This window comes from uncultured Cellulomonas sp. (assembly GCF_947494015.1).
Lineage (GTDB): Bacteria > Actinomycetota > Actinomycetes > Actinomycetales > Cellulomonadaceae > Pengzhenrongella.
Map to the genome: position 1 here is coordinate 57672 of NZ_CANLTL010000013.1, position 81096 is coordinate 138767.

Genomic DNA, 81096 nt, shown 5'->3' on the forward strand with positions numbered 1-81096 from the left:
CCGGGGACGTCCGGCGCCAACGCGCCACACCGCACGTGAGGCCCGACACAGCGGGCACCCAGCAGGCCCGACCCAGCAGGCCCGACCCAGCGGGCCCGACCCAGCAGGCCCGACGACAGCGCGCCCACGGGTCAGCACCGCGCGCGGCGTCACGGCTCGCCGGTGCGGAGAGGCCCGGCGCCGGGCGGTGTCAGTCGTCGAACGTGTTGAGCAGCGAGTGGGCCGCGCGCTCGAGGTAGTCCCACAGCTGCGCCTCGTGCAGCGGGGCGAGCCCGAGCGAACCGACCGCGGCGCGCATGTGCGTCAGCCACCGGTCGCGGGCGTCGGGGTTCACCTTGTACGGGGCGTGCCGCATGCGCAGCCGCGGGTGCCCACGCTGCTCGGAGTACGTGGTGGGCCCGCCCCAGTACTGCTCGAGGAACATCGTGAGCCGGACCCGCGCAGCCGCGTGATCCGCCTCGGGGTACATCGGCCGGAGCACGTCGTCGGTCGCGATCCCGTCGTAGAACCGGTCGACGAGCCGGACGAACGTCTCGTGCCCGCCGATGGCGGCGTAGAAGGTCCCGGCCCGGTCGGTGGCGTCCACCCGACCATTGTCCCACCCGCCGCGCCGCCTGAGCCCTATGGTGGTCTGGACCAGTGCGACCTCGCACAGCACCGAAGCAGCGGAGGTAGTCGTGCCCCAGCGTCGAGTCACCGTGGCCATCCCCGAGGGGCTGCACGCCCGCCCCGCGGCCCTGTTCGTGAAGCTGGCCGGTGAGCAGCCCGCCGCCGTGACGATCGCCAAGGACGGGGGCGACCCGGTCGCGGCGAGCAGCATCCTCGCCGTCATGACGCTCGGTGCGGGCGCCGGCGACGACGTCGTGCTGGCCGCGGACGGGGACGGTGCCGAGGACTCCCTGGACGCGCTCGAGCAGTACCTGACCACCGCGGAGCACTGAGCCCGGCCGGGACTACAGGCCCAGCTCCTCCAGGACGGGCAGCGCCGCGCGGATCTCGGCCCGCGCGGCGTCCGCCGTCTCGGCGACCAGCGCCCGCTCCGCGAGTCGACGGCACTCGTCGCGGGTGACCGACGCGAGCACCGCGGCGACGTCGGGCAGGGCACGCGGGCTCATCGACAGGGTCGCGACGCCGAGCCCGACGAGCACCACGGCGAGTGCCGGGTCGGCCGCGGCCTCCCCGCAGACGCCCACCGGCCGGCCCTGCTGCGCGCCGCCGCGGCAGGTGGCCGCGATGAGCTGCAGCACCGCGGGCTGCCACGACGTGGACAGCCCGGCGAGCGAGCCCAGCAGGCGGTCGGACGCCATCGCGTACTGGGTGAGGTCGTTGGTGCCGATGCTGGCGAAGGCGGCGCGCGCCAGGATCGGCCCGGCCAGCAGAGCGGCGCTGGGGACCTCCACCATGACGCCCGCCGTGGGCAGGCCGTGGGCGGTGCAGCGGGCGACGAAGTCCTCGGTCTCCTCGACGGTGGCGACCATGGGCGCCATCACCCACGTCTCGGCGTGCTCCGCGGCGGCGGCCTGCGCGATGGCGGTGAGCTGGTCCTCGAGCACCTGTGCGTCGCGCGTCGCGGTCCGCAGGCCGCGCACGCCCAGGGCCGGGTTCGGCTCGTCGGTCGCCGTCAGGAACGGCAGCGGCTTGTCCGCCCCCGCGTCGAGCGTGCGCACCACGACCTTCTTGCCGGCGAACGCCGCGAGCACCCGGCGGTAGGCCGCCACCTGCTCCTCGACCGTCGGGGCCTGCTTGCGGTCCAGGAAGCAGAACTCGGTGCGGAACAGGCCCACGCCCTCGGCGCCGGCGTCCGCCGCCGGCTGGGCGCCGTCCGGGTTGCCGACGTTGGCGAGCAGCGGCACGGGGTGGCCGTCCCGCGTGCGGCCGTGGCCGTCGAAGGTACGGACCTGCGCGGCCAGCTCCTGCGCGCGGGCCACCTGCTCCTCGCTCGGGTCAGGCACGACCTCGCCCTTGCCGCCGTCCACCAGGACCGGGGCGTCGTCGTGCAGGTCGACCGCCCCGGCCGCGCCGACCACGGCCGGGATGCCCAGCGCGCGGGCGAGGATCGCCGTGTGCGACGTCGGACCACCCTCGCTGGTGACGATCGCCAGCACCCGGTCGGGGTCCAGGGTGGCGGTGTCCGCGGGAGCCAGGTCGCGTGCCACGAGCACGAAGGGATGGCCCGGGTCAGGGACGCCGGGCGCGGGGCGGCCGGTGAGCGCCGCCACGACCCGGTCGCGGACGTCGGCGACGTCGCGGGTCCGCTCGGCCATGTACCCGCCGAGCGCGGCGAGCTGGTCGATCACCTGGCCGGCCGCTTCCCACACCGCCCGCGCGGGCGTGAGGTCGCCGGACCGGACGAGGTCCTGAGCGGTCGACACGAGCGTCGGGTCGGCGGCCATCATCGCGGTCGTCTCGAGCACCTCGCGGCTCGTCCCGACGGCCCCCTGCGCTGACCGCTCCAGCCCCTCGCGGACCCGCTCGGCGGCCGCGGCGATCTGCGCCGCGGCGTCGTCGTCCGACAGGCCGGGACCGCGACGGGTCCCCGACGGCTCCGGCACGGGCGGCGGCATCCGCAGGACCGTGCCGACCGCGCGACCGGGGCTGACGCCGATCCCGCGGATGGCCTGGTGGGAGGTGCCGGTCGGGCTCATGGGTGTCCGTCCTCGTCGTCGGTGCCGTGATGCCGTGCGTACCGTGCGTGCCGTCGGTGCCGTCGGTGCGGCATCGCACCGGGGCTCAGGCGCTCGTCGGCTTCGTCCCGCTCACCGGCGCACCGGTCGGCACGGCGGGGTCGTCCATCGGCTGGTCGACGAGCACGTTGTTGTCCGCGACGCCGTCGTCGTCCTCGCGTCCCGGGGTGCGCAGGTTCCACTTCGTGATCACGAACCGGAACAGCACGTAGTAGATGACGGCGTAGACCAGCCCGATGACGATCAGCAGCAACGGCTGCTGCGCGATCCGGAAGTTCAGCAGGTAGTCGATCGCGCCGGCCGAGAACCCGAACCCGTGGTGGATGTCGAGGGCGTTGACCAGCGCGAGCGACGTCCCGGTGAGCACCGCGTGGATGACGTAGAGCGGGTACGCGACGTAGACGAACGCGAACTCCAGCGGCTCGGTGACGCCGGTGACGAACGAGACCAGCGCGGCCGAGCCCATGATCCCGGCGATCACCTTGCGCTTCTCCGGCTTGGCGGTGTGCACGAAGGCCAGCGCGGCGGCCGGGAGGGCGAACATCATGATCGGGAAGAAGCCGGTCATGAAGGTCCCGGCGGTCGGGTCGCCGAACAAGAACCGACGGATGTCACCGGTCCGCTCGATCCCGTCCGCGTCGACGTACGTGCCGAACTCGAACCACGGCAGTGTGTTGAGGATGTGGTGCAGGCCGACCGGCACGAGCAGGCGGTTCGCGGTCCCGTACACGAACGCCCCGAGCACCGTGGATCCGGTGACCCATTCGCCGACGGAGGTCAGCCCCGCGTCGAAGACCGGGTAGATCAGCGCACCGATGACGGCGGCGACGATCGCCATGCCGGCGGTGACGATGGGCACGAACCGGCGTCCACCGAAGAACGCGAGGTACGCCGGCAGCTTGATCCGGTAGTACTTCTGGTACAGCAGTGCGGCGATCAGCCCGATGACGATCCCGCCGAGCACGCCGTAGTTGATCAGCTCCTGCTCCTCGCCCTCCGCGGCGGTGCCGAGGACGTACGGCGAGAGCGCGTCACCGACGCCCCGGAACACGAGGTAGCCGATCAGCGCTGCGAGGCCCGTCGACCCGTCGGACTTGCGGGCGTACCCCACCGCGACGCCGAGCGCGAAGAGCAGCGGCAGGTTGTCGAACAGCGCGCCGCCGGCCGCGGCCATCACGGCGGCGACCGGGAGCAGCCAGTCCCCCCAGACGCCGGCCAGCCCGTCCTCGCCGAGCATGTCCGCCTGCCCGAGCCGCAGCAGCAGGGCGGCGGCCGGGAGCGACGCGATCGGCAGCATGAGCGAGCGGCCCACCCGCTGCAGCTGCGCGAGGCCCGGGATGCTTCGCTTCTCGCGCTCGGCGGGAACGGTGGTGGTGGCCATGCGCGCACTCCCTGTCGTGGACGGGCGCACGTGCGGTGCTCGCCCCCGCACGCGAGCGGTCCGGACCGAGCGCCGCACGAGCACCGCTAGATGTCTGGACCAGCCGCGTTCACCATGGTGGAATGGCGCGGCTGGTGTCAAGGATCACACTCCGGCCGGCGCAGCCGGTCGGGCCCGGCTCGGCTCGGCCCGGCCGCGGGCCGGGCTCGGCCCCGGTGCGGGCCGCCTGCCGCCCGGCTGTGCGCCGGCGCCGACCGACGGAGCCGGACGGAGCCGGCGCACGGAGCACGAGACACGGGGTGGCGAGGGGGTGGCACGGGTGCGTCCGTCGGTCCTGAAGTACGTGCGTGTCCGGGACTACCTGCGGTCCCTGGTCACCCACGAGCTGCGGGTCGGTGACGCCATCCCGTCCGAGCGGCTGCTCTGCGAGCGGTTCGGCGTCTCCCGGATGACCGTCCGCCAGGCCGTCGACGCCCTCGTGGTCGAGGGTCTGCTCGAGCGCGAGCAGGGTCGCGGCACGTTCGTCGCACCGGCCAAGGTGGACCTGCAGGTCCGGCTGTCGTCGTTCGGCGAGGAGATGGCACGGCGCGGCATGGTCGCCTCGTCGCGGGTCATCGCCGCCGAGGAGGTGCCGGCCACGCCCGACGTCGCCGACGCGCTGGAGCTGGTCCCCGGCGACCCCGTGCACCACCTGCACCGGGTGCGGTACGCCGACGGGGAGCCGATGGCCATCGAGCAGTCCTGGGTGCCGAGGCTGCTGGTGCCGGGTCTGTTCGACCACGGGCCGCCGACGAGCGTCTACGGCGAGCTGCGCGCCGTCGGGCTCGACCCGGACTGGGGTGAGGACACGGTGGCCGCCTCCGAGATCGACGCACCGGGCGCTGCCATGCTGGGACTGCGGGCGGGAGCAGCGGTGCTCCGGCTGGCACGGCGGACGTTCGCCGGGCAGACGGCGTGCGTCTACTCGCGGTCCTCCTACCGGGCGGACCGGTACGAGCTGTGGGTCCCGCTGCGGGCGCCCCGGCGCCCGCTGACCCCGCGGACGGACAGGGCGGTCGAGGACGGAGCGCCCCACGACGCAGCGCTCGCCGACACAGCGCTCACCGACACAGCGCTCACCGACACAACGCGCGACATGACGGAGGGCCGGCGATGACGCGGGCGACACGCGGTGCAGGGCCACGCGGTGCAGGGACACGCGGTGCAGGGACACGCGCCGCAGGGGCACAGGCGAGCAGCATCCTCGCGGCGCTCGGTGGCGTCGGGAACATCGTCGACATCGAGCCGTGCACCACACGGCTGCGCTCGGAGGTGCGCGACCCTCGGCTGGTCGACACCGCCGCGCTCCGGGCCGCCGGCAGCCACGGCGTGATGATCTCCGGGCGCGTGGTGCAGGTCGTCGTCGGGCCCGGGGTGGACGTCCTCGCGACCGATCTCGAGGACCTGATGTGACTAGTCTGGGCGGGCGGCCGAGGCGGTCGTCGCCGATCAAGGAGGAGAACCCATGAGCAAGGCAGAGCAGATCCTGGCGGCACTCGGCGGCGACGCGAACGTGCTCGACCTGGAGCCCTGCATCACGCGCCTGCGCGTCGAGGTCGAGAACCCCGAGCTCGTCGACGAGGCCGGGCTCAAGGCGACCGGCGCCTTCGGCATCGTCCGCTCCGGCAAGGTCGTCCAGGTCGTCGTCGGCCCCGAGGCGGACACGCTCGCGTCGGACATCGAGGACCTGCGCTGATGACGTCACCGCTCACCGTGCTGGCGCCCGTCGCCGGCACGGTGGTGGCGATGGCGGACGTCCCGGACCCCGTGTTCGCCGGTGACCTCGTCGGTCCCGGGCTCGCCGTGGACCCCGCGCGTGACGGGACGATGGTCGCGGTCGCGCCGGTCGCGGGCCGGATCGTCAAGCTCCACGCGCACGCCTTCGTCATCCAGGCCGACGAGTCGCGCGCGGCCCTGGTGCACCTGGGCCTGGACACCGTCCAGCTCGGGGGCGAGGGCTTCACGTTGCACGCCAGCGAGGGCGACACCGTCGCGGCCGGCGACGACGTCGTCAGCTGGGACCCCGCCCAGGTCGAGGCCGGTGGACGGTCGCCCGTCTGCCCGGTCGTCGCGCTGCAGGGCTCACCCGACGCGCTGACGCCGCTGGCCGCGGTGGGATCGACCGTGCGGGCGGGCGAGCCCCTGCTCGAGTGGGCCTGACCCCGGCCCCGTCGCCGGCCGACCATCCCGGTCCGCCCGACGCCGGTCCGCCCGACGTCGGCCGGTTGCTGACCCGTCCCGGCGCCGGCCTCCTGCTCGACCTCGACGGCACGCTCGTCGACAGCGAGCCGGTCCACCGGGAGGCGTTCCGCGCCTACTTCGCGCAGCGGGACTGGCCCGTCGACGACGACGTCGTCGCGCAGTTCGCGGGACGGCGCGCGCACGAGGTCTTCGCCGCGCTCGACGGTCCGTGGCGCGGTGAGGACCCGCACCGGCTCACGGCGGGGGTCGTGGCGGCGCTCGGCACCGCGACGGCAGAGCCGGTGCTCGTCCCGGGCGCGGCGCAGCTGCTCGCCGCCTGCACCCGGACGGGCCTCGCGGTCGCCGTCGTCACCTCCGCGCACCGGCGCTGGGCCGCGGACGTGGTGCGACGGCTCGGCGTCGACCCCGACGCCCTGCCGATGGTGACGGCCGACGAGTGCCGCCACGGCAAGCCCGACCCGGAGCCCTACCGGCGCGGCGCGCAGCGGCTCGGCCTGGACCCGGCGGGGCTCGTCGCCGCCGAGGACACCCCCGCCGGCATCGCCTCGGCGCGCGCCGCCGGCGTCGGCCGGGTGCTCGGGCTGACGACGACGCTCGCCGCGGACCGGCTGCGCGACGCCGGCGCGCACGTCACCGCCCCGGACCTGCGGGCACTGGCCCGCGCGGTCACCGCTCGGGGCTGACACCCGCCGGCACGGACCCGGACGGGCGCTCGACGACGACCTCGCGGCGGGGCAGCGCCAGGTCGATGCCCTCGGCGGCCAGCCGGGTGCGGATCCGGGCCCGCAGCTCGCGCGAGATCTGCCACTGCGTGGACGGCGCGACCTTGACCAGCAGCCGCAGCATCACGCCCTCCGCGGTGAGGTCCTCGATCCCGGCGACCTCCGGCTCCTCGAGCACCATGTGCCCGAGCTCCTCGTCCGCCGCCACCTCCGCGGCGGCCGCCAGCATCAGCCTGCGCACCCGGGGCACGTCCTCGTCGGACAGCACCCGCAGCTCGAGCAGCGCCCGGGACCAGCCCTGCGTCATGTTGCCCACCCGCAGGATCTCGCCGTTGCGGACGTACCACAGGGTGCCGTCCAGGGACCGGACCTGGGTGACCCGCAGGCCGACCTGCTCGACGGTGCCGACCGCCTCGCCGAGGTCGATCACGTCACCCACGCCGTACTGGTCCTCGACGAGCATCGAGATCCCGGCGAGGAAGTCCTTGACCAGCGTCTGGGCGCCGAAGCCCAGCGCGACGCCGACCACGCCGGCGGAGGCGAGCAGCGGTCCCACGTCGACGTGCAGGATGCCCAGGACGATCACGACGGCGAGGGCGCCGACCACGAACCCGCTGATCGAGCGCAGCACGGAGCCCATCGTCTCGGCGCGCTGCACCCGCCGTGCGGCGCCCAGCGGGCTCGGGTCCGGCCCGGGGCCGTCCTGCCGCAGACCGCGGGAGAGCAGCGCCGCGGCGTGCCGGTGCACCGTCGGGGTGCCGTCGACGATCCGCTTGACCGTGTGCGCGATCGACGTGCGCAGCAGCGCGAGCACGATCGCGCCGATGAGGATCGTCAGGCCGATCTGCCACGCGGGCGTGACCAGCCCGTCGAACCAGCGACCCACCTGCTCGGTGTCCGGCAGCGTCGGACCGTCCGTCGACGTCGGGTCCGGGGCCGGCTCGGCGGCGAGGCGGGCGAGGGTCAGGACGACGTCGGATGCGGCGAGCATGGCTGACAAGGGTAGTCGCGGCGGCACCCGGACCCCGACCAGCGGGACTGGGACCGGCACCAGCACCGGCCGCCGGACCCACCGCGCCTGTCCCCGTGCGCTCTGGCAGGATCGGCGTCGTGCCAGCACCGACCGACGACGTCCCGGACACCCTCGTACAGCTCGCGGAGGCCTACGGCATCGCGCCGCGCTACCAGAGCTTCGCCGGCCCCGAGGAGCAGGTCTCGCCGACGACGCTCGTCGCCCTGCTCGCCGCCATGGGGGTCGACGCGTCGTCGCCCGAGCGGGTCGAGGTCGCGCTCGCGCACGTGCGCGACGAGCCGTGGCGGCGCACCCTGCCGCCGGTCCTCGTCGTGGTCGCCGGTGAGCGGTCCGAGGTGCCGGTGCACCTGCGCCACGGCGACCCGGTGGAGGTGTGGGTCGAGCTCGAGGCCGAGTCCGGCGGTGGGCGCCGGGAGGTGCAGCAGGTGGACCACCACACCGAGCCGCGCACGGTCGACGGCCGTGAGACCGGCCGGGCCACGTTCGCCCTCCCGGCCGACCTGCCGCTGGGCTGGCACACGCTGCACGCCGACGGCCCGGGAGGTCCGGCGGAGTGCGTCCTGGTGGTGACCCCGCGCCGCCTCGAGCTGCCCGCCCACCTGGAGGAGCAGCGCGCGTGGGGGTTCATGGCGCAGCTGTACTCGGTGCGGTCCCAGGAGTCCTGGGGGGTCGGGGACCTCGCCGACCTGGCCGAGATCATGCGCCTGGCCGGGCACCGCTGCGGCGCCGACTTCGTGCTGATCAACCCGCTGCACGCGGCCGAGCCGATCGCCCCGATGAGCCCGTCCCCGTACCTGCCGACGACGCGTCGCTTCGTCAACCCGCTGTACGTCCGTCCCGAGGACGTGCGCGAGACGGCGTACCTGTCCGCGGCCGACCGGTCGCTGGTGGAGTGGGCCGGCGAGCCGGTCCGCACCGCCTCGACCGACACCGGGCCGATCGACCGCGACGCCGCGTGGGCGGCGAAGAAGAGCGCGCTCGAGGTCGTCTTCGCCGCGCCGCGCTCGGCCGCCCGTCGCGACGCCTTCGACCGCTTCCGCGCCGAGCAGGGTCAGGGCCTGGAGGACTTCGCGCTGTGGTCCGCGCTGTGCGAGCGGTACGGCCACCCCGGCGAGTGGCCCGAGGAGGCGCACGACCCCGCGTCGTCGTTCGTGGCGCAGGCCCGCGAGGAGCTGGCGGACCGGGTCACCTTCCACTGCTGGCTGCAGTGGGTCGCGGACGAGCAGCTGGCCGCCGCCCAGCGCGCCGCGCACGAGGGGGGCATGCGGATCGGGGTCATGCACGACCTCGCCGTCGGCGTGCACCCCGAGGGGGCCGACGCGTGGTCGCTGCGCGAGGTGCTCGCCCGGCACGTCGGCGTCGGGGCCCCGCCGGACATGTACAACCAGCAGGGCCAGAACTGGTCCCAGCCGCCGTGGCGGCCGGACGCGCTGGCCCGCGCCGGCTACGCGCCGTACCGGGACATGCTGCGCACGGTCCTGCGGCACGCCGGCGCGATCCGGATCGACCACATCCTCGGCCTGTTCCGGCTGTGGTGGATCCCGGACGGCTCGTCGCCGTCGGACGGCGCGTACGTGCGCTACGACCACGACGCGCTGGTGGGCATCCTGTGCCTGGAGGCGGCGCGTGCGGGGGCCGTCGTGATCGGTGAGGACCTCGGGCTGGTGGAGCCCTGGGTGCGCGACTACCTGAGCGACCGGGGCGTGCTGGGCACGTCGGTGCTGTGGTTCGAGCAGCGCGACGACCGCCCGCTGCCGCCGGAGAATTATCGCCGGCTCGCCCTGGCGACGGTCACGACGCACGACCTGCCGCCCACGGCCGGGTACCTCGCCGACGAGCACGTCGCGATCCGCGAGCGACTGGGCCTGCTCACCGAGCCCGCGGCCGTGGTGCGGCGCGCGGCCGAGGTGGAGCGTGACCGCTTCCTGCGCCTGCTGGACGACCGCGGCCTGCTCAGCGAGGACCCGTCCGAGCGGGAGATCGTCGAGGCGCTGCACCGGCTGGTGATGCAGACCCCGTCGGTGCTGGTCGGCGTCGCGCTGGTGGACGCCGTCGGCGAGCGGCGTGCGCAGAACCAGCCGGGCACCAACGAGGAGTACCCGAACTGGAAGGTCCCGCTCGCCGACGGCGCGGGACGGCTGGTCACCGTCGACGAGCTGTTCGACAACCCGCGGCTGACGTCGCTGGTGGCGGCGCTCAACCGGCGCTGACGTCCGCGAGCCGGCCGGGGAGCAGGTCCCGGCCGGCTCGCCGCGGGCTCACGGCAGGGCGGCTCACCGCGAGCGGATCAGCCTTGGGTGCGGTCGCACTCCTGAGCGGCCAGCGCCCGGCGGACGCCGTCGCGGTTCTCCACCACGAGGCGGCGCAGGCCGGGCAGGCGGTCGCCGAGTCCGTCGAGCCACGCGTCCGTGCGCGCGAGCACGTCGACGTCCGGGTGCGCGGCGAGGTCCGACGGGTACAGGCCCTGGACGATGTCCTGACCCATGTCGTTGCCCCGGGTCGTCCACACGTGCTCGAGCGAGTCGAAGTAGCGGTCGACGTACGGCAGCAGCAGCTCGCGGTCGTGGACGAACGTGAACCCGCCGATGGAGGTCTCGAGCAGCGCGTTGGGCAGCGCGTCGTCCTCGACCATCGACGCCCACGCCGCCGCCTTGGCCTCGGCGGTGGGGATCGCGGCCCGGGCGGCGGCCGCGGCGCGCTGGCCGGTCGCCGTGGGGTCGGCGGCGATGGCGTCCTCGATGGCGGCTGCGTCCGCCCGTCCGCCGGCGACGAGCGCGGTCAGCAGCTCCCACCGCAGGTCGGTGTCGATGGTCAGCCCGGGCAGGACGACGTCGCCCGCATGCAGCCGGGCGACGACGTCGACCTGCTCGGCCGTCGTGGCGCGGCCGCTGAACGCCTTGACGAGCTGGAGCTGGGCGTCGCTGCCGGCCGGGGCCGCCTGGGCGAGCTCCCACACCCGGTCCGCGGCCGCCGCGGACGCCGCCAGCCGGTGCTCGTCGGCCACGTACAGCTCCAGGGTGGTCGCGAGCTGGCGCAGCAGGACCAGGACCACCGAGGAGTCGGTCTCGTGCGCGATGTTCGCCAGCACGAGCTCGACGAAGTCCCGCCCGGGCAGCTCGCCGTCGCGGGTCATGTCCCACGCCGCCGCCCACACCAGCGTGCGCGGCAGCGAGGCGGTGAAGGACCCCAGGTGCGCCGTGGCGGTGGCCAGCGACTGCGGGTCGAGCCGGATCTTGGCGTAGGCCAGGTCGTCGTCGTTCACCAGGACGAGCGCGGGGCGCGGGCGGCCGACGAGGTCGGGGACCTCGGTGCGGGCACCGTCGACGTCGAGCTCGACCCGAACGGTCCGCTCCAGCCGGGTGGTGCCGCCGTCCTGCACGACGTCGTACCCGCCGATCGCCAGCCGGTGCGGGCGCAGGACGGGGTGCTCGTCCGGTGCCTCCTGCAGGACCGCGAAGCCCGTCACCACACCGTCGTCGTCGGTCGTGATCTCCGGGCGCAGCAGCGTGACCCCGGCCTGCTCCAGCCAGAGGCCCGACCACGCCGACAGGTCCCGGCCGCTGGCCGCCTCCAGCTCGACGAGCAGGTCGCGCAGCGTGGTGTTGCCGTACGCGTGCTGGGCGAAGTAGCGCCGCACGCCGGCGAAGAACTGCTCGGTGCCCACCCAGGCGACGAGCTGGCGCAGCACGCTCGCGCCCTTGGCGTAGGTGATGCCGTCGAAGTTGACCTCGACATCGGCCAGGTCGCGGATGTCGGCGACGATCGGGTGCGTGGAGGGCAGCTGGTCCTGGCGGTAGGCCCAGGACTTCTCCAGGGAGGAGAACGTGGTCCACGCCGTCGTCCACCGGGTGGCCTCGGCGGTGGCCAGCGTGGAGGCGTACTCGGCGAACGACTCGTTGAGCCACAGGTCGTCCCACCAGCGCATGGTGACCAGGTCGCCGAACCACATGTGGGCGAGCTCGTGCAGGATCGTCACGGCGCGGCGCTCGACGGTCGCCTCCGGGACCTTCGAGCGGAACACGTAGGACTCGCGGAACGTCACCGCGCCGGCGTTCTCCATCGCCCCCGCGTTGAACTCCGGCACGAAGAGCTGGTCGTACTTGGCGAAGGGGTACGGCCGGTCGAACCGCTCCTCGAAGAAGGCGAAGCCCGCCCGGGTGATGTCCAGGATGGCGTCGGTGTCCAGGTGCTCGGCCAGCGACCGCCGGCACAGCACGCCGAGCGGCACGGTCCGACCGTCGGAGCTGGTCAGCTCCCCGGACTCGCGGTGGTACGGCCCGGCGACGACCGCGGTGACGTAGCTGGACAGCACCGGCGTCGGGGCGAACGACCACACCGCCGACGCCACCGGCGCCGAGTCGTCGGCCACCGGCACGGGGTCCGGCGTGGGGGAGTTGGACACCACGGTCCAGTGCTCGGGCGCGGTCACCGTGAACGTGAACGTCGCCTTGAGGTCGGGCTGCTCGAACACCGCGAACACGCGCCGGGAGTCGGCGACCTCGAACTGGGAGTACAGGTACACCTGGTCGTCGACGGGGTCGACGAAGCGGTGCAGACCCTCACCGGTGTGGGTGTACGCGCAGTCCGCCTCGACGCGCAGCTCGTTCTGCGCCGCCAGGCCGTCCAGCCGGATCCGGGAGTCGGCGAACACCTCGGCCGGGTCCAGGTCGCGGCCGTTGAGCGTCACCGACCGGACGGTCGGCGCGACCAGGTCGATGAACGTCGACGCGCCCTCGGTCGCCGTGAACCGGACCACGGTGGTCGAGGCGAACGTCGTCGGCCCGGTCGTGACGTCCAGGGTGACGTCGTACAGGTCGACCGCGAGCAGCGCGGCACGCTCGCGGGCCTCGTCGCGGGTGAGGTTCTCGGCGGGCACGCGGGACTCCTTCGTGGTGGGCTGCCGCGGAATCATCCCATGCACGCGGGGGTTGGCCCATCGGCGACGCCGGCCACCGGCATGGCCGCGAGCCACACCACGAGCACGACAGTCCGCACCACCTGGAGGCATCCGTGAGCGCAGCACCCACCGACCGCACGTCCCCGGCCCGTCCCGTCGTCGACTTCTGGTTCGACCCCGCATGCCCCTGGGCGTGGATGACGTCGCGCTGGATGGACGACGTGTCGCAGCTGCGCGACGTCGACGTGCGCTGGCACGTGATGAGCCTGGCCGTGCTGAACGAGGGCCGCGACCTGCCCGAGGACTACCGGCGGAGCATGACCGAGGCGTGGGGTCCGGTCCGGGTGATCATCGCCGCCGCGCAGGCGCACGGGGACGGGGTCGTCAAGCCGCTGTACGACGCGATGGGGACGCGCCGGCACCCCGGTGGCCGCCGGGACACCGCGGCGATCATCGCCGAGTCGCTCGCGGAGGTCGGCCTGCCGGCCGAGCTCGCGGACGCCGCGAGCACCGACGCGTACGACGAGGCGCTGCGCGAGTCGCACGCCGCGGGGATCGGCATGGTGGGCGAGGACGTCGGCACGCCCGTCGTCGCGATCGACGGGGTCGGCTTCTTCGGCCCCGTGATGACCCCGGCGCCGACGGGTGAGGACGCCGCCACGCTCTTCGACGGGCTGCACCTGGTGACGCAGGTCCCCGGCTTCTACGAGCTCAAGCGCACCCGCACGCAGGGGCCGGTCTTCGCCTGACGAGCGGTCCGGGCCGCCGACCGGCCGCCGACCGGCCGCCGACGGGCAGAGCACGGGCGGGGCTGGGCGCATGTGGCCCAGCCCCGCCCGGCGTGCCAGGCTGTCAGCCGACCTGACGACCGCCGACCTCGGGGGACGGCGTGACGTCGACCGCCACCACGACGACGCACAGCTGGAGGACGACCACCGATGGACGAGTCGACGACGACCGGGACGACGCGCGGCCGGCGTGGTCTGGGCCTCGGCCTGACCGTCTTCATCGTGGTCGACGTGCTGCTCGTGCTCGCGGCCCTGGTCGCCCTGGCGGCCTACCTGTCGGGGCGGGACGACGGCGCCGCGCCGACCGCCGAGCCGACCCCGTCGGTCACCTCGTCCGCCCCCGACCGCGAGCCGACGCCGGAGCCGACCCCGAGCGAGCCGGAGCCCACGCCCAGCGAGCCGGGCGTCGAGCCGACGACCTTCGCGTCGCCCAGCGGCAACATCGCGTGCGACGTCTCCGTGGACGCCGCCACCTGCACGATCGCGGACAGCACCGCGGAGCCGGTCACGGTCGAGGGGTGCCCCGGCCCCGTCGGGCCGATCGTCACCGTGACGGCGGACGGCGCGAGCACGCCCTGCATCACCGGTGCGCTGCCCGGGCCCGCCGCGCCGGGGACGCCCGTGCTCGAGTACGGGCAGTCCACGGCCGTCGGCGACTTCACCTGCCTGAGCGAGACCACCGGCGTGACCTGCCGGCACGAGCCGTCCGGTGCGGGCTTCAGCCTCGCCCGCGCCGGGGTGCAGCTGTTCTGACCGCGCGCGTCCGACTGGCCTGCGCACGACCGCGTACGACCGGCGCAGGACCGGCTGACGCACGGGTCGCCGATGCACCATCCTGGGCGGGTCCTGCGCGCACGCTTGCGCGCAGGACGGCGCGCCGCGACGTCGCGGGGCGCTCCGACCGACGACACCGCCGTCGTCCCATCGAGAGGTGCACAGTGACCCCACGGTCCTCACGCATTCGCGCGCTCGGAGGTGCCCTGCTCGCGCTGGGCCTCCTCGCGCCCGTCGCGCCCAGCGCGGCTGCCGCCGTCCCGGCTGCCGTCCACACCCCGCAGGACGCCGTCGAGCCGGTGCTCGACACCAACTTCCCCGACCCGGACGTCCTCCTGGTGGACCGGACCTACCACGCCTACGCCACCAACTCCGGCGGCGACAACGTCCAGTACGCGACGTCGACGAACCTGACCCGGTGGACGCAGGGCGCCGACGTGCTGCCCGAGCTCGGGGACTGGGTCGGGGACTGCAGCTTCGCCCCCGGCGGAGAGACGGACCAGTGCGTGTGGGCACCGGAGGTCGCGGCGGTCGACGGCGGCTACGCGCTGTACTACACCGCGCGCGACGCCGCGTCGGGACGGCAGTGCATCGGAGCCGCGTTCGCCACGGACCCCGCCGGACCGTTCACGGCGCAGGACGAGCCGTTCGTCTGCCCGGCCGACCAGGGCGGGGCGATCGACGCCGCCACGTACGCCGAGGACGGGCAGCTGTACCTGCTGTGGAAGGCCGACGGGAACTGCTGCGCGCTGCCGGCGATCCTGTACCTCCAGCCCCTCTCCGGCGACGGGACCACGCTGACCGGTCCGCCCGTCGAGCTGCTGCGCAACGACGCCGGGGACTCCGAGCGCTTCGTGGTCGAGGCACCGACCCTGCTGACGCTGGACGGCACCTACTACCTGATCCACTCGGCGAACGACTTCTTCGGCGGGAACTACCGGACGCAGTACGCGACGTCGTCGTCGCTGACCGGGCCGTACACCGACCAGGGTGAGCTCATGACGTCGGAGATGTTCGGCGGCCAGGTGCGCGGGCCGGGCGGTCAGGACGTCGTCGTCGACCGGCGCGGTGAGCTCGCCATCGTGTTCCACGGCTGGGACGAGACGTGGAGCTACCGCGCGATGCACGTCAGCGGGCTCACGGTCGACGCCGACGGCGACCTCGACGTCACCGCGGCGGCCGACCTGTACGAGGCCGAGGACGGCGTCGTGTCGGGCGGCAGGATCCGCGGCGACAGCACGGCGTCGGGCGGTGCGGTCGTCGGCGGCCTGGACTTCGCCGACAGCTCGGTGACCCTCCAGGTCGAGGCGGACCGGTCGGGGCTGGCCGTGCTCGGCATCCGCTACGCCAACGGCTCCACCGACGCCGGGGCGGGCGTCCGCTCGACCGGGCTGCTGACCGTCAACGGCCAGGACGCCGGCACGGTGACGTTCGAGCACACCACCTGGGGCAACTGGACGGTGGAGGAGGTCCAGGTGCGCCTGCACAAGGGAGCCAACACGATCACCCTGACCAAGGGCGCGTACTTCGCCGAGATCGACGCCTTCTACGTCCAGCACGGACGGGTCGAGCGTGAGCCGGCCCGGCCGGTGACCGACCCGTCGCAGGCGGTCCGCGTGGAGGCCGAGTCCGGCGTCCTCACCAACGCCCGGGTCCGTCAGGACGCCGCCGCGTCCGGTGGTGCGGTCGTCGGCGGTCTGGACTTCCCCGACAGCTCGATCGCGCTCGAGGTCTGCGTGCCCCGGTCCGGCCGCACGACGCTGGCCATCCGGTACGCCAACGGCTCCGAGCGCGGCGGGTACAGCCTGGAGGCCGTGCACTCGCTCACCGTCAACGGCCGCGACGCCGGGGAGGTCGTGTACCCGCACACCCGGTGGGGCAACTGGCAGACCGTCGAGCACGACGTCGTCCTGCGCAAGGGCTGCAACACCGTGACCCTCACCCGCGAGGCGTGGTTCGCCGAGATCGACGCGGTGGACGCCTACTGACCCTCGTGCCGGACGGACCCGTCCCGACGGTGTGCACCGCCGGGCCGGGTCCGTCCGTGCGTGGGCCCCCGTGTCCGCTCCTCGACGGCGCGGTGTGTCAGCCTGGTACCGGTGCCCGACGGCGCCCGGCGCCACCGCCGCGCGCTGCAAGAGTCGTGGGTGACGCGACATGGACAGGGTGGAGCGCACGCTCCGACGACGACGCCGGCCCTCGGGGGCCGGCCGGAGGGACGGGACGACCATGCCGGCGCAGGAGACGACCACCAGGCACCGCACCACCGGGCGCCGCGCACGCGCGACGGCGGCGGCGGTGGTGCTCGTGGGTGCGCTCGCCGCCGGGTGCACCACCGGCCCGGCGGGAGCGGCCGGGCCGGTGACCTCGCCCACGACCGGGTCGCCGACGCCGTCCGCGGAGCCGGGGCCCACGGTGACGAGGTCCCCGACCCCTGAGCCGACGCCGAGCCGGACGCCGACCCCGTCGCCTGAGCCGACGCCGACCGCGACGCCTTCACCGACGCCGACCCCTGAGCCGACGCCGGCCCCCACGGCGCCCGCTCCCGCTCCGGCGCCCGCGCCCGCTCCGGCGCCCGCTCCGGCGCCCGAGCCGCCCCCGGAGCCGCCCGTGCTGCGCCGCGGCGACGAGGGCCCCGCCGTGCGCACGGTCCAGGAGCGGCTGGCGGAGCTCGGCTACTTCATCACGGCACCCGACGGCATCTTCGGCGCATCGACGCAGCAGGCGGTGTGGGCGGTGCAGAAGGCGGCCGGCCTGACCCGCGACGGCCTCGTCGGTCCGGCCACCCGCGCCGCCCTGGACGCGGGCACCCGTCCGGCGGCCCGCACGACCACGGGCCGGGTCATCGAGATCGACCTCGACCGGCAGCTCGTGCTCGCCGTCGACGGCGGTGCCGTCACCCGGGCGATGAACGCGTCGTCGGGCAACGGCGAGCGCTACACGGCCCTCGGCCGCCCCCAGCGCGCGTACACCCCGACCGGCGACTACACCGTGGTCCGGCAGATCGACGGCATGCACGAGTCGACCCTCGAGCTGGGCTCGATGTACCGGCCCAAGTACTTCCGCGGCGGCTGGGCCGTGCACGGCTCGTCGTCCATCCCGCCGTGGCCCGCGTCGCACGGGTGCGTGCGCGTGTCGAACGCCGCGATGAACTGGATCTGGGACACCTGGGGCGCCCCGATCGGCACCCGCGTGGTCGTCTACTGACGGCCGGCGAGGCCCAGCACGTCGCCGCCGTCGGGGTCGACCGCGACGGGAGGTGCCGAGGTCGTCACGGAGCCGGCGGCCCCGGCCACGGTCAGGGGGAGCACGTGCTGTCGTGCGTCCGGACGAAGGCGTACTCGATCGTCGGCGTGACGACCAGCATGGTCTCGTCGTCCAACGGGTGCAGCGTCATCTCCTGCCCGTCCGGCAGCTCCGGCCACGCCGGCTCGTGATCGGCCAGCCGCCACAGGGTGCCGTCGAGGGGCCCGATGACGACGCCGTCGCACTGCGGTCGCGGGTGCCAGATGTAGCGGGCACCGCCTGGCGGCATGCCCGCGTGCCCGTCCTCCACGGCCGGCTCGGGCGTCGCAACGGCGTCGGTCTCAGGGTGGATCTGCTCGTCGGTGGCACGGGCGCCGGGCGCGGACAGGTCGACGTCGACCACCGTGCGCTCCCGCGGGGCCCCTGGTGGCGGGTCGCTGCGGCCGAGCTGGACGACGAACGCCCCGTGCGGCAGCCGTGAGCGCTCCACCGCGACGACGTACGAGTGCGGGTTCGCGTCGTCGGTGCAGGCCGTCGCCGGTCCCGCCCCGGGGATGACGATCGCGGCGTGCAGCGTCCGGCCGTCGACCACGACGTCGTCCAGCCGGATCGGACAGCTGCTGCCGTAGACGGCGCCGAACCAGACCGCGATCTCGCGCTGCCAGTCCACGGCCGGGGCGGTGCCCGGCAGACCGGACTGCTCCCACAACGCGGCGAGCTGCTCGTCGCTCGACGCGACGCCGGTGCCGTACGCCTCGCCGGCTCCCTCCTCGTGCCCCAGCAGGCGCCAGCCTTCGCCGGCGGGCTGCTGCTCGCCCTCGGGCACGATCTGGTCGGCCGGCACCACGTCGACGCACAGCGGCTCGCCCGCGAACGCCCGCAGCGCCGCCTCGGCCTCGGGTGACCCGACGACGCCGTGCAGCGACACGACGCCGCGCGGGACGGACAGCGCGGACCCACCGGTGATCTGGGCACCGGCGTCGCGCAGCGCGGCGTCGACCCGGTCGGACACCGCCCGCAGCTCCTCGAGCGTGTACGGGACGGCGACCACGACCACGCCCTGACCCGGGAACCGCTCGGCCACCTGCGCCTGCAGCGACGCCACATCGACGTCCGGTCCGTGCACACCGACGTGGATCCACCCGTGGTGGTCCCGGTCGTGCCACAGCTCTTGGAAGCCCCGCTGGGCCGACGCCCAGCCCCGGACGTCGTCGACCAGGTCCATCGCGTTGCCGTACCGGGGTTCGTCCCGGTAGAGCGACGGGTCGGCGGTCAGGGTCGGCCGTCCCTCGCACGCCGGGAAGCCGCCCAGCCCGCCCGCCGGATCGCCGACGGGCTGCCCGGCGGACTGCCCGGCGCAGCCGGCCAGCACCGCCGCGAGCAGCGCCACGGCGGCTCCCGGGGTGCCCCTGGTCCGCAGGGTGCGCACGGTTCGCAGCATGCCCGGCTTGTGTCGTGGCGGACCCGGATGTTGCACCGCCCGTCACGGCACCGCCCGTCACTGCGGCGCGGCTGTCACCAGATCCGCACGCGCTCCTGCGGCTCCAGGTACAGCGCGTCCCCGGGGACGACGTCGTACGCGGTGTAGAACTCGTCGACGTTGCGCAGCACCCCGTTGCAGCGGAACTCGTTGGGGGAGTGCGGGTCCGTGGCGAGCCGGCGCACGACCTCCTCGTCGCGGCCCGTGGACTGCCACACCTGCGCCCAGCCCAGGAGCACCCGCTGCAGCCCGGTGAAGCCGTCGACCACCGGCGCCTCGTCGAGCGGGGTGCCCAGCGCGATCCGGTAGGCCTTGATCGCGATCGACAGGCCGCCGAGGTCGCCGATGTTCTCCCCGATCGTCAGGGCACCGTTGACGTGGTGGTCGGTGCCCGCGAGCTGCGCCGGGACGAACTGGTCGTACTGGGCGATCAACGCCTTGGTGCGCACCTCGAACTCGGCGCGGTCGTCCGCGGTCCACCAGTCCTCGAGCCGGCCCTCGCCGTCGTACTTCGAGCCCTGGTCGTCGAAGCCGTGGCCGATCTCGTGGCCGATGACCGCCCCGATGCCGCCGTAGTTCACGGCGTCGTCGGCGTCGGCGTCGAAGAACGGGGGCTGCAGGATCGCCGCCGGGAAGACGATCTCGTTCATGCCCGGGTTGTAGTAGGCGTTGACCGTCTGCGGCGTCATGAACCACTCGTCGCGGTCGATCGGCGTGCCGATCTTGGCCAGCTCGCGGTCCTGCTCGAACGCGGACGCCCGCCGGACGTTGCCGACCAGGTCGTCCGGCGCGATCACGAGCGCGGAGTAGTCGCGCCACCGCACCGGGTACCCGATCTTGGGGGTGAACGCGTCCAGCTTGGCCAGGGCCTTGACCTTGGTGCCCTCGCCCATCCAGTCCAGGCCGGTGATGGACTCCCGGTAGGCCTCGACGAGCGTCTCGACGAGACGCGCCATCCGCTCCTTGTGCGACGGCGGGAAGTGCCGCTCGACGTAGACCTTGCCGACGGCCTCGCCGAGCACGGCCTGCACGAGCGCGACCCCGCGCTTCCACCGGTCCCGCAGCTCCTGCGCGCCGGTCAGGGTCCGGCCGTAGAAGTCGAAGTTCGCCTCGACCAGCGCGTCGGACAGGTACGCCGCGCGGGCGCTCACGACGCGCATCGCGAGCCACGCCTGCCAGTCCTCGATCGGCTCGGACTGCCACAGCGCGGCGAACGTCTGCGCGTAGGACGGCTCGCGCACGACCAGCCGGTCCAGCGCGCCGGCCGGGGCGCCGAGCGCGACCGCCCAGGAGTGCCAGTCGAAGCCGTGGGCGCGCTCGGCGAGCTCGCCGAGGGTCATCGGGTTGTAGGTCCGGTCGGCGTCGCGGTCGGCGACGACGTCCCAGTGACCGGCGGCGAGCTTGGTCTCCAGGGCGAGCACCCGCGCGGCGGCGTCGTCGGCGGCGTCGGCAGCGACGGCCCCGGCCAGGGTCAGCATCCGCGCGACGTGCGGGCGGTAGGCGTCGCGGACCGCCGCGTACCGGTCCTCGCGGTAGTACGACTCGTCCGGCAGGCCCAGGCCGGACTGGTACAGGTGCACCACGTAGCGGGTGGGCTCCTTCGCGTCGTTGTCGACCCAGAAGCCCAGCGCCCCGCCGACGCCGGTGCGCTGCAGGGCGCCCAGCGCGCCGGTCAGCTCGGCCTGCGAGGTCGCCCCGGACACCAGGCCCAGGTCGGTCGCCAGCGGCGCCGTGCCGAGCCGCTCCACCGTGTCGGTGTCCATGAAGCTGCGGTACAGGGCGCCGATCTGCGCTTCCACACCCGTGCCCTCGCCGGTGCCCTCGTCCGCGCCATCGGCGCCCGGACCGGACGCGGTCCCGGAGCCGGCGAGGGCGTCCGCGTGCGCCGCGGCGTCCTCGACGATCTCGCGCACGTGCTCCTCGGCGCGGTCGTGCAGCGCCCGGAACGCGCCGTCCATCGCCCGGTCGGCCGGGATGACGTGCTGGGCGATCCACCGACCGTTGACGTGCCCGTAGAGGTCGTCCTGGGGACGCACCGCGGGGTCGAGGGTGGTGGTGTCGATTCCGCTGCGTGCCATGTGCTGGTCTCTCCTCGTCGGCGGGTGCCGGTGGCGTGCCGGGTCCCATGCCCGTGGCCCGCCGACGGCGGCGGTGACCTGCGGGTGGCAGGCGGTCGCCAGGCCGTCGGCCAGCCTAGGCGACCGGGTCGCGGTGCGTGCGGTGTGCGGCAGGATGAGCGCATGCGCATCCACCTCGCCGCCGACCATGCCGCGTACGAGCTCAAGGAGCACCTCGCCGAGCACCTGCGTGCCGCCGGGCACGACGTGGTGGACCACGGCGCCCACGAGCTCGACCCGCTCGACGACTACCCGCCGTTCTGCTTCTCCGCCGGCGAGGCCGTGGTCGCCGAGCCGGGGTCCCTCGGGATCGTGCTGGGCGGCTCGGGCAACGGCGAGCAGATCGCCGCGAACAAGGTGACCGGCGTGCGCGCCGCGCTGGCCTGGAACGAGGACACCGCGCGGCTGTCGCGGGCGCACAACGACGCGAACGTGCTGTCGATCGGTGCCCGGCAGCACTCCCCGGACGCGGCGGTGGCCCTCGTCGAGGCGTTCCTCGCCGAGCCGTTCTCGGGTGACGCCCGGCACCAGCGGCGGATCGACCTGCTGGCCGCCTACGAGGCGCGTCGCTGACCCGTCACCGGCGCACCGTGCCGGCACCGCGCCGGACGGTCACCAGCCCCAGCTGCACACGGGGGCGAACGGCCAGCCGAAGGCCGTCGCGACCGCGGCCAGGCTGCCGGGGCGGTGCTCGGTGACCAGACCGGCCCGCTGCATGGCCACCAGCGAGCGGCCGCCGAGCAGCGCGGCCCCCAGCTCGCGCACGTCGACCGTGACGTCTGCCGGGTCGGTGCTGCGGGTGACCTCGGCGACGTGCCCACCGGCCACGTCGGGAGCCTCGGTGCGGACCCGCCAGCGGCCGGCGTTCGACGGGCGGCGCGCGTCGGCCACCTCGAGCACGACGTCGAACCCGGCGGCGTAGCGGCGCGCGGTCAGCGCGCCGGGCAGGTCGACGATGCGCACCCACAGGTTGTCCTGCAGGCGCGACGTCGCCGCGCGCGGGTCGACGAGGAGGTGCGGCAGGGCGTCGTCGACGGCGAGCATGCCGGTCTCGACGGTCGCGGTCAGGTCCAGGTCGAGCAGGAACGACCACAGCCGGTGCGCCGCGGCGGCGTCGACGGCGGCGACCTCGCGGATCCGCACGGCGCCGCGCGGGCGGCCGTCCTCCCACCGCTCCACCCGCCGCAACAGCGCGTAGCCGCGCACGTCCCGGCCGTCGGCGACGGTGACGACCCGCAGCGGCTCACCGCCCTGCCGCCACGCGGGCGGGTCGACCAGGTGCCGGCGGCGCAGCACGTCGGTGTCGCGCAGGATCCACCCCGGGCGCCCCGCACCCGCCGCCGCGTGCACCGCGTGCACGACGTCGTCGTGCACCGCGGGGTCGAGCGGCTCCAGGCGCAGGTCGAGCTCGGCCGACCCCGGAACCGGCCGCAGGGCGGCGCCGCGCGGGAGGGTGAGGTGCAGCGCGTCAGCCGCGCCGCCGTAGCCGAACCGGCCGTAGATCGCGGCCTCCGCGGCGAACAGCGCGGACACCGGCTCGCCGCGCCGGGCGGTGCGGTCCAGGTGCTCGGTGATCATCGCGCTGAGCAGGCCACGGCGACGGTGATCGGGCCGGACGCCGACCCAGGTGAGCCCGGCGGTGGCCACGGTCCCGCCCGGGACGGGCATCGCGAACGGGAAGGACGCGTGCACCGCGGCGAGCCGACCGTCGGGTCCCTCGACGCCGACGGCACGCGACCAGTCGAGGGTGACCGGGACGGCGGCGTCGACCTCCGGGTCGGACGCGAACCCGAACGCGAGCCGGTCCACGTCCAGGAACTCCTCCCGCCGCTCGCCCACGTCGACGAGCCGGTACCCGTCCGGGAGTGTCGTCATGCCGCCGTGGCCCGCGCCGCCTGTGGTCATGCCGCCATTGTGGTGGTCCTGGTCGCCCACGTGATGGTGCCGCGGGCGTCCCGTCCCGACCGGGGGTGGCCTCTGGGTACCCTCGCGACGTGACCACCCTGGGGTTCGCCGGCCCGCGACGCTCGCAGCTGGTGCGCCGGCTCCCCGCGTGGCTGGTGCGCGCCGGGGTGTCCCGGCAGACGGTGCTGACCGTCCTGCTCGTGGTGGCCAGCGGGCTGGTGGCGGTCGGGACCGTGGTGGCCCGCTCCTGGGTGCCGCCGTCCACGATGATCCTGCTCATGCTGGTGGCGGGCTACCTGCTGCGGCTGCGCGGGACGCTGATCGTGTGCGGGCTGATCGCCGCCGAGGTGCTCGTGCTGCACGTGAGCGGGCTGGGCCGGCTGCTCCCCGGGGTCGCGCTCGTCGAGGCCGTGGCGCTCGCCTCGGTGGTCCAGTTCGCGCGCCGCAACGAGCGGCTCGGCCTGCGCGGGGCGTCCGGCGGCGTCATGCTCGTCGACCTGCGGGACCGCCTCGAGGCGCACGGGCGGGTGCCCGCGCTGCCGGCGGGGTGGCGGGTCGACCACGCGCTGCGGTCCGCCTACGGCGAGGCCTTCTCCGGCGACTTCTTCGTCGCCTCCCGCGCCGCCGCCGGCGGGCTGCTGGAGATCGTCCTGGTCGACGTCTCCGGCAAGGGGCAGGACGCCGGCGTCCGGTCGCTGCTGCTCTCGGGCGCGTTCGGCGGGCTCCTGGGCGCGATGCCACGCGACAGGTTCCTCGCCGCCGCCAACGACTACCTGCTCCGGCAGGACTGGGACGAGGGGTTCGCCACGGCCGTGCACCTCGCGGTCGACCCGGCGACCGGCGACTACTGGATCGCCGGTGCGGGGCACCCGCCCGCCGTGCAGCGGCATGCCGGCTCGGGCGTCTTCGAGGTCCTGGAGACGGTCGGCGGTCCGGCGCTCGGCATCGTCGCGAACCCGCGGTTCCGCACCCACACCGGCCGGCTGCTGCCCGGTGACCTGCTCATGCTGTACACCGACGGCATGGTGGAGACCCCGGGCTCGGACCTGGAGCTGGGGATCGACCGGCTGCTCGGGGTCGCCGAGCGCGTGGTGGCGACGGGTCAGGGCGGCGCCGAGGCGCTGCTCGACGGCGTCGGCACCGGGGACTCCGACGACCGGGCGCTGCTGCTGGTCCACCGCGACTGACCCGCGACCGACCCGGGACCGGCCGGCGACCGACCCGTGACCGGCGACACACGTCGGCGGCCGACGCCACGAGAGGGACGGGACGCCACGGTGGACGAGGAGTACCTGGAGGCGGTCCTGGACCTCGTGGCCGCCGTCCCGCCCGGGCGGGTGATGACCTACGGCACGGTCGCCGACGTCGTCGCGGACGGCTTCGTCGCGGCCGGCGCGACCGCCCGCGGCGGGCCGCGTCAGGTGGGTGCCGTGCTGTCGCGTGCCGGTGGCGGGGTGCCGTGGTGGCGGGTGGTCAACGCGGCCGGTCGGCCGCCGGTGACGCACACCGAGCGGGCGCTGGCCGCCCTGCGCGCCGAGCGGACCCCGCTGACGTCCGACGGCCTGCGGGTGGACCTGTGCCGGGCGCTGTGGTGGCCCGGCGCAGGTCCGGTGACCGGCGGTCCTACAGCGCCCGACGGGAGCTGATCACCCCGGTGTCGAACCCGGCCAGGTGCAGCCCGCCGTGGAAGCGGGCGTGCTCGATCTTCACGCACCGGTCCATCACGACGTCGAGCCCGTGCTCCTGCGCCCGGCGGGCGACGTCCTCGTGCCAGGAGCCGAGCTGCAGCCACAGCGCCTTCGCGCCGACGGCGAGCGTCTCGTCGAGGACCGTCGGCAGGTCGTCGTGCTTGCGGAAGACGTCGACCAGGTCCGGCACGACCGGCAGCGCCTCGAGTGACGGGTAGACCGTGCGGCCGAGGATCTCGGTCGCGCGGGGGTTGACGAAGTACACGTCGTACGGCGACGAGGACAGCAGGTACGTCGCGACGAAGTAGCTCGCCCGGGAGGGGTTCGCCGACGCGCCGACGATCGCGATGGAGCGCGTGCGGCGCAGCAGCGCGAGGCGTTCGGGCGCGCTCGGTCCGAGCCAGGTCCGGGCCGGTGCCGCGTCCTCGCGCTGCAGCGGGCTCTGCTGGTCCGGCGGCGTCGTCGGCGGCGTCGTGGGCCCGCCGGTCGCGCCCGCGGAGCCGGTGGTGCTGGGCGCGTCGACCTCGCCGGGGACGGGACGGGCGCCGGGCAGGGCGCAGGAGTCGCTCATGCCGTCACCCCCTCGAGTGCGCCGGGCAGCGCCTCGTCGATCGCGGGGGCGGTGCGCCCCGTGCCCGCGATGCCGCCACCGGCGGCATCGGAGGCGTCGCCGGCACCGTCCGCGTCGGACGCCGTCGCGGCGGTCAGCGCCTGGTCGAGGTCCCACAGGATGTCCTCGACGTCCTCGAGCCCGACGCTGATCCGCACCAGGTCCTGCGGCACGCCCGCGACCGCGAGCTGCTCCGCCGAGAGCTGCTGGTGCGTGGTGGACGCCGGGTGGATGACCAGGGTCCGCGCGTCACCGACGTTCGCCAGGTGGCTGGCGAGCTGCAGCGACTCGATGAACCGGCGGCCCACCTCGCGGCCGGACCGGTCGGCGGTGTCGCGCAGCCCGAAGGCGAAGACCGCGCCGGGTCCCTGCGGCAGGTAGTGCTGGGCCCGCTCGTGGTGCGGGTGGCTGGGCAGCCCGGCCCAGTTGACGTAGGCGACCCGCTCGTCGGCCTCGAGCCACTCGGCCACGGCGCGCGCGTTCGCGATCTGCGCGTCCAGGCGCTGCGGCAGGGTCTCGACACCCTGGAGGAGGTTGAACGCGGACTGCGGGGACAGCGAGGGGCCGATGTCGCGCAGCTGCTCGCTGCGCAGCTTGGTGAGGAACCCGTACTCGCCGAAGTTCTCCCACCAGCTGACGCCGCCGTAGGACGGCACCGGCTCGGTCATCTGCGGGAACTTCCCGTTGCCCCAGTCGAACCGCCCGCTCTCGACCACCACGCCGCCGAGCGTCGTGCCGTGCCCGCCGAGGAACTTGGTGACCGAGTGGATGACGATGTCCGCACCGTGCTCGATCGGCCGCACCAGGTAGGGCGTGGCCAGGGTCGCGTCGATGACCAGGGGGACGCCCGCGGCGTGCGCCACCTCGGCCAGGCCCGCGAGGTCGGTGATCTCCCCGGAGGGGTTGGCGATGACCTCGGCGTAGACGACCTTGGTCTCCGGGCGGATCGCCGCCGCGTAGTCGGCCGGGTCGGTGCCGCCGACGAACGTCGTCTCGACGCCGAACCGGCGCAGGGTCACGTCGAGCTGGGTGACCGTCCCGCCGTACAGCGACGCCGCGGCGACGACGTGGTCCCCGGCGCCGACGAGGGCGGCGAAGGTGATGAACTCCGCCGCCATGCCGGACGACGTCGCCACCGCTCCGATGCCGCCCTCGAGCGAGGCGATGCGCTCCTCGAGCGCGGCCACGGTCGGGTTGCCGATGCGCGAGTAGATGTTGCCGTACTTCTGCAGGGCGAACAGGTTCGCGGCGTCGTTGGTGTCGTTGAAGACGAACGACGTCGTCTGGTAGATGGGGACGGCACGGGCGCCGGTCGTGGCGTCGGGGACGCCCCCGGCGTGCAGGGCGCGGGTGCGGAAGCCCCAGCGGCGGTCGGTCATGCGGTGGGTGTCCTCTCAGACGACGGGCTCGACGCGGGCGCGTGCAGGACGGTGTCGACCTGCGCGACGGCCCAGGGGTTCTGCAAGGAGGTCGTGTCGCCCAGCGGGTTGCGGGCCACCAGGTCAGCAAGCAGGCGGCGCAGGATCTTCCCGGACCTCGTCTTGGGGACCTCCGGGACGACGACGACGTCGCGGGGCTTGGCGATGGGGCCGATCTCGCGGGCGACGTGGTCGCGCAGCACGGCCCGCAGCCGGTCGGACTCGGCGCGCCAGGCGGCGAGGTGCTCCGGCCGCCAGCCGGCGACGTCGTCGGGGGCGGGCGCGGGCGGGACGGCCGGGACGACGAACGCGGCGACGGCCTGCCCGGTGACCGGGTCGGCCACCCCGGTGACCCCGGCCTCGCCGACGGCCGGGTGCGCGACCAGCGCCGACTCGATCTCGATGGTGGACAGCCGGTGACCGGAGACGTTGATGACCTCGTCCACCCGGCCCAGGACCCACAGGTGCCCGTCCTCGTCGTACCGGGCGCCGTCACCGGCGAAGAACAGGCCGCGGTCGGCGAACCTCGCCCAGTAGGCGTCGCGGTAGCGCTCCGGGTCGCCCCAGATCGTGCGGGCCATCGACGGCCACGGCCGGTCGATGACCAGCAGCCCGTGCTCGCCCGGGGCGACGTCGTCGCCGGCGTCGTCCACCACGCGGACCGAGCTGCCGGGGGAGGGGTGGGTCGCGGACCCGGGCTTGAGCGTCGTGACCCCGGGCAGCGGCGCGATCACGGCGCTGCCCGTCTCGGACTGCCACCAGGTGTCCACGACCGGGGCGGCGCCGGCGCCGAGGTGCCGGTGGAACCAGGCCCACGCCTCGGGGTTGATGGACTCCCCGACGGTGCCCAGCAGCCGGATCGAGGACAGGTCGTGCTCGGGCGGCGGACCGCCGGGGAACCAGGTCATGAACGTGCGGATGAGGGTGGGCGCCGTGTAGTACGTGGTCACGCCGTACCGCTCGATGATCTCGAAGTGGCGGTCCGGCGTCGGGACGGCGGGCGTGCCCTCGTAGATCACCTGGGTCAGGCCGTTCGCGAGCGGCCCGTAGATCTCGTAGGTGTGCGCCGTCACCCAGGCGAGGTCCGCGGTGCACCAGTGGACGTCGTCGGGCTTGGCGTCGAAGTGCGCCCAGTGGGTGTAGGACGCGCCGGTGAGGTACCCGCCGGACGTGTGCACCAGCCCCTTGGGCTTCCCGGTCGTCCCGGAGGTGTAGATGATGAACAGCGGCGTCTCGGAGTCGAAGGCCTCGGGCTCGTGGACGTCGTCCGCGGCGGCCATCGCGTCGTGCCACCACACGTCCCGCTCCTCGGTCCAGGGGACGTCGGGGGTGTCGCTCCCGGTTCTGCGGACCACGAGCACGTGCTCGACGGCGGAGCCGCGCCCGTCGGCGTCGGCGCCGGGCAGGCCCGCGACGGCGGCGTCGGCGGCGGCCTTGGTGGCCACCGCCTGGCCGCGGCGGAACTGGCCGTCGCTGGTCACCAGGAGCTTGGCGCCGGTGTCCTCGAGCCGGTACCGGACGGCCTCGGCGGAGAAGCCGCCGAACACCAGGGAGTGGATCGCGCCGATCCGGGCGATGGCCAGCGTGACGACGACGGTCTCGACCAGCACCGGCAGGTAGACGACCACCCGGTCGCCCGCGGTGACGCCCAGGGCCAGCAGCGCGTTGGCGGCCCGGGACACCTCCCGCTGGAGGTCGGCGTACGTGACCGTGCGCCGGTCCCCGGGCTCGCCCTCGAAGTGCAGCGCGACGGTGTCCCCGCGGCCTTCGGCGACGTGCCGGTCCACGCAGTTCACCGCCACGTTGAGCCGGCCGCCCAGGAACCACTGCGCGACCGGGACGCTGAGCTCGCCGTCGGGGTGCTCGGGGGTGGGCTCGCCGCGGGTGGCCGGGGACCAGGTGTGCGCGGTGTGCCAGCGCTGCGCCCACACGAGCCGGTCCGCGGCACGTTCCCAGAACGCGACCGGGTCCGCCTCGGCGTCGGCGTACGCGTCGGCCGTGACGTTCGCGGTCGCGGCCAGCGCGGGCGGCGGCGGGTAGGTGCGGTGGCGCGCCTCGGTGGGGGTGGTCGCGGTCACGACCACCGCCGCAGCAGGCGCTTCTCGGCCAGGCCGATGAGCGAGTCGGTGATCTTGCCGAGCAGCGCGAGCAGCACGATGGCGAGCAGCATGCGGTCGATCCGGCCGTTGTTCTGGGAGTCGGTGAGGACGAACCCGAGCCCCATCGACGACGCGATGAGCTCGGCCGCGACCAGGAACAGCCACGCCTGGGCCATCGCCAGGCGCAGCCCCGAGATGACGCTGGGCAGCACCGCCGGCAGCTGGACGGTCGTGAACAGCCGCGGTCCGCGCAGCCCGTAGGCACGACCCACCTCCACCAGGTGGCGGTCGACGTGGCGCAGGGACGCGGCGACCGTCGTGTAGACGGGGAAGAAGGACCCGATCGCGATGAGCGTGACCTTCGAGTCCTCGCCGATCTGCATCCACAGGATGAGCAGGGGGACCCACGCGAGCGACGGGACGGCGCGGATGGCGCCCAGCGTGGGCGCCATCAGCATGTCCGCGACCCGTGACAGCCCGACGACGGCCCCCGCGAGCAGACCGAGGACGGCGCCGATCGCGAAGCCCAGCAGGACGCGCTGCACCGAGATGGCCACGTGCTGGTACAGCTCCCCGCGCTGGGCGAGGTCGACGGCGGCCTGCACGACCGCCGTCGGGCCGGCCAGGCGGTAGGACGGCACGATGCCGGTGGCGGTGACCCAGTGCCAGACCGCCACCAGCAGCAGCGGCACGAGCGCTCCGCCGACGATGCGGACCCCACGGCGGTCCAGCCCGGAGCCCCGGGTGGGGGCCGTCGTGTCGGGATCGGCGCCGTCGGTGCCGGGCCGGCCGGTCCCGCCCGGCCGGCCCGGCCCCGCGTCGAACTGGTTCAGACCGGTCAGCGGACGGCCGTCTCGGTCGACGACGGGCCCGGTCCCGGTGGCTCCGGGGATGGTCATCGTGGGTCCCTTCGGCGCCGGTCGGCGCGGGCTCGGACGTGCGGGCGGTGACGGCTCAGGGCCGTCGGCGAGGTCAGGAGCCGGCGATGGCGGACGGGTCCGCCTGCTCGGCCAGGCTGGGCTCGAGCAGGCTGTCGAGCGCCCGGTCGATGTCGGCCTGGCTGGCGACGTCACCGGACTCGACGAAGATCGGGCCGACGACCTCGAGCACGTCGAGCTGGGCCTGGCCGGGGACCGGGTCGACCCCGAGGTTCGTGCGCTCGATGATCACCTTCTCCGCGACCACGGGGTCGATCCCGGCGACCTCCGACAGGATCCGCACGACCTCCTCGGGGTTCTCCTGCGCCCAGGCGCGGGCCTTCTCGTAGGCGTCGACGACCACCTGGGCGAGGTCGGGGTTCTCCTCGAGGAACGACTCGGTCGCGTTGAGGAACCCGTAGGTGTTGAAGTCGATGTTGCGGTAGATCAGCTTCGAGCCGGCGGTCGCCTCGCTCGCGGCCATCAGCGGGTCCAGCCCGGCCCACGCCTGCACGCTGCCGTTCTCCAGGGCCGTCTTGCCGTCCGCGTGCTGCAGGTTCTGCACCTCCACGTCCGACAGCGCCAGGCCCGCCTCCTCCAGGGACTGCAGCAGGAAGAAGTACGGGTCGGTGCCCTTGGTCGCGGCGACGGACGTGCCCGCGAGCTGCGAGACGTCGGTGATGGAGGAGTCGGCCGGCACCACGATCGCCGACCACTCCGGCTGGGAGTAGATGTCGATCGTCTTGATCGGCGAGCCGTTGGCCCGGGCGAGCAGGGCCGCGGAGCCCGCGGTCGAGCCGACGTCGACGGCCCCGGCGCGCAGCGCCTCGTTCGCCTTGTTGGAGCCGGCGGACTGCAGCCAGGTCACCTCGACGTCGTCGCCGAGCGTCTCCTCGAGCCAGCCCTGGTCCTTGATGATGAGGCTGAGCGGGTTGTAGGTGGCGAAGTCGACCGTCAGCTCGTCGTCGCTCCACTCGCTGGTCGCGGCGGCACCCGAGGTGTCGGGGGCGGCGTCGGCGGCCTCCGCGGAGCCCTCGCCCGCGACGCAGCCGCTGAGCATCAGGGCGGCGGCGAGTGCGGTCGCGGTGAAGGTCAGGGGGCGTCGTGCGTTCATCGTGAGATCTCCGAGTCGAGGGTGGAGCGGGTGGCGTGGGGCAGGCGCGGGGCGGAGCCCGCGAGGGCGGTGTCGTGCGGTCCGGCGGGGGCTGCGGTGGGCTCGTGCTGATCCGTGCGCGCGTGCGGGTCCGTCGACGTGCGCCGGGTGTGGTGGGTGTCGACCCCGAGCCCCTCGAGGAGCTCGGCGCGCAGCTCGGCGAGGGACCCGGACGCGCGGTCGCGGGGACGGTCGCCGGGGACCTCGATGACCCGCCGGACCGACCGCGGGTCGTGGGCGGTGGGCGTGCCGAGCAGGACGACGCGGTCGGCCAGGTACAGCGCCTCCTCGACGTCGTGCGTCACGAGCAGGACGGTGGTCGGCTCGGCCGCGTGCACCTCCAGCAGCAGGTCCTGCATCTTCAGCCGGGTCAGGGCGTCCAGGGCACCGAACGGCTCGTCGAGCAGCAGCACGCCGGGGTCCCGGGCGAGCGCCCGGGCGAGGGCGGCCCGCTGCGCCATGCCGCCGGACACCTGCCGGGGACGCAGGCCGGCGCTCGCCTCGAGCCCGACCAGGTGCAGCAGCGCGTCGACGCGGGCGGCGCCGGCGGCCTTGGCCGTGCCGGCCGGCAGGCCGAGCGCGACGTTCTGGCGCAGCGTGCGCCACGGCAGCAGGCGCGGCTCCTGGAAGGCGACCGCGCAGCGCGGGTCGACCCCTCCCGCGCTCGTGCCGCCGACCAGGATCGCCCCGCGGTCGGGGTTGTCCAGCCGGCTGACCTGACGCAGCAGGGTCGACTTGCCGCAGCCGGACGGACCGATCAGCGCGACGATCTCGCCCGCCCGCAGGTCGAGCTCGACGTCGGCGAGCACGGTGCGTGCGCCGGTGGGGGTGGCGAAGGTGCGTCCGACGCCCTGCAGCGAGACGGGCAGGGCGGCGCCGGCGCCGGTGGTGGGGCGGGAGAGGCCGGTGAGCGACATGGGTGTCCTTGCCGAGGAGGGGGTGCGGGCGCTGGGGCGGCGGCGGAGCCGGGACCGGGGCGAGGCCCGGTGCCTGCGGGTAGCCGGTGCGGGCAGCTCGTGCGGGCTGCCGGTGCGGGCCGGGCGGTCAGGCGGCGCGACAGGGCCGCGGACAGCAGCCGGCCGGACCGCCCGGGGCGGGGGTCGCGGCCGGCATGAGCAGCGCCATGGTCGCGTGCGAGCGAGCCTTCATGGCGCTGCCTCCTCTCGGTATCAGATGCTGAGATAGAAAAGTTCAGCAGGTGGGAACTGGGCCGACAGTACTGCCGGATGGTGGCGGAGGCAAAGCGGTGATCGCCCAGTGGACGCGTCGGTGGACGCGCCTAGGCTGGCCGGGTGATGGCCAGGCAGCCCGGCCGGCCCCGGCCGGATCTGGTCGAGGTCGTGCTCGCCGAGGAGCCGGTGGCGGCGGGAGCACCGGTCGCCGACCAGGCCGCGGCCGGCACCGTGGCCCCCACCCGCACCCGCAGCCGCCGACGGCTCGCCGGGCTGGCCGCGGTGCTCGCGGTGGTCGTCGCCGTGCTCGGGTTCGCCGACGTCGTCGCGGAGCGTCGGGAGCGGGCGGCCCTCGCGGCCGTGGCGGACGTCCCGGGGCTGGTGCGCCCGCTGCCCGAGCCGCTCGCCGAGCTGTGGCGGCTGCCCCGTCGGTCCGGCATCACCGGGGTGCCCGGCCGCGTGGTCACCGTCCGGGACGACGCGCTGGTGGGTCTGGACGCGTCGACGGGCGAGCAGCGGTGGTCGCTGCCGACGCCGGACGGCTACGCCGGGTGCGACACCGTCCCGGCCGCCGACGGACCGGGCACGCTCCTGTGCGTGGGGGTCGGTGACGGCGGCCCCCCGGGTGCCGGTGGGCTGGTCCTGCGCCCCGTCGACGCGACCGACGGCGCGGTGGGGGACCGGATGCCGGGTCCCACGAACCTGGTGGCCGGAGCAGCGGTCGAGCAGGACGTGGTGCTGGTCGGCGTGCTGGACGGGCGGCTGACGGTCGCCCGGCACGCCCTCCCCGACGGCACCGAGCGGTGGCGTGCTCCGATGGGTGACCTCGGCCTGTCGCGTGGGCTCGGCCTGCTCGACGTGCATGGCGACTCCGCCGTCGTCGCGGTCGAGGGTGCCACGTCGGTGGTGCTGGACGCCCGGGACGGCCGCGAGGTCGGTCGCTGGGTCGGGGACACCACGGGGGCCGGAGCCGCCGTCACCCGCGTGCGGGTCGTCAGCCATCCCGGCACCGGGTTCGGCGTGTGGCCGTCGCCGGCGTCCGGGCGCTGGTACCGGCCGGACGGCACCCCGGGCGCCGCGCTGGACGGGGAGCCGGTGGACGTCGACGTCGACGACGGCAGCGCGCCCGGGGTGGTGCTCCTGCGCTCGTCGGACGGCGACCGCCTGCGTGGTGTGGACGTCGCCACCGGAAGGGTGCGCTGGGAGCGGGCGGAGCCGTCCCAGGTCCTGATGCGGATGGGCGGGCGCGTGGTGGTGGTCGGCGACGACGGAGCGATCGCGGCGTGGGACCTGCAGACCGGCGAACCGCACTGGTCGACGCCGCTCGGCGACGCCGGCGAGCCCCTGCTCACCGACCCGTTCACCGACGGGGTGCGGATCGCCGTGCCGGTCCGGTCCGGCGACGACGCGCTGCAGCTGGCGACCATCCGGCTGGCGGACGGTCGCCGGCTCTGGACCTCGCCCCTGCCGCCGGGCTCGCACACCGTGGCGGTGCTCGGGGACCGGATCGTCGTGGTGGGTCCGCTCGACGGGGACCGCATCGAGAGCGTCGCCGTCCTCGGCTGACCCGCTCCACGCCGGCGCGGCGCCACGCTCGCGCCGGCGGGGGACCGCCGGGCGACCGTCGTGCCTAGGGTGGGCCGATGGCACGGGGCGACGAGCGTCCGGTCGAGGTGGTGCTCGACGACGGACCGGCCGAGGACGGGCGCCGGACGGGACGCGGGGCCGGGCCGGGCGGCCCAGCGGGGAGTCCCGGCGGACCCGACGAGGCCGGCGCGGTCCGGCGTCGTCGACGGCGGGCGCGGTGGGTCGCGGCCGGCGTCGTGCTGGTCGTGGCGGTGCTGGCGGTGGCCGACCTGGTCGGGGAGCGCCGCGAGCGAGCCCGGCTCGAGGCGTTCTCGGACGTCCCCGGTGTGGTGGCCTCGCTCGCCGAGCCGCTCGAGGAGCGGTGGCGCACGGCGGCCACCGAGGCGGTCACCGCGGTGGGGGGCGTGCTGGTGACCGTCGACCCGCGCGAGGCAGCCGTCGTCGGCCGGGACCTGGGCTCCGGTGCGCGGCGGTGGGCCGTGCCCGTGGCCGACGGCGTCCCGGTGGACGCCGTGCAGTGCCCGCTGGTCGTCCCCGCGGGGAGCAGCACAGGCGCACGCACCGGGACAGGCGCAGGTCGCGGCGGTGGCACGGTGCTGTGCTCGGGCCTCGGTGCGGGGGGTGGCGCGACGTTCTTCGGCGGGCTGGACGCCGTGGACGTGCGCACCGGGGACCGGCTCGCGCCCGTGGAGACGCCAGGTGTCGTGACCGGGATGGGCGCCGTCGACGGCGACGTCGTCGTGGCCCAGCGGGACCCCGACGTCGCGGACGCGCTCGCCGTGTCGCGGCGCGACGTCGTCACCGGCCAGCTGCGCTGGGCGGTGCCCGTGCGCGACGTCGGCCCGATGTCGGCTTCGCTGACCTCGGGCGACCGTGCGGTCGTCGTCCTCGAGGGGTCCCGGACCGTCGTCCTGGACGCGTCCGACGGCCGCGAGCTCGCACGAGGTGCGGTGGACACCCGACCGGCCGCGGTCGGCACCCCGACCGAGACCGCCCGGGTGGTGAGCCGACCGGGCGCCGGCTTCGGCATCTGGGCGTCGCGGTACGCGGGCCGCTGGTACACGCCCGACGGCGCCGCGGGTCCCGACCTCGGGGGAGCCCCGGTCCAGCCGGACGTCGACGACGCGAGCGTGCCGGGGATCCTGCTGCTGCTCACCCGGGGCGAGGAGCGACTACGCGCGGTCGACGTGGCGACCGGGGCCTCGCTGTGGGAGCGACCGGCGCCGGCCCGCGTGCTCGTGTCGCTCGCCGGTCAGGTGGTGGTCACCGCGGACGGTCGGCTGCGGGCGCTGGACCTGCTCACCGGTGAGCCGCGATGGGACGTCGCGCTCGACCCGGGCGAGGAGCCGCAGCGCGGCGAGGCGTACACCGACGGGCTGCGGGTCGCCCTGCGCGGCACCGGTGCGGACGGGCGGCTGCGCCTGACCGCCTACGACCTGGCCGACGGCGACCGGCTGTGGCGGGCGCCGCTGCCCGCCGACGCGGACTTCCTCAGCCGTGCGGGCAACCGGGTGGCGGCCGTCGGGCGCCCCGGTGACGGGACGGGGGACAGCCTGATCGTGCTCGGCTCGTAGTCCCCGTCAGGGCGCCCTGCCTCACCCCTCGCCCAGCACGCGCGCCACCTCGGGCAGCGCTCGCGGGTCCGTCTGCACGAGCAGCGTCGTCACCGCCGTGGAGCGCCAGGCCGGCAGCTGCGCCCGGACGACGTCGGCCGGCCCGACCAGGGCGATCTCCTGCACGAGCTCGAGCGGCACCGCGGCGGCCGCCTCGGCCCGGCGACCGGCGAGGTAGTGCGCCTGCACCTCGTCGCACACGTCCCCGTAGCCGAGCCGGTCCAGCGCGTCGCGGTGGAAGTTGGCTCCCGGTGCCCCCATCCCGCCCGCGTACAGCGCGACGAACGGCCGCACGACGTCGGCGGCCCGCTCGACGTCGTCGCCGAGCACGACGGGGACGGTGGCGGTGACCTCGAAGCCCTCGGCCGGCGAGCGCGCGCCGTCCCGCCGGGCGAAGCCGTCGGCGAGGTGCTCGCGGAAGGTGGCGTCCATCCGCGGGGAGTAGAACAGCGGCAGCCAGCCGTCGGCGATCTCGGCGGCGAGGGCGATGTTGCGCGGTCCCTGCGCGGCGAGGTGGATCGGCAGGTCGGCCCGCAGCGGGTGCACGGTCGAGCGCAGCGGCTTGCCCAGCCCCGCACCACCGGGGTACGGCAGCCGGTAGAACTCCCCGTCCGCGGTCACCGGCGCCTCGCGCCGCAGTACGTCGCGCACGACTGCGACGTACTCCCGGGTCCGGGCCAGCGGGCGCGGGTACGGCTGGCCGTACCAGCCCTCCACCACCTGCGGGCCGGACGCGCCCAGGCCGAGCGTGAACCGCCCGCCCGAGAGGTGGTCGAGGGTGAGCGCGGCCATCGCCGCCGCCGTCGGGGTGCGCGCGGCCATCTGCGCGATCGCGGTGCCCAGCCGGACGCGCCGGGTGCGCGCCCCCCACCACGCGAGCGGGGTGAGGGCGTCCGAGCCGTACGCCTCGGCGGTCCACACCGAGTCGAACCCGAGATCGTCCGCCGCCACGACCGCCTCGGCGGCACCCGGGGGCGGTCCGGCCGACCAGTAGCCGGTGTGGTACCCCAGGCGCATCGCTGCCTCCGGTGTCGATGGGTCCGGCGGCCGCTGCCCGGACCTCAGATGTACATCGCCGGGTCGTCGACGTCCGCGGCATCGGGCAGCGTACGGGGCTGGGTGCGGACCCGGGCGGGCACGCCGACCGCGACCGACCCCGGCGGGACGTCGGCGATCACGACGGCGTTCGCGCCGATCTGCGCGCCGTCGCCGATCCACACCGGCCCCAGCACCTTCGCCCCCGCCCCCACCACGACGCCGTCGCCCAGGCTGGGGTGCCGTTTCCCGCGCCGCATCGCCTTGCCGCCCAGCGTCGCGCCGTGGAAGAGCACGACGTCGTCGCCGACCTCGGCGGTCTCGCCGATGACCACGCCCATGCCGTGGTCGATGAACAGGCGTCGGCCGATGCGCGCGCCGGGGTGGATCTCGATCCCGGTGGCCGCCCGCACCGCCTGCGAGAGCAGTCGGGCGGGCAGCCGCAGACCCGGCTCGCGCCACATCCGGTGCGCGACTCGGTAGCCCCAGACGGCGTGCACCCCGGGGTAGCCGAGGGCCACCTCGGCGAGCGACCGGGCGGCGGGGTCGCGCCGGACCGCCGCGTCCAGGTCCTCGCGCAGCACACCGAGGAAGCGGCGCAGTCGTGTCATGGGAGCAGTCGTGTCATCGGAGCGGGCGGCCGCGTCAGTCGAGGAGGTCGGCGTAGAGGATGGAGGACAGGTACCGCTCGCCGTAGGAGGGCACGATGACCACGATGAGCTTGCCCGCGTTCTCGGGGCGGTGGGCCACCTGGACGGCCGCGTGCACCGCCGCGCCGGACGAGAGCCCGACCAGCAGTCCCTCGCGCCGGGCGGCGTCGCGCGCGACGGCGACCGAGGTGTCGGCGTCGACGTCGATGATCTCGTCGTAGACCTCGCGGTCGAGGATCTCCGGCACGAAGTTGGCGCCGATGCCCTGGATCTTGTGCGGTCCGGGAGCGCCGCCGTTGAGGATCGGGGACTCGGCCGGCTCGACCCCGATGATCTGCACACCGGGCTTGCGCTCCTTGAGCACCTGGCCCACCCCGGTGATGGTGCCGCCGGTGCCGATGCCGGCGACCACCACGTCCACGGCGCCGTCGGTGTCGGCCCAGATCTCCTCCGCCGTCGTGCGGCGGTGGATCTCGGGGTTGGCGGCGTTGGCGAACTGGCGCGCCAGGATCGCGCCCGGGCGCTCGGCGACGATCTGCTCGGCCTGCTCGACGGCGCCCCGCATGCCGCCGGCGCCGGGGGTCAGGACCAGCTCGGCGCCGTAGGCGCGCAGCAGCGCACGGCGCTCCTTCGACATCGTCTCCGGCATCGCGAGCACGACGTCGTAGCCACGCGCCGCGCCGACCATCGCGAGCGCGATGCCGGTGTTGCCCGAGGTCGCCTCGACGATGGTGCCGCCGGGCGGCAGCTCGCCGGAGGCCTCGGCGGCGTCGATGATCGCGACGCCGATGCGGTCCTTGACCGAGCTGGCCGGGTTGTAGAACTCGAGCTTGGCCACGACGGTGGCGCCGGCGCCCTCGGTCAGTCGGTTGAGCCGGACCAGCGGGGTGTTGCCGACCAGTGCGGTGACGTCGTCATAGATGCGGGCCATGGGTCCTCTTCTCGGATGCGGAGCCGCCGGGCGGCCGGTGAGCTGGGGGTGGAACGTCGGGGCGCGGGCCGGGTGTTCCCGGGAGCCGGGAGCCGGGAGCCGGGGCCGTCGGGCTCCTGCGACCGGCGGTGCTCGTGCGCACGGCCTGCACGGGGGCGCGGTCCCCGCGGCCGTGCGGGTCTGCGGTGGGCGGGCGCGGTGGCGGGTGGGGCGAGCGCTGACCGTCGTCGCGCGGGCGGCGAGGCAGGGGTCAGCGCTCTACCGACACCGACAGCCGTGCAGCGCCCCGGTGTGCGCGGCGAGGGACCGACCCCGGTGGCAGCGGTGCACGGTGGTCCCTTCTCGCTCGTCGGTGGCGTGGCTGCGGTGACCGTATCGGCTGGGCTCGGCGGGTGCCAAGACGGCGACCGCCGCCCACCGGCGGGTCTCGGCGCACACGATCGCCGCGCCTGCGGCAGGCTGGTGCCAGCACGCCCGACGACGAAAGGCCCACCATGAAGCGAACTCTCGTGACCGCCGCCGCCGCTGCGCTGCTCCTGGGCGGGTGCGCGACCGGCGAGACCGGCCACCTGGACCCCGAGATCTACCCCGAGCTCGCCGCACCGCTGGCGGCGGGGGAGACGGTGGCCGGGCAGGTCGAGCCCGACGTCGACGACGAGCCGGACCAGGACCAGCAGGAGGCGGGGGACGACGGCGTGAACGTCGAGGTCGTGGACGCCTTCAACGAGGCGGCCGAGGAGCAGTCCTGGTACGCCGAGATCATCCGCGTCGACGTGGCGGGGGAGTCGGTGGTCGTCTCGACCCGCCTGCTGCCCGGCGACCCGGCCGTGCTGCAGGTCTGCGACACCGCCTCCGCGGTCGGCGAGAGGCTGGGGCTGACGTCGCTCAACGTCGAGGTGGTCGACATCGAGGACACCGTGCTGTCCGGGCGTGCGGCCGGCGACGAGGAGTGCGCCGTCGCGCTGAGCTGACGCCGCCGTGAGCCGACGCCGCGCGCCGGTCCGACGGTCGGCCGGGTCCCGCGGTCGGCCTCGCCCTACCGTGGACGAGCGCCCACTGTTGGATCCGCCCAACCGGTTTACGCTGCCGGCATGACCAGCGCGGCCGACGGGCCTGGCGACGGGCCTGGCGACGACGACGCGGCTCGGCGGGTGGCGGCAGCACTGGCGGTCAACGACGCGCTCGGTCGGGTGCTGCGGTGGGCCGGCCGCGGTGACGTCCGGCGTGACCTGCTCGGCCCCGCCGGGGCGGAGCTGACGCTCACGGACTCCTGGCTGCTCACCGCCGTCCACGACCGGCAACCGGTGCGGGCGTCGGACCTGGCGACGTGGCAGGGCGTCGACCGGTCGACGATCACGACCCAGGTCCGCCGTCTGGAGGACCGCGGACTGGTCGCCCGGACGCCCGAGCCCGGGGACCGCCGCGCGTTCGCGCTGACGCTCACCCCGCGCGGCGCCCAGGTGCACCGGCGGATCACCCTCGCGGGTGCGACCGTGCTCGACCGGGCACTCGCGGGGTGGGACCCCGCCGCCCGCGAGGCACTGGCCGCCGCGCTGGGCAGGCTGGCCGAAGGCCTCGAGCACCGCGACGGCCCCTGAGCGCGGGGCTCACTGCACGGCGGAGGTCAGCCGGGCCAGGCCGTCCACCACCCGGTGGGCGAACGACTGCCGCGACCACTCGGCCAGCGTGAGCTCGCGGGACACGGCGCGGTAGGAGTCCTCGAGCGCGCGCAGCTGGTCGGCGAACGCGCGGCCGCACGTCATGACCGAGACCTCGAGCGCGAGCACGAACGAGCGCATGTCCATGTTGGAGGACCCGACCACGGTGACGTCGTCGTCGACCGTCAGGTGCTTGGCGTGCAGGATCGACGGGGCCGGGTAGAGGTACACCCGGACGCCGGCCTCCAGCAGCGCCCGGTAGTAGGAGTGCTGGGCGTGGAAGACCACCCGCTGGTCGCCGACCTCGCCGACGAACATCTCCACGGCGACGCCGCGCCGCGCCGCGGTGGTGATCGCCATCAGCAGCGACTCGTCGGGCACGAAGTACGGGCTGGTGATGCTCAGCCGGCGCTCCGCGCGGTAGATCAGGGTGTTGAACAGCACGAGGTTGTTCTCGACCTCGAAGCCGGGGCCGCTGGGCACCACCTGGCACAGCAGGTCCCCGGCCGCCCGCACGCCCTGCGGATCGCGCGTCGTGGCGAGCACCTCGTCGGTCTCGCTGAACCAGTCGGTGACGAAGAGGGCGTCCACCTCGTGCACCGCGGGCCCCTGCAGCCGGACCAGCAGGTCCCGCCACACCAGGCCCCGACGCCGGTTGGCCGCCCGGTTGTAGCTGGGGTCGATCATGTTGAGCGACCCCAGGAAGGCCACCTCGCCGTCGACGACGACGAGCTTGCGGTGGTTGCGCAGGTCCGGGCGCTGGTAGCGGCCCCGCAGCGGCTGGACCGGGAGCATCAGGTGCCACTCGACCCCGATCCGGTCGAGCTCGGCGAGGGTCGCGCGGTGGCCGCCGTACCCCCGCGAACCGAGGTGGTCGAGCAGCACCCGGACCTGCACACCGCGCCGGATGGCGTCGGCGAGGGCCGCGAAGAACGGCGCCGTCGTGGTGTCCAGGCACAGGATGTAGAACTCGACGTGCACGTAGCGCCGCGCCCCGGCCACGGCCTCGACGAGGGCGGCGAGCTGGTCGCCCGACCCGGTCAGCAGGTGCGCGTCGTTGCCGCCGAGCATCGGCATGGCCCCGAGCGTGCGGTTCAGGCCGGCCACCGAGGCGAGCCACTGCGGCGCGCCCGGGTGCCCGCCGGGCGGGTCGAGCTCCGGGGGGACGTCGCGTGCCCGGGCGCCGATCCGGGCGTTCATGGTCCGTTGCTTGCCCTGGCGTCGGCGCGGCAGCCGGGGGCTGCCGATGACCGCGAAGAACAGCGCCCCGGCGACGGGCACGAGCACGAACAGCAGGATCCAGGCGAGCGCCGAGGAGGGGCGTCGTCCGTGCGGAACGACGACCAGGGCGAGGCCGAGCAGCAGCAGCTCGACGACGACGAACGCCCCGGTGGTCCATGCCCCGGCCGTCCACGCCCCGAAGGACCACCCCTCCAGGACCACCGACCGCACCCCTCGTCCTCATCGCGCTGCACCGGGCGCCGGAGGCATCGCGGGCCGACGTCGTGCCCGGCGACCCGGCGGGTGGAGCGGGTGACGAGAATCGAACTCGCGTAGCCAGTTTGGAAGACTGGGGCTCTACCATTGAGCTACACCCGCGCGACCGGCACGGCCGGTCAGCGGGACCAGGGTAGCGGGTCCGCCGGCGGGGTCAGGCCACCGGGCCGCCGCGCTCGGCGAGCATCGACTCGAGCACGGTGATCTCGGCCTGCTGCGACCGCACGATGGCGTCCGCGAGGGTCCGGACCTGCGGCGCGGTCACCTGGTCCAGGGCCATCTCGGCCATCTCCACCCCGCCCTGGTGGTGCGGGATCATCAGCTGCAGGTAGAGGCGCTCGGCCTCCTCGCCCTGCGCCGCGGTCAGGCGGGCCAGGTCCTCGTCGCTGACCCAGCCCGGCATGGCGGCGAACCCGGTCGCCCCGTCGGCTTCGTCGGACGCCGTCATCGCGTGGCCGTGGTCCCCGGTGACCCACGCCATGGGCGGGCGGCTCGCGGACTGCGGCAGTCCCCAGGTGGCCAGCCAGCCGGCCATCTGCCCGGCCTGGTTCTGCTGGGTGAGCATGATGTCCTGAGCGAGCAGCCGGACCTCCTCGTCGTCGGTGCGGTCCCGCACCAACCGGGACAGCTCGACGGCCTGGCTGTGGTGCGCCTGCATGTCGCGCGCGAAGCCGGCCTCGGCCGAGGTGTCGGCCGGGACGGCCAGCACGGAGGGCCGGTTCAGCACCGAGCCGACCAGCACACCGACGGCGAGCGCCGTCACGGTCAGCAGGGCGACGACGGCGACCAGGCGCCGACTCACTCCGGCGTCCCGACACCGCCGGAGCAGGCCGCGCCGGGCTCCGGCGTCTGCTCCCCGCGCACGTACTTGCGGACGAAGGCGTCCAGGCGCTCGTCGGACGCGTCCTCGAGCTGCAGCTGCAGGCCCCACGCGCTGGCGACGACGGGGCTGGGCAGGCCCTCGTACGGGGACACGAGCACGTAGTTGTTGGACGCCGCCCGCGCCTCGAGCGCCTCGACCTCGTCGGCCGGCAGCTCGGGGTCGTAGGTGATCCACACGGCGCCGTGCTCCAGGGAGTGCACCGCGTTGACGTTCTGGACCGGCTCGGAGTACACCCCGCAGTTCTGCCAGACCGGGTTGTGGTCGCCGCCGACCGGCGGGACCTGCTCGTACTCGACCGGGGTCTGGACGTGGGTGCTGGCGAGGTCGGTGAACGTCTGGACGTCCTCGATGTCCTGCCCGGCGAGCTCCTCGATCCGGTCCTCCTCGGCGGAGTTGCGGGCGTTCTGCTGCAGCACGACGACCAGCGTCACGGCCACCAGGGCGAGCACGACGACGCCGACGATCGCGGCGATGATCGACGTCCGCCGACGCTCGGCCTTGCGCTGGGCGGCCTGCATGGCCGCGACTCGGGCCTTGCGCTCGGCGGTGTCGGCCTTGCGGTTGCTCACGTCGGGTGCTCCTAGGGGTGGGCCGGCTCGCGGCGCTCGAGTGGTCGCGGAGAGTGCTCCTGTGCCTGCGAACGCGCCGGGGCCCGGGACGGTTCCCGGCGCGACGGCACGTCCTGGCACCACGACGGTAGCGCCCACGCCAGGGCCGACGTGCACGGCGACTAGACTCGCCGGGCCACGGGCTGTGGCGCAGGTTGGTAGCGCGCTCGGTTTGGGACCGAGAGGTCGCGGGTTCGAATCCCGCCAGCCCGACACTGCACCGACGAAGGGCCCGCGGTGACCGACGACGCGCTGCGGCGCCTGCTCCGCGAGCCGCCCGACCTGCCCGTCGGCGCAGCGCTGCCGCGTCTGGTCGGCGCGGTGGCCGAGCGCGGCACGGCCGTGCTGCTCGCACCGCCCGGAGCCGGGAAGACCACCCTCGTGCCGCCGGCGCTGGCGGCCGAGATCGACGGACGCGTCGTCGTCACCCAGCCGCGGCGCCTGGCGGTGCGGGCCGCCGCGCGCCGGCTCGCCGCACTGCTCGGCGAGCCGGTCGGGGCGACGGTCGGCTACGCCGTGCGCGGGGACCACCGCAGCGGCCCCGGCACCCGGGTCGAGGTGGTCACCACCGGGCTTCTCCTGCGCCGGCTGCAGGCCGACCCCGAGCTGCCGGGGGTGGGCGCCGTCGTGCTCGACGAGGTCCACGAGCGGCACCTGGACGCCGACCTGTGCCTCGCGCTGATGGTCGACGTGCGCAGTCACCTGCGCGAGCTCCCCGTGGTCGCGATGTCGGCGACGCTCGACGCGGACCAGACGGCTGCCGTCCTCGGCGGCGGGGCGCCGTCGCCCGTGGTCGAGGCGCCCGCGTCGCTGCACCCCGTCGAGCGGGTGTGGGCCCCACCGCCCCGCGGCGTCCTGGCGCAGGACGACCGGGGTGTGACCCCGGCGTTCCTCGACCACGTCGCGGCATGCACCCGCCGGGCGCTGCGCGAGCGTGCCGGTGACGTGCTGGTGTTCGTCCCGGGGGCCGGTGAGGTCGCCGGGGTGGTGCGCCGGCTGGGTGGTGCCGGCGCCGACGTGCGCCCGCTGCACGGTCGGCTGAGCCCTGACGAGCAGGACCTCGCCCTGACCGCCGGACCGCGCCGTCGGGTCGTCGTCGCGACCGCGGTGGCCGAGTCCTCGCTCACCGTCCCCGGTGTGCGGGTCGTCGTCGACGCCGGGCTGGCGCGCGAGCCGCGGACCGACCACCGCCGGGGCCTGGCCGGGCTGGTCACGGTCCGGGTCAGCCGGTCCGGTGCGACCCAGCGCGCCGGGCGGGCCGGACGCCAGGGTCCGGGCGCGGTGTACCGCTGCTGGTCGCCGGCCGACCACGCCCGCCTGGAGCCGCAGCCCCGACCCGAGATCGCCACCGCCGACCTGACCGCCTTCGCCCTGGAGCTGGCCTGCTGGGGCAGCCCCGACGGCGCCGACCTGGCCCTGCTGGACCGCCCCCCGGCGGCCGCCCTGACGCTGGCGCGCGGCACCCTCGCCGCCCTCGGGGCGGTCGACGCCCACGGCGCCGTGACCGCCCGTGGCCGGGTGATCGCGGGCCTGGGCACCGACCCGCGGCTCGCCCGCGCCCTGCTCGACGCGGCCCCGCTGGTCGGCGCGCGGCGCGCGGCCGAGGTGGTCGCGCTGCTGGGCGAGGACGTGCGGGCACCCGGCGGCGACCTGACCGCGTCGCTGCGGGACCTGCGCCGCGGCGGCCCTGGTGCCGCCGCGTGGGCGCAGGCGACCCGCCGGCTGCTGGCGGCCCTGCCCCGCGGCGACGGCGGCGCGTCGCCCGGACGCCAGGTGCTGGACGACGACCACGCCGTCGGGCTGGTCGTCGCCCTGGCCCACCCGGACCGTGTCGCGCGGCTGCGGGCCGGTGGCGCGACCTACCTCATGGCCTCGGGGACCGGGGCGGTGCTGCCGCCCGGGGCGTCCGCGCTGGCCGGCGCGCCGTGGCTGGCGGTGGCCGACGCCGACCGGTCGGCGGGCCGGCGCGACGCCACGGTCCGTTCCGCCGCGCCGCTGGACGAGGACCTGGCCCGCCGGGCCGCGCCCGCGCTGCTGGCCGAGCAGGACGTGGTGGAGTGGGTCGACGGCCGCGTGGTCGCCCGGCGCACCACGACGCTCGGCGCGATCGAGCTGGCCGGCGCCACCCTCACCCGCCCGGACCCCGCGCTCGTCGCCGAGGCGGTGCGCGCCGGCCTGGAGCGCGACGGCGTCGCCGTCCTGCCGTGGTCGCCCGCGGCCACCGCGCTGCGCCGGCGCCTCGCCTTCCTGCACACGGCCCTCGGCGAGCCGTGGCCGGACGTGTCCGACGACGCCCTGGCGTCCGACCTCGCGGCGTGGCTCGGACCCGAGCTGTCCCGGGTGCGCCGCGCCGACGACCTGCGCCGCCTCGACCTCGTCGCGGCGCTGCGCCGCCTCCTGCCCTGGCCGGCCGCCGCGCGGCTCGACGAGCTCGCCCCCGAGCGCGTCACCGTGCCCAGCGGCAGCAGCGTGCGCGTCGACTACGGGCCCGACCAGCCCGTGCTCGCCGTCCGGCTGCAGGAGACGTTCGGGTGGCGCCGCACGCCGCGGCTCGCCGCGGGACGGGTGCCGCTGCTGCTCCACCTGCTCTCACCGGCCGGCCGGCCGGCCGCGGTGACCGCCGACCTGGAGTCGTTCTGGCGCACCGGCTACCCGCAGGTGCGTGCCGAGCTGCGCGGCCGGTACCCCAAGCACGCCTGGCCCGAGGACCCGGCCACCGAGCCGCCCACCCGGGGCGTGCGGCGACCACCGGGCGGCACGCGCCGTTGACGGGCGCTCGCGCCGGACCCCACCGACGCTTTGGCGGCCGCGTGGCACCGTGGCGTAGCATCGACGCCGTTGCGCGAGCGGCGTGAGCCTGCCCGCACGCGCCCGCCGCGGATCGCGGCGGCCGCCAGAGGGGCCGCTGCGACGCCAGAGCTGACACCAGACCTGACGCGAGACCTCGTGACCTGCGGCCGGCACCCCGGCCCACCACCCCGAGCAGTTGGAGACCACTGAAGTGAAGAGCGCCGTCGAGTCCGTGGACGCCACCAAGGTCAAGCTGACCGTCGAGGTGACGTACGACGAGCTCAAGCCCAGCATCGACCATGCCTACTCCCACATCGGGAGCCAGGTCACGGTCCCCGGCTTCCGCAAGGGCAAGGTGCCGCCGCGCATCATCGACCAGCGTGTGGGCCGCGGTGCGGTGCTCGAGCACGCCATCAACGACGGCATGCAGTCCTTCTACTCGGGAGCCGTCCGGGAGAACGCGCTGCGCCCGCTGGGCCAGCCGCAGATCGAGATCACGCAGGTGCCGGACCTCTCCGACACCTCCACCTCGCTGCACTTCACCGCCGAGGTCGAGGTCCGTCCGGAGATCGAGCTGCCCGCGCTGGACGGCATCGCCCTCACCGTCGACGACGTCGAGGTGTCCGACGAGGACGTCACCGGCCGCCTGGACGCGCTGCGCGAGCGCTTCGGCACGCTGGTCGGCGTCGACCGCCCGGCGGCCGAGGGCGACTTCGTCGTGCTGGACCTGACCGCGACCGTCGGTGGCGAGCCCGTCGACTCGGTCAGCGGCGTGAGCTACCAGATCGGCTCGGGCAACATGCTCGAGGGCCTGGACGAGGCGCTGACCGGCCTGTCGGCGGGGGAGAGCACCACGTTCTCCGCGCCGCTGGCCGGTGGTGAGCACGAGGGCGAGCAGGCCGACATCTCGGTCACCGCGACCTCGGTCAAGCAGCGCGACCTGCCCGCCGCCGACGACGACTTCGCCCAGCTCGCCAGCGAGTTCGACACCCTCGACGAGCTGACCGCCGACCTGCGCGAGCAGGCCGCCGGCGCGAAGACCTCCGCCCAGGCGGTGCAGGCGCGCGACCTGCTGCTCGAGCAGCTGCTCGCCGCGGTCGAGATCCCGGTGCCGGCCGGTGTCGTGGAGGCCGAGGTGCACCGCCACCTGGAGTCCGAGAGCCGGCTCGAGGACGACGAGCACCGCACCGAGGTCGCCGAGCAGGCCGCCACCGCGCTGAAGAACCAGATCCTCCTGGACACCCTGGCGGAGAAGCTCGAGGTCCGGGTGGACCAGAACGAGCTGCTCGAGTACCTGGTCAGCGCGTCCCGCCAGTACGGCATGGACCCCAACACCTTCATCAAGACGGTGGACGAGCAGGGCCAGGTCCCGGCGATGGTCGCCGAGGTCGCCCGCTCCAAGGCGCTCGCGCTCGCCCTGCGCCAGGTCACCGTGACCGACGGCAGCGGTGCGGCGGTCGACCTGAGCGAGTTCATCGGCTCCGACGAGGAGGACGCGGCGGCCGAGGCGGCGACGGTCGACGACGCGGTCGCCCAGGTGCAGGCCGCCGTCGACGAGGCTGCCGCCGCGCAGGCGACCGACGCCGGGGAGCCGGCCACCGCCCAGGAGCCGGCCGCCGAGCCCGCCACCGAGCCCGCCACCAAGCCGGCCGAGGCGCCCAAGAAGGCCACCAAGCCGCGGGCCAGCCGGGCGAAGGCCACCAAGGCCACCGACAGCGCCAAGGCCACCGACGCCGCCGAGGCCACCGAGGCCTGATCGGCCGCGCGCCGCGGGCGTGCCCGGGCACCACGGGGCCCCGTACCGCACCTGCGGTACGGGGCCCCGGCCGTGCACCGGGCAGCACGCCGACGGGCCGCCTGCGCCAACAGCGAAAAGCGCTCACCGGCGAGCGGGCGCGTCAGCGGCCCGGGTTAGGGTCGCTGCACAACGCAGGTACCCGGCGGCGCCCACGCGCCCGGGTACGAGAAGCAGCAAGACGAGGGAGCTGTGGTGAACGAGCAGATGCCGATGATCGGGCGGGCCGACGGGGCCGGTCTGGGACTCAACGACTCCATCTACAACCGGCTGCTGCGTGAGCGGATCATCTGGCTGGGCTCGGAGGTGCGCGACGAGAACGCCAACGCGATCTGCGCCCAGATGATGCTGCTGGCGGCGGAGGACCCCACCAAGGACATCTACCTGTACATCAACTCGCCCGGCGGCTCGATCACGGCCGGCATGGCGATCTACGACACGATGAAGTTCATCCAGCCCGACGTCGCCACGGTCGCGATGGGCATGGCCGCGTCGATGGGCCAGTTCCTGCTCTCCTCGGGGACCAAGGGCAAGCGGTACGCGACCCCGCACGCCCGCGTGATGATGCACCAGCCGTCCGGCGGGATCGGGGGGACCGCGACCGACGTGCGGATCAACGCCCAGCTGATCATGCACATGAAGTCCGTCCTGGCCGAGCTCATCGCCGACCAGACCGGCAAGACCGTGGAGCAGATCCACGCCGACTCCGACCGTGACCGCTGGTTCACGGCGCCCGAGGCGCTGGAGTACGGGTTCGTCGACCACGTCGTCGCCCACGCCGGCTCGGTCGCCGGCGGCGGCGGCACGACCGCGTCCTGACCCCGCCGCCCGGCCACAGCCACCAGAACAGGGAGAACCCGTGAGCATCGAGTCGCAGTTCATCTCCACCGCCGGCCGCCTTGCCGGCGGCCGCGCGCTCCCGTACGGGGCGCCCAGCAGCCGGTACGTGCTCCCGCAGTTCGAGGAGCGCACCGCCTACGGCTTCAAGCGCCAGGACCCGTACACCAAGCTCTTCGAGGACCGCATCATCTTCCTCGGCGTCCAGGTCGACGACGCGTCGGCGGACGACATCATGGCCCAGCTGCTCGTCCTGGAGAGCACGGACCCCGAGCGCGACATCATCCTGTACATCAACTCGCCCGGTGGCTCCTTCACGGCCATGACGGCGATCTACGACACGATGCAGTACATCAAGCCGCAGATCCAGACCGTGTGCCTGGGCCAGGCGGCCTCGGCCGCCGCGGTGCTGCTCGGTGCGGGCACGCCCGGCAAGCGGCTCGCGCTGCCGAACGCCCGCGTGCTCATCCACCAGCCCGCGATGGAGGGTGGCGGCTACGCGCAGGCGTCCGACATCGAGATCCACGCCAACGAGCTCATCCGCATGCGCGAGTGGCTCGAGGCGACGCTCGCCCACCACAGCGGCCGCACCCTGGACCAGGTCCGCAACGACATCGAGCGCGACAAGATCCTCACGGCCGACCAGGCCCTGGAGTACGGGCTCGTCGACCAGGTGCTGCAGAGCCGCAAGGCGGCCACGACGGTCACCGTCCCGGCCTGACGGTCGCCGACGGCACACCTCGCCGGTCGCCACCGGTCGGGTCGTCGGACTCGGCCGGTGGTGACCGGGTGTTGCTGCTGACACGACGGCGCACGTGGTGTGCAATGGACTGGACGTGTCGGGGTCGTTCGAACAGCCCGGACGCGGTGCACGACCCGTCCGCCGACAGGCGGGCGCCGGCGGAGAGAGGGGACGGCAGTGGCTCGGATCGGGGACGGGGCCGACCTCCTCAAGTGCTCCTTCTGCGGGAAGTCGCAGAAGCAGGTCAAGAAGCTCATCGCGGGTCCAGGGGTGTACATCTGCGACGAGTGCATCGACCTGTGCAACGAGATCATCGAGGAGGAGCTCGCCGAGGCCACCGAGGTCTCCATGGTGGAGCTGCCCAAGCCGAAGGAGATCTTCGACTTCCTCGAGCAGTACATCGTGGGCCAGGAGCCGGCCAAGCGATCCCTCGCGGTCGCGGTGTACAACCACTACAAGCGCATCCAGGCCGGTGAGGCGGGCCGCCTGCCCGGTGCCGAGGGTGACGCCGTCGAGATCGCGAAGTCCAACATCCTGCTGATCGGCCCCACCGGGTGCGGCAAGACCTACCTCGCGCAGACGCTGGCCAAGATGCTCAACGTCCCGTTCGCCATCGCGGACGCGACGGCCCTCACCGAGGCCGGGTACGTCGGCGAGGACGTCGAGAACATCCTGCTCAAGCTCATCCAGGCCGCCGACTACGACGTCAAGAAGGCCGAGACGGGCATCATCTACATCGACGAGGTCGACAAGATCGCCCGCAAGAGCGAGAACCCGTCGATCACGCGCGACGTCTCCGGTGAGGGCGTCCAGCAGGCACTGCTGAAGATCCTGGAGGGGACGACCGCGTCGGTCCCTCCGCAGGGTGGCCGCAAGCACCCGCACCAGGAGTTCATCCAGATCGACACCACGAACGTGCTGTTCATCGTGGCGGGTGCGTTCGCCGGGCTGGACGAGATCATCACCTCGCGTGCGGGGCGCCGTGGCATCGGCTTCGGGGCGCCTCTGCACTCGGCCGACGACGTCGACGTGTACGGCGAGGTCATGCCGGAGGACCTGCTCAAGTTCGGGCTGATCCCCGAGTTCATCGGCCGCGTGCCGGTCATCACGACCGTCTCGCCGCTCGACCAGGCCGCGCTGGTGCGCATCCTCACCGAGCCCCGCAACGCGCTCGTCAAGCAGTACCAGCGCATGTTCCAGATCGACGGGGTCGAGCTCGAGTTCACCCAGGACGCCGTGGAGGCCATCGCCGACCAGGCGCTGCTGCGCGGGACCGGTGCCCGCGGGCTGCGGGCCATCATGGAGGAGGTCCTCCAGCAGGTGATGTTCGAGGTGCCCAGCCGCGACGACGTCGCGCGGGTGGTCATCAACCGCGGCGTCGTGCTCGAGAACGTCAACCCGACGCTCGTGCCGCGTGAGGCGCCGCCGGCGGCCAAGCGCCCGCCCCGCGAGAAGAGTGCCTGAGCCGGTGACCACCGTCCCCGCGCCGTCGGGGACGGTGCCCGCCGAGCTCGTCTCCATCCGGCAGAGCATCGACAACATCGACGCGGCGCTGGTGCACCTCCTCGCGGAGCGGTTCAAGTGCACCCAGCGGGTCGGCCACCTCAAGGCCGACCAGGGGCTGCCGCCGTCCGACCCGGCGCGCGAGGCTCAGCAGATCGACCGGCTGCGCCGGCTGGCGGCCGAGGCGGGGCTCGACCCGGTGTTCGCGGAGAAGTTCCTCGGCTTCATCGTCGAGGAGGTCATCCGCCACCACGAGGAGATCGCCGGCAGCCAGGGCTGAGACCGGGCGCGCGGCCGCCGGGCCTCCCGCCGCGCTCCCCGGAGCCGGGCGCCCGGGTCACACTGTCCCGGTGAGCCTCGACGACGTCCGTCCCGTCCGCCGGATCCGACGCCGCGACGACGCGAGGTACGACCCGGACCTGTGGCCCTACGCCGTCCCCGCGGTGCGCCAGCTCCTGGACGCCGGGCTGGACCTGCCCGCCGGCGTGACGTTCCTGGTCGGGGAGAACGGCGCGGGCAAGTCGACGATCGTCGAGGCCGTCGCCGCAGCGGCCGGCCTCAACCCCGAGGGCGGCAGCCGCCACGCCCGGCACTCCACCCGCGTCAGCGAGTCACCGCTGCACCTCGCGCTGCAGCTCGTCCGGTCGGCGGGCTCCGCACGGTGGGGCTACTTCCTGCGGGCCGAGACCATGCACGGTCTGTACACCTACCTGGAGGAGACCGGGAGCCCGCGCCGCCCGGAGCCGCCGCTGCACGAGATGAGCCACGGCGAGTCGTTCCTCCAGGTGCTGGGCCAGCACTTCGACCAGGCCGGCTTCTACGTGCTGGACGAGCCCGAGGCGGCGCTGTCGTTCACCTCCTGCCTGGCGCTGGTCGACCAGCTCCACCAGCTCGCCGCGGCGGGTGCCCAGGTGCTGTGCGCCACCCACTCGCCGCTGCTCACCGCACTGCCCGGGTGCACCATCCTCGAGCTCGACGACGACGGCCTGCACCGCACCACCTGGGAGGACCTCGCGGTCGTCTCGCACTGGCGCACGTACCTGCGCGACCCGCGGGTGTACCTGCGTCACGTCCTGGGCTGAGGCCTCGTCACGGCAGCCGCGAGGACGACCGCCGCACCCACCGCGGTGCCGGCCCGCGCGCTCCGCGTCCGGCGACCGTCCAGCGCCGTGGTCACCAGGCCCCACACGGTGGCGGCCGCCAGCGTGCGGCCGCCACGAGACGCCGTCCGTACGGTGCGGGCGACGCCGGCTGCGGTCACGGCGACGGCCACCGTGGAGCCGACGACGCTCGCGCGCGACGTCGGGTCGGCGCCGCGGAGCTGGGTCGCGGCCGACAGGTTGACCACCGCCGCCAGCGCCGTCCAGCCCAGCAGCAGACCGGCCGTCGCCGAGCCGATCGTCTCGCCGGTCCCGGGCACCGCCTGCAGCCGGCGGAACGCGAGCGCGGCGAACCCGGCGGCCGGCGGCAGCAGCGCGGGGGTGAGCGCGAACCGGTCGGCCTGCGAGGCCACCGACCACCCGGCGGCGAGGGCGCAGGCACCGGCCAGCGGCCAGCCCAGAGCCCGGTCCTCGGCGGAGGCGGGCCGCCCCGCCGTCGCATGCCGGCCGACCCGCGCGGCCGTCGCCAGGCAGCCGGCGAAGATCGGCGCCCAGATGGCGAAGGCGTAGTCCGGCGGGGTCACCGCGGTGTCGTACCGCGCGGCGGACTCGCTCGTGCCGAGCAGCGGCGGCCCGAGCGTCGGGATGCCGACCAGGGCCGCCACCGCGACGCCCAGCCCGGCCGCACGGGCGGCGTCGGCCCTCACGAGTGCGCCGTCGGCCTCGACCCGGCCGCGCCGGCGTGCCCGTCCCCCGGTCGCGGCGCGGCGTAGACCGCGTCGATCTGGTCGGCGAAGTCGGCCAGCACCCGGGCCCGCTTCACCTTCAGCGACGGCGTCAGGTAGCCGTTCGCCTCGGTGAAGTCGACGGTGAGCACGGAGACCTTGCGGATCGACTCGGCGCGCGAGACGGCCTCGTTCGCCCGCTCGGCGGCCCGGTCGAGGGCGGCGAGGACCTCGGGGTGCGTCGCCGCCGTCGCGGTGTCCATCTCCGGCAGCCCGTGCGAGGACAGCCAGCCCGGGAGCATGTCGGCGTCCAGCGTCACTAGCGCGGCGATGAACGGTCGACCGTCGCCGACCACGACGCACTGGCTGACCAGGGGGTGGCCACGGAAGCGGTCCTCGAGCACGGCCGGTGCGACGTTCTTGCCGCCGGCGGTCACGATGATCTCCTTGGACCGGCCGGTGATGCGCAGGTACCCGTCCTCGTCCATCGCGCCGAGGTCTCCGGTGCGGAACCACCCGTCGACCAGCGCCTCGGCGGTCGCCTCGGGGTTGTCGTGGTAGGCGCGGAAGACGTGCGGCCCGCGGACGGCGATCTCGCCGTCGTCCCCGATCCGCAGGCTGGTGCCCGGGAACGGCGGGCCGACCGAGCCGATCCGCAGCGCGTCCGGCCGGCTCACGGCGGTCGGGGCGGCGGTCTCGGTCAGGCCGTAGCCCTCCAGCACGTGCAGGCCCAGGCCCCGGTAGAAGTGACCCAGCCGCTCCCCGAGGGGGGCACCGCCGGAGATCGCCCAGGCCGCCCGGCCGCCCAGTGCCGCCCGCAGCCGGCCGTAGACCAGCCGCCCGGCGAGCGCGTGCTGGGCCCGCAGCGCGCGCGACGGCCCGCCGGGCGTCTCCAGCGCGCGCGACCAGATGATCGAGACCCTCGCCGCCCACCGGAACAGCTGCAGGCGCGGTCCCTGGCCGGCCTTCTGCTCCGCGGAGTTGTAGACCTTCTCGAACACGCGCGGCACCGCGAGGATGAACGTCGGCCGGAAGCTGGCGAGGTCGGGCAGCAGCTGCTTGGGGTCGGGGGTGTAGCCGATCACCGCGCCGGACGGGATGCACAGCACCTGGATGTACCGGGCGAACACGTGTGCCAGCGGCATGAACAGCAGCGTGCGCGACCCCGGCGTCGCGCACACGTCGGCGAAGGCCACGGCGCCGTTGAGCGCGAGGTGCAGGAAGTTGCCGTGGGTCAGCTCGACGCCCTTGGGACGGCCGGTGGTCCCCGAGGTGTAGATGATCGTGGCCAGGTCGGCGGCGCCGGGCACGTCCCGGCGCCGCACGACCTCCGCGTCGTCCACGCCCGACCCGGACGCGCACAGCCCCTCCAGCCCGCCGTCGTCGATCGTCCACACCGGACCCAGGCCGGGCAGGCGGTCGCGCACCTCCTCGACCGTCGCGGCGTGCGCCGACGTCTCCACGACGACGGCACGGACGCCGGCGTCGGACAGGATCCAGTGCACCTGCTCGGCCGAGGACGTCTCGTAGACCGGGACCCCGACGGCGCCGGCCGCCCAGATGGCGAAGTCCACGACGGTCCACTCGTAGCGGGTGCGCGACATGATCGCGACCCGGTCCCCGGGTTCCACGCCGGCCGCGACCAGGCCCTTCGCGACCGCGGCGACCTCGTCGGCGAACGCGCGCGCCGACACCGGGACCCAGCCGCCGTCCAGCGGCGACCGCCGCTCGGCCAGGGGGCCCTCGGGGTCGCGCGCGACGCGCTGCGCGAGCAGCGTGCTGATGCTGTGCGCCGGGTCGACGTCGACCCGGCTCGGGGAGTGGAACTCGGGCATGGCGGCTCCTGGAGGCGATGGCTGCGCCGAGCCTATGCCCCCTGCCCGCACCGGCTCGGGGACCCCGGCCGCGCGCGTCGACGTGGCGGCGGGGACCCGCGGCCAGGGGTGGCGCCGACCCGCCGGGTGGTCGAAGGTGGGACGGGTCAGCACCCGGCCACGCACCGCGGCGGCCGGGTCCCGATCCCCGTGTCCTCCTGGAGGCGCTGCCCATGAAGCTCGACTGGCTCAAGCCGCTGCTCGGCCGTACCGGCCCGTTCACCACCGTCTACGTCGACGCGACCCGCAACGACCCCTCGGGGGAGACCGAGGTGCTCGACCGGTGGAAGGGGCTGCGGCGCGACCTCGAACGTCAGGGCGCCCCGCAGCCGGTCCTCGAGGAGATCGAGGACGTCATCACGCGCCCGACCCGGGTCGCCGGCGCGCACGGCCGGGTGCTCATCGCCGACGCCGAGGGTGTGCGGATCGACCGTGTCCTGGCCGACCCGCCGGACCGCAACTCGGCCACCCACGGGCCCGTGCCGGCCCTGCTGCCGGCGGCCCGTGCCGCGGACGAGGCCGTGAGCTACCTGCTGGTCGAGGTGAACCGGCAGGGCGCCGACCTGCACTGGAGCGACGACGCAGGCCGGCTCGAGGCGGGCGACCACGAGGTGGTCGAGGGCGACCACGACGAGCTGCGCAAGGTCAAAACCGGTGGCGGCTGGCACCACGACCACTCCCAGAACCGCGCCGAGGACTCCTGGGAGCGCAACGCCGAGGTCGTCGCCGCGGACATCGACAAGCAGGTGGTCCGCCGCAACCCCGAGCTCATCGTCCTGACCGGTGACGTCCGCGAGGTCCGGCTGCTGCACGAGAAGCTGGGGCACCACGCCAAGGAGCTCGTCGTGGAGGTCCCGGGTGGCTCCCGGTCCGAGGGGGTCAAGCAGGACGTGTTCGACGAGCGGGTGAACGCGACGCTCGAGGCGTTCCGGGCGCGGCGCCGTGAGGCGGTCCTGGACCTGTTCCGCCAGGAGCAGGGCCGGGGTGGCGCGGCCACGACGCAGCTGGACGACGTCATCGACGTCCTCAGCCGGGGCCAGGTGTCCGAGGTGGTGCTGCTGGAGTCGGTGACCACCAACGCGTCACCGCTCGCGGACCGCACCGTCTGGGTGGGCCCGGACCCGCTGCAGATCGCCCGCACCCGCGACGGGCTGGAGGCCATGGGCGTCACCGAGGGGGCTCGCGAGCTGCGCGCCGACATCGGGCTGGTCCGGGCCGCGCTCGGCCAGGACGCCGGGCTCACGTTCGCGGTGGACGGCAGCGTCGACCTGGTCGACGGCGTGGGGGCGATCCTGCGCTGGACGGACTCCTCGACGCCCAGCGAGGCGGTGCTCAGCCAGTCCGGGGACACCGGTCGCGTCCGGGACGTCGTCTGAGCCGCACCGGCCCCACCGGATCGGCCCGACCAGACCGGCCTGGCCGACCGGCGTGACCGCGGCCCGGCCGGGACGCCGCACGGAGCGCACGCACGAGGGGCCCGACCGCAGCAGCGGTCGGGCCCCTCGTGCGTGCCCACCCCGAGGAGGGCTGCGCTGCGGCGGAGCGCGTCGTCAGGCCCGGACCCGGGCCTCCGCCTCCCCGAGCTCGACCTCGACGACGGCGGCGGGCGCCGGGGTGTCCGGGGCGCCGTCGCGGCCGTCCCGCGCCGGTGCGGCCACGAGCTGGAGGTCCCCGGTCACCCGGCCCGCCGCGCGCACGTCACCCGCGACCGACGCCACGGCGTCCACGGCGGCCGGCGGCACCGCCAGCACGGCGCGCAGGATCGGCGTGCGCATCGACACCTTCGCCTCGGACTTGACCTTGCGCAGCGCGGCCAGGGCGGCCCCCGCCGCCCCCAGCAGCGCCGGGTCGGCGTCGCCGGCGGCCGCGCGCAGGGGTGCGGCGGTCGGCCACGGAGCGCGGTGGACCGAGCCCGCACGCCACCACGACCACACCTCCTCGGTCGCGAACGGCAGCACCGGCGCGAACAGCCGCAGCAGCGTGTCCAGCGCGAGCTCCAGGGCGGCTCGCGCCGACGCCGTCCCGGCGTCGACCTGCGCCGCGCCGCCGCCGTACGCCCGGTCCTTGACCAGCTCGAGGTAGTCGTCGCAGAACGTCCAGAAGTACGTCTCGGTCAGCTCGAGCGCCCGGGTGTGGTCGTACGCCTCGAGCGCCTCGGTGGCGCGGTCCACCACGTCGGCCAGGCCGGCGAGCATCGCCCGGTCCAGCGGGTCGGTGACGCTCGACGGGTCCGCCGCGGCGGCGGCCTCGCCGGACTGCTCGTCGCCGTCCTCGGTGCCACCGACGAAGGCGAGCGCGAACTTGCTCGCGTTGAGCACCTTGATCGCCAGCCGCCGGCCGATCTTCATCTGGCCGACCTCGAACGCGGCGTCGGTCCCCAGCCGGGCCGAGGCGGCCCAGTAACGCACCGCGTCGGAGCCGTGCTCCTCGAGCAGCCCGCGCGGGGTGACGACGTTGCCCTTGGACTTGGACATCTTCTTGCGGTCCGGGTCCAGGATCCAGCCGCTGATCGCCGCGTCCGACCACGGCAGGGACCCGTGCTCCAGGTGCGAGCGGACCACCGTGGAGAACAGCCAGGTACGGATGATGTCCTGGCCCTGCGGGCGCAGGTCCATGGGGAACACCCGCTCGAACAGGTCGGGGTCCGAGCGCCAGCCGCCGGCGATCTGCGGGGTCAGGGAGCTCGTGGCCCAGGTGTCCATGACGTCCGGGTCCCCGACGAAGCCGCCCGCGCGGCCGCGCTGGTCGGCGGCGTAGCCCGGTGGCACGTCGCTGGACGGGTCGATCGGGAGCATGTCCTCGCCCGGCAGGATGGGGTGGTCGTGGTCCACCTCGCCGTCCGCGGTGACGGGGTACCAGACCGGGAACGGCACGCCGAAGAACCGCTGCCGCGAGATCAGCCAGTCCCCGTTGAGGCCACCGACCCAGTTCTCGTACCGCACCCGCATGAAGTCGGGGTGGAAGTCCAGCTCGGTGCCACGGGCGAGGAGCTCGGCGCGCAGGTCACGCCCGGGGGCCTCGCGGCCGCCGTTGCGCAGGTACCACTGGCGCGAGGTGACGATCTCCAGCGGCTTGTCGCCCTTCTCGAAGAAGTTCGCCTTGCGCTGGGTGGGGACCGGCTCGCCGTCGAGGTCGCCGCTGTCGCGCAGGGCGTCCACCACCTTGGTCCGCGCGGTGAAGGTCGTCGTGCCGGCCAGCTCGGCCCACAGCGTCGCGGCGCCCGGCGCCGTCAGCCAGGCGGGCAGCTCGCGCACGAGCCGGCCGTCGCGGCCCACCACCGAGCGGGTCGGCAGCTGCAGCTCGCGCCACCACTGCACGTCGGTCAGGTCGCCGAAGGTGCAGCACATCGCGATGCCGGCGCCCTTGTCGGGCTCGGCGGCCGGGTGGGCGAGGACCGGGATCTCGACCCCGAACAGCGGGGACCGCACCGTGGTGCCGAACAGGTGCTGGTACCGCTCGTCGTCGGGGTGGGCGATCAGCGCGACGACGGCCGGGAGCAGCTCCGGGCGTGTGGTCTCGATGTGCACCGGGCCGCCGTCGCCGTGGAACGCGACCCGGTGGAACGCCCCGGGGTAGTCGCGTGCCTCGAGCTCGGCCTGCGCGACGGCGGTCTGGAACGTCACGTCCCACAGCCCCGGCGCCTCGGCCTGGTACGCCTCGCCGCGCGCGAGGTTGCGCAGGAACGCCTGCTGGGCGACGGCGCGGGCCTCGCCGGAGATGGTCTGGTAGTGGTGCGTCCAGTCCACCGACAGCCCCAGGTAGCGCCACAGCGACTCGAACTCGCGCTCGTCCTCGACCGTGAGCCGCTCGCACAGGTCGATGAAGTTGCGCCGGGACACCGGCTGCTGGTCGGCGGCCTTGGTGCTCCTGCCCTCCCCGCCCACCTGCGGAGGCGTGAAGTCGGGGTCGTACGGCAGGGACGGGTCGCAGCGGACGCCGAAGTAGTTCTGCACGCGCCGCTCGGTCGGCAGGCCGTTGTCGTCCCAGCCCATCGGGTAGAACACCTCGCGGCCGACCATCCGGCGGTACCGCGCCACCACGTCGGTGTGCGTGTAGGAGAACACGTGACCCACGTGCAGCGAGCCGGAGACGGTCGGCGGCGGGGTGTCGATCGAGAAGACCTGGTCGCGCGTGGCCGTGCGGTCGAAGGCGTACGTCCGGTCGCTCGTCCAGGCGCGGTCCCAGCGGTCCTCGAGGCCGTCCAAGGAGACCTTGTCCGGTACCCGCCGGCCGCGGACCGCCGGGGCGGGTGCGGACGTGGGGGCGGCGTGGGGCTGCGGGTCGCTCATGGGTCCGATCCTCCCAGATGGGCGGCGCCGGCTCGTCGGGCGTCCGCCCGGCGGGCCCGGGCCGTCCCCGGCGCCACCGAGGTCGGCGGACTAGGCTCGCCGGGGCGCCCGGACGGGTGCCCACGGGCGCCCGCCGACGGGCGCCGGACGGACGACGGTCGTCCGACGGGCGGCGCGAGGGGACGGGACGCAATGGCTGAGGGCCTGACGATCGGGTACGCGGCGGCGCTGGAGCAGTTCCACCCCACCGAGATCATCGGTCTCGCCGAGCTCGCCGAGTCCCACGGCTTCTCCGGGGTGATGGCCGCCGACCACTTCCAGCCCTGGGTGCCCGCGCAGGGCCAGAGCGCCTTCGTGTGGAACGTGCTGGCGGCGCTGGGGGAGCGGACCCGCGGTGACCTCGGCCCCGGGGTCACCGCGCCGACGTTCCGCTGGCACCCGGCGATGGTCGCCCAGGCGTCGGCCACGCTGGCGGCGATGTACCCCGGCCGGCACTGGCTCGGGCTGGGCTCGGGCGAGGCGCTCAACGAGCACGTCGTGGCGGGGTACTGGCCCGAGGCTCCCGAGCGGATCAACCGCATGTTCGAGGCCATCGAGGTGATCACCAAGCTGTTCAACGCCTCGCTGGCGGGCAAGGACGTCAAGCACTCCGGGCAGTTCTACAAGCTGGAGTCGACCCGGCTGTGGACCATGCCGGAGGTGGCGCCGGAGATCCTGGTCGCCACGGCGGGGCCGGTGACCGCCAAGCGCGCGGGCCGGCACGCCGACGGCCTGATCACCGTCGGCGCGCCGCTGGAGAAGATCGCCGGGCTGTTCGGCAAGTTCGCCGAGGGCGCGCGGGACGCCGGCAAGGACCCCGACACCATGCCGAAGGTGCTCCAGGTGCACCTGTCCTGGGCCGAGACGGACGAGGCCGCACTGGCCAACGCGATGCAGCAGTGGCCCAACGGCGGCATGAAGTTCCCCAAGGGTGACATCCGGTCCCCGTTCGACTTCGAGCAGATGTCCAAGCTCGTGCGTCCGGAGGACTTCGCCGGGCGCATGGTCATCTCCGCCGATCCCGACCAGCACCGCGCCGAGCTGCAGAAGTACGTCGACCTCGGCTTCGACCGGATCTACCTGCACAACGTGGGACGCAACCAGCGCGAGTGGATCGAGACGTTCGGCCGCGACGTCCTGCCGAAGCTGGTGCGGTGAGCGCAGGCTTCTGCGTCACGGCGCCCGACGGGCTGCCGGAGGTCGCCCCCGGCGACGACCTCGTCGACCTGCTCGCGGGCGCCCTGGCCCACCTCGACCTGGCCGGGGGCCCGACGGCGCTCGCGGACGGCGACGTCGTCGTGGTGACCAGCAAGGTGGTGTCCAAGGCCGAGGGGCGGGTCGTCGCCGCCGCGGACCGCGAGCAGGCGATCACCGACGAGACCGTGCGCGTGGTCGCCAGCCGCCCGCACCCCGGCGGCGTGACGCGCATCGTGGAGAACCGGCTCGGCCTGGTGATGGCCGCCGCCGGGGTCGACGCCAGCAACACCCCCGAGGGCACCGTCCTGCTGCTGCCCGTCGACCCCGACGCGTCCGCGCGTGCGCTGCGCGCGGGCCTGGGACGGCGACTGGGCGTGCGGGTCGGCGTGATCGTCACCGACACCGCCGGCCGGCCGTGGCGGCAGGGGCAGACCGACATCGCCATCGGCGCCGCCGGCGTCGTCGTCCAGGACGACCTGCGCGGTCAGCTCGACGGGCACGGCCGGCGGATGGACGTGACCGTCGCCGCGGTCGCCGACGAGATCGCCGCCGCCGCGGAGCTCGTCAAGGGCAAGGTGGCCGGGCGGCCGGTCGCCGTCGTCCGCGGCCTGGCGCACCTGGTGACCGACGACGACGGACCTGGTGCCCGCAGCATGGTGCGGACGGGGCCGGACGACATGTTCGCCCTCGGCACCGCCGAGGCGTACGCCCAGGGGTGGCAGGACGCCCGGGACGGCGTCCGGCGGCGCTGACCCGGCAGGTCGCTCAGCCGGCCGACTGCCGCGCCGCGGCCTTGGCAGCCCGCTTCGTCTCGCGGACCTCGCCCAGCGAGCGCTCGTCCACGACGTCGGCGATGGAGCGTCGCGCGCCGTCCTCGCCGTACGGCCCGGCGGCCTCGCGCCAGCCCGGCGGCGTCACGTCGCGCTGCTTGCCGAGCAGGGCGAGGAAGATCCGCGCCTTCTGGTCGCCGAAGCCCGGCAGCGCCTTGAGCCGGCGCAGCACCTCCCGGCCGTCGGGATCCCCGTCCGTCCACAGCCGCGTCACGTCGCCGTCGAGGTCGTCCACCACGGCCCGGGCGACGGCCTGGACCCGGCCCGCCATGGAGCCCGGGTAGCGGTGCACGGCCGGGGGAGTCGCGCACAGGGCCGCGAAGGCCTCCGGGTCGGCGTCGGCGATCGCGGCGGGGGACAGGGTCCCCAGGCGCTGGGCGATCTTGTACGGCCCGGCGAACGCGGTCTCCATCGCGACCTGCTGGTCGAGCAGCATGCCGAGCAGGAGCGCGAAGGGGTCGTCGTCCAGGAGGCGGTCCGCCGCCTCGTCGCCCGTCATCCACAGCGTCGTCGCCATGGCTCTCATCCCATCACGACCGCACGCGCCCGCGCGCCCGACATGGCAGGGTGCACCCGGACGCGCCGGCCCGGGCACCGGGCGGCGTACGCGCCGCCGGTGGCGGCGCTCGGACCAGGCAGAGGGAGCGGCAGATGACCGAGGCAGCGCTGAGGGCGGTCGTGACCGGGGCGTCGTCGGGCATCGGCGCCGCGACCGTCCGGCGGCTGCGTGCGGAGGGCTGGGACGTGGTGGCGGTCGCGCGCCGCGCGGACCGCCTGCGGGCGCTTGCGGACGAGACGGGTGCCGACACCGTGGTCGCCGACGTGACGTCCGACGACGACGTCGCCCGGCTCGTCGACGCCGTCACGTCCGGCGGCCCGGTGCACGCGCTGGTCAACAACGCCGGCGGTGCGCTGGGGACCGACCCGGTCGAGCGCGGCTCGCTCGACGACTGGCGCGCGATGTACGACGTCAACGTCCTCGGCACGCTGCGGGTCACCCAGGGTCTGCTGCCGGCGCTGCGGGCGACCGGACGCGGTGACGTCGTGGTCCTCACGTCGACCGCGGCGCACGACACCTACCCCGGCGGCGGCGGCTACGTCGCCGCGAAGCACGCGGAGCGACAGATCGCGACCACGTTGCGGCTCGAGCTCGTCGGCGAGCCGGTCCGGGTCATCGAGATCGCACCGGGCATGGTCCGCACCGAGGAGTTCTCGCTGACCCGCTTCGGCGGCGACCAGGCCCGCGCGGACGCCGTCTACGCCGGCGTCGACGAGCCCCTGGTCGCGCAGGACGTGGCCGACGCGGTGGTGTGGACCCTGACCCGTCCGCACCACGTGAACGTCGACTCGATGATCATCCGCCCCCGCGCCCAGGCCTCGAACACGCTGGTGGCGCGCTCGCACGCCTGAGGGTGACCACCATGTGGACGCTATCTCACATGGTGGTTGCCGGGTTCCCCGACCGGGTGACCTCTGCCACGCTCTGGCCATGGCCACCCACGGACAGCACCGATCGCCGCGCGACCTCGTCGCCCCGCGAATGTGCATGTCCATGGCCATGGCGCGCTGCTGTCGGTAGCCCCGCGCCCGCGGCACCCGCTGCCGCTGCCGCTGCCGTCGCCCCGCGCTGACGCCGAGCTCGCCTCGGTCGGCGGAGCGTGACGGCCGCCCGGCCGGCGTCCCCGGCCGGTGCACAGTTGCGGTGCACGGCCCGGTGCACGCGTCCGGCGCCCCACGGCGTCCGGCCGTGCCGCATCCCGCCGTACCCCCCCGCACCATCCCGGCGTCCGACGGCCTCGCCGAGGCCGACGCCACTCACCTGTCCCCTGGGTGCGCGACCCCGCGCGCTCTCTCTCCGGGCGTCCCTCGACGCTCACGAGACCGAAGGACCCACCATGTCCCGCATCCTCGTCCTGACCGGCAGCCCCTCCTCCCGCTCGCGCACCTCCGCCCTCGCCCTGCACGTCGCCGACGACCTCGCCCTCGAGGGGCATGACGTCGAGGTCCTGCACCTGCGCGGGCTGCCGGCCCAGGCGCTGCTGCACGCCGACACCACCGACCCGGCCATCGCGGCCGCCGTGCGCGCGGTCATCGCCGCCGACGCCGTCGTCGTGGCCACCCCCATCTACAAGGCGTCCCTCTCCGGGCTGCTCAAGGTCTTCCTCGACCTCCTGCCGCAGGCGGCACTCGGCGGCAAGGTCGTCCTGCCGCTGGCGACCGGTGGCACCGTCGCCCACCTGCTCGCCATCGACTACGGGCTGCGTCCCGTGCTCAGCTCGCTCGGCGCGCGGCACGTCGTCGCGGGGCGGTTCGTCCTCGACACCCACATCGACCACCTCACCGGTGGCCCCGTCGTCGTCGACGAGGGCAGCCGGGAGTGCGTCGCGCGCACGGTCGCCGGGTTCCGCGACGCGCTGCGTCTCGTCGACGACGACGCCCGGGCGCTCGCGACGGCCTGATCCCGCCGCGCCCGGCACACACCGCCGGGCCCGCGCCGACGCCCGTGGCGTCCGGCGCCGCGTCCCCCCGGACGTGACCAGCACCCCGCCCCCACCGCGGGGACCCGTATCGGCGCACGCCGGCGGGTCCCCGCGGCCCCGAGCGCGCCCCGGTGCGCCCGGGCGCGCCCGCCGGTGGCCGTCCCCGCCGCCCGGCCGGCGCCCCGCAGCACCCTCACCCTCTCCGCCCTCGGGCGACCACCCCACCCGGCGTCCCGTCGCCGACGACCACCACCTGGAGAACCGATGTCCGCCCACCGCACCCGCGCGGTCGCCACCGCCGTCGGCCTGCTCGCCCTGACCGCGTGCAGCACCGGCACCTCGGCCGGCACCTCGCCCCAGAGCTCCGCGTCCGCCGACGCCGGCACCCCCGTCCCCGGCGGGACCTTCCGCATCGGCACGAACGGCCAGGAGCCGACCTGCCTCGACCCGCACGGCAACGCCAGCACGCTCGGCCCGATCCTCACGGTGCCGTTCTCGGACTCGCTCGTGTGGCAGGAGGAGGACGGGACGCTCTCGCCCTGGCTCGCCCAGAGCTGGGACGTGTCCGACGACGGCCTCGTCTACACCTTCCACCTGCGCGACGGCGTGACCTTCACCGACGGCGCGGTGTTCGACGCCGAGGCGCTGAAGATCAACTTCGAGCACATGCTCGACCCCGCGACCAAGAGCCCGCTGTCGGCGTCGTACATCGCGCCGTACTCCTCCTCGCGCGTCGTCGACCCGCTCACGCTCGAGGTCACGCTGTCCTCGCCCTACTCGGCGTTCCTCAACGTCCTGGCGCAGGGCTTCCTCGGGGTGATCTCGCCGCAGCAGATCACGCAGGCGCCCGAGACAATCTGCGAGGCGCCCATCGGCTCGGGGCCGTTCGTCGTCGAGCGGTGGAACAAGGGCCGCAGCGTCGAGTACACGAAGAACCCGGACTACGCGTGGGGCCCGGGCGGCACGCACGAGGGCCCGGCGTACCTGGACAGCCTCGAGGTCGTATTCGTCACCGAGGACGCCACCCGGTACAGCGCGCTGGCGTCCGGGGAGCTCGACGCGATCGAGTTCGTCCCGCCGCAGAACTACGCCGCGGTCGAGGCCGACCCGCAGCTCGGCACATTCACCGAGTACCGCCCCGGCCACCCGTTCTCGCTGTGGTTCAACACCTCGCGGGCCCCGTTCGACGACGTCCGCGTCCGGCAGGCGCTCGTGGCGGCGGTCGACCGCCAGGCGATCGTGGAGAGCATCTCGTTCGGTCAGTGGGACGCCGCGGAGGGTTACCTCACGCCCTCGACGCCGGACTACATCGAGGACGTCGAGGGAGACCTCGGGTACGACCCCGACCGCGCGAACCGGCTGCTGGACGAGGCGGGGTGGACCGAGCGGGACGCCGAGGGGTTCCGCACCAAGGACGGCGAGCGCCTGGTCGCCTACCTGCCGACGACGAACGCGGTGCCGCTGCGCATCCAGATCGCCGAGCAGACCCAGGCCGCGGCGCGCGAGGTCGGCGTCGACATCCGGATCGAGTACCCCGCACCGCAGGAGCTCGAGGAGCGCAGCGCCGCCGGCGACTACGACCTGAGCGCCGGACTGTGGTCGACCAACACGGCCGACGTGCTGTGGATCCGGTACAGCTCGGACAACATCACCACGCCCGAGCGGCGGGGCCTGAACGGCTCGTACCTGCGCGACGACCAGCTCGACGGGCTGCTGCAGAGCGCGCGCGAGACGACCGACGCGGACACCCGGCACGACCTGTACCGGCAGGCCCAGGAGCGGCTCGTCGAGCTCGCGCCGGGCATCCCGTTCTACAGCGACCCGCGTCCGGTGGCCTACCAGACGGACGTCCACGGGCTCGAGTACGCGCACGGGTACCTCGCGCCGTACGTCTTCGACGTCTGGCTCGACCGATGAGCGCCGCGCCCACGGTCGTCCCGGGTGCCGCCGACCGTGTTCACCCGGCCGCCGTGGCCGGCGCCGTACCCGCCGGCGTGCCGGCCGGCGTGCCGGCCGCGGCGACCCGACCCGCGTCACGCGCACCGTCCCGGCGGACCCGGGCCGGCGGCGTCGTCCGCCGGCTCGGCGCCCGGGCGCTCGGTGCGGTCGGCGTGCTGTGGGGCGCGGCGACGCTGACGTTCCTCGCGCTCGTCCTCATCCCCGGCGACATCGCCTACGCGATCGTCGGCGGACCGGACGCCAATCCCTCGCCCGAGGTGCTCGCGCAGGTCCGCGCCGAGTACGGGCTCGACCGACCGGTGGCGGAGCAGTACGGCGCCTACCTGCTGCGTCTGGCGACCGGGGACCTGGGCACGTCGTACCGGTTCCACGCACCGGTCACGCAGCTCATCGGCGAGCAGGTCGGCCCCACCGTCGTCCTGGCGGCATCCGCCGCCGTCGTCGCGGTGCTCGGCGCCGTCGCCGTCGCGCTGGCCACCGCCGGCCGTCGACCGGCGGTCCGCGGGCCCGTGTCCGGGATCGAGCTCGTGCTCGCGTCGCTGCCGTCCTTCTGGCTCGGCATCGTGCTGCTCACCGTCTTCTCGTTCACGCTCGGCTGGTTCCCGGCCATCGGCGGCGAGGGCTGGCGCGGGCTCGTGCTGCCCACGCTCACCCTCGCGCTGCCGCTCGGCGCGGTGCTCGCGCAGGTCGCCCGGTCCGCGGTCGAGGAGGTGCTCGAGGAGCCCTTCGTCGTGACGGCCCGGGCGCGCGGCCTGAGCGACGCCGCGGTGCGCGTGCGGCACGTGCTGCGCCACACCCTCGTGCCGCTGACCACCATGACCGGCTTCGTCGTCGGCGGGCTGTTCGGTGGCGCGGTGATCACCGAGACGCTGTTCAACCGCGCCGGCCTGGGACGCCTGCTGCTCTCGGCCGTCAACGCGAAGGACATGCCGGTCGTGCTCGGCCTCGTCCTGCTCTCGGCCGCCGTCTACGTCGTCATCAACCTCGTCGTCGACGCCACCTACCCCCTCATCGACCCCCGCCTGCGGAGGACCTCATGAGCACGTCCGTCCGGACCCCGTCGACGCCGACCGCCGGCGGCGCCAGCGCCGACAGCGCCGCCGGAGCCACCCCCGACGCGGCCGCCGGGACGCCGTCGGCCCCGGCGTTGCGGACGGTGCGCCGGTCGCAGGTGCCGCCGAGCGTCGCCCTGGCCGCGCTCGCGCTGCTCGTCGTCGTCGCGGCGGCCGCGTTCCCCGATGCGCTGGCCCCGCAGGACCCGCTGGCCGTCGACCCCACCCAGACCCTCGCCCCGCCCAGCGGCGCGCACCTGCTCGGCACGGACGAGAACGGGCGTGACGTGCTCAGCCGCATCGTCCACGGCACCCGCAACTCGCTCCTGCTGGGGTTCGGCGCGATCGCGATCGGCCTGGTCGCCGGGACCGCGCTCGGGCTGCTGGCCGGGCTGGGCAACCGCGTCGTCGACGCGCTGCTCATGCGCACGATGGACGTCGGCCTGGCGTTCCCCGAGCTGCTGCTCGCGCTCGTCGTCATCGCGATCGCCGGCGGCGGCACCCGCAACGCCCTGCTCGCGATCGGCATCGCCAGCACGCCGAGCTACGCCCGGCTCGTGCGGGCCCAGACGCTGGGCGTCCGCCGGGCCGGGTACGTCGAGGCCGCCCGGGCGACCGGCCTGTCGGAGACCGCGGTCGTGCTGCGGCACGTCCTGCCGAACGCCGTCAAGCCGGTGCTCGTGCTCGCCACCATTGGGATCGGCACCGCCACGGTCGCGGGCGCCGCGCTGAGCTTCCTGGGCCTGGGCACCACCCCACCGACGCCCGAGTGGGGCTCGATGCTCTCGACGGCTCGCAACTTCGTCGAGCTGTCCTGGTGGTACGGGCTGTTCCCGGGCCTGGCCATCACCGTCCTGGTGCTCAGCACGTCCGTGCTGGGCCGCCACCTGCAGCGCCGAGCCGAGGAGGGCGTCCGATGAGCGCACCCACCAGCGTCGCGTCCACCACCGGCGTGCCGATCACCGCGTCCACCACGTCGTCACCCCCGGCCCGGGTCGCGGGGCGGCCCGCCGCCCCGGTCCCACCGCCGACGCCGTCGACGGCGCCGGCGGTGCGGGTCGAGGACCTGCGCATCGCCTTCGGTCGCGGACCGGCGCGGCGCGAGGTCGTGCACGGCGTCTCGTTCGACGTCGCCCGGGGCGAGTGCCTGGCGCTCGTCGGCGAGTCCGGCTCGGGCAAGAGCGTCACCGCACGGAGCCTGGTCGGGCTCACCGGCCGCGACGCCCAGGTCCGGGCCCGCACCCTCGCGCTCGGCGGGACCGACCTGCTCCGCTTCGGCGAGCGGGACTGGCGCCGCCTGCGTGGCGGCGACGTGGGACTCGTCCTGCAGGACGCGCTGGTCTCGCTCGACCCCGTCCGCCCGGTCGGCGGTGAGATCGACGAGGCGCTGCGCCTGCACACCGACCTCACCCGCGCGCAGCGCGCCGAGCGCGTGGTCGAGCTCCTCGAGCACGTCGGCGTGCCGGACCCGGCGGTGCGTGCGCGGCAGCTGCCGCACCAGCTCTCGGGCGGCCTGCGCCAGCGCGCGCTCATCGCCGGTGCGCTCGCGGGCGAGCCGGACCTGCTGGTCGCCGACGAGCCGACCACCGCGCTCGACGTCACCGTCCAGGCGCAGGTCCTCGACCTGCTCGCCCGGCTGCGCGACGAGGGCCGCACCCTGCTGGTCATCAGCCACGACCTCGCCGTGGTGTCGCACCTCGCCGACCGGGTCGCCGTCCTGCAGGACGGCCGCATCGTCGAGACGGGTCCGACGGCTCAGGTGCTCGGCGACCCGCAGCACCCGTACACACGCCGCCTGCTCGCCGCCGTCCCCGCCGAGCACGCCCGCGGCACGCGCCTGTCGGCGCCGCCCGTCGGACCCGAGGCGTCCGCGCCCGACGCACCGATCGCCGCCGACCGCCGACCCGTGCCGCGGCACCCGGTCGGCGAGGTGGTCGCCCGGCTCGACGGCGTCGCGCGGACGTTCCCCGGGCCGGACGGGCAGCCGCGCGTCGCCGTCCGCGACGTCTCGTTCGACCTGCGCGCCGGGGAGACGCTCGGCATCGTGGGGGAGTCCGGCTCGGGCAAGACCACCACCGCCCGCATCCTGCTGGGCCTGACCGAGCCCACCGCGGGCACCGTCGAGGTGCACGGCCGGTCGTGGGCGGGCCTGACCCCGCGTGAGCGGCGGGCGCTGCGCCGCGACGTGCAGGTCGTCCACCAGGACCCGCTCAGCTCGTTCGACCCGCGGCACACCGTGGGCCGCATCCTCGCCGACGCGCTCGGCGTGGCCGGTGTCCCCCGCTCGCGGCGGCGCGCCCGGTCGGTGCAGCTGCTCCAGCAGGTCGGCCTGGGCGTCGAGCACCTGGACCGACGTCCGCGCCGGCTGTCCGGCGGGCAGCGGCAGCGGGTCGCGATCGCACGGGCCCTGGCCCCACGGCCGCGGATCGTCGTCTGCGACGAGCCCGTCTCCGCGCTCGACGTGTCGGTCCAGGCGCAGGTCCTCGACCTGCTCGCCGACGTCCAGGCCGAGACCGGCGTCGCCTACGTGTTCATCTCGCACGACCTGGGCGTCATCCACCACGTCAGCGACCGCGTGCTGGTGATGACCGACGGCGAGGTCGTCGAGCACGGCGACGTCGCCGACGTCTTCACCGCGCCGCAGCACCCGTACACCCGCCGCCTGGTCGCGGCGATCCCACGCATCGGGGACCCGACGTCCGCCACCGCCGCCCCCACGACCACGGACAGGACCGCCCGATGACCAAGCCCATCTCCGTCAACCTCTTCGAGATGAACACCGTGGGCCACATCTCCCACGGGCTGTGGGTGCACCCGGAGAACACCCGGCACCGCTTCAACGACCTGGAGTTCTGGACCGAGCACGCCCAGCTCCTCGAGGAGGGCCTGTTCGACGCCGTCTTCCTCGCCGACGTCATCGGGACCTACGACGGCTACCGCGGCGGCCCCGGGACGGCGCTGCGCGAGGCGGTGCAGATCCCGAACAACGACCCCCTCCTGGTCATCCCCGCGATGGCCGCGGTCACCCGGCACCTCGGGTTCGCGGCGACGTTCTCCACCACCTACGAGCCGCCGTTCGCGTTCGCCCGGCGCGCGAGCACGCTCGACCACCTCACCAAGGGCCGATTCGGCTGGAACATCGTCACCTCCTACCTGCCCAACGCCGCGCGCAACTTCGGCCTGACCCAGGAGGTCGAGCACGAGCTGCGGTACGCGATCGCCGAGGAGTACCTCGACGTCCTGTACAAGCTGTGGGAGGGCTCCTGGGACGACGACGCCGTGGTGCGCGACGTCGCCGGCCAGGTCTACACCGACCCCACCCGCGTGCGTCCGATCGACCACGTCGGCGAGCACTTCTCCGTCGCCGGGCCGCACCTGAGCGAGCCGTCGATCCAGCGCACGCCCGTGCTGTTCCAGGCCGGCGGCTCGCCGACCGGCAAGGCCTTCGCCGCCCGGCACGCCGAGGCCGTGTTCGTGGGCGGCCGCAGCACCGAGGACGTCCGCCAGAACATCGCCGACCTGCGCCGGCTCGCGGTGGGCAACGGGCGCGAGGCCGACGACGTCAAGGCGTTCGCCGGAGCGGTCGTCATCGTCGGCAGGGACCGCGCGGCGGCCGAGCGCAAGGCCGAGGAGTTCCGGCTGCTGTCACGCGCCGAGGGGTACCTCGCGCACGCGGGCGGTGGCGGCGTCGACCTCGCGGCGTACCCGCCCGAGACCGTCATCGACGACATCGTCGCCGGTCTCGGCGGGCCCGAGCAGGTCCCGAGCAACCGCCGCTACGCCCCCGGCACGACGGTCGGTCAGGCGCTCGCGGCCGTGACCCGGTTCGACAAGGGGTTCTTCGCGGTCGGCACGCCGACCGAGGTGGTCGACACGATCGAGAGCTGGGTGCGCGACACCGACCTCGACGGGTTCAACCTGCGCCAGTTCCTCACCCCGGGCACCGCCGAGGACTTCGTCGAGCTCGTCGTGCCCGAGCTGCAGCGGCGCGGGCTGTACCGCACCGAGTACGCCGAGAGCACCCTGCGCGAGCGCCTCGCCGGCCCGGGACGCACCCGGCTCGCGGACTCCCACCCCGGCGCTCGGTACCGCGGTGGGCGCAACCTGCGCCCGACCCAGGCCACGGCCACCGCCTCGCGCGACGCCGTCGTCGACGACGCCGCGGCACTCGCCGGCGTCTGATCCCTCCCGGCCCCGCCCGCCGGGCGACGACGCCGCCCCACCGCACGACAGGAGACCCGCGTTGACCACCGACACCCTGCCCGACCGCCTGCCCGACCCCGCGCTCCACGACGCCTTCGGGTCGCGCCCGACGCCGGCGCAGGTCGCCGACCCGGCCGGCGGGCCCGCCACGACCGGAGACCTGGACGACCTCACGACCCTGCCGGCGAACCTGACCGGCTCGGTCGAGCCGCCCCCGCCGGACGCCGAGCTCGACGCCGCCTTCCGCCCGGTCTTCGAGCGCATCGCGGCCGGCGCCCTCGCGCGCGAGGAGCGCCGCGAGCTCCCGTTCGAGGCGGTCGACCGGCTGCGGGACGCCGGCTTCGGTGCGCTGCGGGTGTCCCGCGCCGCGGGTGGACGGGGCGCGAGCCTGACCCAGCTCGTGCGACTGCTCATCGAGCTCGCGCACGCCGACCCCAACGTCGCCCACCTGCTGCGGGGTCACTTCGCGTACCTCGAGCACGCCCTGACCGACCACGACCCGGCGACCCGGCGGTTCTGGGCGCGCGAGGCGGTGGCCGGCCGGCTCATCGGCAACGCGAGCAGCGAGCAGGGCAACGGCGGGCTGTGGGACACCCGCACCCGCGTGGCGCCCGACGTCGACGGCACCTGGCGGCTGGACGGCACGAAGTACTACAGCACCGGGACCATCTTCGCGGACTGGATCTCGGTGGGTGCCGTCCGGTCGGACGGCGAGCGTGTGACGGTCGCGGTGCGCGCCGACGCCGCGGGCGTGGAGCGGCGTGATGACTGGGACGGCTTCGGCCAGCGCATGACCGGCAGCGGGACGACGGTGTTCGTGCGGGTGGAGGTGGACCCGCGCGGCATCGTCCCGTACGCCGCCCGGCGGCCCTCGATCCTGGGCGCGTACTTCCAGCTGCACCTGCTCGCCACGCTCGCCGGCATCGGCCGGGCGGTCGTCGGGGACGCGGTCGGGTTCGTCCGACCACGCAGCCGGACCTTCGGCAGCGCCGCGACCCCGGTGCCGCGGGCCGACCCGCTGGTGCAGGCCGTCGTCGGGCGGCTGTCCGCCGCCTCCTTCGCCGCGGACGCGATCGTCCTGGCCGCCGCCGAGAAGCTGGACGCGCTGACCCGGTCGGCGGCCCGCGGTACTGCGACCCAGGAGGACCACGACGACGTGGACATCGCCGCGTACCAGGCGCAGCTGGTGGTCGTCGACCTCGTCCTGCGCGGCGCCACCGAGCTGTTCGAGGTGGGCGGGGCGTCGGCGACGAGCGGCACCCGGCTGCTCGACCGGCACTGGCGCAACGCCCGGACGATCGCCTCCCACAACCCCGTGGTCGCCAAGGAGCGGATGGTGGGGGACCACGTCCTCAACGGCACCTCACCGGCCGCCGGCCTCGTGACCTCCGTGCCGCCCGGGGCGCACGTCCGTGCGTCGGGACGCTGACACCGGCCGGCGACCGAGGGCGAGGAGGGCGCCGCCACCGGCGACGAGCGCCGCGGTCAGCGCGGCGATGCTGCGCAGGTCCGCACCGGATGCGGCGAGATGGGTCGCCGGCGACGCCGTGCCGACGGCGCCGCGCGCCGGCGCGCCCACGGTCGACATCTCGCGTCCGGCGGGCCGGGGGACCGCGGGCGGCGCCGTCACGGTGATGGCCACCTCGCCCCACTGGCCCGAGCTCCCCCCGATCGCCACGACGCTGTACGCACCGGCCGCGGTCCCTGGCGGCAACGGCACGCTGAGCCGGTGCCCTCCGTCGGCGTCGGCGACGGCGGTGCCGAGGAGGACCCCGCCCGGGTACAGGAAGTACGCCACCGTCTCGCCGCCCCGCACGCCTCCACCGACGAGCGTGACGGTGCCGGAGGCGGCCGGACCTGTGAGGGACGCCGCCAGCGGGCTGCCGGGCGTCGGGCTGCTCCGGGGCGGCTCCCCGACGACCGTCACCACGACCGTCGTCGTCGCGGCGAGGAACCGCTCATCCGCTGCGCTCTCGACGACCAGCGTGTGCGTGCCGGGCGACAGCACGGGCAGGTCGACCCGCGCCGGGAAGCTGACGGTCGGGGTGCCCGAGCCGAGAGGGCTGTCGCCCTCGCGGACGGTCACGCTCGGCTTGTCCCCCCAGCCGGACAGGAAGACGAGAAGGTGCGCCGGCGTACCGACGGTCACCGTGACGGGTGCCGCGGTGAGGGTCACCGCCTGGGGGGCCGGCGCTGCCACCACGAGCACGTGGGGCGCCGACCGGGCCGGCGGGTACCCGCCCGCGTCGGCCTCGCCCAGGTAGCTGGCCTCCACCGTCCACGTCCCCGCGGGGAGCGACTCGAACGCCGCGCTCGCCCGGCCGTCAGCCAGTGCCGTCGTCGTCGCGCGCACCTCGTCGCCGCTCGTCGCGACGACCTCCACCGTCCCGCCCGGCGTGGCCCCGTTGCCCACCACCGTGACGACGACGACCACTCGCGCCCCGGGGACCGCGGCATCCGGAGCGGTGAGCAGGACGTCGGCCTGCGGAGCCACCAGCGTGGGTGATCCGGTCGGCCCCCCGGCCGCCGGGCTCACCGCGGCGAGGCGGTCGTCGGGGAGGAGCGTGACGACCGGCGGCGAGATGTCGGGCGTGGTCGGCGGCCCGGGCGCCGCTGGGTCCGCCACGGGTGGGGCGGACTGCTCGGCCACGGGGTCGGCGCCGGCCCAGGCCGGGAGCGCGGCGCAGAGGCCACCGCCCCCGGCCGCCGCGGTGACGGCCAGGACGGCGACCGCTCGCCGCAACCACGCGGCAGGGTGCTGGTCCGTGGACATGCGAGCCTCCGTGCTCCCGCTGACGTCCCCCAGCGTGCCCGCCGGGCGACCACGCCGGCAGTGGCCTTGGTCCTGGTCGCGCGCTCGCCCGGGTCCGGCCAGGGCAGGAGCGCCGGGGGGTGAGCGGCCCGCCGGCGACCCGGCACGGTGGGGGCGTCGACGGCCGGAGCCGGTACCATCGTGAGCACAGGCACTGACCCGGCCATCACCGGCGAGCCTTCGGAAGAACGGGTCCCGGCCGTGCCGGGGCCTCAGTAGAACCGGACGGGTGGGCCCGTGACAGCCCGGGCGAGCGGTCGTCGCACGCCGTCCCCTCGGGGCCGGGGCGTGGCGGCAAGCGAGGTGGTACCGCGGCGGGCTGCACGCAGCCCCGTCGTCCTCGCACGGTGTGGTCGGTGCCGCGGCAGGCAGTCGCGACGCGGACCTGTCCAGCACAGTGCACGACGACCTCAGGAGCCCGGCCCCCATGGCGTACCCCCTGCACCGCCCCAGCGAGCCCACCGGCGAGCGATCCGCGCGTTCCGCGGTCCCGGCGTCCCCGGACCTGCCCGCCCTCGAGAAGGACGTCCTGGCCTACTGGGAGGCGGACGGGACCTTCCGGGCGTCGATCGACCACCGCGACGCGGGCCCCGACGGATCCAACGAGTTCGTCTTCTACGACGGCCCGCCGTTCGCCAACGGCCTGCCGCACTACGGGCACCTGCTGACCGGGTACGCCAAGGACGTCGTCGGGCGCTACCAGACCCAGGCCGGCCGCCGCGTCGAGCGCCGCTTCGGGTGGGACACCCACGGCCTGCCCGCCGAGCTCGAGGCCGAGCGCGTGCTGGGCATCACGCAGAAGTCGCAGATCGACGAGATGGGCATCGCCGCGTTCAACGAGGCATGCCGCACCTCGGTGCTCAAGTACACCGACGAGTGGCAGGCCTACGTCACCCGCCAGGCGCGCTGGGTGGACTTCGACGACGACTACAAGACGCTCGACCTGACCTACATGGAGTCGGTGATCTGGGCGTTCAAGGAGCTGCACGACAAGGGCCTGGCCTACGAGGGCTACCGGGTGCTGCCGTACTGCTGGCGCGACGAGACGCCGCTGTCCAACCACGAGCTGCGCATGGACGACGACGTCTACCAGTCCCGCCAGGACCCGGCCCTCACCGTCGGAGTCCGCCTGGAGACCGGCGAGCTCGCCCTCATCTGGACGACGACGCCGTGGACGCTGCCGTCGAACCTCGCCGTCGCCGTCGGGCCGGACATCCCCTACGTCGTGGTGGCCCCGGGGGAGTCCAGCGCGTTGGCCGGCGAGCGGGTGCTGCTGGCCGAGTCCCGACTGGACTCCTACGCCCGCGAGCTCGGCGAGGACGCGACGGTGCTGGAGACCGTCCTCGGCTCGGCCCTGGTCGGCCGGGCGTACACCCCGCCGTTCCCGTACTTCGCCGACCCCGAGGGCAACCCGGCGGCCCACCACGTGCTGGCCGGCGACTTCGTCACCACCGAGGACGGCACCGGCCTGGTGCACCTCGCGCCGGCGTTCGGTGAGGACGACATGCTCGTCTGCGACGCCGCCGGCATCCGCCCGGTCGTGCCGGTCGACGCCCGCGGGCAGTTCACGACCGAGGTGCCGGACTACGCCGGCCTCCAGGTGTTCGACGCCAACCCCCGGGTGATCGCCGACCTCAAGGCCGGCAGCGGCCCGCTGGCCGCCACGGACCCGGGCCGGCGCGCCGTCGTCGTCCGGCACGAGACCTACCAGCACTCCTACCCGCACTGCTGGCGCTGCCGGAACCCGCTCATCTACCGGGCCGTGTCGAGCTGGTTCGTGCGGGTGACCCAGTTCCGGGACCGCATGGTGGAGCTGAACGACCAGATCACCTGGGTGCCGGACCACATCAGGGACGGCCAGTTCGGCAAGTGGCTCGCCGGTGCGCGGGACTGGTCCATCTCCCGCAACCGGTACTGGGGCACCCCCATCCCGGTGTGGGTCAGCGACGACCCCGCGTACCCGCGCACCGACGTCTACGGGTCCCTCGCGGACCTCGAGCGCGACTTCGGCCGCCCGGTCACCGACCTGCACCGCCCGTTCATCGACGAGCTCACCCGCCCGAACCCGGACGACCCGACGGGCCGCTCCACCATGCGCCGCATCCCGGACGTGCTGGACGTGTGGTTCGACTCCGGCTCGATGCCGTTCGCCCAGGTGCACTACCCGTTCGAGAACGCCGAGTGGTTCGAGCACCACTACCCGGGGGACTTCATCACCGAGTACATCGGGCAGACCCGCGGCTGGTTCTACACGCTGCACGTGCTGGCCACGGCTCTGTTCGACCGGCCCGCCTTCCGCACGTCGGTCTCGCACGGCATCGTGCTCGGCTCGGACGGCCGCAAGATGAGCAAGTCGCTGCGCAACTACCCCGACGTGTCCGAGGTGTTCGAGCGCGACGGCTCGGACGCGATGCGGTGGTTCCTCATGGCCTCGCCCATCCTGCGCGGCGGCAATCTCGTCGTCACCGAGGAGGGCATCCGCGAGAACGTCCGCCAGGTGCTGCTGCCGCTGTGGAGCACCTGGTACTTCTTCGCGCTCTACGCCGGCGCCGCGCACGACGGCGCGGGCCTGACCGCGCGCCGGGTCACGGACGACGACGTGGCGCAGCTCGGGACGATGGATCGCTACCTGCTCGCGCGGACCCGCGACCTCGTCGTCCGCGTGACGGCCGACCTGGACGCCTACGACGTCCCCGCCGCGTGCGAGGCCGTCCGTGAGCACCTCGACGTGCTCACCAACTGGTACGTGCGCACGTCGCGGCAGCGGTTCTGGGACGAGGACGCGCGCGCGTTCGACACCCTGTGGACCGCGCTGGAGGTGCTCACCCGGGTCATGGCGCCGCTCGCACCGCTGCTCAGCGAGGAGGTGTGGCGGGGACTGACCGGGGGCCGCAGCGTGCACCTGACCGACTGGCCGACGCCGCAGGAGCTGCCGGCCACCGGCGCCGGCGACGCGCTCGACGCCGACCGGCTGGTCGCGGCGATGGACCGGGTCCGTGACGTCTGCTCGGTCACCCTCGGGCTGCGCAAGGCGAACGGTCTGCGCGTCCGCCAGCCCCTGCGCACCCTGCGGGTCGCGCTGCCGGACGTCGACGACGCCCGCGGCTTCGCCGACCTGATCGCGGCAGAGGTCAACGTCAAGAGCGTCGAGTTCCACGGGCTCGACGACGCCGCCGCCGCCGGGCTCGGGGTGGACACGCGCCTGGCGGTCAACGCCCGCGCCGCCGGGCCGCGACTGGGCCGCCAGGTGCAGACGGTCATCCGCGCCGCGAAGGCCGGCGACTGGGAGACCGGCCCCGACGGTGCCGTCGTCGTCCGCACGCCCGACGGCCCGGTCCCGCTGGCCGACGGCGAGTACGAGCTGACCACCGTGGTGTCCGCCGGCGAGGGGGACGAGGTGGCCGCGGCGGTCCTGCCCGGCGGTGGCGTCGTCGTCCTGTCCACGGCGCTCGACGACGGGCTCGTCGCCGAGGGCCGCGCACGCGACGTCGTCCGTGCCGTCCAGGACGCCCGCAAGGCGGCCGGCCTCGACGTCAGCGACCGGGTGCGGCTGCGGATCGCGGTGCCGGCCGGGTGGCGCGACGCCGTCGAGGCGCACCGCGGGCTGATCGCGTCCGAGACGCTGGCCACCGCGCTCGCCGTCGACGACGTCGCCGGCGACGGCGTCACCGTGTCCGTCGAGCGGGACACCGTCGGGCAGGACCCCGTCGGGCAGGACGACGACCAGGAGAAGGGGACCGGGGCATGAGCGGCGCCGACCACGCACGCCGGCAGGCACGCACCGAGGCGGAGACCGCCGCGGCCGAGGTGTACGCCGGGATCCTCGAGCGCATGCCCGAGCACGACGTCCAGCCCTCGCTGGACCGGGTCCGGGCGGTGTGCGAGCTGCTGGGCGACCCGCAACGATCGTTCCGGACCGTGCACGTGACCGGCACGAACGGCAAGACGTCGACGTCACGCATGGTCGAGCGGCTCGTCCGCGAGCACGGCCTGCGCACCGGCCGGTTCACCAGCCCGCACCTGAGCGACGTGCGCGAGCGCATCGCGATCGACGGAGAGCCGATCAGCGCCGAGCGCTTCGTCGAGGTGTGGCAGGACGTCGCGCCCTACGTGCACATGGTGGACACCCGGTCGCTGGCCGAGGGTGGTCCGCGGCTGAGCTTCTTCGAGGTGCTCACGGTCATGGCGCTGGCCGCGTTCGCCGACACCCCGATCGACGTCGCCGTCATCGAGGTCGGGATGGGCGGCCGGTGGGACGCCACCAACGTCGTCGACGGCGAGGTCGCGGTGCTCACCCCGGTGGCCCACGACCACGAGCGCTGGCTCGGCTACGAGCTGACCGCGATCGCGGGCGAGAAGGCCGGGATCATCAAGGACGGGGCGACGGTCGTGATCGCCGACCAGGCCGAGGACGTCGACGGGGTCCTGCTCGCCGTCGCGGCGGAGCGCGGCGCCCGCGTCGTCCGGCAGGGCATCGACATCGAGGTCGCCGGCCGGCAGGTCGCCGTCGGCGGCCAGCTGCTGTCCCTGCGCGGGCTCGGCGGCCTGTACACCGAGGTGTTCGTGCCGCTGCACGGCGTGCACCAGGCGCAGAACGCGCTGCTCGCCCTGGTCGCCGTCGAGGCGCTGCTCAGCGGCGGCGGCGCGCTCGACGGGGACCTGGTCGGTGCCGCGTTCGCCGACGTCGACTCCCCGGGGCGTCTGGAGCTCGTCCGCACGAGCCCCACCGTGCTGGTCGACGCCGCGCACAACCCGGCCGGCATCGCCGCGCTGGTCACCGCGGTGGAGGAGTCGTTCGAGTTCACCCGGCTGGTCGGCGTGGTCGGCGTGCTCGACGACAAGGACGCCGAGAACGTCCTGGCCGGCCTGGAGCCGCTGCTCGCCGAGGTCGTGGTGACCCGCTCGTCGTCGCCGCGCGCGCAGGACCCCGAGGACCTCGCCGAGATCGCGATCGACGTCTTCGGCCAGGACCGGGTGCACGTCGCGGACCGGCTCGACGCGGCGATCGACGTCGCGGTGCAGCTCGCGGAGCGCGCGCAGGACATGGGGTCCGGTGTGCTCGTCACCGGCTCGATCACCCTCGTCGCCGACGCGCGGATCCTGCTCGGACGCGGCTGAGGGACGTGCCACGTGCGCCGGCCGGGCGGCGTCCTTGACGGCGCGCCCGGCCGACGCGAGGGTGGCAGACGACCGGACGCAGGTCCCGCGGCCGGCGCGCAGCTGACGCCCCCCGGCCGGCGTCCGCCGACGAGCGCACCGGCCGGTCGGCGAAGGGAACCCGCATGAAGAAGCTGATCAACGACCCCGCCCGCGTCGTCGACGAGTCGGTGGAGGGTTTCGGGTGGGCGCACGCCGACCTGGTCACCGTCCACCGCGACCCGCTCTACGTCGTGCGTGCGGACGGTCCGGTGCAGGGCAAGGTCGGGCTCGTGAGCGGCGGTGGCAGCGGTCACGAGCCGCTGCACGCCGGGTTCGTCGGCGCCGGGATGCTCGACGCCGCCGTCCCCGGGGCCATGTTCACCTCCCCGACGCCGGACGCGATCGCCCCGGCGACCCTCGCCGCCGACGGCGGCCGCGGTGTGCTGCACATCGTGAAGAACTACACCGGCGACGTGCTCAACTTCGAGACCGCCGCGGAGCTCGCCGAAGCCGACGACGTCGAGGTCCGCACCGTCGTGGTCAACGACGACGTCGCCGTCGAGGACTCGCTGTACACCGCGGGCCGTCGCGGCGTCGCCGGCACGCTGTGCGTGGAGAAGATCGCCGGTGCCGCCGCCGACCGCGGCGACGACCTCGCCGGCGTCGCCGCCGTGGCCGAGCGGGTCAACGCCAATGTGCGGTCCATGGGCGTCGCGCTCGCCGCGGGCACCGTGCCGCACGCCGGCGTCCCGAGCTTCGACCTCACCGAGAGCGAGATCGAGATCGGCATCGGCATCCACGGCGAGCCGGGGCGGCGCCGGGTGCCGATGGCGTCCGCCGACGAGATCACCGAGCAGCTCACGGGCCCCGTCCTGCAGGACCTCGGGCTCGGCGAGGGCGAGCAGGTCCTGCTGTTCGTCAACGGCATGGGCGGCACCCCGCTGTCGGAGCTGTACGTGGTGTACCGCCGCGCGCGGCAGCTGGTCGAGGCCGCGGGCGCCAGCGTGGCGCGGTCGCTGGTCGGCAGCTACGTGACCTCGCTGGAGATGCAGGGAGCCTCGGTCACGGTGCTGCGGCTCGACGAGGAGCTGACGGCCCTGTGGGACGCACCGGTGCGGACGGCCGCCCTGCGCTGGTGACCCGCCCATGGCCGGCCCGCAGCCGGCCCGCGACCGGCCCCGCCCGGGTCACGGTTCGGTAGCGACGGCCGCGGGGGCCGTGCCGCACCGGGTCGCCGTGGCAGGCTGCGGGGCGGGCAGTGCCTACCGGCCGCGGCAGGCACGCGTCGACGAGGGAGAAGAATGACACTCGACGTGGCATGGGCGTTGCGCTGGGTGCGGCGCTCGGCCGAGGTGGTGGCCGAGCACCGCATCGAGCTCATCGAGCTCGACCGTCAGATCGGCGACGGCGACCACGGGGAGAACCTGCACCGGGGGTACACCGCGGTGGTGGCACGCCTCGACGCGCTCGACGCACCCCCCGCCCAGGTCGGCGACGTCCTGAAGCTGGTGGCGACGACCCTCATGTCGACCGTGGGTGGAGCGGCCGGGCCGCTCTACGGCACCGCGTACCTGCGAGCGGCCAAGGTGACCGGCCTGGACGAGCTCGACGCAGGCGCCGTCGTGGCGATGCTCGAGGCCGGCCTCGAGGGCATCGTGGCCCGGGGCAAGGCGACCACCGGCGAGAAGACCATGGTCGACGCGTGGTCGCCCGCCGTCGCCGCCGCGGTCGCGGCCGCCGACCAGGGGGCCGAGCCCGGCGCGGTGCTCGACGCCGCTGCACAGGCGGCGTCGTCCGGGGCCGAGGCCACGATCCCGCTCGTCGCCACCAAGGGCCGGGCGAGCTATCTGGGCGAACGCAGCGCGGGCCACGCCGACCCCGGCGCCACGTCGACCGCCCTGCTGCTGCACGCCGCAGCCGACGCGGCGACGGGAACCGGTCCGGCATGACCACGGTGACCGTCGCCCTGGTGCTGGTCGCGCACTCGCGCGCGCTCGCGGAGGGCGTCGCGGAGCTCGCCGGGCAGATGGCGCCCGACGTCCCGGTGCTGCCGGCCGGTGGCACCGACGACGGCCGGCTCGGGACCGGTTTCGACCTCGTCACCCGGGCCATCGACGACGCGGTCGCCGACGGCCGGTCCGCCGTCGTCCTGACCGACCTCGGATCGGCCGTGCTGACCACCGAGAGCGTGCTGGAGCTGGCCGACCCCGACGTCGTGGCCCGGGTCATGGTGGTCGACGCGCCGTTCGTCGAGGGCGCGGTCGAGGCGGCGGTGGTCGCCCAGGGCGGGGCGGATCTCGACGCCGTGGCCGACGCCGCGCGCCGCGCGGGGTCGTCGTTCGGCGGGGAGCAGGGCGACGAGGGGTCGGCGGACTCCGACCTGGCGGCGGCGGGACGCCACGGGTTGGACGACGCCGCGGGAGCAGCGTCCGGCGAGGACGCGGACACCGCGGTGCCGTCCGCGGGCGGCGACGGTGCTGCGGGCGCCCACCCGGCGACGACCGACGGCTCGGTCCCGCACGTCGACGGCGGGCCGCCCGCGACGACGGCCCGGGGGACGGCCGTCCTGCGCAACCGGCTCGGCCTGCACGCCCGTCCGGCCGCGCAGCTCGCCCGCACGGCGAGCGGGTTCGAGTCGACGATCGCCGTCAACGGCGCCGACGCGCGCAGCGTGCTCTCACTCGTCGCGCTCGGGGCCGCCGGCGGCCAGCAGCTCGTGGTGACCGCGTGCGGGCCCGATGCCGCCCGTGCGGTCCGGGCGGTCGTCGGCGAGCTGGAGCAGGGATTCGGCGAGGCGTGAGCGCCGTGACCGGGGCCACCCGGATCCGGCTTTGACGCGGCGGCCGCGTCTGCGTAGAGTTCTTCTTCGCCGCCCGGCAGGGAGGAACGGACACCGAGGCTCTTCGTGAGCGGGTGGCTGGTCCCGGGGTGGCTCCCTGAAGT

64 protein-coding genes, 2 tRNA genes and 2 pseudogenes are annotated in these 81096 nt (G+C 74.9%); 42 read left to right on the top strand and 26 right to left on the bottom strand.

Annotated elements, in window-relative coordinates:
- Positions 1–190 precede the first annotated feature (190 nt).
- Positions 191–586, bottom strand: a complete 396-nt coding sequence (locus Q0840_RS14450) for a globin (RefSeq protein ID WP_298460578.1) — start codon at positions 584–586, stop codon at positions 191–193.
- A 91-nt stretch (positions 587–677) separates the two neighbouring features.
- Between Q0840_RS14450 and Q0840_RS14455 the strand changes: the two genes are divergently transcribed.
- Positions 678–941 (top strand): HPr family phosphocarrier protein, encoded by a 264-nt coding sequence (locus Q0840_RS14455; protein WP_298460580.1) that lies wholly within the window; start codon positions 678–680, stop codon positions 939–941.
- A gap of 12 nt (positions 942–953) precedes the next feature.
- On the opposite strand, the gene ptsP is transcribed toward Q0840_RS14455, so the two are convergent.
- Complete coding sequence (gene ptsP / locus Q0840_RS14460) at positions 954–2645, bottom strand: phosphoenolpyruvate--protein phosphotransferase (RefSeq protein WP_298460582.1); 1692 nt, start codon at positions 2643–2645, stop codon at positions 954–956.
- 85 nt (positions 2646–2730) lie between these two features.
- Positions 2731–4065 (bottom strand): PTS transporter subunit EIIC, encoded by a 1335-nt coding sequence (locus tag Q0840_RS14465; protein WP_298460584.1) that lies wholly within the window; start codon positions 4063–4065, stop codon positions 2731–2733.
- A 319-nt stretch (positions 4066–4384) separates the two neighbouring features.
- Here Q0840_RS14465 and Q0840_RS14470 point away from each other — a divergent pair, with 319 nt between their 5' ends.
- The 5 genes and pseudogenes from Q0840_RS14470 to Q0840_RS14490 all read left to right on the top strand — a co-directional run bounded on the left by Q0840_RS14470 (position 4385) and on the right by Q0840_RS14490 (position 6989).
- Positions 4385–5221, top strand: coding sequence for a GntR family transcriptional regulator (locus Q0840_RS14470; protein ID WP_298460586.1), 837 nt, complete (start codon positions 4385–4387; stop codon positions 5219–5221).
- A 71-nt stretch (positions 5222–5292) separates the two neighbouring features.
- Positions 5293–5517: pseudogene (locus Q0840_RS14475) on the top strand (glucose PTS transporter subunit EIIB); the annotation flags it as partial.
- A gap of 34 nt (positions 5518–5551) precedes the next feature.
- Positions 5552–5800: pseudogene (locus Q0840_RS14480) on the top strand (glucose PTS transporter subunit EIIB); the annotation flags it as partial.
- Positions 5800–6264 carry a PTS glucose transporter subunit IIA gene (locus tag Q0840_RS14485; RefSeq protein WP_298460588.1) on the top strand — a complete coding sequence of 155 codons (465 nt, stop codon included), beginning with the start codon at positions 5800–5802 and terminating at the stop codon, positions 6262–6264. The pseudogene Q0840_RS14480 and the gene Q0840_RS14485, both read left to right, overlap by 1 nt.
- A complete protein-coding gene (locus Q0840_RS14490; RefSeq protein ID WP_298460590.1) occupies positions 6255–6989 on the top strand; it encodes an HAD family phosphatase in 735 nt (244 codons plus the stop codon). The genes Q0840_RS14485 and Q0840_RS14490 overlap by 10 nt, the downstream gene beginning before the upstream one ends.
- Here the strand turns inward: Q0840_RS14490 and Q0840_RS14495 are convergent.
- A complete protein-coding gene (locus Q0840_RS14495; protein WP_298460592.1) occupies positions 6973–8019 on the bottom strand; it encodes a mechanosensitive ion channel family protein in 1047 nt (348 codons plus the stop codon). The genes Q0840_RS14490 and Q0840_RS14495 overlap by 17 nt on opposite strands.
- Positions 8020–8138: 119 nt before the next feature.
- Here Q0840_RS14495 and malQ point away from each other — a divergent pair, with 119 nt between their 5' ends.
- Entirely contained in the window at positions 8139–10271 is a 2133-nt protein-coding gene (gene malQ, locus Q0840_RS14500) for a 4-alpha-glucanotransferase (RefSeq protein ID WP_298460594.1), read from the top strand.
- Positions 10272–10348: 77 nt separating this feature from the next.
- Here malQ and pepN read toward each other — a convergent pair whose 3' ends face one another.
- A complete protein-coding gene (pepN, locus tag Q0840_RS14505; protein ID WP_298460596.1) occupies positions 10349–12937 on the bottom strand; it encodes an aminopeptidase N in 2589 nt (862 codons plus the stop codon).
- 134 nt (positions 12938–13071) lie between these two features.
- Between pepN and Q0840_RS14510 the strand changes: the two genes are divergently transcribed.
- From Q0840_RS14510 to Q0840_RS14525, 4 genes are all read left to right on the top strand, one after another.
- Entirely contained in the window at positions 13072–13707 is a 636-nt protein-coding gene (locus Q0840_RS14510) for a DsbA family protein (RefSeq protein WP_298460597.1), read from the top strand.
- Between the two features lie 189 nt (positions 13708–13896).
- Positions 13897–14499, top strand: coding sequence for a hypothetical protein (locus tag Q0840_RS14515; protein ID WP_298460598.1), 603 nt, complete (start codon positions 13897–13899; stop codon positions 14497–14499).
- 185 nt (positions 14500–14684) lie between these two features.
- Positions 14685–16508 (top strand): family 43 glycosylhydrolase, encoded by a 1824-nt coding sequence (locus tag Q0840_RS14520; RefSeq protein WP_298460599.1) that lies wholly within the window; start codon positions 14685–14687, stop codon positions 16506–16508.
- Positions 16509–17130: 622 nt separating this feature from the next.
- On the top strand, positions 17131–17727 hold the full coding sequence (locus tag Q0840_RS14525; protein ID WP_298460601.1) for a L,D-transpeptidase family protein: 597 nt from the start codon (positions 17131–17133) through the stop codon (positions 17725–17727).
- Between the two features lie 91 nt (positions 17728–17818).
- On the opposite strand, the gene Q0840_RS14530 is transcribed toward Q0840_RS14525, so the two are convergent.
- Positions 17819–19207, bottom strand: a complete 1389-nt coding sequence (locus tag Q0840_RS14530) for a hypothetical protein (RefSeq protein ID WP_298460603.1) — start codon at positions 19205–19207, stop codon at positions 17819–17821.
- A 74-nt stretch (positions 19208–19281) separates the two neighbouring features.
- Positions 19282–21324 carry a M13 family metallopeptidase gene (locus Q0840_RS14535; protein ID WP_298460605.1) on the bottom strand — a complete coding sequence of 681 codons (2043 nt, stop codon included), beginning with the start codon at positions 21322–21324 and terminating at the stop codon, positions 19282–19284.
- A gap of 162 nt (positions 21325–21486) precedes the next feature.
- Between Q0840_RS14535 and Q0840_RS14540 the strand changes: the two genes are divergently transcribed.
- The gene (locus Q0840_RS14540; RefSeq protein WP_298460607.1) at positions 21487–21936 is read left to right on the top strand and encodes a ribose-5-phosphate isomerase; all 450 of its coding nucleotides are present in this window, start codon (positions 21487–21489) and stop codon (positions 21934–21936) included.
- A gap of 39 nt (positions 21937–21975) precedes the next feature.
- Here the strand turns inward: Q0840_RS14540 and Q0840_RS14545 are convergent, their stop codons facing one another.
- A complete protein-coding gene (locus tag Q0840_RS14545) occupies positions 21976–23268 on the bottom strand; it encodes a GNAT family N-acetyltransferase (RefSeq protein ID WP_298460609.1) in 1293 nt (430 codons plus the stop codon).
- An 89-nt stretch (positions 23269–23357) separates the two neighbouring features.
- On the opposite strand from Q0840_RS14545, the gene Q0840_RS14550 reads away from it, so the two are divergent.
- Positions 23358–24455, top strand: a complete 1098-nt coding sequence (locus tag Q0840_RS14550) for a PP2C family protein-serine/threonine phosphatase (RefSeq protein ID WP_298460611.1) — start codon at positions 23358–23360, stop codon at positions 24453–24455.
- 90 nt (positions 24456–24545) lie between these two features.
- Positions 24546–24914: an MGMT family protein gene (locus Q0840_RS14555; RefSeq protein WP_298460612.1), complete on the top strand. Its 369-nt coding sequence runs from the start codon at positions 24546–24548 to the stop codon at positions 24912–24914.
- Here Q0840_RS14555 and Q0840_RS14560 read toward each other — a convergent pair.
- The 6 genes from Q0840_RS14560 to Q0840_RS14585 all read right to left on the bottom strand — a co-directional run bounded on the left by Q0840_RS14560 (position 24892) and on the right by Q0840_RS14585 (position 32070).
- Entirely contained in the window at positions 24892–25392 is a 501-nt protein-coding gene (locus tag Q0840_RS14560; RefSeq protein ID WP_298460696.1) for a CoA-binding protein, read from the bottom strand. The genes Q0840_RS14555 and Q0840_RS14560 overlap by 23 nt on opposite strands.
- 131 nt (positions 25393–25523) lie before the next feature.
- Positions 25524–26945, bottom strand: coding sequence for an O-acetylhomoserine aminocarboxypropyltransferase/cysteine synthase family protein (locus tag Q0840_RS14565; protein WP_298460613.1), 1422 nt, complete (start codon positions 26943–26945; stop codon positions 25524–25526).
- A complete protein-coding gene (gene acs / locus Q0840_RS14570) occupies positions 26942–29062 on the bottom strand; it encodes an acetate--CoA ligase (protein WP_298460615.1) in 2121 nt (706 codons plus the stop codon). Before acs ends, Q0840_RS14565 begins: the two co-directional genes overlap by 4 nt.
- The gene (locus tag Q0840_RS14575) at positions 29059–29976 is read right to left on the bottom strand and encodes an ABC transporter permease (RefSeq protein WP_298460698.1); all 918 of its coding nucleotides are present in this window, start codon (positions 29974–29976) and stop codon (positions 29059–29061) included. The genes acs and Q0840_RS14575 overlap by 4 nt, the downstream gene beginning before the upstream one ends.
- 79 nt (positions 29977–30055) lie before the next feature.
- Entirely contained in the window at positions 30056–31114 is a 1059-nt protein-coding gene (locus Q0840_RS14580; RefSeq protein ID WP_298460617.1) for an aliphatic sulfonate ABC transporter substrate-binding protein, read from the bottom strand.
- The gene (locus Q0840_RS14585; RefSeq protein ID WP_298460619.1) at positions 31111–32070 is read right to left on the bottom strand and encodes an ABC transporter ATP-binding protein; all 960 of its coding nucleotides are present in this window, start codon (positions 32068–32070) and stop codon (positions 31111–31113) included. Before Q0840_RS14585 ends, Q0840_RS14580 begins: the two co-directional genes overlap by 4 nt.
- Positions 32071–32448: 378 nt before the next feature.
- On the opposite strand from Q0840_RS14585, the gene Q0840_RS14590 reads away from it, so the two are divergent.
- Together Q0840_RS14590 and Q0840_RS14595 are read left to right on the top strand one after the other, a co-directional pair.
- Positions 32449–33891: a PQQ-binding-like beta-propeller repeat protein gene (locus Q0840_RS14590; protein ID WP_298460620.1), complete on the top strand. Its 1443-nt coding sequence runs from the start codon at positions 32449–32451 to the stop codon at positions 33889–33891.
- Positions 33892–33968: 77 nt separating this feature from the next.
- The gene (locus Q0840_RS14595) at positions 33969–35486 is read left to right on the top strand and encodes a PQQ-binding-like beta-propeller repeat protein (RefSeq protein WP_298460622.1); all 1518 of its coding nucleotides are present in this window, start codon (positions 33969–33971) and stop codon (positions 35484–35486) included.
- 21 nt (positions 35487–35507) lie between these two features.
- Here Q0840_RS14595 and Q0840_RS14600 read toward each other — a convergent pair whose 3' ends face one another.
- Genes Q0840_RS14600 through cysK form a run of 3 tightly spaced genes read right to left on the bottom strand, consistent with a single transcriptional unit; the run spans position 35508 to position 38141 of the window.
- On the bottom strand, positions 35508–36542 hold the full coding sequence (locus tag Q0840_RS14600; RefSeq protein WP_298460624.1) for an LLM class F420-dependent oxidoreductase: 1035 nt from the start codon (positions 36540–36542) through the stop codon (positions 35508–35510).
- 44 nt (positions 36543–36586) lie between these two features.
- A complete protein-coding gene (gene epsC, locus Q0840_RS14605; RefSeq protein ID WP_298460626.1) occupies positions 36587–37171 on the bottom strand; it encodes a serine O-acetyltransferase EpsC in 585 nt (194 codons plus the stop codon).
- A gap of 34 nt (positions 37172–37205) precedes the next feature.
- Positions 37206–38141: a cysteine synthase A gene (cysK, locus tag Q0840_RS14610; RefSeq protein WP_298460628.1), complete on the bottom strand. Its 936-nt coding sequence runs from the start codon at positions 38139–38141 to the stop codon at positions 37206–37208.
- Positions 38142–38635: 494 nt separating this feature from the next.
- Between cysK and Q0840_RS14615 the strand changes: the two genes are divergently transcribed.
- Both Q0840_RS14615 and Q0840_RS14620 read left to right on the top strand, forming a co-directional pair.
- Entirely contained in the window at positions 38636–39112 is a 477-nt protein-coding gene (locus Q0840_RS14615) for a hypothetical protein (protein WP_298460630.1), read from the top strand.
- A gap of 120 nt (positions 39113–39232) precedes the next feature.
- Positions 39233–39739, top strand: coding sequence for a MarR family winged helix-turn-helix transcriptional regulator (locus Q0840_RS14620; protein ID WP_298460632.1), 507 nt, complete (start codon positions 39233–39235; stop codon positions 39737–39739).
- A gap of 9 nt (positions 39740–39748) precedes the next feature.
- Here Q0840_RS14620 and cls read toward each other — a convergent pair whose 3' ends face one another.
- The 4 genes from cls to Q0840_RS14640 all read right to left on the bottom strand — a co-directional run bounded on the left by cls (position 39749) and on the right by Q0840_RS14640 (position 42748).
- On the bottom strand, positions 39749–41242 hold the full coding sequence (gene cls / locus Q0840_RS14625; protein ID WP_298460699.1) for a cardiolipin synthase: 1494 nt from the start codon (positions 41240–41242) through the stop codon (positions 39749–39751).
- Positions 41243–41324: 82 nt separating this feature from the next.
- A tRNA-Gly gene (locus Q0840_RS14630) sits at positions 41325–41398 on the bottom strand.
- A 52-nt stretch (positions 41399–41450) separates the two neighbouring features.
- Positions 41451–42098: a DUF305 domain-containing protein gene (locus Q0840_RS14635; RefSeq protein WP_298460634.1), complete on the bottom strand. Its 648-nt coding sequence runs from the start codon at positions 42096–42098 to the stop codon at positions 41451–41453.
- Positions 42095–42748 carry a DUF3105 domain-containing protein gene (locus tag Q0840_RS14640; RefSeq protein WP_298460637.1) on the bottom strand — a complete coding sequence of 218 codons (654 nt, stop codon included), beginning with the start codon at positions 42746–42748 and terminating at the stop codon, positions 42095–42097. The genes Q0840_RS14635 and Q0840_RS14640 overlap by 4 nt, the downstream gene beginning before the upstream one ends.
- A gap of 178 nt (positions 42749–42926) precedes the next feature.
- Here Q0840_RS14640 and Q0840_RS14645 point away from each other — a divergent pair.
- The 8 genes from Q0840_RS14645 (at position 42927) to Q0840_RS14680 (ending at position 51536) form a co-directional block, all read left to right on the top strand.
- A tRNA-Pro gene (locus tag Q0840_RS14645) sits at positions 42927–43000 on the top strand.
- Positions 43001–43024: 24 nt separating this feature from the next.
- A complete protein-coding gene (hrpB, locus tag Q0840_RS14650; protein ID WP_298460639.1) occupies positions 43025–45556 on the top strand; it encodes an ATP-dependent helicase HrpB in 2532 nt (843 codons plus the stop codon).
- A gap of 232 nt (positions 45557–45788) precedes the next feature.
- Positions 45789–47333 (top strand): trigger factor, encoded by a 1545-nt coding sequence (gene tig / locus Q0840_RS14655; RefSeq protein ID WP_298460641.1) that lies wholly within the window; start codon positions 45789–45791, stop codon positions 47331–47333.
- A 234-nt stretch (positions 47334–47567) separates the two neighbouring features.
- Positions 47568–48191, top strand: a complete 624-nt coding sequence (locus Q0840_RS14660; RefSeq protein WP_298460643.1) for an ATP-dependent Clp protease proteolytic subunit — start codon at positions 47568–47570, stop codon at positions 48189–48191.
- A gap of 40 nt (positions 48192–48231) precedes the next feature.
- Complete coding sequence (locus Q0840_RS14665; RefSeq protein ID WP_298460644.1) at positions 48232–48930, top strand: ATP-dependent Clp protease proteolytic subunit; 699 nt, start codon at positions 48232–48234, stop codon at positions 48928–48930.
- A gap of 198 nt (positions 48931–49128) precedes the next feature.
- On the top strand, positions 49129–50415 hold the full coding sequence (clpX, locus tag Q0840_RS14670) for an ATP-dependent Clp protease ATP-binding subunit ClpX (RefSeq protein WP_298460645.1): 1287 nt from the start codon (positions 49129–49131) through the stop codon (positions 50413–50415).
- 4 nt (positions 50416–50419) lie between these two features.
- The gene (locus tag Q0840_RS14675) at positions 50420–50734 is read left to right on the top strand and encodes a chorismate mutase (RefSeq protein ID WP_298460647.1); all 315 of its coding nucleotides are present in this window, start codon (positions 50420–50422) and stop codon (positions 50732–50734) included.
- 70 nt (positions 50735–50804) lie between these two features.
- Positions 50805–51536 (top strand): AAA family ATPase, encoded by a 732-nt coding sequence (locus tag Q0840_RS14680; RefSeq protein ID WP_298460649.1) that lies wholly within the window; start codon positions 50805–50807, stop codon positions 51534–51536.
- Here Q0840_RS14680 and Q0840_RS14685 read toward each other — a convergent pair.
- Positions 51521–52261 (bottom strand): hypothetical protein, encoded by a 741-nt coding sequence (locus tag Q0840_RS14685; RefSeq protein WP_298460651.1) that lies wholly within the window; start codon positions 52259–52261, stop codon positions 51521–51523. The two genes, Q0840_RS14680 and Q0840_RS14685, sit on opposite strands and share 16 nt — an antisense overlap.
- The gene (locus tag Q0840_RS14690) at positions 52258–54114 is read right to left on the bottom strand and encodes a long-chain fatty acid--CoA ligase (RefSeq protein WP_298460653.1); all 1857 of its coding nucleotides are present in this window, start codon (positions 54112–54114) and stop codon (positions 52258–52260) included. The genes Q0840_RS14685 and Q0840_RS14690 overlap by 4 nt, the downstream gene beginning before the upstream one ends.
- 212 nt (positions 54115–54326) lie before the next feature.
- Here Q0840_RS14690 and Q0840_RS14695 point away from each other — a divergent pair, with 212 nt between their 5' ends.
- Positions 54327–55529: a hypothetical protein gene (locus Q0840_RS14695; RefSeq protein WP_298460655.1), complete on the top strand. Its 1203-nt coding sequence runs from the start codon at positions 54327–54329 to the stop codon at positions 55527–55529.
- Positions 55530–55703: 174 nt separating this feature from the next.
- Here Q0840_RS14695 and valS read toward each other — a convergent pair whose 3' ends face one another.
- Positions 55704–58442, bottom strand: a complete 2739-nt coding sequence (valS, locus tag Q0840_RS14700; RefSeq protein WP_298460657.1) for a valine--tRNA ligase — start codon at positions 58440–58442, stop codon at positions 55704–55706.
- A gap of 192 nt (positions 58443–58634) precedes the next feature.
- Here valS and Q0840_RS14705 point away from each other — a divergent pair, with 192 nt between their 5' ends.
- A complete protein-coding gene (locus tag Q0840_RS14705) occupies positions 58635–59639 on the top strand; it encodes a TIGR03557 family F420-dependent LLM class oxidoreductase (protein ID WP_298460659.1) in 1005 nt (334 codons plus the stop codon).
- Positions 59636–60430 carry a coenzyme F420-0:L-glutamate ligase gene (locus Q0840_RS14710; protein ID WP_298460661.1) on the top strand — a complete coding sequence of 265 codons (795 nt, stop codon included), beginning with the start codon at positions 59636–59638 and terminating at the stop codon, positions 60428–60430. Before Q0840_RS14705 ends, Q0840_RS14710 begins: the two co-directional genes overlap by 4 nt.
- A 13-nt stretch (positions 60431–60443) precedes the next feature.
- Here the strand turns inward: Q0840_RS14710 and Q0840_RS14715 are convergent, their stop codons facing one another.
- Entirely contained in the window at positions 60444–61025 is a 582-nt protein-coding gene (locus Q0840_RS14715; RefSeq protein WP_298460663.1) for an HhH-GPD-type base excision DNA repair protein, read from the bottom strand.
- Positions 61026–61159: 134 nt separating this feature from the next.
- Here Q0840_RS14715 and Q0840_RS14720 point away from each other — a divergent pair, with 134 nt between their 5' ends.
- The 8 genes from Q0840_RS14720 (at position 61160) to Q0840_RS14755 (ending at position 71631) form a co-directional block, all read left to right on the top strand.
- On the top strand, positions 61160–61918 hold the full coding sequence (locus Q0840_RS14720) for an SDR family NAD(P)-dependent oxidoreductase (protein WP_298460665.1): 759 nt from the start codon (positions 61160–61162) through the stop codon (positions 61916–61918).
- 485 nt (positions 61919–62403) lie between these two features.
- Positions 62404–62967: an NADPH-dependent FMN reductase gene (gene ssuE / locus Q0840_RS14725; RefSeq protein WP_298460667.1), complete on the top strand. Its 564-nt coding sequence runs from the start codon at positions 62404–62406 to the stop codon at positions 62965–62967.
- Between the two features lie 285 nt (positions 62968–63252).
- Positions 63253–64905: an ABC transporter substrate-binding protein gene (locus Q0840_RS14730; protein ID WP_298460669.1), complete on the top strand. Its 1653-nt coding sequence runs from the start codon at positions 63253–63255 to the stop codon at positions 64903–64905.
- The gene (locus Q0840_RS14735) at positions 64902–65987 is read left to right on the top strand and encodes an ABC transporter permease (protein WP_298460671.1); all 1086 of its coding nucleotides are present in this window, start codon (positions 64902–64904) and stop codon (positions 65985–65987) included. Before Q0840_RS14730 ends, Q0840_RS14735 begins: the two co-directional genes overlap by 4 nt.
- On the top strand, positions 65984–66919 hold the full coding sequence (locus Q0840_RS14740) for an ABC transporter permease (RefSeq protein ID WP_298460673.1): 936 nt from the start codon (positions 65984–65986) through the stop codon (positions 66917–66919). Before Q0840_RS14735 ends, Q0840_RS14740 begins: the two co-directional genes overlap by 4 nt.
- Entirely contained in the window at positions 66916–68742 is a 1827-nt protein-coding gene (locus Q0840_RS14745; RefSeq protein ID WP_298460676.1) for an ABC transporter ATP-binding protein, read from the top strand. Before Q0840_RS14740 ends, Q0840_RS14745 begins: the two co-directional genes overlap by 4 nt.
- Positions 68739–70181, top strand: a complete 1443-nt coding sequence (locus Q0840_RS14750; RefSeq protein ID WP_298460678.1) for an LLM class flavin-dependent oxidoreductase — start codon at positions 68739–68741, stop codon at positions 70179–70181. Before Q0840_RS14745 ends, Q0840_RS14750 begins: the two co-directional genes overlap by 4 nt.
- Positions 70182–70242: 61 nt before the next feature.
- Positions 70243–71631 (top strand): acyl-CoA dehydrogenase family protein, encoded by a 1389-nt coding sequence (locus Q0840_RS14755; RefSeq protein WP_298460680.1) that lies wholly within the window; start codon positions 70243–70245, stop codon positions 71629–71631.
- On the opposite strand, the gene Q0840_RS14760 is transcribed toward Q0840_RS14755, so the two are convergent.
- Complete coding sequence (locus Q0840_RS14760) at positions 71566–72975, bottom strand: Ig-like domain-containing protein (RefSeq protein WP_298460682.1); 1410 nt, start codon at positions 72973–72975, stop codon at positions 71566–71568. The two genes, Q0840_RS14755 and Q0840_RS14760, sit on opposite strands and share 66 nt — an antisense overlap.
- Before the next feature lie 466 nt (positions 72976–73441).
- Between Q0840_RS14760 and ileS the strand changes: the two genes are divergently transcribed.
- From ileS to dhaM, 5 genes are all read left to right on the top strand, one after another.
- Complete coding sequence (ileS, locus tag Q0840_RS14765; protein ID WP_298460684.1) at positions 73442–76762, top strand: isoleucine--tRNA ligase; 3321 nt, start codon at positions 73442–73444, stop codon at positions 76760–76762.
- Entirely contained in the window at positions 76759–78132 is a 1374-nt protein-coding gene (locus Q0840_RS14770) for a folylpolyglutamate synthase/dihydrofolate synthase family protein (RefSeq protein ID WP_298460686.1), read from the top strand. Before ileS ends, Q0840_RS14770 begins: the two co-directional genes overlap by 4 nt.
- 164 nt (positions 78133–78296) lie before the next feature.
- Positions 78297–79292, top strand: a complete 996-nt coding sequence (gene dhaK, locus Q0840_RS14775) for a dihydroxyacetone kinase subunit DhaK (RefSeq protein WP_298460688.1) — start codon at positions 78297–78299, stop codon at positions 79290–79292.
- Between the two features lie 162 nt (positions 79293–79454).
- Positions 79455–80102, top strand: a complete 648-nt coding sequence (gene dhaL / locus Q0840_RS14780) for a dihydroxyacetone kinase subunit DhaL (RefSeq protein WP_298460690.1) — start codon at positions 79455–79457, stop codon at positions 80100–80102.
- Complete coding sequence (dhaM, locus tag Q0840_RS14785) at positions 80099–80953, top strand: dihydroxyacetone kinase phosphoryl donor subunit DhaM (RefSeq protein WP_367183136.1); 855 nt, start codon at positions 80099–80101, stop codon at positions 80951–80953. The genes dhaL and dhaM overlap by 4 nt, the downstream gene beginning before the upstream one ends.
- Positions 80954–81096: the final 143 nt, after the last annotated feature.

Bases quoted from the DNA above. Each gene is read 5' to 3' on its own strand.
- ptsP (WP_298460582.1), bottom strand. From the start codon at position 2,645: ATGAGCCCGACCGGCACCTCCCACCAGGCCATCCGCGGGATCGGCGTC.
- Q0840_RS14465 (WP_298460584.1), bottom strand. From the start codon at position 4,065: ATGGCCACCACCACCGTTCCCGCCGAGCGCGAGAAGCGAAGCATCCCG.
- Q0840_RS14485 (WP_298460588.1), top strand. From the start codon at position 5,800: ATGACGTCACCGCTCACCGTGCTGGCGCCCGTCGCCGGCACGGTGGTG.
- Q0840_RS14495 (WP_298460592.1), bottom strand. From the start codon at position 8,019: ATGCTCGCCGCATCCGACGTCGTCCTGACCCTCGCCCGCCTCGCCGCC.
- Q0840_RS14515 (WP_298460598.1), top strand. From the start codon at position 13,897: ATGGACGAGTCGACGACGACCGGGACGACGCGCGGCCGGCGTGGTCTG.
- Q0840_RS14530 (WP_298460603.1), bottom strand. From the start codon at position 19,207: ATGCTGCGAACCGTGCGCACCCTGCGGACCAGGGGCACCCCGGGAGCC.
- Q0840_RS14535 (WP_298460605.1), bottom strand. From the start codon at position 21,324: ATGGCACGCAGCGGAATCGACACCACCACCCTCGACCCCGCGGTGCGT.
- Q0840_RS14540 (WP_298460607.1), top strand. From the start codon at position 21,487: ATGCGCATCCACCTCGCCGCCGACCATGCCGCGTACGAGCTCAAGGAG.
- Q0840_RS14545 (WP_298460609.1), bottom strand. From the start codon at position 23,268: ATGACCACAGGCGGCGCGGGCCACGGCGGCATGACGACACTCCCGGAC.
- Q0840_RS14565 (WP_298460613.1), bottom strand. From the start codon at position 26,945: ATGACCGACCGCCGCTGGGGCTTCCGCACCCGCGCCCTGCACGCCGGG.
- Q0840_RS14580 (WP_298460617.1), bottom strand. From the start codon at position 31,114: ATGAACGCACGACGCCCCCTGACCTTCACCGCGACCGCACTCGCCGCC.
- Q0840_RS14585 (WP_298460619.1), bottom strand. From the start codon at position 32,070: ATGTCGCTCACCGGCCTCTCCCGCCCCACCACCGGCGCCGGCGCCGCC.
- Q0840_RS14590 (WP_298460620.1), top strand. From the start codon at position 32,449: ATGGCCAGGCAGCCCGGCCGGCCCCGGCCGGATCTGGTCGAGGTCGTG.
- Q0840_RS14595 (WP_298460622.1), top strand. From the start codon at position 33,969: ATGGCACGGGGCGACGAGCGTCCGGTCGAGGTGGTGCTCGACGACGGA.
- Q0840_RS14600 (WP_298460624.1), bottom strand. From the start codon at position 36,542: ATGCGCCTGGGGTACCACACCGGCTACTGGTCGGCCGGACCGCCCCCG.
- epsC (WP_298460626.1), bottom strand. From the start codon at position 37,171: ATGACACGACTGCGCCGCTTCCTCGGTGTGCTGCGCGAGGACCTGGAC.
- cysK (WP_298460628.1), bottom strand. From the start codon at position 38,141: ATGGCCCGCATCTATGACGACGTCACCGCACTGGTCGGCAACACCCCG.
- Q0840_RS14615 (WP_298460630.1), top strand. From the start codon at position 38,636: ATGAAGCGAACTCTCGTGACCGCCGCCGCCGCTGCGCTGCTCCTGGGC.
- Q0840_RS14620 (WP_298460632.1), top strand. From the start codon at position 39,233: ATGACCAGCGCGGCCGACGGGCCTGGCGACGGGCCTGGCGACGACGAC.
- Q0840_RS14690 (WP_298460653.1), bottom strand. From the start codon at position 54,114: ATGCCCGAGTTCCACTCCCCGAGCCGGGTCGACGTCGACCCGGCGCAC.
- Q0840_RS14695 (WP_298460655.1), top strand. From the start codon at position 54,327: ATGAAGCTCGACTGGCTCAAGCCGCTGCTCGGCCGTACCGGCCCGTTC.
- valS (WP_298460657.1), bottom strand. From the start codon at position 58,442: ATGAGCGACCCGCAGCCCCACGCCGCCCCCACGTCCGCACCCGCCCCG.
- Q0840_RS14705 (WP_298460659.1), top strand. From the start codon at position 58,635: ATGGCTGAGGGCCTGACGATCGGGTACGCGGCGGCGCTGGAGCAGTTC.
- Q0840_RS14715 (WP_298460663.1), bottom strand. From the start codon at position 61,025: ATGGCGACGACGCTGTGGATGACGGGCGACGAGGCGGCGGACCGCCTC.
- Q0840_RS14720 (WP_298460665.1), top strand. From the start codon at position 61,160: ATGACCGAGGCAGCGCTGAGGGCGGTCGTGACCGGGGCGTCGTCGGGC.
- ssuE (WP_298460667.1), top strand. From the start codon at position 62,404: ATGTCCCGCATCCTCGTCCTGACCGGCAGCCCCTCCTCCCGCTCGCGC.
- Q0840_RS14730 (WP_298460669.1), top strand. From the start codon at position 63,253: ATGTCCGCCCACCGCACCCGCGCGGTCGCCACCGCCGTCGGCCTGCTC.
- Q0840_RS14735 (WP_298460671.1), top strand. From the start codon at position 64,902: ATGAGCGCCGCGCCCACGGTCGTCCCGGGTGCCGCCGACCGTGTTCAC.
- Q0840_RS14740 (WP_298460673.1), top strand. From the start codon at position 65,984: ATGAGCACGTCCGTCCGGACCCCGTCGACGCCGACCGCCGGCGGCGCC.
- Q0840_RS14745 (WP_298460676.1), top strand. From the start codon at position 66,916: ATGAGCGCACCCACCAGCGTCGCGTCCACCACCGGCGTGCCGATCACC.
- Q0840_RS14750 (WP_298460678.1), top strand. From the start codon at position 68,739: ATGACCAAGCCCATCTCCGTCAACCTCTTCGAGATGAACACCGTGGGC.
- Q0840_RS14760 (WP_298460682.1), bottom strand. From the start codon at position 72,975: ATGTCCACGGACCAGCACCCTGCCGCGTGGTTGCGGCGAGCGGTCGCC.
- ileS (WP_298460684.1), top strand. From the start codon at position 73,442: ATGGCGTACCCCCTGCACCGCCCCAGCGAGCCCACCGGCGAGCGATCC.
- Q0840_RS14770 (WP_298460686.1), top strand. From the start codon at position 76,759: ATGAGCGGCGCCGACCACGCACGCCGGCAGGCACGCACCGAGGCGGAG.
- dhaK (WP_298460688.1), top strand. From the start codon at position 78,297: ATGAAGAAGCTGATCAACGACCCCGCCCGCGTCGTCGACGAGTCGGTG.
- dhaL (WP_298460690.1), top strand. From the start codon at position 79,455: ATGACACTCGACGTGGCATGGGCGTTGCGCTGGGTGCGGCGCTCGGCC.
- dhaM (WP_367183136.1), top strand. From the start codon at position 80,099: ATGACCACGGTGACCGTCGCCCTGGTGCTGGTCGCGCACTCGCGCGCG.